Origin of the sequence: Enterococcus sp. AZ095a, assembly GCF_050546735.1 — a bacterium.
In the GTDB taxonomy this organism is placed as follows: domain Bacteria; phylum Bacillota; class Bacilli; order Lactobacillales; family Enterococcaceae; genus Enterococcus_D; species Enterococcus_D entomosocium.
Genome location: NZ_CP172953.1, coordinates 1,528,358 through 1,643,700, shown reverse-complemented (window position 1 = coordinate 1,643,700; position 115,343 = coordinate 1,528,358). Strand labels below are relative to the sequence as shown.

General features: G+C 42.1%; 98 protein-coding genes, 1 rRNA gene, 1 pseudogene, 1 riboswitch and 1 other annotated feature (2 of these 102 running past the window's edge). Of the genes and pseudogenes, 20 read left to right on the top strand and 80 right to left on the bottom strand.

Features of this window, described 5'->3' with window-relative positions:
* The 14 genes from IGJ26_RS07590 to IGJ26_RS07525 all read right to left on the bottom strand — a co-directional run.
* Positions 1 to 300 (bottom strand): 16S ribosomal RNA (locus IGJ26_RS07590); it reaches 1,260 nt to the left of the window's first position.
* 542 nt (positions 301 to 842) lie between these two features.
* Positions 843 to 1,028: a hypothetical protein gene (locus IGJ26_RS07585; RefSeq protein ID WP_005236216.1), complete on the bottom strand. Its 186-nt coding sequence runs from the start codon at positions 1,026 to 1,028 to the stop codon at positions 843 to 845.
* Between the two features lie 138 nt (positions 1,029 to 1,166).
* On the bottom strand, positions 1,167 to 1,688 hold the full coding sequence (locus tag IGJ26_RS07580) for a GNAT family N-acetyltransferase (RefSeq protein ID WP_034872232.1): 522 nt from the start codon (positions 1,686 to 1,688) through the stop codon (positions 1,167 to 1,169).
* 57 nt (positions 1,689 to 1,745) lie between these two features.
* Entirely contained in the window at positions 1,746 to 2,684 is a 939-nt protein-coding gene (locus IGJ26_RS07575; protein WP_008381338.1) for a dihydroorotate oxidase, read from the bottom strand.
* Positions 2,685 to 2,890: 206 nt separating this feature from the next.
* Positions 2,891 to 3,931 (bottom strand): galactitol-1-phosphate 5-dehydrogenase, encoded by a 1,041-nt coding sequence (locus IGJ26_RS07570; protein ID WP_194199497.1) that lies wholly within the window; start codon positions 3,929 to 3,931, stop codon positions 2,891 to 2,893.
* Positions 3,932 to 3,948: 17 nt separating this feature from the next.
* Entirely contained in the window at positions 3,949 to 4,608 is a 660-nt protein-coding gene (locus IGJ26_RS07565; RefSeq protein ID WP_008381340.1) for a class II aldolase/adducin family protein, read from the bottom strand.
* Positions 4,574 to 6,343 (bottom strand): PTS sugar transporter subunit IIA, encoded by a 1,770-nt coding sequence (locus IGJ26_RS07560; RefSeq protein WP_228085198.1) that lies wholly within the window; start codon positions 6,341 to 6,343, stop codon positions 4,574 to 4,576. The genes IGJ26_RS07565 and IGJ26_RS07560 overlap by 35 nt, the downstream gene beginning before the upstream one ends.
* 164 nt (positions 6,344 to 6,507) lie before the next feature.
* The gene (locus IGJ26_RS07555; protein WP_008381342.1) at positions 6,508 to 6,948 is read right to left on the bottom strand and encodes a PTS sugar transporter subunit IIA; all 441 of its coding nucleotides are present in this window, start codon (positions 6,946 to 6,948) and stop codon (positions 6,508 to 6,510) included.
* A gap of 62 nt (positions 6,949 to 7,010) precedes the next feature.
* The gene (locus tag IGJ26_RS07550; RefSeq protein ID WP_005236230.1) at positions 7,011 to 8,267 is read right to left on the bottom strand and encodes a PTS transporter subunit IIC; all 1,257 of its coding nucleotides are present in this window, start codon (positions 8,265 to 8,267) and stop codon (positions 7,011 to 7,013) included.
* Between the two features lie 2 nt (positions 8,268 to 8,269).
* Positions 8,270 to 8,572, bottom strand: a complete 303-nt coding sequence (locus IGJ26_RS07545; protein WP_005236235.1) for a PTS sugar transporter subunit IIB — start codon at positions 8,570 to 8,572, stop codon at positions 8,270 to 8,272.
* A 24-nt stretch (positions 8,573 to 8,596) separates the two neighbouring features.
* The gene (locus IGJ26_RS07540; RefSeq protein ID WP_034878878.1) at positions 8,597 to 9,670 is read right to left on the bottom strand and encodes an alcohol dehydrogenase catalytic domain-containing protein; all 1,074 of its coding nucleotides are present in this window, start codon (positions 9,668 to 9,670) and stop codon (positions 8,597 to 8,599) included.
* Positions 9,671 to 10,208: 538 nt separating this feature from the next.
* On the bottom strand, positions 10,209 to 10,526 hold the full coding sequence (locus IGJ26_RS07535) for a DUF2500 domain-containing protein (RefSeq protein ID WP_005236239.1): 318 nt from the start codon (positions 10,524 to 10,526) through the stop codon (positions 10,209 to 10,211).
* A gap of 755 nt (positions 10,527 to 11,281) precedes the next feature.
* Positions 11,282 to 11,611, bottom strand: a complete 330-nt coding sequence (locus IGJ26_RS07530) for a metal-sulfur cluster assembly factor (protein ID WP_005231940.1) — start codon at positions 11,609 to 11,611, stop codon at positions 11,282 to 11,284.
* Between the two features lie 74 nt (positions 11,612 to 11,685).
* Entirely contained in the window at positions 11,686 to 12,621 is a 936-nt protein-coding gene (locus tag IGJ26_RS07525; RefSeq protein WP_005236241.1) for a YitT family protein, read from the bottom strand.
* Positions 12,622 to 12,774: 153 nt separating this feature from the next.
* Here IGJ26_RS07525 and IGJ26_RS07520 point away from each other — a divergent pair, with 153 nt between their 5' ends.
* The gene (locus tag IGJ26_RS07520) at positions 12,775 to 13,266 is read left to right on the top strand and encodes a YajQ family cyclic di-GMP-binding protein (RefSeq protein WP_005230187.1); all 492 of its coding nucleotides are present in this window, start codon (positions 12,775 to 12,777) and stop codon (positions 13,264 to 13,266) included.
* A gap of 91 nt (positions 13,267 to 13,357) precedes the next feature.
* Here the strand turns inward: IGJ26_RS07520 and IGJ26_RS07515 are convergent, their stop codons facing one another.
* The 3 genes from IGJ26_RS07515 to IGJ26_RS07505 form a co-directional block, all read right to left on the bottom strand.
* Positions 13,358 to 15,847 (bottom strand): ATP-dependent DNA helicase, encoded by a 2,490-nt coding sequence (locus tag IGJ26_RS07515; RefSeq protein ID WP_008381346.1) that lies wholly within the window; start codon positions 15,845 to 15,847, stop codon positions 13,358 to 13,360.
* 259 nt (positions 15,848 to 16,106) lie between these two features.
* The gene (locus IGJ26_RS07510) at positions 16,107 to 16,643 is read right to left on the bottom strand and encodes a hypothetical protein (RefSeq protein ID WP_005236248.1); all 537 of its coding nucleotides are present in this window, start codon (positions 16,641 to 16,643) and stop codon (positions 16,107 to 16,109) included.
* A 278-nt stretch (positions 16,644 to 16,921) separates the two neighbouring features.
* The gene (locus tag IGJ26_RS07505; protein ID WP_228085155.1) at positions 16,922 to 17,335 is read right to left on the bottom strand and encodes a GNAT family N-acetyltransferase; all 414 of its coding nucleotides are present in this window, start codon (positions 17,333 to 17,335) and stop codon (positions 16,922 to 16,924) included.
* Positions 17,336 to 17,433: 98 nt separating this feature from the next.
* Here IGJ26_RS07505 and IGJ26_RS07500 point away from each other — a divergent pair, with 98 nt between their 5' ends.
* The 3 genes from IGJ26_RS07500 (at position 17,434) to IGJ26_RS07490 (ending at position 19,775) form a co-directional block, all read left to right on the top strand.
* Positions 17,434 to 18,054, top strand: a complete 621-nt coding sequence (locus IGJ26_RS07500) for an MBL fold metallo-hydrolase (protein ID WP_005236256.1) — start codon at positions 17,434 to 17,436, stop codon at positions 18,052 to 18,054.
* Between the two features lie 34 nt (positions 18,055 to 18,088).
* On the top strand, positions 18,089 to 18,793 hold the full coding sequence (locus IGJ26_RS07495) for a histidine phosphatase family protein (RefSeq protein ID WP_005236258.1): 705 nt from the start codon (positions 18,089 to 18,091) through the stop codon (positions 18,791 to 18,793).
* A gap of 148 nt (positions 18,794 to 18,941) precedes the next feature.
* Positions 18,942 to 19,775, top strand: a complete 834-nt coding sequence (locus tag IGJ26_RS07490; protein ID WP_005236259.1) for an undecaprenyl-diphosphate phosphatase — start codon at positions 18,942 to 18,944, stop codon at positions 19,773 to 19,775.
* A gap of 74 nt (positions 19,776 to 19,849) precedes the next feature.
* Here IGJ26_RS07490 and IGJ26_RS07485 read toward each other — a convergent pair whose 3' ends face one another.
* On the bottom strand, positions 19,850 to 20,473 hold the full coding sequence (locus IGJ26_RS07485; protein ID WP_008381351.1) for a DUF47 domain-containing protein: 624 nt from the start codon (positions 20,471 to 20,473) through the stop codon (positions 19,850 to 19,852).
* A gap of 12 nt (positions 20,474 to 20,485) precedes the next feature.
* Positions 20,486 to 21,541, bottom strand: coding sequence for an inorganic phosphate transporter (locus IGJ26_RS07480; protein ID WP_430599982.1), 1,056 nt, complete (start codon positions 21,539 to 21,541; stop codon positions 20,486 to 20,488).
* Positions 21,542 to 21,777: 236 nt separating this feature from the next.
* Here IGJ26_RS07480 and rpsT point away from each other — a divergent pair, with 236 nt between their 5' ends.
* Positions 21,778 to 22,032: a 30S ribosomal protein S20 gene (gene rpsT, locus IGJ26_RS07475; RefSeq protein WP_005230162.1), complete on the top strand. Its 255-nt coding sequence runs from the start codon at positions 21,778 to 21,780 to the stop codon at positions 22,030 to 22,032.
* A 52-nt stretch (positions 22,033 to 22,084) separates the two neighbouring features.
* Here rpsT and holA read toward each other — a convergent pair whose 3' ends face one another.
* From holA to IGJ26_RS07445, 6 genes are all read right to left on the bottom strand, one after another.
* Positions 22,085 to 23,104 (bottom strand): DNA polymerase III subunit delta, encoded by a 1,020-nt coding sequence (gene holA / locus IGJ26_RS07470; RefSeq protein ID WP_429976612.1) that lies wholly within the window; start codon positions 23,102 to 23,104, stop codon positions 22,085 to 22,087.
* A gap of 31 nt (positions 23,105 to 23,135) precedes the next feature.
* Positions 23,136 to 25,379, bottom strand: a complete 2,244-nt coding sequence (locus IGJ26_RS07465) for a DNA internalization-related competence protein ComEC/Rec2 (RefSeq protein WP_430599981.1) — start codon at positions 25,377 to 25,379, stop codon at positions 23,136 to 23,138.
* Complete coding sequence (locus IGJ26_RS07460) at positions 25,351 to 25,848, bottom strand: ComE operon protein 2 (protein WP_005236270.1); 498 nt, start codon at positions 25,846 to 25,848, stop codon at positions 25,351 to 25,353. The genes IGJ26_RS07465 and IGJ26_RS07460 overlap by 29 nt, the downstream gene beginning before the upstream one ends.
* A gap of 93 nt (positions 25,849 to 25,941) precedes the next feature.
* Positions 25,942 to 26,583, bottom strand: coding sequence for a helix-hairpin-helix domain-containing protein (locus IGJ26_RS07455; RefSeq protein ID WP_008381358.1), 642 nt, complete (start codon positions 26,581 to 26,583; stop codon positions 25,942 to 25,944).
* Between the two features lie 87 nt (positions 26,584 to 26,670).
* Positions 26,671 to 29,265, bottom strand: coding sequence for a family 78 glycoside hydrolase catalytic domain (locus IGJ26_RS07450; protein ID WP_194199493.1), 2,595 nt, complete (start codon positions 29,263 to 29,265; stop codon positions 26,671 to 26,673).
* Between the two features lie 19 nt (positions 29,266 to 29,284).
* Entirely contained in the window at positions 29,285 to 30,574 is a 1,290-nt protein-coding gene (locus IGJ26_RS07445) for a PTS sugar transporter subunit IIC (protein ID WP_016613379.1), read from the bottom strand.
* 167 nt (positions 30,575 to 30,741) lie between these two features.
* Between IGJ26_RS07445 and IGJ26_RS07440 the strand changes: the two genes are divergently transcribed.
* Positions 30,742 to 31,767: an AraC family transcriptional regulator gene (locus IGJ26_RS07440; RefSeq protein ID WP_008381361.1), complete on the top strand. Its 1,026-nt coding sequence runs from the start codon at positions 30,742 to 30,744 to the stop codon at positions 31,765 to 31,767.
* Between the two features lie 118 nt (positions 31,768 to 31,885).
* On the opposite strand, the gene IGJ26_RS07435 is transcribed toward IGJ26_RS07440, so the two are convergent.
* Entirely contained in the window at positions 31,886 to 32,926 is a 1,041-nt protein-coding gene (locus tag IGJ26_RS07435) for a CAP-associated domain-containing protein (RefSeq protein WP_194199492.1), read from the bottom strand.
* A gap of 196 nt (positions 32,927 to 33,122) precedes the next feature.
* Positions 33,123 to 34,922, bottom strand: a complete 1,800-nt coding sequence (locus tag IGJ26_RS07430; RefSeq protein WP_194199491.1) for a penicillin-binding transpeptidase domain-containing protein — start codon at positions 34,920 to 34,922, stop codon at positions 33,123 to 33,125.
* 170 nt (positions 34,923 to 35,092) lie between these two features.
* On the opposite strand from IGJ26_RS07430, the gene IGJ26_RS07425 reads away from it, so the two are divergent.
* Together IGJ26_RS07425 and IGJ26_RS07420 are read left to right on the top strand one after the other, a co-directional pair.
* A complete protein-coding gene (locus IGJ26_RS07425; protein WP_005236299.1) occupies positions 35,093 to 35,761 on the top strand; it encodes a response regulator transcription factor in 669 nt (222 codons plus the stop codon).
* Entirely contained in the window at positions 35,751 to 37,193 is a 1,443-nt protein-coding gene (locus IGJ26_RS07420; protein WP_194199490.1) for a sensor histidine kinase, read from the top strand. The genes IGJ26_RS07425 and IGJ26_RS07420 overlap by 11 nt, the downstream gene beginning before the upstream one ends.
* 72 nt (positions 37,194 to 37,265) lie before the next feature.
* Here IGJ26_RS07420 and IGJ26_RS07415 read toward each other — a convergent pair whose 3' ends face one another.
* The 5 genes from IGJ26_RS07415 to IGJ26_RS07395 form a co-directional block, all read right to left on the bottom strand.
* The gene (locus tag IGJ26_RS07415) at positions 37,266 to 37,883 is read right to left on the bottom strand and encodes an HAD-IA family hydrolase (protein ID WP_016613374.1); all 618 of its coding nucleotides are present in this window, start codon (positions 37,881 to 37,883) and stop codon (positions 37,266 to 37,268) included.
* A gap of 217 nt (positions 37,884 to 38,100) precedes the next feature.
* A complete protein-coding gene (locus IGJ26_RS07410) occupies positions 38,101 to 39,693 on the bottom strand; it encodes a TPM domain-containing protein (RefSeq protein WP_430599980.1) in 1,593 nt (530 codons plus the stop codon).
* Between the two features lie 140 nt (positions 39,694 to 39,833).
* The gene (locus IGJ26_RS07405; RefSeq protein ID WP_008381372.1) at positions 39,834 to 41,183 is read right to left on the bottom strand and encodes a PFL family protein; all 1,350 of its coding nucleotides are present in this window, start codon (positions 41,181 to 41,183) and stop codon (positions 39,834 to 39,836) included.
* 8 nt (positions 41,184 to 41,191) lie between these two features.
* Entirely contained in the window at positions 41,192 to 41,458 is a 267-nt protein-coding gene (locus IGJ26_RS07400) for an ACT domain-containing protein (protein ID WP_005236306.1), read from the bottom strand.
* A gap of 100 nt (positions 41,459 to 41,558) precedes the next feature.
* On the bottom strand, positions 41,559 to 42,224 hold the full coding sequence (locus IGJ26_RS07395) for a 2,3-bisphosphoglycerate-dependent phosphoglycerate mutase (protein WP_430599979.1): 666 nt from the start codon (positions 42,222 to 42,224) through the stop codon (positions 41,559 to 41,561).
* A gap of 393 nt (positions 42,225 to 42,617) precedes the next feature.
* On the opposite strand from IGJ26_RS07395, the gene IGJ26_RS07390 reads away from it, so the two are divergent.
* From IGJ26_RS07390 to IGJ26_RS07380, 3 genes are read left to right on the top strand one after another with little or no spacing between them, the layout of a single operon-like run.
* On the top strand, positions 42,618 to 44,099 hold the full coding sequence (locus IGJ26_RS07390; protein ID WP_005236308.1) for an ABC transporter permease subunit: 1,482 nt from the start codon (positions 42,618 to 42,620) through the stop codon (positions 44,097 to 44,099).
* Positions 44,092 to 44,814 carry an amino acid ABC transporter ATP-binding protein gene (locus tag IGJ26_RS07385; protein WP_016620845.1) on the top strand — a complete coding sequence of 241 codons (723 nt, stop codon included), beginning with the start codon at positions 44,092 to 44,094 and terminating at the stop codon, positions 44,812 to 44,814. Before IGJ26_RS07390 ends, IGJ26_RS07385 begins: the two co-directional genes overlap by 8 nt.
* 17 nt (positions 44,815 to 44,831) lie before the next feature.
* Positions 44,832 to 45,986 (top strand): pyridoxal phosphate-dependent aminotransferase, encoded by a 1,155-nt coding sequence (locus tag IGJ26_RS07380; RefSeq protein ID WP_016613369.1) that lies wholly within the window; start codon positions 44,832 to 44,834, stop codon positions 45,984 to 45,986.
* A gap of 154 nt (positions 45,987 to 46,140) precedes the next feature.
* Here IGJ26_RS07380 and IGJ26_RS07375 read toward each other — a convergent pair whose 3' ends face one another.
* Positions 46,141 to 46,848, bottom strand: a complete 708-nt coding sequence (locus IGJ26_RS07375; protein ID WP_016613368.1) for a DUF4811 domain-containing protein — start codon at positions 46,846 to 46,848, stop codon at positions 46,141 to 46,143.
* Positions 46,845 to 48,323: an MDR family MFS transporter gene (locus IGJ26_RS07370; protein ID WP_005236311.1), complete on the bottom strand. Its 1,479-nt coding sequence runs from the start codon at positions 48,321 to 48,323 to the stop codon at positions 46,845 to 46,847. Before IGJ26_RS07370 ends, IGJ26_RS07375 begins: the two co-directional genes overlap by 4 nt.
* A 137-nt stretch (positions 48,324 to 48,460) precedes the next feature.
* Between IGJ26_RS07370 and IGJ26_RS07365 the strand changes: the two genes are divergently transcribed.
* The 4 genes from IGJ26_RS07365 to spxB all read left to right on the top strand — a co-directional run bounded on the left by IGJ26_RS07365 (position 48,461) and on the right by spxB (position 51,675).
* Positions 48,461 to 48,946: a MerR family transcriptional regulator gene (locus IGJ26_RS07365; RefSeq protein WP_008381378.1), complete on the top strand. Its 486-nt coding sequence runs from the start codon at positions 48,461 to 48,463 to the stop codon at positions 48,944 to 48,946.
* Positions 48,922 to 49,164 (top strand): hypothetical protein, encoded by a 243-nt coding sequence (locus IGJ26_RS07360; protein WP_430599978.1) that lies wholly within the window; start codon positions 48,922 to 48,924, stop codon positions 49,162 to 49,164. Before IGJ26_RS07365 ends, IGJ26_RS07360 begins: the two co-directional genes overlap by 25 nt.
* Entirely contained in the window at positions 49,122 to 49,814 is a 693-nt protein-coding gene (locus tag IGJ26_RS07355) for an N-acetylmannosamine-6-phosphate 2-epimerase (protein ID WP_008381380.1), read from the top strand. Before IGJ26_RS07360 ends, IGJ26_RS07355 begins: the two co-directional genes overlap by 43 nt.
* Before the next feature lie 127 nt (positions 49,815 to 49,941).
* A complete protein-coding gene (gene spxB, locus IGJ26_RS07350) occupies positions 49,942 to 51,675 on the top strand; it encodes a pyruvate oxidase (RefSeq protein ID WP_194199487.1) in 1,734 nt (577 codons plus the stop codon).
* A gap of 77 nt (positions 51,676 to 51,752) precedes the next feature.
* Here the strand turns inward: spxB and IGJ26_RS07345 are convergent, their stop codons facing one another.
* On the bottom strand, positions 51,753 to 51,881 hold the full coding sequence (locus IGJ26_RS07345; protein WP_005236316.1) for a hypothetical protein: 129 nt from the start codon (positions 51,879 to 51,881) through the stop codon (positions 51,753 to 51,755).
* Positions 51,882 to 52,292: 411 nt separating this feature from the next.
* Here IGJ26_RS07345 and IGJ26_RS07340 point away from each other — a divergent pair, with 411 nt between their 5' ends.
* Both IGJ26_RS07340 and IGJ26_RS07335 read left to right on the top strand, forming a co-directional pair.
* Positions 52,293 to 52,838 carry an NfeD family protein gene (locus IGJ26_RS07340; protein WP_194199486.1) on the top strand — a complete coding sequence of 182 codons (546 nt, stop codon included), beginning with the start codon at positions 52,293 to 52,295 and terminating at the stop codon, positions 52,836 to 52,838.
* A gap of 25 nt (positions 52,839 to 52,863) precedes the next feature.
* Positions 52,864 to 54,318 carry a flotillin family protein gene (locus tag IGJ26_RS07335; protein ID WP_008381386.1) on the top strand — a complete coding sequence of 485 codons (1,455 nt, stop codon included), beginning with the start codon at positions 52,864 to 52,866 and terminating at the stop codon, positions 54,316 to 54,318.
* 78 nt (positions 54,319 to 54,396) lie between these two features.
* On the opposite strand, the gene IGJ26_RS07330 is transcribed toward IGJ26_RS07335, so the two are convergent.
* The 3 genes from IGJ26_RS07330 to IGJ26_RS07320 form a co-directional block, all read right to left on the bottom strand.
* Positions 54,397 to 54,966, bottom strand: a complete 570-nt coding sequence (locus tag IGJ26_RS07330) for a sugar O-acetyltransferase (RefSeq protein WP_005236324.1) — start codon at positions 54,964 to 54,966, stop codon at positions 54,397 to 54,399.
* 22 nt (positions 54,967 to 54,988) lie between these two features.
* Positions 54,989 to 55,498, bottom strand: a complete 510-nt coding sequence (locus IGJ26_RS07325; RefSeq protein ID WP_008381393.1) for a cyclophilin-like fold protein — start codon at positions 55,496 to 55,498, stop codon at positions 54,989 to 54,991.
* Between the two features lie 124 nt (positions 55,499 to 55,622).
* Entirely contained in the window at positions 55,623 to 56,720 is a 1,098-nt protein-coding gene (locus IGJ26_RS07320) for an alpha/beta hydrolase (protein ID WP_008381394.1), read from the bottom strand.
* 215 nt (positions 56,721 to 56,935) lie between these two features.
* Between IGJ26_RS07320 and IGJ26_RS07315 the strand changes: the two genes are divergently transcribed.
* Positions 56,936 to 57,814, top strand: a complete 879-nt coding sequence (locus IGJ26_RS07315; RefSeq protein ID WP_016613358.1) for a LysR family transcriptional regulator — start codon at positions 56,936 to 56,938, stop codon at positions 57,812 to 57,814.
* A 309-nt stretch (positions 57,815 to 58,123) separates the two neighbouring features.
* On the opposite strand, the gene IGJ26_RS07310 is transcribed toward IGJ26_RS07315, so the two are convergent.
* The 25 genes and pseudogenes from IGJ26_RS07310 to IGJ26_RS07190 all read right to left on the bottom strand — a co-directional run bounded on the left by IGJ26_RS07310 (position 58,124) and on the right by IGJ26_RS07190 (position 91,103).
* Positions 58,124 to 58,585, bottom strand: coding sequence for a DUF3788 family protein (locus IGJ26_RS07310; protein ID WP_086299502.1), 462 nt, complete (start codon positions 58,583 to 58,585; stop codon positions 58,124 to 58,126).
* 43 nt (positions 58,586 to 58,628) lie between these two features.
* The gene (locus tag IGJ26_RS07305) at positions 58,629 to 59,093 is read right to left on the bottom strand and encodes a hypothetical protein (RefSeq protein WP_086372843.1); all 465 of its coding nucleotides are present in this window, start codon (positions 59,091 to 59,093) and stop codon (positions 58,629 to 58,631) included.
* Positions 59,094 to 59,324: 231 nt separating this feature from the next.
* Positions 59,325 to 59,456: a hypothetical protein gene (locus IGJ26_RS07300; protein ID WP_008381400.1), complete on the bottom strand. Its 132-nt coding sequence runs from the start codon at positions 59,454 to 59,456 to the stop codon at positions 59,325 to 59,327.
* 171 nt (positions 59,457 to 59,627) lie between these two features.
* On the bottom strand, positions 59,628 to 59,993 hold the full coding sequence (locus IGJ26_RS07295) for a hypothetical protein (RefSeq protein WP_005236340.1): 366 nt from the start codon (positions 59,991 to 59,993) through the stop codon (positions 59,628 to 59,630).
* Positions 59,994 to 60,261: 268 nt separating this feature from the next.
* Positions 60,262 to 61,245, bottom strand: coding sequence for a serine hydrolase domain-containing protein (locus IGJ26_RS07290; protein WP_194199485.1), 984 nt, complete (start codon positions 61,243 to 61,245; stop codon positions 60,262 to 60,264).
* Between the two features lie 151 nt (positions 61,246 to 61,396).
* Positions 61,397 to 61,933, bottom strand: coding sequence for a CDP-alcohol phosphatidyltransferase family protein (locus IGJ26_RS07285; protein ID WP_061054032.1), 537 nt, complete (start codon positions 61,931 to 61,933; stop codon positions 61,397 to 61,399).
* A 142-nt stretch (positions 61,934 to 62,075) separates the two neighbouring features.
* Positions 62,076 to 62,758, bottom strand: a pseudogene (locus IGJ26_RS07280) (M23 family metallopeptidase).
* Between the two features lie 301 nt (positions 62,759 to 63,059).
* Positions 63,060 to 65,024: an FtsX-like permease family protein gene (locus IGJ26_RS07275; protein ID WP_430599977.1), complete on the bottom strand. Its 1,965-nt coding sequence runs from the start codon at positions 65,022 to 65,024 to the stop codon at positions 63,060 to 63,062.
* A 3-nt stretch (positions 65,025 to 65,027) separates the two neighbouring features.
* The gene (locus tag IGJ26_RS07270; RefSeq protein ID WP_086332323.1) at positions 65,028 to 65,786 is read right to left on the bottom strand and encodes an ABC transporter ATP-binding protein; all 759 of its coding nucleotides are present in this window, start codon (positions 65,784 to 65,786) and stop codon (positions 65,028 to 65,030) included.
* A gap of 93 nt (positions 65,787 to 65,879) precedes the next feature.
* Complete coding sequence (locus IGJ26_RS07265) at positions 65,880 to 66,863, bottom strand: sensor histidine kinase (protein WP_086317327.1); 984 nt, start codon at positions 66,861 to 66,863, stop codon at positions 65,880 to 65,882.
* Positions 66,856 to 67,548, bottom strand: a complete 693-nt coding sequence (locus IGJ26_RS07260) for a response regulator transcription factor (protein WP_142424593.1) — start codon at positions 67,546 to 67,548, stop codon at positions 66,856 to 66,858. Before IGJ26_RS07260 ends, IGJ26_RS07265 begins: the two co-directional genes overlap by 8 nt.
* Positions 67,549 to 67,655: 107 nt before the next feature.
* A complete protein-coding gene (locus tag IGJ26_RS07255) occupies positions 67,656 to 68,486 on the bottom strand; it encodes a prenyltransferase (protein ID WP_086317325.1) in 831 nt (276 codons plus the stop codon).
* 332 nt (positions 68,487 to 68,818) lie between these two features.
* Positions 68,819 to 69,247 carry a VOC family protein gene (locus IGJ26_RS07250; protein ID WP_008381416.1) on the bottom strand — a complete coding sequence of 143 codons (429 nt, stop codon included), beginning with the start codon at positions 69,245 to 69,247 and terminating at the stop codon, positions 68,819 to 68,821.
* 74 nt (positions 69,248 to 69,321) lie between these two features.
* Entirely contained in the window at positions 69,322 to 70,983 is a 1,662-nt protein-coding gene (locus tag IGJ26_RS07245; RefSeq protein WP_016620857.1) for a phosphoenolpyruvate carboxykinase (ATP), read from the bottom strand.
* 423 nt (positions 70,984 to 71,406) lie between these two features.
* Positions 71,407 to 72,774: a 23S rRNA (uracil(1939)-C(5))-methyltransferase RlmD gene (gene rlmD, locus IGJ26_RS07240; RefSeq protein ID WP_008381419.1), complete on the bottom strand. Its 1,368-nt coding sequence runs from the start codon at positions 72,772 to 72,774 to the stop codon at positions 71,407 to 71,409.
* Positions 72,775 to 73,018: 244 nt separating this feature from the next.
* Positions 73,019 to 74,848, bottom strand: coding sequence for a translational GTPase TypA (typA, locus tag IGJ26_RS07235; RefSeq protein WP_005236363.1), 1,830 nt, complete (start codon positions 74,846 to 74,848; stop codon positions 73,019 to 73,021).
* A gap of 127 nt (positions 74,849 to 74,975) precedes the next feature.
* Positions 74,976 to 76,313: a sensor histidine kinase gene (locus tag IGJ26_RS07230; protein WP_061054025.1), complete on the bottom strand. Its 1,338-nt coding sequence runs from the start codon at positions 76,311 to 76,313 to the stop codon at positions 74,976 to 74,978.
* A gap of 27 nt (positions 76,314 to 76,340) precedes the next feature.
* Positions 76,341 to 77,042: a LytR/AlgR family response regulator transcription factor gene (locus IGJ26_RS07225; protein WP_087627605.1), complete on the bottom strand. Its 702-nt coding sequence runs from the start codon at positions 77,040 to 77,042 to the stop codon at positions 76,341 to 76,343.
* Between the two features lie 197 nt (positions 77,043 to 77,239).
* Complete coding sequence (locus IGJ26_RS07220) at positions 77,240 to 77,701, bottom strand: hypothetical protein (protein WP_086317321.1); 462 nt, start codon at positions 77,699 to 77,701, stop codon at positions 77,240 to 77,242.
* Positions 77,698 to 80,769 (bottom strand): glycoside hydrolase family 3 protein, encoded by a 3,072-nt coding sequence (locus IGJ26_RS07215; RefSeq protein ID WP_228085148.1) that lies wholly within the window; start codon positions 80,767 to 80,769, stop codon positions 77,698 to 77,700. Before IGJ26_RS07215 ends, IGJ26_RS07220 begins: the two co-directional genes overlap by 4 nt.
* A gap of 81 nt (positions 80,770 to 80,850) precedes the next feature.
* Positions 80,851 to 82,425, bottom strand: coding sequence for an MFS transporter (locus tag IGJ26_RS07210; protein ID WP_430599976.1), 1,575 nt, complete (start codon positions 82,423 to 82,425; stop codon positions 80,851 to 80,853).
* Positions 82,422 to 84,983, bottom strand: a complete 2,562-nt coding sequence (locus IGJ26_RS07205; RefSeq protein ID WP_228085147.1) for an alpha-L-rhamnosidase — start codon at positions 84,981 to 84,983, stop codon at positions 82,422 to 82,424. The genes IGJ26_RS07210 and IGJ26_RS07205 overlap by 4 nt, the downstream gene beginning before the upstream one ends.
* A 10-nt stretch (positions 84,984 to 84,993) precedes the next feature.
* Positions 84,994 to 87,378: a glycoside hydrolase family 2 TIM barrel-domain containing protein gene (locus IGJ26_RS07200; protein WP_430599975.1), complete on the bottom strand. Its 2,385-nt coding sequence runs from the start codon at positions 87,376 to 87,378 to the stop codon at positions 84,994 to 84,996.
* A gap of 190 nt (positions 87,379 to 87,568) precedes the next feature.
* Positions 87,569 to 88,579 (bottom strand): glycosyltransferase family A protein, encoded by a 1,011-nt coding sequence (locus tag IGJ26_RS07195; RefSeq protein ID WP_194199481.1) that lies wholly within the window; start codon positions 88,577 to 88,579, stop codon positions 87,569 to 87,571.
* Between the two features lie 91 nt (positions 88,580 to 88,670).
* Positions 88,671 to 91,103 carry a glycoside hydrolase family 3 C-terminal domain-containing protein gene (locus tag IGJ26_RS07190; RefSeq protein ID WP_194199480.1) on the bottom strand — a complete coding sequence of 811 codons (2,433 nt, stop codon included), beginning with the start codon at positions 91,101 to 91,103 and terminating at the stop codon, positions 88,671 to 88,673.
* A 234-nt stretch (positions 91,104 to 91,337) separates the two neighbouring features.
* On the opposite strand from IGJ26_RS07190, the gene glf reads away from it, so the two are divergent.
* Complete coding sequence (gene glf / locus IGJ26_RS07185) at positions 91,338 to 92,465, top strand: UDP-galactopyranose mutase (RefSeq protein WP_194199479.1); 1,128 nt, start codon at positions 91,338 to 91,340, stop codon at positions 92,463 to 92,465.
* Positions 92,466 to 92,597: 132 nt separating this feature from the next.
* On the opposite strand, the gene IGJ26_RS07180 is transcribed toward glf, so the two are convergent.
* The 3 genes from IGJ26_RS07180 to IGJ26_RS07170 form a co-directional block, all read right to left on the bottom strand.
* Complete coding sequence (locus IGJ26_RS07180) at positions 92,598 to 93,365, bottom strand: inositol monophosphatase family protein (protein ID WP_016611043.1); 768 nt, start codon at positions 93,363 to 93,365, stop codon at positions 92,598 to 92,600.
* Positions 93,366 to 93,373: 8 nt separating this feature from the next.
* Complete coding sequence (locus IGJ26_RS07175; RefSeq protein WP_008381425.1) at positions 93,374 to 93,646, bottom strand: UPF0223 family protein; 273 nt, start codon at positions 93,644 to 93,646, stop codon at positions 93,374 to 93,376.
* A 207-nt stretch (positions 93,647 to 93,853) separates the two neighbouring features.
* The gene (locus tag IGJ26_RS07170) at positions 93,854 to 94,759 is read right to left on the bottom strand and encodes a hypothetical protein (protein ID WP_061054017.1); all 906 of its coding nucleotides are present in this window, start codon (positions 94,757 to 94,759) and stop codon (positions 93,854 to 93,856) included.
* A gap of 188 nt (positions 94,760 to 94,947) precedes the next feature.
* Between IGJ26_RS07170 and IGJ26_RS07165 the strand changes: the two genes are divergently transcribed.
* Positions 94,948 to 95,472 carry a type 1 glutamine amidotransferase domain-containing protein gene (locus tag IGJ26_RS07165; RefSeq protein WP_005236373.1) on the top strand — a complete coding sequence of 175 codons (525 nt, stop codon included), beginning with the start codon at positions 94,948 to 94,950 and terminating at the stop codon, positions 95,470 to 95,472.
* A 72-nt stretch (positions 95,473 to 95,544) separates the two neighbouring features.
* Here the strand turns inward: IGJ26_RS07165 and IGJ26_RS07160 are convergent, their stop codons facing one another.
* The 14 genes from IGJ26_RS07160 to purM form a co-directional block, all read right to left on the bottom strand.
* On the bottom strand, positions 95,545 to 96,744 hold the full coding sequence (locus IGJ26_RS07160; protein ID WP_104010377.1) for an MFS transporter: 1,200 nt from the start codon (positions 96,742 to 96,744) through the stop codon (positions 95,545 to 95,547).
* A gap of 162 nt (positions 96,745 to 96,906) precedes the next feature.
* Positions 96,907 to 98,178 (bottom strand): O-acetylhomoserine aminocarboxypropyltransferase/cysteine synthase family protein, encoded by a 1,272-nt coding sequence (locus IGJ26_RS07155; protein WP_061054016.1) that lies wholly within the window; start codon positions 98,176 to 98,178, stop codon positions 96,907 to 96,909.
* Positions 98,179 to 98,228: 50 nt separating this feature from the next.
* Positions 98,229 to 98,482 (bottom strand) — a binding site (T-box leader).
* 110 nt (positions 98,483 to 98,592) lie between these two features.
* The gene (gene lpdA, locus IGJ26_RS07150; protein ID WP_005230052.1) at positions 98,593 to 99,999 is read right to left on the bottom strand and encodes a dihydrolipoyl dehydrogenase; all 1,407 of its coding nucleotides are present in this window, start codon (positions 99,997 to 99,999) and stop codon (positions 98,593 to 98,595) included.
* Positions 100,000 to 100,006: 7 nt separating this feature from the next.
* A complete protein-coding gene (locus IGJ26_RS07145) occupies positions 100,007 to 101,653 on the bottom strand; it encodes a dihydrolipoyllysine-residue acetyltransferase (RefSeq protein ID WP_005236379.1) in 1,647 nt (548 codons plus the stop codon).
* 25 nt (positions 101,654 to 101,678) lie between these two features.
* Complete coding sequence (locus IGJ26_RS07140) at positions 101,679 to 102,656, bottom strand: alpha-ketoacid dehydrogenase subunit beta (RefSeq protein ID WP_005230047.1); 978 nt, start codon at positions 102,654 to 102,656, stop codon at positions 101,679 to 101,681.
* 2 nt (positions 102,657 to 102,658) lie between these two features.
* Positions 102,659 to 103,768, bottom strand: coding sequence for a pyruvate dehydrogenase (acetyl-transferring) E1 component subunit alpha (gene pdhA, locus IGJ26_RS07135; RefSeq protein WP_005231936.1), 1,110 nt, complete (start codon positions 103,766 to 103,768; stop codon positions 102,659 to 102,661).
* A gap of 434 nt (positions 103,769 to 104,202) precedes the next feature.
* Complete coding sequence (gene mgtA, locus IGJ26_RS07130) at positions 104,203 to 106,794, bottom strand: magnesium-translocating P-type ATPase (RefSeq protein ID WP_005236382.1); 2,592 nt, start codon at positions 106,792 to 106,794, stop codon at positions 104,203 to 104,205.
* A 187-nt stretch (positions 106,795 to 106,981) separates the two neighbouring features.
* A riboswitch (M-box (ykoK) riboswitch) is annotated at positions 106,982 to 107,153 on the bottom strand.
* 398 nt (positions 107,154 to 107,551) lie between these two features.
* The gene (gene wecB / locus IGJ26_RS07125; protein ID WP_008381437.1) at positions 107,552 to 108,652 is read right to left on the bottom strand and encodes a non-hydrolyzing UDP-N-acetylglucosamine 2-epimerase; all 1,101 of its coding nucleotides are present in this window, start codon (positions 108,650 to 108,652) and stop codon (positions 107,552 to 107,554) included.
* A 122-nt stretch (positions 108,653 to 108,774) separates the two neighbouring features.
* The gene (guaC, locus tag IGJ26_RS07120; RefSeq protein WP_081487946.1) at positions 108,775 to 109,752 is read right to left on the bottom strand and encodes a GMP reductase; all 978 of its coding nucleotides are present in this window, start codon (positions 109,750 to 109,752) and stop codon (positions 108,775 to 108,777) included.
* 210 nt (positions 109,753 to 109,962) lie between these two features.
* The gene (locus tag IGJ26_RS07115) at positions 109,963 to 110,877 is read right to left on the bottom strand and encodes an aldo/keto reductase (protein ID WP_005236385.1); all 915 of its coding nucleotides are present in this window, start codon (positions 110,875 to 110,877) and stop codon (positions 109,963 to 109,965) included.
* Between the two features lie 168 nt (positions 110,878 to 111,045).
* Positions 111,046 to 112,332: a phosphoribosylamine--glycine ligase gene (gene purD / locus IGJ26_RS07110; protein WP_016613335.1), complete on the bottom strand. Its 1,287-nt coding sequence runs from the start codon at positions 112,330 to 112,332 to the stop codon at positions 111,046 to 111,048.
* Positions 112,333 to 112,348: 16 nt separating this feature from the next.
* Positions 112,349 to 113,884, bottom strand: a complete 1,536-nt coding sequence (gene purH / locus IGJ26_RS07105; RefSeq protein ID WP_194199478.1) for a bifunctional phosphoribosylaminoimidazolecarboxamide formyltransferase/IMP cyclohydrolase — start codon at positions 113,882 to 113,884, stop codon at positions 112,349 to 112,351.
* A complete protein-coding gene (purN, locus tag IGJ26_RS07100) occupies positions 113,877 to 114,461 on the bottom strand; it encodes a phosphoribosylglycinamide formyltransferase (protein WP_086372831.1) in 585 nt (194 codons plus the stop codon). Before purN ends, purH begins: the two co-directional genes overlap by 8 nt.
* Positions 114,458 to 115,343 carry the 3' portion of a phosphoribosylformylglycinamidine cyclo-ligase gene (gene purM / locus IGJ26_RS07095; protein WP_086372830.1) on the bottom strand. It continues 161 nt past the right edge of the window, so the window shows 886 of its 1,047 coding nt (coding positions 162–1,047); the start codon falls outside the window, past its right edge; its stop codon occupies positions 114,458 to 114,460. Before purM ends, purN begins: the two co-directional genes overlap by 4 nt.

Sequence of the window (115,343 nt, the reverse complement as noted above, 5' to 3'; positions counted from 1 at the left end):
CATCGTTGCCTTGGTGAGCCGTTACCTCACCAACTAGCTAATGCACCGCGGGTCCATCCATCAGTGACGCAAAAGCGCCTTTCAACTTTCTTCCATGCGGAAAATAGTGTTATACGGTATTAGCACCTGTTTCCAAGTGTTATCCCCTTCTGATGGGCAGGTTACCCACGTGTTACTCACCCGTTCGCCACTCTTTTTCTTTCGGTGGAGCAAGCTCCGGTGAAAGAAAAAGCGTTCGACTTGCATGTATTAGGCACGCCGCCAGCGTTCGTCCTGAGCCAGGATCAAACTCTCATAATGATTTGTTTGAATGACCATACGGTCATTAAGCTCATAAAAATTAACTTTGCTAGCTATTGCTTGCATGTATTTGTTTCAATAAATTGAAACGTCCTACACATTGGTTCGTTTGCTTGCTTTGTTCAGTTTTCAAAGGTCTACCGTGCTGTGTTAGCAACTTTTATATCATATCAGAGCGACAGTTGATTGTCAACTCTTTTTTAAAAGTTTTTTTCGCTCGTTGTTTTTCAACTTCGCAGCGGCTGTCTCAGCGACTTCATTAGAATAACAAATGATTTGTTATTTGTCAACAACTTTTTTTAATTAATTTTGTTGATGTATCAACATCGATTAACTATTTTATTATTGCGACTTCGTTATAATATCATCTGTTTCATTTTTGGTCAAGTCTTTTTTGAAGTTTTTTCAAACGCTCTTTTGACCCGCTGGCTCAATTGCCAACGTTGAATACTTTATCATTCTAAGAATGAAAGAGCAAGCTTTTTTCTGAAATATTTTCAACTAAGTCGAGATAAACAAAAAAACTACCCAAAATAGGTAGTTTAATCAATATCGATCGTACGAAAACGGATCTGATTTTGATCGTCTCGTTTTAAGGTTGTTTCTTCTTTCAGATAAGAAAACTTCTTCTCATTGATCGCTGGATTCTCAAGCATTTCTTCATAACCCGCAAAAATATCATGGATATATTTTTTATAAGCTTTTTTCTTTTTGATTCTTTTCTTCATTTGGCACCGTCCTTTACGTGCTTATCTTAGCAAGCCGAAAGGATTCTGACAACCATTATCCGCATTTTCATACCAAAAATTCACTTTGACACAACTATTCCATTAATTCAGCCAAGTGACACTAATGGAATAGAATGCTTAGCTTGCGGTCAAACGTTTTTGAAAAGCCAATCGCTCTCCGTTCGGAAAAGGGAATGTTACCTCTCCTTTGTATTGATAGCCAGCTGCTTGAATATTCTTTTGCATACCAATATTAGCTTTATACGTATCGATACGTAAATCAACGATTCCTTGCTCTAATGCAACCACTTCAAGAGCTTGCAGCAATTTGGCGCTTAACTTTTGCCCTTTAAAATGAGAACTGACAACGACGCGATGAATGGATAGATATGGACCGTTTCCATCCCACCCTGCGCCGGTAATTGCGTTGTAGACAGGATCTTCACCGGATACTAACGCTGCCGATGCCGCAATTTTTCCATCTATCACCAACACATAGCTCTCATCGTTTGCAATATCTGCTTTGATTTGATTTTCTTTTGGGCCATATCCATCTTGCCATTGCGGAGATCCTTGTGCTTTTAAGAAAGCAATGCCTTCTTCAAAAAGCGCCATCAACTCAACCAGATCATCCTCCGTTGTTTTACGAAACTTCTCCATTAAAAACCACCTTTCTTCTATAAAAAGAAGCGGATAGTAAAGCATTCAAAGTCGTTCTTAATCAATCGTTTTTAATTTCCCCTGGAACTCACTGATTGATTGATACCCTTTTTCTTTCATGATCGCTGCTAATTCTTTCGTCAATCGTTCAAAGATCACCGGTCCTTCTTTTTGCAGCTCTGTGCCGATCTGCAACATAGAAGCGCCACATAACAAATGTTCGTACGCATCTTGACCATTACGAATCCCACCAGTACCGATAATTTTGATTTCTGGCTTGAGACGTGTATAGAAAGCCCGCACATTGGCTAATGCCGTTGGTTTCACATATTCGCCTCCCAAACCGCCAAACCCATCTTTTGGTTTGATAACTACTGAGTCAGTAGCAGGATCGATAAATAAAGCATTCCCAATACTATTGATTGAATTGATATAAGTTAACGGATACTTGTTCAATATCTTAGCCATCTCATCAAAGTGAGCCAAATCAAAGTATGGCGGCAATTTGACACCTAAAGGTTTTGTGAAAAAACCAAAGACTGTTTCCAGAATTTGATCGGTCAAAGGAAAATCATAGGCAACTTGGGGTTTTCCTGGCACGTTTGGACAAGAAAGATTTAACTCTGTGATTCCGTCAAAATCACTTTCTTGGATTTTCTTCAATAACTCAATGTTTTCAGCCACGCTCATACCAGCGACAGAGAAAAAGAAGGGCGCTTGCTGGGTCATTTCCTGCTGTTTTTTGATAGCATAGTCTAAGTAGTAGTCCACCCCTAGATTTGGTAATCCCATCGAATTGATGCTTCCTAACGGTAAATCGGTATAACGTGGTTCTGGATTTCCCGCACGTGCTTCTAGCGTTGCACTCTTCGTGACAAATGCCCCAGCTGCTGATGCCGCTAATTCATCTAATTCCTCGATCGTCATACAATGGACTCCTGAGGCGTTCATAAACGGATTTTTGTATGTATATTTCCCAAAATTCGTAGCTAACATTGATTCATTCCTCCAATCTTTTCAACTAGTTTACCGTTTCATTTCTGAAAATGCAACGATGTCTTTGAGTGGGACAGGTTTTAGAAGGAGCAACCTCTGTAATCAGAGTAGCAAATCAAAAAAACCATATCCATACAGCTTGTTAAAACTTACTGAATAAATATGGTTTTGAAAACAATCGGTTTATATTGTACTCAAATGTTTTTTTAGAGCATGATCATTATTTTATTAAAGCTTTCACTTCTATTTACCGCTAAATCAAATGCTCTTTGAAGATCCTCTAATGGAAAGCGATGGGAAATCATATGACTGACACTCAAGCGCCCGCTTTCTAAAAAGGTGATTGAATCAAACCATTCTTTACCTGGGAAAGGCGCAGAATAACTATTCCAAAAACCCTTAATGGTTAATTCACTGCGAAAGATTTTTTCAAATGCCCGTTGTCTAATCAAAACATCAGAATAAGCGATCCCTTGAAATCCAATTTTCCCGCCTTTTTTTGTCACTAAGAGACATTGCTCTTCGGTTATTTTAGTACCTGCACATTCCATTGCAATATCCACGCCTAAACCATCCGTTATTCGGGAGATCTCTGTTTCAAGATCTTGAAGACTAGGATTAATCGTATCGGTGACACCTAAATCTATTGCTTGTTCCAGTTTCTCTGATTGAATATCAATGCCAATGATCGTTTTCACACCCGCAATTTTTAACCATTGGATCGTCAGCAATCCAATCGTTCCTAACCCAAAAACTGCAACGACATCGCCCACTTTAGGTTCGATTCCATAAACACCATGCGCTGAGACAGCAAGAGGCTCAATCATGGCCGCTTCTTCAAAAGACAACTTAGTCCCTATTTTCACGATATTGCTCGCTGTCACGGAGACGTACTCTGCAAATCCCCCAAACCGTTGCGATCCCATCATGATATAGTCCGTACATAATTGATACTTCCCGATAGCACAGTATGCACAGTTACGACAAGGAATAAACGGGACAACAGCGACCCGATCGTCTTTTTTTAAATGATGAACAGAACGACCAACTTTTACAATAGTCCCAGCCATCTCGTGTCCCATGATCATGGGTAACTTGTATTTCCAGCCTTTACTCATTTTGTGGATATCTGACCCACAGATTCCTGAAGCTTCTACTTTTACAATCACTTCATTCTGACGGCATTGTGGAACATCCATTTCTCGAATCTCAAATTCATTCAGTCCAATTAAGAAACCAGCCCTCATCCACTCTCCTCCAATCTTCATTCATGGGATTCATAGGTAACGTTTGTTTTGTCAGTATAATATTCATAGCCCTGCTGGAGAAGCGCTTGCGAATGTAAATGCACATAAGCATTTGTTTCTAGTCTTTCCAGATAATCATTTGCAAAAGCCAAATTAGTGGCTCCAACAATTACCCCATGTTCTCGCAATAACATTCCATAAGGTAGTTTTTCTTCATTTGTCACCATGTTTTGAGAGTAGTCACCAACCAAGTGTGCTAACTTTTCAGTTGTTGCAGGTGCATAATCCAAACAACGGATCGCATCCGGTCCGAGACGAAGGTTTTCACAGACGATGGGCATATCAGTCCCTATACAACTGTAAACCATCAAATTTAATGGATGAGCATGAATCACTGCTTTGATCCGTGGATCTGAGTGATAAAAACTCATATGCATATTGATTTCCCTGGTCAAGCGACCAGTACCTTCGATGAGGGATAGTTTCTTATCTACCAAAAGAATTTGCGCTGCCTCTAATTCCCAAAGATACTGAACAGATGCCAAAGTAGGTGTCATCAAGAAATGATCTTCTGAAACTTTTATAGAGATATTGCCACCAGCAGCATCCGTTAGCTTCCTGTCAAATAAAGATTTGGCAATCTTACATATGAATTTCCTTTCTTCTAAATAATCCATCGGCTTCCTCCTGTCTAAAACGTAAATATTTTTCAATTAATCCATATTTCCCAAGAAACATAATATCTTCAACAATTTCTAAATATTCTTCACTTCTTACAAGAGCGACGAAGAAAACATAAGTCACTTGAAAATAATCCTCAGATCCGTAAGAGATTTTTTGTTTATTCGTCAAGAGGCTAATCGTGCTACGGTGGACATTTCCCCGATTGTTCGCATGAGCTAAAGCAACACCTTCACTTATTACGATATAAGGTCCATTTTGTTTCACATTTTCAACGACTTCTTCTACATAGCTCTGCTCAATACACTCGTTTTGTGTCAACACTTTCCCTGCTAAGCGTAAAGAATGCTCCCAAGAACATTTTTGGTCGATTCTGATAACATGCGAATTTAACAAGTAATCATGCAATTTTCTTTGTGGTTGTTGGACAAATTGATCAAATTTTTCTTCAGTCTCTTCTTCATTAATCGTAAACAAACGGTCAACCGTCTTTACTATATTTTGGATATCTTCTTGAGTCACAAAAGGTGTTATCCTTAAAACATCCTCTTCCAAAAAAGGCAAAGGATCAGCAGTTAAGATTAAACGATTGGCTTTTTGACGGAAGCACATCTTACGATAAGTAGCAAGTGTTAGCACATTCATAATTTTGAACTGCTTGTATCGACTAATTTTCATAGCAATCATTTTCGCTATCGATAAATTTTCACACACGATCCAGATATCGATTTTGCTCATCTTATATTCTTGTCGGGTTAAGGCAGTTGCGATATGAATAGCGATCGTAGTAATAAATGATTCATTGAAGGATCGGGACAGGTAGTTTTCAATGACACCACTATTAGCCCTTACAGCTACGATAATATCCATAAACTGATGCCGCAAAAGACCGATATTTTCAATATCCAAAATAATGTTCTCTTCTTCAATAATTTGTAAGTGATTGTATAGATCAGAAATTAAGTCAAATTCGTACTTTAGAGTCGTCCCTAAATCTTCATCAATTTTATTCAGAAAATAGATGACCAAATTATACAATTCAGCATCCTTCACATTTTTTCGCTTTTTCAAATGACAAAATTCTGCTATTGCCTGTTTGTCTTCGAAAGAGATCGTTCGATCAAATCTTTTTTCAATTTGATCGATGAGTATGCTCAGGTTTTCCGACATAACGACAAATTTGGGAGATTCACCTTGTTCTTTGCGGGGCATATTGATAACGATAAAAATATAGACGAAAAGATCAAACTGCTGATACTTTTCTGCATACTTTAACTCGTTAAAAATGAATCCCAGAAAGTCTAAATACTCCATTGACCCGTCAAATGCCCGAAGGATTTGCATCCCGACATAATTGATGTATCCTTTTGCGTCTATATTTTCTAAAAACAATGTAAACAAATACTCTCTTTTCTCCGATTGATTCATCTTAAGGATAACCCCTTCGCCCCTAAGCGTTTCGATATATTTACTCATGATCACTTCTTGTTTTTTCAACGTATTGATATCGCGGATGATTGTTAATCGACTGACGTAAAACAAATCAGCAAAATGATCCATCGTAAGAACATCTTCTGTTATCAATAAATTGATCAGAAGTAATGTGCGTCTTTCATCAGGATTCAAGGAATAGTCGTAAGGGGACAATTCTAAAACAAGCTGATAAGCTTCTGACAAATCTAGTTCATCAGGAACCTGTAAGTATCCGCTTTCAATTTTCACTTGCGGCATATCGTGAGTATTTAGAAACGAGTTCAAGACTTTGATTTCACTCGTGAATTTCTTTGGCGAGAGATTCAAGTTTTTATAAAGTTGCTCCAATCTAATTTTCGTTATTTTGTTATATAGTAGGAGATAGATGATTTCAGCAGTAATTTTCCTCACAGCACTCCTCCTTAATGAATAGACAAATTCTCTCTTAGAAAATCAACAAGTTTTTCAGGTTCACACTTGCTTAATTGAACAATAAAATTTCGAGATTGGATGCTTAAAATCAATTTTTGAAGAAATTCAATATAGGTATGCTCATCTTTTAGTGCCATGCAAAATACATGTTCGACTGCTAAGTCATCTACTTGCGTATCCATCTGTTTAAAAGTCACAGGCTTTTTTAGTCTTGCGTAACAGACAGAAGATTCTTTCACAGAGAGATCGAAGGTATGCGGAATCGCAACTGGCGGGTCAACTGGCAGACCAGTAGGAAAATGATGTTCGCGTTCGATACAAGACTCGATAAAACTATTCCCGACGAGCCCTTCGTTTAGCAGTTCAAGTCCGCATTGTTTAATCACTTCTATATTGGAGCGCTCATTCAATTCGATTGCTTTAAATTTCATACACTATTTCTCTCCCACTAAGCCATTTATTTTGTCAACAATTCGTTTATTCATTTGGTCAATTACCCAACGATTCGATGAAATAAGCTGATTATAATATTTGCTAAATTGTAGCCCCAGAAACTATCTGTCACAACCCCTTCCACAGGTACACCGGTCGCATTCATCATTTCGGTTGCTTCAGGTGCAAAGGTGTTTGTTCCAATTAGAACGATAACTAAGAAGAAAAAGCCAGTGACAAGCGTTCGAAAAAGATTGCCATTTGATGCTAATGCTAGTAGTGGAATCATATATACGATTACTGTTAAAACACCAACTGGAAAATAATGCATACCAGGGATAATAAATGCTAAGAATATTGCTATCGGAATCAGAATCACTGTCGTTGTGATCGCTGTCGGATCTCCAAGACCAAGAGCAATGTCCATGCCGATATATAATTTTTTCCCTTCGCCAATATGTTTCTTCATAAATTCTTTGGCAGCTTCCCCGATCGCAGTCAAGCCTTCCATCATAACAGAGACCATTTTGGGTATCAGTACTAGCACCGCTGAAACTCCAACCCCCATAGAAATCGCTACCGTAAATTCTTGGCGTGTCAATACGCCTAGAAAAGTTCCAACCAACAAACCGATAACTGCTGGATCTCCAAAAAAACCAATTTTACTTTCGACTTTTTCCAAACTGATATCGATTTTGTTAAGACCAGGAATCAGATCAATCAGTTTATTTACTAATAGTCCAAAAGGATAAGCGAAAGTAATAAATGAAAATGTCGTACAAGTCGTGCCTTCCAGTCCGTAATACGCCTCCCATCTAGGAGCAAACCACTGAGCCACGAATAAAGTGACAATTGATAAGCCAACCGTAACAGTCAAACCTAGCCAAAAACTATCAAACAAGGCATACGCTAATGCTCCAGGAATCAAAAAATGAATATAGTTCCAAATGTCGACATTCATAACCGTTGTCCATTTCAAAAGAATAAACAATACATTTAATCCTACGATCATCAAAATAGCAATCGCTGCAAAAGGTACTGACCACGACGCCGCTCCCACAGCAGCCCAGCCAACATCCATCGTGGTATATCCTGATCCCATTTCCTGATAATAATCGATGGCTGGTTGCAAGGAAGTACCCAGGAGTCCTACAACAAGCCCCAACCCTTGAAAGCCGATGCCGACTAAAAGCCCAGTTTTAAGTGCTTTGCCAATTTTCATCCTAAAGACACAGCTTAAAATAAAAATGACAACGGGTAGCATAACCGATGCCCCCATATCCATGATGTTTTGAATAACTGATAATACAGCTTCCATTTTTATCCCCCTTTAATAATTCGATGGCACTCTTCAACGATTTTCTGCGCGGTCTGCTCTTCGTTGATTCCCGATATCAAACTGAAAACAGGAAGAATCGGTACTTTTACTGGCTTGACATATCGAGTAGTCACCAAGATTAAATCCACTGTTTCTGCTTTTGAGGGAATTTGATTAATATTCCCTTTGGTGATGGAAGCCTGAATGTTGCTCTGAGCTAAGATTTGTTTGACTTTCTCTTGAACAACCGTGGACGTGGCGATCCCACTACCACAAGCAATATAGATCTCAATTTTTTTATTCATTTTCCTTCTCCTCCTTTCCTTACTCTATTTTTGAGATTTCAATAAAGAATGAATTTTATACTCTTCTTCTGGTAGTAAAACGACTTTTAACGCCTTCCCTTCTCTCGTCAATTCGATGGCCTGATTGATGTCAGCTAAAGGCAAAACATGAGAAATAATTTTTTCAGCAGGAAACTGATCAGATAAGGATAAATGGAAAGATTTTTCGACTTGAATACTATTTGCACCATAATGACCATAAATCCAGAGATTGTTATAATGAACTGCATTCGTATCTATAGGCGTTAATTGATTCTTTGCTACACCACCAAAAAAGACGACAATTCCACATTTTTTAGCCATAAAAATACTTTGTTGCTGTGCTTCTATTGATGGATTAGCTGAAATCACTTTATGTGCGCCATGTCCATTCGTATACTCTTTCACCTTTTCTACAGGATCTTCTTTGGAAGAATCGATCCTATGATCTACATTAAACGCTTCCATAAGAGCTAGTCTGTCAGCATTTTTATCAATCACGATTACCTTGCTTGCTCCGCGAATCCTTGCTAGAATCGCTAAAAAGACCCCAATTGGACCTGCACCAATAATGACGACCGAATCGCCTAACGAAACCTGAATATTCTCCATGCATGCATAAGTGGAGGATAAGGGTTCAGCTAATGTTGCCGCGATAGGCTCTCGTCCTTCTGGCACTTCAAAAATCGCTCCTCGTTCTACTCTTGTTGCACTATATGCTATATACTCTGCAAAACCGCCTTGAAGATCGGTGTAACTTTCAGCTTCCGTACAACATTCGTGCTTCCCATTACGACAATTTTCGCAACGTAGGCAATGAGCCATAGGGTATACATAAACCATCTGCCCTCTTTGATACTTCGTCACATTTTCATCAATTTCGACGATCTCACCAACGATTTCGTGTCCATAAATATGAGGGTAGCGCCCCGCTTTTGAATCGGTCAGCAAATTGCGAATATCAGAGCCGCACAGACCAACTGCCTTAACCTTCAATAGAAAACCTCCCTCTGGACAGCAGGGTCGCTCTACTTGTTCATAGCGAATATCTCCTGGTCCATACATCAACGCAGCCTTCATTTTTTTCACAAACGTTCAACTCCATTCATTCTTTCTTATTTTACATGTTCATTGTAAGGTGCGTCGGATGTACCTCACAAGTAACACTTTTTGCATTTCAAGTTCTATATTTGTTACTTGAATGAGAAAATGTTTGTGAAAAACCATGAACGATTTTTCCTTCTTGGAATTATTTTGAAGCCACGTAAAAACAAAAAAACCTCTTAGCAATGAGCCAAGAGGTTTTGGTGAAGCAAACTATTCTATTTATGAGTATTTAAAACTATAGGTAGCTCATCACTTCTTCCATTCGAACGGATGAGTGAACTAAATTGAGCCGTTCCTCGTAGGAAACTTTCCTCGGTCTTGGTTTCAATTATGCGACCTCAGTAAGGAGAAATTCTCAAGTGTTACTCGATGATACTTGCGTTTTCCATTGAAAGCGTACAATTCAAATCATTTCAAATGATAAGACACTTGAATAGGAGTTTTTTAATTGACTGTTCAACTTTTTTTGAAATTGAAAACGAATAAACACATACTATATACATACAAATTTTTACCTATCAAGTGAATTAAACCTTTTTCTTTGATACCTCAATACCCCAGTATCTCCGATGACGTATAATTTGTATTTTCCATACCCTACTTTAAATTCTAATCTTTCGCCACTTGCGATTTCAAATAAAAGATAATAGGTAATGGATTGATTCGTAAAGCCGTTTGCAGCAATATTCGTGCTACTTGTCATTCGTTTGTCAACTAGCGTGGCAAGTATTGACACTTCTGGCGTAGATTGATCCTTTAAGAATTCGACAATATGATATAAGATAACTGCGACGAAAATAAAAGCAAATAAAGTAAACAGAAAATCCACAAAACACACTCCTTTTTGTTTTTTATGATCAAGGGAATCAAGCAAGTCATTTTTACAACTTAACTATAATTATACATTAATTAAATTAATTAATCTCGAAACTCTAATAAAATATGTTGCTTGCTAAATGATTGACCGAAACTGTAACTGGGCTATCGTTTTCATGTATGGATTGTTGCATACAATACATTTGTATATTTGTTAGCCAAGAGTCATTTGAAAGGATGATATCACGTGACCTTTGAAAAAGCATTTCTAGAATCATCCTTTTTCTTTCTACATTGACTCCTTTAGGAAAAACCATCGTATCCCAAAGTCTCTGACTAAATTCAGTTACTTTTATTTAGACATGTTTTCTCGGATGCACCATAAGGTTATCAATGTGGATGAATAAGAATTTAATCTATGCTCTCTTTTTGTCAAAATGATTGAAGGTTTATTGAAAGTATTACTATTTCGGTAAAGTTAAATACTAACTCACTTTCAGTTGTCACATGAATGGAAAATAAGCTGAGCTTTCAGGTTCTAAAATATCTTGTATTCCTTAATGCTTTTAGTAAAAAAGCTTAACTTTTTCACCAAGTAACTGTTTATTTAATAAAGTATTCTAAAAAAACTCTTCTACCAACTATTTTCAAAGTTAATAAAAGAGTTCTGTGTTTATTTTCTCATTTTGCCAACTGTCCACCACCTAAGAAAACAGCTTGTTCCAACTAGTTAACAAATATGAAACACAATTGTATGATTGAAAATCCTTAACGAATCCCCAAAGCAATCCGTGCATAACGACTCATTTTATCAGTCGTCCAAGCGGGATACCAAACTAATTTTACCTCTGGATTTTTGACTTCTGGAATATCGCTTAGTGCTTCGTGTATCGATTCGGTCAATACGTCGGCTAAAGGACAGCCCATTGTTGTTAAGGTCATTTTGATTACGGTATTGCCTGTTTCTGCATCAAATTCGACTTCATAAACTAAGCCTAGATTCACTATATCAATCCCCAACTCAGGGTCAATCACGGTTTCCAAGGCAGCCAAGACACGCTCTTTGATTGCTTCTGCTTCTACTTCAGTATATGCCACGGTTGAAGACCTCCTTTAATTCTTGTTTCAAATAATACCTTCTTTTGCAAGATTTGTAAATGGACGATCCTTGATTATGGACGGCTTTTCTTGTGTATTTTCAGTTCTGGGAAGACCCCCGTCGTTTTAAAGGTCCGTTGTTCATCATCTGTCGCAAAACGACCTGTGATCGATTGGGTCGGCACAAAGTTAATAAACGCATTGCCGTCTGCTTCTAAAACGGCTTGTTCTAAATCGTAGATCTCGTAGCGGGTCACGACCATCATGATCATATTGCCCGGTACGCCTGAATAGCCTCCGACTGAGGGGAACAAAGTCATGCCGCGAAACACATGCTTAGAAATATTTTTCCCAACAGCTTCCGCATTGGTCGTAATAATCATCGCCGTTACCTTTTGATGACTTGTGTGCAGCATGTCCACCACGTAGCTCATTGCGAAAATCGAAATGATCGTGTACAAGGCACTTTCCCAAGAAAAGACGAAACCTGAGACCATGACAATGATGCCGTTTAAAATAAACATATATTTACCGACCGTTTTTCCAGTCGTTTTTGATAATATCAACGAAAGGATATCCATTCCGCCGGTGGTAAAACCCATTTTCAGTGAAAACGCAACGCCGACGCCTAACAGTACGCCACCGAGCAAAGCGTTAACCAAAATATTGTCAGTGATTGCTCCTTGTGGAAGGATTATCGTTAAGACAGAAACGACAACGACATTGATAAAGCTCAATAGTGTCGATGATTTCCCGAGTTTGATGAACCCGAGAACAAAGATAGGCAAGTTTAATAGGAAAATAAACAGCCCTGTACTAAGGTGAACGCCAAAATGTTCCAAGGCAAGTGCCACGATCAATTGGGCGACCCCGTTCATCCCAGCAGAAAGAACGTTTGCGGGAATCAAAAAGAAATTTAAAGCAATGGCTGCGGTGATACCTGACAGCAAAATAACCCCTATTTTTTTCAATCGTTCTGATTGTTCGTGCTTCGTTAATAACTTACTCACAATGATCTAGCTCCTTCACTAAAAATCTCCTTCCAAAGAATAGCAGTTTGTGTGAAAAAATGAAACAATTATTTGCAAAAATTTACTTTTGATTCCCGCATCGTTCGCCTCCATGTTAAAATCATAGGTAAGAGATGAGAGGAGTGATTGATTTTGGCAAAAGAAGCAAGTTTTGATGTCGTATCTGAGATCAACACAGAAGAAGTGAAAAACGCCATTCAACAGGCGGAAAAAGAATTGAAAAACCGATTTGATTTTAAAGGCTCCACGGTAGAAATCAAGATGACTGAGGGCAAACTGACGATCGTTGGAGATGACGAATTTAAGTTGGAGCAAATCAAAGATGTGCTCTTTGCGAAGCTGATCAAACGAAATGTACCAACAAAAAATATACAATTTGGCGAAACGGAGCATGCCTTGGGGGCAAAAGCTCGTCAAACAGCAGAATTGATCAATGGCATCGATAAAGAAAACGCCAAAAAAATAACGACTGCGATCAAAAACGCCAAGCTAAAAGTTAAAACTCAAATTCAAGATAATCAAATTCGGGTAACAGGCAAAAGTCGTGACGATCTGCAAGAGGTGATCCAATTGTTGCGTAAACTGCCCCTGACGATCGATTTACAGTTTACAAATTATCGCTAATCAAAAAAACTAGAACAGAGTCTAACGTGTTGGTTAGGCAAAATCAGCTTTATCTGCTGATTTTGCACAACCTCTCCTGAAAGCTCTGCTTCTAGTTTTTTTCTTGCCAAAAATGAGTCAATGCCTTTGATAACTCTTGCGGCCGACGAATGTTTAAGGCATGCTGCCAGTGCAGTGGGAAAAGTTCTTGGTAACGCGGTGTCCGAAAACGTTGATCCAGCAATAACACCACGCCGCGATCGCTGACATCCCGGATCACTCGACCGGCTGCTTGCAGGACTTTATTCATCCCGGGCAGCTGATAGGCATACGCAAAGCCAGCTGCCTTTTTCTCATCGTAATATTCCCGAATCAATTCTTGCTCGTGATTGATTTGCGGCAGTCCGACTCCTACCACTGCCGCACCGATCAAGCGATCGCCTTTCAAGTCGATCCCTTCAGAAAAAATTCCACCAAGGACACAAAATGCCACTAATGTTTTTGGCTGGCTCTCTTGTCCGTCTTGACTTGTTTCTAGCAAGGATGATCGTTGCCGCTCAAGAGATTGAAACTGTGCAAGAAACGCCTCGCGCTCTACTTCGTTCATGGCTGTCCCCTGAATCAAGACCTCCACCTCTGGCGCCTGTTGGGAAAATGCTGCCGCCACATCATCCAAGTAACGATAAGAAGGGAAAAAGACCATATAGTTTCCCGCTTTCGCTGCGGTCATTTGCTGGATTGCATCAACGATTGCAGGAATGCTGGCTTCACGTTGGCGATACGTTGTTTGGATATAGTCTGCAATAAAAATCCCCTGATTTTTCGGATCAAAAGGACTTGGCAGGCGATATCGCAAAGCTTCATTGCCGCCTCCTAACACCTCTTGATAATAGGACAAAGGAGTAAAGCTCGCAGAAAACAACAGGCTGGCCTTGCCCTTATCTAACACAGATTCCAAAAACGGCGCTGGTTCAATGCAAAATTGCCGTAGTTTGATATCATAGCGGTCGATCTCCACCGTCGTTTCGTAGTGATCATCATAAAATTCACTGATCTTCAAATAATGGTTAGCTTCAAAATACACTTGCAGCACTTCTTCTTGCAATTCATGCTCAGGATTTGCCGGCAACCATTCCTTCATCAATTCAGCTACTTTGTAGAGCTGATTGACCATCGTTTCATGGGGAGCTGCTTGATGGTGATATTCCCACTCTTCCTCTTTTGCTATTTGAGCAATAGCCGCAAATTCTTTGTCAACTTTGTTTAGGGCGCGTTTTAATTTTTGCTGGTCATTGGATAGTTTCTTCTTTAATTCCTTAAATGGCTGCCGGGTAATGGTTGCCGAATACATTTCTTTGGAACGGTTGACTAAGTTATGGGCCTCATCCACTAGAAAGAAATATTCTTCATCCGGCTCCTCAAAAAATCTTCGCAAATAAACGGTGGGATCAAACAAATAATTATAATCACCAATAATGACATCGCAAAAGACACTGACATCCAGTGAAAGCTCGAAGGGACAGACCGTATGTTTCTTTCCGTAGGTCTCGATCACTTCTCGGGTTATTTGGTTCTCGTGATGCAACAGATCCCATAATGCTTCGTTGATTCGATTGTAATAGCCTTGCGCATACGCACAGTGTTCTGGCGTACAGTTTCGTTCATCTAAAAAGCAGATTTTGTCTTTGGCGGTAATCGTGACACTTTTGGTTTCACTACCGTTGTCTGCTAACTTGCTCAGTGCATCTTCGGCCACTTGTCTGGTGATCGTCTTCGCCGTCAGATAAAAGACCCGATCAGCCCCTTCTTCCCCTAGCACTTTTAATGCGGGAAACAGCGTTGACATGGTTTTTCCAGTTCCAGTTGGCGCTTCCGCAAAAAGTCGCTTGCCATTTTTTAGTGTTTTATACGCCGCTGCTGCTAACTCTCGCTGCCCTTTGCGAAAGGTTTCAAAGGGAAAAGACAGCAGCTGCAAAGACGTATTGCGGACACGGCGCCAATTCTCTTGAAAAACTAACCATTTATGATATTCCTGAAGTAATTCTTCATAAAAAACAGCTAATTCTGAAAACTGAAATGTTCTTCTCGTACGGGTGGTCAGCTTTTCAGTGGTTTGATAATAAGTCAATTGTACGGCGATTCGATCGATGGGTCTCTTCGGATCATTACCTTCAGCAATAGGTTCCGCTTCTGGTTTCTCTTGATTTTCACTGTCACTAAGCGCTGCTTGTTCATTTTCTTGTAGTAAAAACAAATAAGCATAAACCATTCCCTGGGCAAAAAACAAATCGATTTGATCTTCAGGGATATCTTCGAACGCTGGTTCTGAAGTTTTGATCTCATCGATCACCCAAGAATTAAGAGTTGCATCAAAAAAGAGACCATCGGCACGTCCTTCGACAGTGATCGAATCTTTCTCAATTTGGCTTTCTCGTTTGAAAAAGACTTCTTTTTGATACGCATCCCCAGCCTCTTTTTGTAGTTGGCGATGGATACGGGCGCCTTCTTGCGCGGTATGATTACTGACTTTGCGGCTATCAATATCGCCTCGGCGCAAAATAAATTCTACGATTTTTCTAACCGCAACTTTTCCTTTATACACGTGTTCACCTTCTCGTTTGCCATTATAGCGGATAGATTACTTTTGGAAAAGCGAACAGAAACAGCTTTTCATCCTCTGCGGAGAGTATCCTATCCAAACAGGTTTTATCACCATGAAAAAACCACTTGCAACAAAACACCTACTCATCAGATAATTGACTTCATTTTTTCTTCCAGAAAATGGGTTTGGCGAAGGATTTACAAAAAAGCCTACTCTACTCACCTAAGCAAGTAAAGCAGGGCTATTTTTTGAAAGATATTTATTGATCGACTTGAATATCATAACTGACACCATTTTGGTCAAAAGCTTGTTGATTGTCTAGATCTAAGGTGAACTCAAAGGTCCGTCCATCTGCTTTGATCGTCAAATGCTTCCCTTCAACCGTGTATGATGCATCTTGATAGGTGATCTCATAAATTTGATAAGGGTCGTTGGACAACTGTACCTCTGAATGGGAAAAATGACGCTGAAAATCACTTTCGATTTGTCCTTCATACAAGGCAACATCACTAAAGCTGGCTGAACTATCTTCTAAATCTGCCATCGGCAAATACTGCTTAACGATCGTCAACTCATTCTCATGAAAATCATAAACCCCTTGGCTTTGCGGAAAGATGACACTCTCATCTTGGATCAGCATCAAATCAAGGTCGCCATTTTCAACCGTTTTTGAGGCGGAAGTAACAGTTTCAGAAACTTCTTTCGAATCGTTGATGGTTAGCTCCTCTTGGCCACAGCTCACTAAAGCGAGCGCGGCGAAGCATAGAGTGAAAAAAAATTGCAGGGATTTTTTCATAAAAACACCTTCTTACAAAGAGTTGAGGTATACCAATCAAAACTAACGCAAGATACAGATCACACACTTTCCTCGAAGTTGGTCACGAAGAATGTTCATGCTTTCGTCAAAAACTAGACCCGTTTCAAACGAATCAACGCTTTCTTATTTTAATTAGTATAACAGCAGTTTTTTGCTAATGCGGTTTCTTAGAAAAATTTTCGAATTCCCACAATAATTCTAAGCTTTTCTCTCATCAAACTATTGGTTATCCTTATCACCTGCCTGCCAAAGGTTGATCACAGCATCTTCACGAAGTAAAGCCTATCCGTGCCAAGCAAAGGTGTATCCGTAAGCACAGCAAACGGTTCGAAGCCGACTGCTTGGTAGAATTGCGGCGCTTGGTAGTCTTGGGTGGTAACCGTCACGGAACGACACCCCGCTTTTTTACCGTGATCAAAAAGTGCTTTTATCAATTGTTTCCCGATCCCCTGATTCTGATGGCTTGGATCAACTGCTAACAATTGAATATGGATCGTATTGCCTGTCCGTTTTCCAATCACCCCACCAAGTTGATCCTGATTGTCAAAAAAAGCAAATGAAAGCTGCTCTTGATCGGAAAAGGCACTCACTGCCTCTGTTTTTTTCGTTGAATGATTTAGCCATTGACAGACTGCCTGACGATTGTCTTCTGCGTTTATCGTTTTTATCATTAATTTTTCACTCCTAAAAACCTTTCTTTGTTTCCTCTTATACTTTAAGCTATACTTATAGTCAGACACAAGTATTTGTGATCCTAGGAGGTTTTAGCATGAAAATCATTGGTTTAGTGACAGGACCCGTTCAAGAAAATTGTTACCTAATTTGGAAAGAAGATGTTTTGTTGATTATTGATCCTGGAGCAGAAGCAGCGAGATTGATCGCTGAGATCGAAAAAACAGGCGCAAAACCAGCAGCGATTTTATTGACCCACACTCATTATGACCATATCGGCGCAGTTGACCATTTGCGGGATTATTATCAGATCCCCGTTTACGTGAGTCCGCTTGAGCAAGGATGGCTAAGTGATCCTATGAAAAACCTTTCTGGCCGTCATCCTGAATTAGGAACCATCACCGCACGTCCAGCTGAATTCGAGCTAGAGTTGAAAGAGTACGAGATAGCTGGCATGTCCTTTAAGGTTGTTGCAACCCCGGGTCATTCCATTGGCAGCGTCAGTTTTATTTTTGACAATTTTGTCGTTTCCGGAGACGCCTTATTTAAAGGTAGCATTGGTCGGACAGACCTGCCAACCGGAAATTTGGAACAATTGCTGACCAGCATCCAAACGCAACTCTTTGTTTTACCGAATCAAATGGCGGTCTATCCTGGCCACGGAGAACCAACAACGATCGAAATTGAGAAACGGACCAATCCGTTTTTTAACGCATAAACGTATGACGAATCAAAAGGAGGAATAACTAGTTATGGCAAAGACGGAATTGTATGTCGTGCGTCACGGAAAAACAATGTTTAACACATTGCAGCGGGTGCAAGGCTGGTGTGACACACCATTGACTCGAACCGGTGAACAAGGCATCCACTATTTAGGCCTTGGGTTACGCGATGTGGATTTTGTAGAAGCAGTATCCAGTGACAGCGGTCGCGCGATTGAAACCATGCGTCTGATACTGGGTGAACATGTCAGAGGACCGGAGATCCCTTATCACATCGACAAACGGATTCGTGAATGGTGCTTTGGCTCACTTGAAGGGGCCTATGATGCAGAAATGTGGGGCGTTCTGCCGCGGATTCTTGATTTTCCTGATTATGATGAGATGATTGCTAATCATGTCACGTTTGAGGCGATCGCCAATGCGATCTACCACGCCGATACAGCCAATTGGGCGGAAACCTTTGATGTTTTGACCGAACGTGTCAAAACAGGGTTTGAAGATATCGCCTATCGCGTTGAGAAAAAAGGCGGCGGCAATGCGTTAGTTGTGTCTCACGGCTTAACGATCGCTTTTCTTTTGCATCTGATCAATGATGAGAACAATGTTCGTATGGATATTGAAAATGGTTCGGTCACTCGACTGATCTACGAAGACGGCAGCTTTACCATCGCCGAAGTTGGTAACACAGAATACATCAAAAAAGGCTTAGCGCTCTCTCAAGAGCTTTTGTCCTAAGAGAAACCTCTGACGGCTAATCAATTTCTTCAAGAAAGGAGCAGTTTTTGTTTTAAAAACTGCCCTCTTTTTTTAGGAAAAAGATTGGTATTCGAATCAGGAAACGGTATACTAAGAGTTGTATTTTGTCATAGAAAGGACTGGACCAATGTTTTTTACAAATTTTATAAAAGCGATTTTATTTGGGATCATTGAAGGGATCACGGAATGGCTGCCAATTAGCAGCACTGGTCACTTGATTCTTGCCGACGAATTTATCGGTTTGAATGTTACCCCCGAATTTATGACGATGTTCAATGTTGTCATTCAATTGGGCGCGATACTAGCGGTCGTCTACTTATATTTCCATAAACTGAACCCTTTTTCCCCACAAAAAAATGAAATAGAGAAAAAAGATACGTGGACGTTATGGTTTAAAGTTATTGTTGCGGTCTTGCCATCGGTTATTATCGGATTGCCGTTAGATGATTGGTTAGATGCGCACTTCTACAACTTTTTCTCCGTTTCGATCGTCTTGATCGTTTATGGGATCGGCTTTATCGTAGTTGAAAAACGAAACAAGAATAAAGCACCGAAATGTACCGATTTGAACAAATTCACCTACAAAGCGGCCTTGATTGTCGGCATGTTCCAGGTATTGGCATTGATCCCAGGAACTTCTCGTTCTGGTGCTACTATCTTAGGTGCTATCATGATCGGCGCTTCTCGTTATGTTGCTGCTGAATTTTCATTTTTCTTAGGTATTCCAACCATGTTTGGTGCCAGTGCCTTGAAAATCTTCAAGTTTTTGAAAGATGGCAATGCCTTTGATTTCCAAGGAACCGTCATCTTATTAACAGGAACCATCGTCTCATTCATCGTTTCGATCATCGCAATCCGTTTCTTGATGAACTACATCAAGCGTAACGATTTTACCGTATTTGGATGGTATCGTATCGTATTAGGAATCATTTTGATCGGCTATTGGCTGATCCAATTATAAGCAAAAAGAGCAACTCTTGGGCAGGTATGTGCCACAAGAGTTGCTCTTTTTTTGTTTGAAAGGTCTCTAGTTCCTCACGTGTTTTTGATTACCATACCATCGATAATATCAACCGCACTTTCGGTGTCGTTGATAATTGATTCAAAACGATCATAAACATCTTTCCATTTAATGATTTCAAGAACGTCCGTTTCGTCTGTGAATAACGCTTTTTTCATTTTTGAATACAAACGGTCTGCTTCTGATTCAATCGTATTCACATCATTAATCATTTGACGCAATGTTTTTGAATTTTTGAACTTAGGAAATTCTTTTAAGGCCGTTTCAACGCCTTGTGTCGCTTGAACGATCATTCCAGCAAATAAGTTGGTTTCAGGGCGGATCTTCGTAATGACCAAATTCTCAAATAAATAAGTCAGTCCCATAATGCCATCCAAAATATCATCTAGACGCTCTGAAATGACTAGGATGTCCTCGCGATCGATAGGGGTGATAAATGAATCATATAACTCATTGGTTAGCTCAGCGATCACTTTATCCCCTTCTTTTTCCAAAGCATGAATCTCAGCTGCTGCTTCGGTCAATGCTCGTTCAGAATAATCGTTGATCAAAAGCGAAAAACGTTTGGCAGCTAAATGGCCGTTCGTCGCCAACTGCTCCATTGCTGCAAAATAATCGAATCCTTTTTTTCGTGCCATTACTTTCTCTCCTCACAAAATTAGCAATAAAAATTTGACCATTAGAAACGCAATCAATCCACAGCCAGGAAAGGTTAAAATCCAAGCATAGATCATTTCTTTTACAATGCGCCAATCAACGCTAGAAAAACGCCGAGACGCTCCAACGCCCATGATAGCGGTCGTTTTCGTGTGCGTTGTTGAAACTGGGATACCAAATACGGAAGACAAGAACAAACAGATTGCTGCAGTAACATCTGCAGAAAAGCCTTGGTATTTTTCCAGTTTTACCATATCCATCCCCACTGATTTAATGATCTTCATCCCACCGACCGATGTACCGATCCCCATGGTCAAGGAACAAAGAACCATCACCCACAGTGGGATGGCAAAGCCATTGCCGGTCTTTTCAGCAAGATTGTTGTAAAAAAGGCCTAACATGAACACACCCATGAATTTTTGTCCATCTTGGGCACCATGCAAGAAGGCATTGACACCAGCCGCGATGGCTTGACCAACTGTAAAAATTTTGTTGGCTTTTCGCCGTTGGGTATCGCGAAAGAGCCATACGATCAGTTTCGTGATCAAAAATCCACCAATAAACCCCATTAACGTAGACACAACGAGACCGATTAAGACTTTCATCCATTCTTCACCGTTGACTGCATGTAAACCACCCAGAGCCATGGCAGCCCCTGTCAATCCCGCAATCAATGCGTGAGATTCACTGGTTGGGATCCCAAAATACCAAGCTGCGACCGTCCAAACAACAATTGAAAACAAGGCAGCGGCTAATGCGATCTGTGAGACCCGAAAACTCCCGCCTGAGTCAAAAGTCACAATATTACTGATGGTTTCTGCAACTTGCGCATTAAAATACGTCATCACTAGCACACCTAAGAAATTCATGACGACAGCCATGCCAATGGCGATATTCGGGCGTAAGACTCTCGTGGAGACAGCGGTTGCAATAGCATTCGGCGCATCCGTCCACCCGTTGACGAAAATCACCCCTAATGACAAGACAATCGTTAGAAACAAAGCGATATTCACATAGATTCCCCCATTTAAAAATTCCGAAGTAATCATAGCATAGAAAGCTCTTTCTGTGTAAACTTTTTATAACTATTCAGTAAAAAATGTGTAAAGAAGCATTTTTCAAAACCATAAAGCAAAAAATAGCACGGCCAAAAAACAAATTTTTGTGTTAAGTAAAATTTCTTTACAACTTTTATTGCAATCACTCTTGGCATTAGGTATAATGACTAGTGTTGATTTATACGTTTTCTAAACGTAATTGAACTTTTTTTTCGGAGGTGAAATACATGCCAAACATTGAATCTGCAATCAAACGTGTTCGCACAAGCGAAGCGGCTAATGCTAAGAATTCATCTCAAGTAAGCACAATGCGTACAGCAATCAAAAAATTTGATCAAGCTGTTGAAGCTGGTGCTGATAACGTAGATGCGTTATATAAAGATGCTGTTAAAGCAATCGATATGGCTGAGACTAAAGGATTGATCCACAAGAACAAAGCTAGTCGCGACAAATCTCGTTTAAGTAAAAAAATTGCAAAATAAGCAAATTAAGAAAGGCGCAGCAATCATCGATTGCTGCGCCTTTCTTTTTGACTTACTGTTTGCCATGTTTTAAAACAAATAGCTGGAACAAATACTCTTTGTCCATCTGGCCACTTTTTACTAAGTAATCATTTTCGATCAATTCGTTATAGAGTGCCGCTAATTGCTTTTCTCCAAAGCCTCGCGCTTGCTGCATCGCTAACTTCACTCGGTACGGATGAATCCCCAACGTTTCTGCGATATTGGCTTGCTGGTAGCCAATTTCCATCAAAATCGCTGCCTGTAACAGTAGACGGACTTGGCTGATCAAAATAGCATTGATCTTGATCGTCTCTTCCCCTTGCAATAATAGATCGTCATACAAGCGCAACGCATCCGATACGTTCCCCTTTAAGACATCACTGGTTAATTCAAAGACATTATGTTCCAACGTCTTAGGGATCAACTGCAAGACGATCTCTTTCGTGATTTTATTGCCGTTTCCTGCATACAATCGTAGTTTCTGTAACTCCTGCATCGCTTTTGATAGTTGCAGATCCGTTAACCGTAAAAACAAATCAAACGCCTCTCGGCTCATCTCGATGCCATCATTGGCCAACGACTGTTGGAGATACTGACGCACGTCGGCTTCTTTCATAGGTGCGACATCAATCACAACTGCGGCTTTCTTCAGCTGCTTAGTAATTTTTTTCCGTTCATCTAATTTATCGACATCTGCAAAAATCACCATTACCGATGATTCCAATGGGTCTTTGATGTAATTCAAAAAATCATCTAGGTCATGCTCAGGTGCATTGCTCTTTTTTTCAGCCGTTAAGAAAAATGGCCGCTCAACGAAAAGTAATCGCTGATCGCCAAAAAAAGGCAACGATTGAGCTTCTTGGATCACCATATCAAGGGGATCTTTCTCCATGTCAAAGGAAGCAAAATTCAGATCATCTTTCCCAACGGAAAAACGCTCCAAAAAGGCCGTGCGAACTTGCTCTTGTAAAAACATTTCACTGCCGATGACTAGATAAATCGATTGCAACTCCTTGGTTCGAATTGCTTGCAACGCTTTTTGTAATTCCATCGTTCCCCCCGCTTTCATTCTTATCCTACCATTAGTCAATCGGATAGTCTAGCAGCGTTTTTATCAAAAATGATTGTTGTTTTTCAGACCAAATAAATTGGATCATGCCTTGCTGATCGGTTCGCAAAACGGTCTGATTTACCAACGTTTCAAGCACCTCTTCATGAGGATGCCCGTACCGATTGTTCCGTCCACTTGAAACGATCCCGAATTGGGGATCGATTGCCGCAACAAACTCAGGTGCCGTCGAGGTTCGACTGCCATGATGCCCTAGTTTCAATACATCAACTTTAAGATTCGGATAATCATGAATCAACTTTTTTTCCCCTGCTTGTTCGAGATCGCCAGTAAATAAAAATGTTTTATCCCCTACCTTGGTTTTAATCACCAGCGAATCTTCGTTTTGCCCTGCACCTGATTCTGGTGCCAATACTTGCAACTGAAGGAAATCACCCACTACTTGGCCAACCGTCGTCCAAACAACGCATGTCTGCTTAGGCAGTTCGTTTAAAAGCTTGGCGATGCGGTGATCTTGTTCACTTCCTGGTACGAGATATAACGTTTCAACGGGGATCGCCTTCATCAAGGCTAGTGCGTCCCCCATATGGTCCGTGTCCCCATGAGTTAGAAACAAACCAGTAATCTTACTGACTCCCTCCCCTTTCAGAAAAGGAATCAATGTAGATTCCGCGGCAGCTTGTCGTTTGCGCTCTTGCCAGTTTTCTTTCGGAAAAGACAGTGAACCTCCAGTATCGATCACATAAACTTCGCGATTTTTTTCTGCCTGCAAAACGATACTATCGCCTTGACCAACATCGACATAACTAATGGTGGATAAAACGCGATTCTGCTGAAAGACGATTGGTACAACAAGCGAAAAACAGATCACCAGCAGCCACCTTTTCTTTTGGTAAAAGAGCATGCTGAACAAACAACAACTGCCAGCCAATCCTGCAGGAACGGCACCCACCGTTATCGATACGCCTCCTACAGCGCCCACGACAACTTCCATAAGCAGCAAAAGCCCTTCAAAAAGTGCAATCAGCCCACTGATGGTTGGAAAAAGAGTCCCAGTAACGAACATTAAGAAACAGGCTGGCAGCAAAACCATTTGAAAAAATGGTAAAAAGACAAACGTCAAAAAGCCCCCAAATAATGGGAATTCATAAAAGAGCGAGGCAATGACAGGCGCAGCCAGCACCGTGAGGAACTGACTACGCCAAAACCACGTCAATTTGATCGGTTGCTGCATTACTATCAGGAAGGTCATCAAAAGACTTAGTTGCCCCGATGTTTGAAGCAATACTTTGGGATCAACGAATAAAAGAGTCGTTAAGACGATCCCATAATGATCACTTGCCGATAGCCGTTGTTGATAAAGAGTTGTTACTTGAGTAACCGATAATGCCAAGACAGCACGCCAGACACTAGTGCCGCCGCCACAAAGACCAATTACGGCTAAGAAAAAGACCCCCATTGGCAACAGCATTTCTTTTTGCGTAAACCCCAATCGGCAGAAGCATCCGCGAAACCATTTGAAAAATAAGACGACATGCATTCCTGAGATCGTAAAGAAATGCAATAAGCCACTAGCATGATACATTTGACGTACTTCTTGAAAGCCATGGTCTTTAAAACCAAAGAGCAATGCATTGATATAGGCAGCTGAGCGTTCAGGAAAGATTCGTTGAACAGAAGAAATAACATCTGCTCGAACTTTTGCAAGTGAAAAGCCTGCATCTGCTTCTTCCATACCTACCATTTGCTCGATATGGACTGTGCCAATAATTGATCGACTAGCCAGATAGGCAGAATAGTCAAATCCATGGCGGTTTCGTGGTTTTTCAGGAAGAGAAAAAAATCCTTTCACCAGCAGCTTTCTCCCCCAATCGGATCGATCCTGCCATTGCTGTTTTTCAGTCTCTGAAGAAATTGTGTAACGGCCAATCACTTTACCTGCAGAGGATTTTGCTTCAAATGTAAGTAGATCGCCATTGATTTTGATCGTGTCTGGCAGCACATTGACTACCCCTTGATACTCACCTTCTTGTATGTTCCCAGTCCGAGAAAGAGAAACGCGGACACTTAACAGCAACATTCCGACAAAACAAATCATGCACAAAAATGCTTGTCGTTTTAAGACAAGCATCCCGAAATAATAAAGTGCAATGAGTCCCAGTAAGATGGACTGCCGATAGTAAGCAGTCACCGAACAAGCAAAAATAATACTAAGAAATAAAAATGAATCAGTTCTTTTTTGTTGGTTGTGCATCATTCAGCACACCAAACGAAAGTTTTTCAAAATACACCGGATCGAGTTCAACTTGGTGGACGGAAGCACCTACTTGTTGAATCAGTTCCATTGCATACTGATTGTTGCGATAGTCATTCAAATAATGGATCTTTTTGACCCCTGCTTGCAAAATTGCTTTCGTACAGGGAAGACAAGGAAAATGCGTCACATAGATTTCCGCATTGTCTGTTGATACCCCTAATTTTGCACATTGCAATAAGGCATTCATTTCTGCATGAATCGTCCGAATACAATGGTCATCGACAACATAACAGCCATCGTCAATGCAGTGTACATCGCCACTGACGGACCCGTTGTAGCCTCCAGCGATGATTCGGCGATCTTTGACTAATGTAGCGCCGACTTCAAGTCGGGAACACGTACTGCGTAAAGACAGTAATACAGCTTGTGCCATAAAATACTGGTCCCATGGGATTCTCGTATTGCTCATTCGTTTGCTCCTTTGTCATTGATTAGTTCTATTCTAATCGAATTTCTTGAATTTTCAACCGTCATTTCTTAGTATTTCTTACATTTATTTGGTTCAGTCCGCCACTGTAATCATCTCTTTCAAGGACTCAAAGGTCTTCTCTCCGATGCCTGTGATCTTTTTTAGGTCATCAATCTGTTTAAAAAAGCCATATTCTTCTCGGTAAGCGATGATTGCTTCTGCTTTTTTGGCACCCACACCTGGCAGTTCTTGCAGTTGCTGCGCATTGGCTTGATTCAGATTGATTTGTGTCACTGCTGTTTGGCTGCCACCTACTCCTGAAGCATTCATCTCCATAAACGCTTGATCCTCTTTATGAGGGACGATCACCATCTGTTGATCTTGCAGCACTTGTGCTAAGTTTATGGCTGTTTCTAACGCCTCTTCTGTCAGACCACCTGCTTGTTCGATCAATTCATACATCCGAGCACCTGATTTCAAGCGATAAATTCCCGGTTGGTGCACTTCCCCTTTGACATCTATAACGATCTCATACTCTTCATCGTGAAGACTATCTTCTTGAAGGGCTCCACCTTCCCCCATTTCAGACGATTGACCTGCTGCATCTGCCATTGAATGCCAGTTTGTTTCTTTTTTTTGCGAGAACGGTACAAACCAGATGATCAGCAACACCATCAAAACAGCACCACCAACTGCAAATCGCCAATAGTCTTTGAACAGCTTCCATCGATCCATTTTCACCACCTCATAGATGAAATACGCAAAAGATAGTAAACGACAGAAAAAAAGTCAACACTTTCCACGTGTCGACTTTTTCACTAGCTAAGTAGTAATCGTATATAGGCAGGAAACTTTTTTTCGCCCCCCCTCATCTTCTATTTTCTCACTGACTATTCTAAAACCTTTCATCTGACTGATTTCATAGCCACATGTTCGTGGCAACTCCACCGTTAAGCGAACGGTACGATCAGTCTTTTCCCAGCTTAAAGCTACTAATCCAAACGTACTTTGTAAGGAGCCTTTGACATGGGCTATAGGTACATCGAAGGCTGGTTGTATCAGTATCCCAGCGCTTGTCATCTGAATGCCTAATAAATGACGGACAAACCAATACCCATAAGAAGCAAACATGGCATGATTCAACGAACCCTCGTAAGTGGCTGGATGTTGCGGCGTTGGAAAATGTTCCATCAAAGTGCCGTTTCCGCTTGCCAGCATTGCTGCATAACTAGGCGCAGATTTCCTCGTTAACCAATCAAAAATAATATCATTATAGCCAGCTTCAGCCAGCAACTGATAACTCCATGCCATCCCGAAGATGCCGAAAGAGAAAATACCCTCTTGCTGCTTGATCCGTTGTACTAGTTTTGGCAATATTCGTTTTTTCTCACTGAGTCCTGTCTTCATTGCAAAGATCATGCTAGACAAGGTGCCCGCACCGTATTGCTCATTTTCTTTAGAAAACTTCTGTTTGATTTGCAGTGTCGTGTACTGGATCGCTGCTGTCACTCGCTGACAATAGTCCTCTTTACCAATGATCCTCAAGTCGATCAATTCTTGGTAACGCTGTAGTAAAAGCAGATACATGCAGGCAGAGCAAAAGGACTGATCTGGCGAAGTAATAACCCCGTTTTGCTGAGTTTCATCAATTGCTCCCCAATCGCCGAGACAGCACTGGGCGATATAATCAAAATCAAAAGCGAGTAAATAGTTGAGATGCCTTTCCAACTGTGGACGCAGCTTGGCAACCGCTGCTTGTTTTCCATAGGTCTTCACCAAGGCCAAAGCAAGCTCTGAAACTACCAATTGCCACCCTAACGCACCACCACCATTTGATGGACCATTTGTCATGATTCCTACAAATGGCGCAGTTGCAGTCATTGCACCATCCGATCGTTGGTCGTTGGCAAAATCCCACAACACTTTTTCCAACAACGGCTCAATCGCCAGATCTGCCATCTGCGTTGGTAGTAACGCAACGATGTCCCCACCATAACCAAAGCGCTCACGAGTGCAGTCCTCAAAATAAGAGTGGATGTTGTTCAACCGCGTGGCTTGTCCAACCGCCCATAACTGATCCAAGAAAGGATCGGAGGTTTCAAGTGTCACCAACGATTTCACATCCGTATGCAAGCGATAGGCTTTGATTGCTCCTACAATCGCTTGAAGGTTGTCAGCAGGTTTCGTCTCGATCAACGCATAGCGAAAGGAATGATACGTGTAACGGTTTTCAAAAACGAACGTCTTCGCTGCCGTTTTCTCAATGATGTCTCGTTGAACGATAGGATCATCTGGCTGCTTCCCTTCATAGGGATCGTAGACGCCATAAGTTCCACTGATCGTAGACGTATAATCAGGGCTGCCTTGCTCGTCTAATGTTTCTGCATAGCTGATTCTGATCCGACCAATGAAATCTTCCTCAAGAGTACAAGTAAATTGACCGCTGATGATTTGACCGAAGTCAATGAGCAGTCCCGCTGCAGTTTCGGTCATTTTTTGGGGAACGATCGATTGTGTGCGCTTGATTTTTGGAATAAAGCTTGGCTTAAAACGTCCCGCGGGTCCAGCAATTTGTACCGTTTTTCCTTCTGGACGAGGATCAGGTACATCGGTAACGATTTCTCCTATATAAAGATTGTTTTGCAAATAAGGCCCAAAACTACTTTGCCACTGATTGTCTGAGTAAATGTAGCGATTCTCTCCTCCATCATTTAACTGAAGCTCCCCCCAGAAACAGGGTTTGCCGATCGCTAGTTGTTTGCGGATGTTATACCGACCTAAAATCTCAATCGGAGCAGGGTTGTACCAGCCATTCGCAAGTTCAACTTCGATCCGATTGTCTCCCTCCTGTAAAAAATCAGTTAACTCATAAGTATCATAGTAGACGACTCGATCATAGTTCGTTACATCACTGTTTAAATAAACATCTGATACCGTTTTTCCATTAACAGACAAGCGATAAAAACCAAGCCCGCAGCAATCAATCACTGCATAGGAAGGACACTTTTCCAGTGTGAAAGAGCGAGACAAGCAGCTATTTTTCTCTTCTGAAAAGTAAAAACGTTCTTTTTTAATAGGATCATCTAAGCGAGTGATCCACTTGCCCATAGTTTCTTTAGGTTTCTCACGCTTTGCTATCGTGAAAAACACACTACTGTAACTGGTGACATCGTTTCCTGCTCCGGCGGTCAATTTGACTTGATATTTTTTTCGCTGCAGATGCTGTGGCAAGTGGACCGCCATTTTATTCTCAGAAGCGGCTATGTTGGAAACGTCATACACTGCTTGCTGCTGTTCATTGAAAATTTGCAATCGGTAGCCTTGGTGATTGGTCATCGACCATTCAATAAGGATCGGATCATTTAAATCCACTGTTAATGGCTTTGTCATTCCGTTGATGGTTATCGTTTCTTTCATAAGCTGCTCCTTTCGTGGGTTATTGTGCTTCTTCAACACAGATCTGCTTATCAGCAACTTTGATAAATGGCAACCAAATCATCGTTGCGATCACGATCAAGACGATTTGTAACAATGCGCCCATGATACTACCAGTGACAAAATAGCCGCTAATGATCGGCGGAGTCGTCCACGGAATTTGCGCAAGCCCAGTTGGGATCGGGACTAGCCCGAAATAAAAAGCAAAGTAAGCGACGATCGTTGTGACGGCATTTGCAAAAACAAAAGGAATGATAAAACTGAAATTCAACATCAACGGTATCCCGAACAACGCTGGTTCACCGATATTGAAAATATAAGGAACACTAGCAATTTTTCCAACCTCTTTGTACTGTTTACTTTTTGCTACGATCAAAATAGCAATGATCGCACCAACGACGCCAATCGAAGCAAAATGATTCCGAAAACTCATACTGATAATATTCGTTGGAATCTCTCCCGCCACTGATGCCACACGATTTTGGTCTTCAAGGACTTGATGGATTGGGTCCATCACTGCTTGAATGATCGAGGTTCCATGAAGGCCAAAAAACCATAGGAATTGCTCGAAAATTTTCACAACGACCATTCCAACTAGGGAGCCACCTAACATAGTTAATGGAATACCAAGGGTCCCATTGATCAACGTCATGGCATCACTGTTAAATAAGGCTTCGATGATGAGTCGGATGACCCAAATCGTCGTGATGACAAGAAAAGATGGAATCACCGATTCGAATGGACCAGAAACAGCTGGTGGTACCGCTGCTGGCATTTTGATTTTGATTCCTTTACCCTCAATTTTTTTATAAAGAACTGTACTAAAAATACCGACAATAATCGCTAAAAACATCGATTGCGCGCTAACGCGGGTGATATCTAAAAAAGTCCCTGCTTCCATTGCATCCAACGGTGTTAATAGTAAAAAGGAAACAAAAGCAGTTAAGACACATTGCAAAACGTTTGTTTCAAGTTTTTCTGCCAGTGATTTTGCGAGGGAAATGACAACTAGCAAACCACCGATTGCGAGTGTGGCATTGTTGACATAGAGCAATTTCTCTTGCCAGACACTAGCATCTTCTGTTCGCAACACCATAGTAATAAAATCGGTCACTTGTTGGATCGGAAAAAAAGCAATAATTAAAAAGATCGACGCAATAAAGGTGAATGGCATGTAAGCTAACATTGCATCCCTAACTGAAGTAATATAAATATTCCCATTAACTTTACTTGCAAATGGACCAAGGGTACTTTGGATCTTATCCCCTAATGATGGTTTGTCGTGGTTCATGGTGATTCCCCATTTCTTTCGAATTTGCTGGTACTATTGACTATTATTATCATCCGGATTATGATAATTGATAACGCTATCATACAAGTATTATATACTATCTCTACCTGTCTTCAATGACGATACTCTACTATTTCATTGACTATTTTTTATCTAAGGAGAAAGCGATGGATAAACAGAACATTCTGCAGCAGTTACAACAATTGACGACTACCGAAGAAATAGCCCTTAAAAAGACGCAATCCCTTCCATACAATTATGAGGATTTCAAGAAAGTCTACACTGAGAAAAATGAGCCAATTTACCAATATACATTCGAAAAACACCTTTCTCGTCTCATACGAAAACGGCCGCAAGATAGCGGATTTCTTAAGACAAGCCAGCTTTTGATTTTAAAACATGCACGCTTTTCTCCTACGCCGCTACATCAGCATGATTTTATCGAAATGAATTATGTTTTTTCTGGAACAGTCACGATCATGATCAATGAGAAAAAAGTGATCCTAAAGGCAGGTGACTTTTGCTTACTAGATACAGGGGTGATCCACCAAATTATCGAAACAAATCAAGACGACATTGTTATTAACTTTTTGATCAGCAAAGAGTACTTTTCCACCCAGATGCTCAGTCGGTTGGCATCCAATAGCATGATCGCCGATTTTGCCATCAATGCGTTATCTGAAAGCCAAAAGCACAATCAATACCTAGTGTTTGAAACGAGTAACAACGACTATTTGATTGATGCGATTTTTGGGGTCTTGGCCCAGTTCTTTAATCCCTCCTTCGGTTCTCATGAGGTCATCCATTCCTATATGATCATTATTTTTTCCGAACTCGTTCGTAACTTCCAGGAAAAACAACGGATCGAGTCGCAAAAAAGTGACCAACTGTACCTCGGAGAAGTGTTGGACTATCTGGAGAAACATTTCGCTACTTGCACACTAGCCTCGGTTGCGGAGGCATTTGGATACAACCCGAGCTATTTGAGTCGCCGTATCAGTCAGCAGCTTGGTCGATCCTTTGTGACGATCCTTCAAGAATTAAAACTCAATCAAGCCAGTTTATTGTTGAGAAGCTCTTCTCTGCCTGTGGAACAAATCGCACACCAAGTCGGCTATAAAAATGTCTCATTCTTCTATAAGCTGTTTCAAAAGAAGTATCAGTGCTCTCCTCATGCCTACCGTCAAAACTAAACAATACTGCTGCACACCATTTTATCGACAAAAAAACACTGCTCACTTGATGCTGCTAACGCAGCAATCTCAAATGAGCAGTGTTTTTTAACTAATCAGTTTCAAGCAATTCAGGAATTCACGATGCCGATCCTCGGTGATACAACGTTGTATAATATGGCTGTTCGCTGGTATCGATCGCAATACCGATCCCGAGAAATTGATACTCATCGTTTAGAATCGTTGCCCGATGTCCCTCTGAATTCATTAAACCTTGATGGGCGTAAATACTGCTGGCTTGGCCAAATGCCAAATTCTCCCCTACAGCAGTGAAGCTGATCCCGTCTTCTTGCATCCGATCAAATGGAGTCGATCCATCTAACCCAATATGGTCAAAGTATCGATGTTCTGCCATATCTTGGCTATGCTTGACGGCAGTCTCACTGGTTGCTTCACTGAATCCAAGGGGCGACAAACCAAATTTCACTCGGGTGGCATTCGTTAATTCAAATAACTGTGTTCGTAAGCCGCTTAAAATGGCAGCTTGATTTTGGCGAAAATCATTCGCATGGCGTGTTTCTAGCGAGCGATTGATGATTTGAATCGCAGTCACTGTATCTTCGGCATGAACATCATAGAAAAAAGTAATCAATTGGTCGTCTTGTAAGAACAGATCATAGTCGGCATCAGAATCGATGCGATACCGTCTTGATCCTCGTTGTAGACTTTCTTGGCGCGTACCCATCTGATTACGAACGCTTGCTTTTGAAGACCCGATACCTAGCGTGTCATCGATAAGAATCGTGTCTTGATTCGTATAGATCCCTTGCGCAATATCATGTTCATCGTACATCACCATCATGAAGTTACGAAAATCATCGTGATAGGAAGTCCAGTTCAGTCCATACCTATTCGCTGATTCATTGATCGCTTCTCCAAAGGTTTCTTCGATCACTTGTCGTGATTCATTATATAAATATGTCTGGGCAGGTGTTTCTGCCGATGGCCTGGCTGAAGTGTCTTGTGAAGGAGAAAATTGGGACGAGAGAGATTGAGTGATCTCGTTGAGTCGAGCATCCCGAAATGCCAAGCGCCCGTCTTGCCATGCAATCATCTGGCTCACAAAATAAAGAAGTCCGATGAGAAAAATGCTTTTGATTAAGAATTTTATTTTTTTCATATGACACCTCCGTCAATGAATCATTATGTGTTAGCTGTAGCGCGATCGTTTATCCACTCATTCATCCCTAGATTGGATCGCTGATAAACCGTCCTGCCTTTTCTAAAGACTATCATTCCTGTGGAAAATTGACCAGCTGCAGCATGAAACTTCTTAGATGGTCTATGTCTTTTTAAGCTCCTGTTAAGAAACTTTTTTACTCACGAAAACTTTGCAGCGCCATCGAACGCTCCATCAATGGATTGGCAATTTTAGCTAAGGTATGACGATCGTATTCTTCTGGTCGCTTGATAGTGAGGTAAAGAATAAACTGTGGATCATCCGTTGGATAGATCGAGACCGCCGAATAAATATAATCAAACTCTCCTGTCATGTACCCTTGACCATTCTCATTGGCGATCTGAGCAGTCCCAGTTTTGACAGAAATCTCATGGTTCGTCAGTTGGTATACATCATAAGCGGTGCCATAGCGTTCATCCGTCACTACATCGGTCATGTATTCCAATACAGCATCAGCCGCTGTTTGTGCAATAGGCTGAGAAACGACTTCTGGAAAAACTTGGGTCTCTTCTCCCACTTGCCGAATCAATTGCGGACGAATCATCTCGCCACCATTGGCAAATGCGCTAAATAACTGCATCATCTGCATCTGATTGACCCCAATCGCATGGCCATAAGAACTCATGGCATAATCCACCCGATTTCTTGAAGGTAAGATACCAGGCACCTCACCGGGAAGCTCACTTCCTGTAACTTTCCCTAGTCCAAAATCAGTTAAATACTGCGCCCATGCATCAAAACCGATCCGTTGCTGAAGTCGAACCATCCCAGTGTTGCTTGACCAAGCTAACGCTTGCCGCATCGTCAACTCACCATTTGCTCCTGAGTCGTGGTCGTTGATGACTCGATCTTCAATCTGCATACTCACAGGATTGTAGCGTTCCGTCGGATCAAAAACACCTTCATCAATCGCTGCCGCAACGGTTGCCAGCTTCAAGGTCGAACCTGGTTCATACATCTCTTCCGTAAAAAGATTACGCCAAATAAAGTGCTCATCCGCAATTCCTTCTTGGGTCTCTGGATGAAAACTAGGTCTTTGAGCCATCGTTAAAATCTCTCCAGTTTTCGCATCCATTAATAAAGCCGTCAGATTCTCTGGTCGTGTTTGTTCCATAACCTCATCCATCACTGATTCAGTGAATAACTGCAGATGAGCATCTAATGTCGTCCAAACATCGTTCCCATCTACGCCTTCTTCTACCATTTGATTGGTTGCAGGAACAGGATTCCCTGAAGCATTGACTTGAAAAGACTCTCGCCCATTTTGATTCTTCAAAAAGTCGTTCAGTACATATTCTAATCCAGAAACTCCGACTCGAATTTCATCATCATCTGACGTTGTCCCTATCAAATGTGAAGAAAAGATGCCATTCGGATAGCTGCGACTTGAACGAGCATCGAAATAGATACCATTGATTCCAGCTGCATCAAACGCCGCTTCGATTTGATTTCGAGTGGTCACACTTAGACCACTACCAACATTGCCAAATTCCACTTGAAAGACAGGCGGGTCTATTTGATTCGCACCGTCTGTCAAGATAGACAAAACTTGCTCGTTAGAAATAGGTAAATACTCCGAAAGAATCGTTGCGGTCTCCTCAAAGCGCGCTCTGTCTAAATACATGGGTCGTCCATTATCAATGTAATCTTCAGAAAGAACCGCTCGAACAGTATAGGAAAGAATATCCTGTGCGATCACTGTCCCCTGCCGATCAAAAATTGCCCCTCGACTTGTTTCGATGGATCGTGAACTATAATACAAATTTTCTATTCTTTCAGACAAAGAGACGCCAGCAATCACGCCGACTTGAACAATGTAAATCAAACGTGCAGAAAACCCCATAAAAAGCGCAAGACTGATTATGTATAACCAATGACCGACAAGCTTACGATTTTTCTTCGCTTTTTTCTTTTTGACTATATGATAGTCATACATCGCCAAAGCGCCCCTTTCGATCGAATATACCTCTATAGTATTGGGTATTTGTGATGATCTTGTGAGGGAAAGAACAATTATTTTTCAAAGAGTCATTTTCCTATTAATTCAGCGATTATGCTGTGATATACTTTAAAAAATATAAATTATTTTTAAGGATGTGAATAAAATTGCAAAAAATATTGATTGTCGATGATGACACTCATATGCGTGCCCTAGTGAAAACTTATGCGGAGATCGAAGGGTATCTATGTTTTGAAGCATCAGATGGAAAAGAAACTTTGGAAAAATTAACCAATCATTCATTCGATTTGATTCTCCTAGATGTCATGATGCCGGGAAAAGATGGCTTTCAGACGCTTTCGGAAATCAGAGGTAGCTGTAACACGCCAGTCATCATGATTACCGCTCGAAAGGAAGAGTATGACAAACTCTTTGGCTTCAATCTTGGTGCCGATGATTACATCGCCAAGCCATTTAGCCCTAAAGAGCTGATGGCTCGCATCAAAGCTGTGTTGAAACGAAGTAGTCAATTTCAGTTCGAAAAGATCGTTTATGGCGATCTCGAAGTCAATGTTTTTTCTCATACTGTAACGATCAAAGGGAATCCTCTGCCGCTTACGCCAAAAGAATTCGATCTGCTGGTCTATTTGACAAAAAATAATCATATTGCTTTGAGCCGAGAATCAATTTTAGAAGGTGTCTGGGGCTTCGATTATTTCGGTGATACCAGAACAGTGGATACACACATCAAGTCCTTGCGAGAGCGTCTAGGGGATTACCGAGAGTTGATCCAAACGGTTTGGGGCGTTGGGTATAAATTTGATTATGAAGACTAGTCGGTTAGGTTTTACTTACATCAAAAGTAAATTACTCGTGCGGCTTTGGTCCGCCAATATGCTGCTGGTCATCATTGGCATTGCTTTTTTATGGACTGTTCAAATTTTGCTCTTTGAACCAAATTATATCAATGTAACGAAAGAATCACTTTTAGAAACAGTTCAGGAAACAGCTGCCGCTGTTGAAGAAATGGCAGTAGATCCAGATGATTTACCAGAAGATCCATTGCTTTTCCTCAGTAAAACGATCGTTGGGACTCTTTTTTTAGTCGACGAGGATGGCGAAATTCTGGCGGCATTTAACAATGGACAACAATTAAACATAGATGGGTTGAGCAACGAATACAGCTGGTTGTTATCTCATGCACCCACTGTCCTTAACGGTGAGAGCCTTAGTACTGTAGAAGACTTTGAAAAGTCTTCTGCCATTCTTATTGGCGTTCCTACGACTCTTTTCCAACGCCCAGCTGCCCTTTTGCTCTCCAATACGATCACTCAAATCGAAGCGCTTCAAAGCATGAATCGACAGCAACTCTTTCTATTCACCATCATATTAACTATTTTTGCGTCAACGATCTCCTTTTTTTTAGCACAGCATTTTATTCGCCCGATCAAAACCATCAAAGAAGCCATCATCCGCTTAACCAACGGCGAGCTTTATTCCGTACCCAAACTTAAGCGTAGTGATGAATTAGGTACACTTTCTGAATCAGTTGCGGACTTAAGCACAGAACTTCAGCGAGTAGACGTGTTGCGCAAAGAAGTGATTGCCAATGTTTCTCATGAACTACGATCCCCCCTCGCGTTGATCACGGGTTATGGGGAGATGGTACGTGATGTTTCTGGAAGTGACGAACGCCTTCGAAAAGAACATATGGAACTAATTATCAGCGAAGCCCACCGTATGAGTGCCATGGTTGATGACATCATGGATTTCTCTATCATGCAAGCAGGCTATACACAACTTAAAAATGAAATCTGGAATACATACGAGGTGGTTTCCTCCGTCGTTGCCTACGCAAGAGGGATCGCCAATCAATATGACATCACTGCCGATTTTGAAGCAGATTGTACGAATGGAAATGCTCTTTTTGATCGCATCAAAATGGAACAGGTTTTGCGTAATTTAATAAACAATGGCATCAACCATACACCTAAAAATGAACGACTCTTAATTAAATTAACAAATACATCTGCAGGAACAAAAGTTGCTGTCATCAATCCTGGAAAAGATATCCCTCCAGAACAACTCGAACTTATTTGGGAAAGATACCAACGCGTCCAACATCAAGCAGGACATAAAGAAGGAACCGGCATCGGCTTAGCGATCGTGAAAACCATTTTGACTTCTCATGCCTTCGAATATGGTGCTGAGTCGAAAAATGGTGTGACCTGTTTTTGGTTTGTTGTGCCGAGACTAGAAGACCAATGAGAACTACGTTTATACCGTTCATCATGAGTACTGAATGACTTACTTTCTATGCACAAAAAAAGCCTTGATTTCTCAAGACTTAATGATTTCTTGTATTTCAGCCATTGATTGGACGGTATGGTCGGCAGATACATCTTTTAAGAGACCTTCTATATCATAAAATATCGTCTTGACACCTGCTCCTTGTCCTGCAAAAACATCCATCGTACGATCGCCGATCATGACGGTCTGATCTTTGTCTAAATGATATTTTTCGACAAGATAAATCAATGAAGTTGGATCAGGTTTACGGGGAAAGTTGTTTTCCGGTCCTACGATCTCAACGATCAGGTCTGCCATCTGTTCTTTTTCTAACAGCTCTTTTGTTGAAACGACATCGCGGTGGGTCAAAATGTAGTTCTTGCCACCAGCAGCAACCACGGCTTCTAATGTTTCTTTGGTTCCTACAAAGGAAAGCGGCAAACGATCATCCAGCGCTTCATTTGCTTTGAATGCTTTAGTGAACTCTTGAAAATCTAAGTTGTATTTTTCAGCAACTTTTTTGGAAGATGAATCTTTCAATATATAATAAATCTCCGCTGGATCTGGATCGAAGCCATACTCCTTCAATGTCTTAATAAAAGCTTTTAACATGATTGGGTAGCTGTCGTAAAGTGTTCCGTCAAAATCCCATATGTAAGATTGGTACATGATATCCCTCGTTTTCTCCCTTTTTCAAATGAATGAAAGTTCCATTCATTTTCTGTAACTCTAAAAAGTTTACCACACTTTGTTTGGTTTGTCTTATTTATCAAGGGATTTCCTCCACAAGAAAAAACGCCATTGACTATACAATCCTTCCGCTTGCACAAACCTACATGCAAGCGAATGTATTGCAGAACAATGAACGTTCCTCCTTACGAAAAAATTACCAGCTACCAGAAACACCGCCACCGCTGCTACTTCCTCCGCTAAAACCGCCAAAATCATTCGAAGAACTTTGTGTATCGGCAATGACTTGTTCTTGATGGGACACGTGATTATTCATCATCACAAAGAACAACGCCATATTCGTCCCATGCGGGTCATACTCTTGGCGAGCATTATTTAAAACTGCTGCTCGATCAGAAGCATCAAATGAGGATAATTTGTTTGCTAAATCTGGGTGATTTTGATAAACCTGTTTCAAGTCAACTTGGAACAAGGCATCTGTTTTCACTTCCGCTAGAACATTAGAAACTTCTTTCGGAATGGCTTGTACCATCTCAGGATAGGTCGCTTTTTCCGTCACAAGTTGAGCTAAGTATCGCCCTTGCTCATTGCGTCTTCTGATCTCTTCTTTGGCTTGCTTGGCTATTTCTGCTCGATAAGCATCTGCTAAAGGCAGATTTTCGGGTAACACCGCATCAGTCAAATCGTAGTCTGCCATCCGTTCAGTCACTTCCCTGCCTAATTGGGCTTCATAGGTTTTTAAGGTGTCATGTTGTGTAAGGATCACCTGACCGAAATGTTTGACCGTGGTTTTTTTCTTCATCAGCAAGTTTGAAAAATAAGAGCCAATTGCTGGATTCGTCAAGGCATGTTGGATAACTCGTTTATCCGCAGTCGACAATCCGGTGATCGAGCTCAATTTCGCTGGCACGTAAGTACTCGTCACATACTGCGTAAATGCTTGTTGACAATCTTTTGCTGTCTGATACTGATGGTAACGCTGATAGTTCTTTCTATTGCTAGCCCATTTCAAGAAATCTTTCTGTTGGAAGTGACTATCTTCTAACAGATGTTTCGGCAACGGCAGGTGCTCTTCAAATCGCCGTTTGGTTTTAAGATGGCGAAAACTGATGAACCCGACAAGGCTTGCAGCTGCTGCCGCTAAAACACCACTGACGATTTTTCCAATAGTGAACCACATTTGCTTAGTGGCTTCTGCTTCTTGTGCCTGTTTTTCTGCTAACATTTGATTGCCATCTTGATAAATCGTCCCTAATCCAATCGTTTCATCCGCTTCTTTCATTCGCTGATAGACTTCATTAGAAGCTGCCAATATCGCTGTATCATAATCTTCATCTCGTAATGCGTCTTTGGCATCTTCATCCACTAAATCATCTTCCGATAGCTCACTGAAGACATAGGATAGTCCATCGCCATAACCCAGACGAAATTCACGATCATCAATGGCAAAGAGAAACAATAGTCCATTATTGTCCTCTGGATTTCCTAAACCATATTCATTGAACAGTTCCAAATTACGCTCTTCAATCGATTGCCCATCTAAGGAAGGGATCGTGATCACAGCATATTCTGGCGCGCCAGTCAATGATTGGAACCCCTCTTTATTCAAGGCATCGATCTGTTCGATCGTCTCTTGTGAAAGGACCCCGGCATCATCGCGAAAAAATGTCTGTCCGAAGGCAATTGATGGTTGAAGGACAAAAAATCCCATCAAACCAACAAAAACCAACATCCCAAGTTGGAAGATTTTCTTCATTTTACCACCCCTTTTTATCGTGTTATCTTTCATTGTATTCGATTCCAAACAAAAAAACATCCGCCTTAGGAATGAAAAAAATAGTAACAGGACCAAAAAACCTTTAAAAGACAGCATTCTGATTAGTCTTTTAAAGGTCACTTTATCATATTTTCTTACAAAATGAACACGAGCTAGTTTTTAAATGAATGGATCGGTGCGGGAATACGGCCGCCACGCAAAATGAAATCAGTAGACTTCGCAGGATTGGTTTTCATCACTGGCGCTGTCCCTAATAACCCACCAAACTCGATGCGATCGCCGATTTCTTTGCCTTTCGCTGGAATGATTCGGACAGCTGTCGTCTTGTGGTTGATGACACCGATCGCTGCTTCATCCGCGATCATTGCGGCAATCGTCTCAGCCGAAGTATCTCCCGGAATCGCAATCATATCTAAGCCGACAGAGCAGATCGCCGTCATGGCTTCAAGTTTTTCTAAATTCAATAAACCAGCTTCTACTGCTTTGATCATTCCTGCATCTTCAGAAACGGGGATAAAAGCACCCGACAGACCACCAACATGGTTGCAGGCCATTACGCCGCCTTTTTTGACTGCATCATTTAACAATGCCAAAGCAGCTGTCGTTCCGTGGGTACCGACAGATTCTAAGCCCATTTCTTCTAAAATCAATGCCACACTATCACCAACAGCAGGAGTTGGCGCCAGCGAAAGATCGACGATCCCGAATGGAACGCCCAAGCGCTCTGAAGCCACGCGCCCGACCAATTGCCCCATCCGCGTGATCTTGAAAGCTGTTTTTTTGACTGTTTCCGCCACGACATCAAAGGACTCGCCTTTGACTTTTTCCAAGGCACGTTTGACGACACCAGGTCCGCTGACACCGACGTTGATTTCCACATCAGCTTCACCGACCCCATGAAAAGCCCCCGCCATAAAGGGATTGTCTTCCACTGCATTCGCAAAGACGACGAGCTTCGCACAGCCCATATCTGATGCCTCAGCCGTCTTCTTGACTGTTTCTCCCATCAGACGTACTGCATCCATGTTGATCCCAGCTTTCGTTGATCCAATATTGACCGACGAACAGACAAAATTGGTTTGAGCCAAGGCTTCTGGAATCGATTCGATCAATGCAAGGTCGCCGCCTTGATAGCCTTTTTCTACTAGTGCGCTATAGCCGCCGATGAAATTTACTCCGACTTCTTGCGCCGCTCGATCCAAGGTCTTCGCAACTTTGATACAGTCTGCGGGTGTCGGCTGGCAAGCTGCCACTACGATCGCTACAGGGGTAACCGAAATCCGCTTGTTAATAATCGGAATGCCATATTCACTTTCGATCTCTTCGCCGACTTTGACAAGATCTTTCGCTTTTGTTGTAATTTTTTGAAAAATTTTCTCACAGGTACGATCAATATCGGCGTCGATACAATCCAATAATGAAATCCCCATCGTGATCGTACGAATATCTAAGTTTTCTTCTTCCACCATGCGAATGGTTTCAAGTATTTGATTTGTCTCCATAGTGCCTCCTATAATTTATGCATGGTATCAAAAATCTCTTGATTTTGAATGCTGATTTTCACACCTAATGCCTGACCTATTTGGTGAAGCTCCTCACGAACACCGTCAAAATCCTGATTGGCATCCATGTTTAAAAGCATCATCATCGTGAAGTAATCTTCCATGATCGTTTGGGACACATCTAAAATATTGATTTCTAATTCTGCTAATTTCTGGCTGACACCGGCGATGATCCCAACCTTGTCTTTTCCAATAACGGTTAATACGGCTTTCATATTCTCCCGCCTTTCATTAAATTTTTCTTATTATAGCACAACAAAGCCACATTTTCGATGTAACATCAAACGAAAATGTGGTTTATTCTTTAAATGTTCGTTATATCGCCCGTTCAATCAAGTTTGCTTGGCTATCAAACTCATAAATGATCGGCTGTGCGTTAGGAATATCGATCGTATCCATGTCATCTTTGGGCACGTCCTCCAAGTATTTGACTAACGCCCGCAAACTGTTCCCATGACCAGTAATGAGAATATTCTTATGATCTTTAAGTAACGGAACCACCTGATCTTGCCAAAATGGAACCACTCGGGCCACGACCATTCCCAGATTTTCTCCCTTAGGAATCAAGCGAGGATCCAAAGAATCGTAGCGTCGATCGAAATCATTTTCCTCCACATATAAAGGCGGTTCATCATATCCTCGACGCCATTTTTGCACCTGTTCTTTTCCATATTGTGCCACCATCACATCTTTATTGACCCCAACCAGTTGCCCATAATGACGCTCGTTTAAGCGCCATGTTTTGTGTACAGGGACCCAAAGCTGATTGCTAGCTTCCAAAACGGCATCACACGTGATGATCGTTCGTTGAAGCACAGATGCAAAGGCAAAATCAAAAGTAATCCCCATTGCTTTGATCTGTTCCCCTGCTACCCATGCTTGTTGCCGGCCTTTCTCGGTCAGCGAAACATCCAGCCATCCTGTCCAATAATTTTCGAAATTTGCTTCACTTTCTCCGTGTCGAATCAATACGACCTTCATCCTACCGCCTCCTCTTCACTTTTATTATCGCAAGAAATCAAAAAAATGTCTTATGTTTCGTTTTTTTTGGCTTCTTCTGAGACCATTTTCCATTTGTTCATTCAGTGTGGTCACATTTCTTTATTATCGGTTATTTTCAAAGTGAAAGATCGAATATATATGTTTAGAAAAAAGACGCTGTGCCTTCTTCACATTGCTCTTGGTTGGATTGCAAAAAAATTGAATAAATGGTTTTACGCTCTACAACATTTTTTGACTTTTTTTCTCTGACTTATTGACTTCAACTGATGTTATGCTATGATAGTTTCTATCACTTATATGTATTTTTATACATTTATTAGTTATTATTTGCATTTTTAATAGATGCGCAGAAAAAGTTAAAGGGGCGTTTACATGAAAAGGTTTAGTAAGGGTACTGTTTTATTAGGGATCATCACAGCATTGCTGCCGTTTTTCTTTGTCGGACAAGCACATGCAGAAGAAACTGATCCAATCTATGAAAAAGTCAAAGAAAATGGTGTATTAGTCGTGGGTTTATCTGCCGATTATGCACCTTATGAATTCCGTGCCAATGTTGACGGAAAAAATGAAATCGTGGGAATCGATATTTCCATTGCCCAAAAGATTGCAGATGACTTAGGGGTCGATCTGAAAATCGAGGAACTTGGGTTTGATGCGTTGTTAGGGGCGTTAAAAACGGGTAAAATCGATGTCGTCATCTCTGGGATGGCTGCTACGGATGAGCGCCGCAAAGAAGTCAATTTCACTGACACCTATATGGAAGTCCAACAAACTGTTCTGGTTCGAGCGGAAGACGCGGATCGTTTCCAATCGACGGCTGATTTTGATGGTGTGGCTGTCGGTGCACAACGACAAACCACCCAAGAAGAGCTGGCAAATACAGAATTGACTGGCGCGACTGTCACCTCTTTGCAAAGGGTGCCTGATTTGATAACCAATCTAAAATCACGCAAGATCGATGCGATCGTGATGGAAGGTCCCGTTGCCGAAGCATATGTGACGGCGAATGATACATTGGCATTAGCCGAAAATGTCACGTTTGAAAACGGTGTGAAGGAAACCGCCATCGCCATCTCGAAAGAAGCGCCGGTTTTACTGGAAAAACTCAATTCCTCCATTGAAACCATTATTAGTAATGATCTTTTAAGCCAATACAAAGAAGATGCCTATCGATTGATGTTTACCGAAGATGGCACGATCGATGAAGAGCAAAGCTTTTGGGAAAAATATCTGCCTTTTTACATCACCGGAACTGGCTATACCATCTTCCTAGCCTTGGTTGGGGTATTATTCGGCTCTATCGGTGGCAGTTTGTTAGCCTTTATGAAGCTTTCTAAATCAAAAGCACTGAAAGTCATTGCCGCTGTCTATATTGAATATGTTCGAGGAACACCTTTGTTAGTACAAATATTTATTGTATACTTTGGAACAGGCGTGTTAGGCTTAGAGCTTTCGAAATTAGCTGCCGGCTGTATTGCCTTAGCACTAAACAGCGCCGCCTATGTGGCAGAAATCATTCGTGCCGGGATCAATGCCGTCAACAAAGGACAGCTGGAAGCCGCTCGTTCATTAGGAATGAATCAGATCCAAGCGATGCGCTTCATCATTTTCCCGCAAGCCATCAAAAACATCTTGCCTGCTCTAGGAAATGAATTTGTCACGGTCATTAAAGAGTCTTCGGTCGTATCGGTGATCGGTGTGTCTGAACTGATTTTCCAAACAGGCGTCGTTCAAGGGGCCAGCTTCAAACCGTTTTTACCATACGTTATCGTATCATTGATCTACTTTGTATTGACCTTCGCCCTCTCACGTCTCTTGGGTGTTGCTGAAAGGAGAATGAAAACTAGTGATTAAAGTTGAAAAATTAGTGAAAATATTTGGCGAGAATACCGTCTTAAAAGAAATCGATCTTGAAGTGACACCTGGTGAAGTCGTTGTGATCATCGGACCATCAGGAAGTGGAAAAAGTACTTTCTTACGCTGCTTGAACCTTCTTGAACAGCCGACCGGTGGGAAAATCACCTTCGAAGGCAATGATTTATTGGCAAAAGGTGTGAAAATCGATCAGATTCGTCAAAAAATGGGAATGGTTTTTCAAAGCTTCAATCTATTCCCTCATAAAACGGTGTTAGAAAATCTGACTATCAGCCCGATCAAAGTCAAACAGCAAGGGCAAGCCGCTGCCGAAGAGACAGCGAAAGGATTGCTGGAGCAAGTTGGCTTAGCTGAAAAAGCGGATAGTTACCCCTCTAGCCTTTCTGGCGGGCAGCAGCAACGGGTCGCTATTGCTAGAGCGTTGGCAATGGATCCTGATGTAATGCTCTTTGACGAACCAACATCGGCTTTGGACCCAGAAATGGTCGGAGAAGTGTTGACGGTCATGCAAGCTTTAGCAGAAAAAGGCATGACGATGGTGGTCGTTACCCACGAAATGGGCTTCGCTAAAGAAGTTGCCGATCGTGTCATCTTTATGGCTGACGGTATCATTCAAGAACAAGGAACACCAGAACAAATCTTTGAGCATCCGCAAAATGCGCGGACGCAGGATTTTTTAAGCAAAGTTTTATAGAAATTGGAGATGACAAAATGAACCGTCCGTTGATTGCAGAACGTTTTTTACAACCAGAGGAAAATCTTTTAATGGAGATCGCCACTCTTGCGAAGAAAACCCCAAATTTGATTGATTTGTCGATTGGTGATCCTGATTTGATTACAGATGCGACGATCATTGAAGCAGCTTTTGCTGACGTCAAAGCGGGTCATACAAAATACACCGCTTCAGACGGCAGTGCTGATTTTATCCAAACTGTCGTTGATTTTTATCAAAAGCAATACCAGCTTACTTTTTCTCCTAGCCAAGTACGAGGAACTGTCGGTGCATTGCATGGCATGTACTTAGCTTTGGCTGCCATCATTGATCCTGGTGATGAAGTGATTATTCATGAACCATACTTTTCACCTTATAAACAACAAGTCGAACTAGTCGGTGGTGTGCCGGTCTTTATCCCGACCTTTGAAAAAGATGGCTTTCAAATCGATGTCGAGGTCTTAAAATCCGCCATCACTGAAAAAACTCGGGCGATCATCATCAATTCACCAAACAATCCTACTGGTGCTGTTTTTTCTCCAGAAACTTTTGAAAAAATCGCAGCAGTTGCCATTGAACATGACTTGCTGATCCTCTCGGATGAAGTCTATGAAGCCTTTTGCTTTGATGATACCTTTGTACCGATGGCAGCCTTCGCACCTGAGAACACCATCACATTCAGCAGTTTCTCAAAAGCCTTTGCCATGACTGGCTGGCGGATCGGCTACATGATCGCACCTGAATCGATCAATCTTACGGCAAAACTGATCAATGAGGCGATCGCCTATTCGGCACCAACCCCTTCACAACGGGCAGGTATTTACGCATTGAATCACTATGATACCCTCGTGCCGCAAGTGGTTGCTGTCTTTAAGGAACGACTGACTTACATTGAACAACGGGTTGCTGAGATCCCATTCCTTTCCTTATCCCCTGTCAAAGGAAGCATGTATGCCTTCATCAACATTGAACAAACAGGGTTGGACTCTGTCAGCTTTGTAGAGAAATTATTAAAGGAAACCAGTGTGCTGATGATCCCTGGGAAAGCCTTTGGAGAAACGACCGGCGATGGCTATGTTCGCTTAGCTGCCACCCAATCGTTGGACTTGTTAAAAGAAGCTTTCGACCGGATTGCCGCGTGCTCATTTGAATAAAGAAAATCCCACACACTAGTAGTGAGTGGGATTTTTATTGTTGATGGACACGACCAACATTTAGCAGCTGTTTCGCTAAATCACAAGTTTCATGTAGAAAAAGGGACAGAAGAATCCGATTTGATTCTTCCATCCCATGACTATCTACTCGTTTTTACTTTTTTGCTTCTTCAAGCAGTTTTGCCATCGCTTCTTTTTGATAAGCTTCTGTCAATTCAGCGATTTTTGCTTTTTGGGCTGCCTCGTCCATAGTTGGATCAGCCATTAATGCAGCTTGCATTTTTTCTTGGACATACGCTTGTCCTTGTGTTTTCATGGTGTCCGCTTGTTCTTTCGCTAAAGAAGCCAGTTTTTTTGCTTGATCCACACTCAAGACTTCCCATGAATCTGGTAATGAGAACGTATTGGTACGGCTGACATATTGGCCATCGTTATCAGCGATTCCGAACAAGAAGCGTGATAGGTCACTTTTATAAACCCAGCGCGTCGTTTTTGTTTCTAATTGAGCTGACTCAGCCCCTGTTTCCACGACATTGGTCACTTTATCAGTACCGGTTTGTTTTGGTTCCTCTTGATCAGTATCCGTTTTATACAGGTAGATTTTTTCCGTACCATCTCCTAATGGCTGATACAATAGTAAATCAAAATTCTCATTATCGGCACTAGAAACCAGTGCTGTTGTTTTAGCAGTCGTTTCTTTTTCCATTCCAAAATGGTAAGTCAAATTGGCCATCAATGCGACGACACTTGCTACGAAGACTAGACCTAAGACCAATGATAAACCTGTTTGCCGCTTGTTTTTGGCAAAAACATTCAGTACCGCAAACCCTAACACGCTAAGAACGATCAAAAGCAAGATCATTTGTCCGCACCTCCTTCAAGAACCGTCAATCGTGGTTCTTTTTTCTTTAAGGAGAAGGCGATCAAGAATCCTAAGAAGCTAAAGACCGCTGCCACATAAAAAGCGGCATGGTAGCCAGATAAAGTCGCTTCGATTGCTTGTTCTTTGTATGCCAAAGGCGTTGCATCCAGCAAAGAATCACTTGGCAAGTTGCCTTTGGTGACGTTTGTCAAGACACTGATCAAGATAGCCGTACCAATTGAGCTGGCTACTTGACGGAACGTATTGTTTACTGCGGTACCATGACTGATCAGATTACCAGGCAATGCATTCATTCCTGAAGTCGTTACTGGCATCATCACCATTGAGATCCCGAACATCCGAATCCCATAAAGAATGATGATATGCAAAATCGGTGTATCTTTTGTTAAGAAAGCAAATGGTAAGGTTGCGGCGGTCAAGATAAACATCCCGGTGATAGCTAAACGTTTTGCACCATACTTATCAAAGATCGCACCAGTGATCGGCATCATGATCCCCATAATCAACGCACCTGGTAATAACATCAATCCTGAATGGAACGCTGATTCACCACGAATGTTTTGGATATACAATGGGAGAACCATTTCAGCACCGATCATCGCCATATTCGTGACCCCGGAAAGGATCGATGCCAAGGTAAAGGTTGTTGATTTGAACACGCGCAACTCTAAGAAAGGATGCTCGATGTGCAATTGACGCCATGCAAAGAAAGCAATGAAAAAGACACCGGCTGCTAGAAAACCGATTACTTCAATACTGCCCCACCCTTTGTCACCGACACTTGAAAAGCCATAGAGCAATGTACCAAAACCAAGCGTTGATAAAATCGCTGAGAAAAGATCGATTTTCGGATGCGACAATTCAATCACACTCTTCATTAGAAAGAGCGCTAAGACTAAGACTAAAACGACGATAGGAATGACCATTCCGAACAAATAACGCCAGTCATAATGATCAATGATCCAACCAGATAACGTTGGGCCTAAGGCTGGTGCCAACCCAATAACGATTCCAGACATGCCCATAGCTGAACCGCGTTTTTCTGGTGGGAAGATCGACAACATGATATTTTGCAAAAGCGGCATGGAGATCCCTACACCAGCAGCTTGCACTAAGCGGCCAATCAATAATGTAGAAAAGTTCGGTGCTGCAAAACAAGCGATCGTTCCAGCCAGGAAGATGCTCATTGCCGTTAAGTAAAGATTTCTTGAGCTGAACTTGTTGATCAGCCATGCGGTGATCGGGATCATGATCCCATTGACCAGCAAGAAACCGGTGGTTAGCCATTGGACATCAGATGCAGAGATGTCAAAGGCATCCATCAAGGTTGGAAAAGCCGTTGTTAACAATGTTTGGTTCAAAACAGTACAAAACGTACCGATCAGCAAAACCATAACCAGTAAGGAACGATTGTAAGGTTTGCCGTAGATATCTAAAGGACGACTCGTTGACATATTTCACACTCTTTTCAGTATATTTTTCATAAAACCTTCTTTACTTTAAATCTTTCCCTAACATTTGTCAACCTACTTGACATAAAAGTAAAACAAGTTACAATGTTAACAAATACCTTTACAAGAATGGAGTCCGTATGTCTCATCTTTTTCGAAAACTCGTTGATAATGAAAACTTGTTGGTCGGCATCAGCGAACTTAGCCAAATGTGTGATATCTCCCCTCGCCAATTGCGTTATTGGGAACAAAAAGGATTTATTCAATCGGTCCCACAAGAAGAAAATGCCCCACGAAAATACCGACTGCCCACGGTCGTCAAAGTGGAAATGATCAAAACGTTTTTAGATGAAGGCTTTACGTTAGCCAAGGCTGTTGAAAAAGCAGACAAAAAAATCAAGACCGCCCATCATATTCGCAAAGTGTTTTCTGGGGTTTTACAGAATTTAGAAGTCATCAATGAACGGTTTACGATCATCAGTCTGGGACCAGTAGACGAAGACGGAAAAATCCTCCATATCATTCACGATGAAGAAACAGACCGATTGCAATACGAAGTGCTGTCTGCTAATCAAACGATCGATTTTGAGAAGTTCAAGCAATGCACGTCAAAACAAGCGGAATAAATGATTCCCTATCCTCACCTCCTAATGAAGCAAGCACCCTTGATGACGGTGCTTGCTTCTTTTTTGGTGTTCGCTTTCCTTTTAAAGAAGGTGTCGTTTCATTTACAAGAAAAAAGCCTCATGATATAGTCGAAGGGAGAAACGAACCTTTACAAGAATGGGAAGTGTCAAATACATGGAAAAAGAAGTTTTTATTCAACAAATCAAGGACGGAGTGATCGTTTCTTGTCAAGCATTGCCTGGAGAACCCCTATATACCGAAAACGGCGGTGTCATGCCCCTATTGGCAAAAGCAGCTCAAGAAGCTGGTGCTGTTGGCATCCGTGCCAATTCCGTTCGCGATATTCGCGAGATCCAAGCAGCTGTTGATTTGCCGATCATCGGAATCATCAAAAAAGACTATCCACCGGAAGAACCATTTATCACAGCAACCATCAAAGAGGTACACGAATTAGCAGCTTTACATATTGCGGTGATCGCCTTGGACTGCACCTTGCGCAAACGTCATGATGGCTTGACGGTCAATGCCTTTATCAAGCAAATCAAAACTCTTTATCCCCATCAACTACTCATGGCAGATATCGCCACCTATGAGGAAGGCATCAATGCCTTTGAAGCGGGCGTCGATTTTGTTGGTACAACTTTGTCAGGCTACACGGCGAACAGTCCTACCAATGACGAACCGGACTATCAGTTGATCCAGCAATTGGTTGCGGCGAAGGTTCCGGTAATAGCCGAAGGCAAGATCCACACACCGGAACAAGCAAAAAAAATTCAGGATATGGGTGTGACCGGTATCGTGGTTGGTGGTGCCATCACCCGACCAAAAGAGATCGCCAGTCGATTCGTGCAAGAGCTTCGCAACTGAGTCGTTCATTTCCTAAAATAAGTCTTTCTATGCGCCTTGTGACAGAAGGCGCATTCTTTGTTGTCTTTTTGAGAAACGTTTATACTTAAAAGAGAACGAATGACAACAGAGAAAGCGAGTGAAGAAAATGACAAAAATCAATGCTGGTACAGCAATGATCAAGATTTTTGAAGCGTGGGGCATCGACCATATCTATGGAATCCCCGGTGGATCTTTCAACTCAACGATGGATGCTTTGTACCATGAACGGCAATCGGTCAAATATGTTCAAGTACGTCATGAAGAAGCGGGTGCGCTGGCAGCGGCGGCTGATGCCAAGCTAACGGGAAAAGTCGGTGCGGTTTTTGGTTCTGCTGGTCCGGGTGCCACCCATTTGATCAATGGCTTATACGATGCTCAAATGGATAATGTGCCCGTCGTTGCCTTGTTAGGACAAGTAGCTTCGAGCTCGATGAACTACAATGATTTTCAAGAAATGAATGAAAATCCGATGTTCGCTGATGTCAGTATCTACAATCGCACGGTCATGTCCCCTGAAAGTTTGCCTCACGTGGTGGACGAAGCCATTAAAGCAGCCTACAAATTTAAAGGAGTCGCTGTGGTAACGATCCCGGTCGATTACGGGTTTGCAGAAATCGACGAACAGGAGATTGCAACCGCAAAAAATCATAAGACAGGTGTTCTCCAGCCTGATGAAGAGGGTTTACAGGCTGCCCTTCCTTATTTTGAACAAGCAAAAAAACCCGTCCTTTATATCGGACAAGGTCTCTTTGGTCATTTTGATGCCATCGATGCTTTTTCTAAGCATTTCTCGATGCCTATCGCAGCTTCTGTCTTAGCCAAAGGCATCGTGCCTGATCTTTATGAAAACTTTCTTGGATTTGCTGGACGGGTTGCGACAAAACCTGCCAATGAAACTTTGGCAGAAGCCGATCTCATCGTTTTTGTCGGCAGTGACTTCCCTTTTGGCCGCCGCTTTTTCAATCCTGGTGCCAACTTTGTCCAAGTTGATATCGACGCCTCGAAATTTGGTCGTCGTCATCAGACGGATGTCTCCGTTTTAGGAGATGGTGCGACCGCTCTTAGAAAATGGACAGAGATGGCAGCCCCTCGTCCTGCAGATGCTTGGTTAAAAGCCAATCAAGAAAACTGTCGCAATTGGCATGCATGGCGCCATCATTTTTACCATGATTCGCAAGTTCCTTTGCGTCCTGAACCTGTCTATCGAGAAATCAACCGGATTGCAGCTCCTGATGCCCTGTTTGTCACGGATGTCGGTAATGTGACGATCCACAGTATCCGTCATTTAGAAATGACGGGTGAACAGCGTTTTATAACGTCTGGCTGGTTTGCGACAATGGGTAATGGTGTACCTGGTGGGATCGCAGCTCAATTGAGCTATCCGAATCGCCAAGTATTTACCTTTAGTGGGGATGGCGGTTTTGCGATGCAAATGCAAGACATCATCACCCAAGTGAAATATGATTTACCAATCATCAACGTGGTCTTTTCCAATGACTCATTCGGCTTCATCGAAGCGGAGCAAGAAGATACCGAGCAAACCAAGTTCGGTGTCCAACTAGCCGGTGCTGATTTTGGTAAAGTTGGGGAAGCATTAGGTGCGAAAGGCTTCACGGTAACGAAGGAAGATGAATTAGCATCCGTCTTTACACAAGCTAAAGAAATCAACGGACCTGTGGTGATCGATGTCAAGATCGCTAACGAACGACCTCTTCCTGTCGAAGAACTGAAACTTGATCCGAACCGCTTCAGCGCTGAAGAAATCGCAGCGTTTAAAGCAAAATACCAAGTCCATGATCTGCCAGCTTTGAGTGAGTTGTACGTGAATTCTGAGGAATAAAAAAAAAGAGAGAAAGACAGCAACCCTGTCCTTCTCTCTTTTTTTAATCGCTCATTTCGTATTAATAATCCATCGCCTTACTTATTATAAATTTTCGGGCCTTTACGCATGTTTTTCCGATCATTTTTTGGGGATTCCATCTTTTTTGAACGGCCGCCGCCTTGTTTTTTCTTGATTAGTTCTAACATTTTTTCTTTTTGATCCATCGATTCCACCTCTATTTCTTAGCAATACGATCTGTCGGTTGAAAAGAAGTGTTCCTGACTTCTTTTATGTTTGCGAACAACTACTTTATTTCGATTGGGTTAAAAAACAAACGCTGCCTATTGACGTGTCTAGAGTCAGCAGTTCCTTTTGACATTTTTACTACCCTGATTTAATCTACTTTGATTTTGATTGTTTGTCAATGGCTCTTGAAAAAATCATGTGCTTTTGTTGCCTTCTCCCAAATAACAAACCACCATTTATTATATTATTTTATCATTTTATCTAATTAAATCGAATATTTTTATTATTTATTGGTATAATTATAACAGAATCTCTGTTCCTTTCTTTTGCTTCCTTCGTTCTTCTTCCGATTGTCTCCTAACTTTCGTCGTTCTCACAAATCACGCTATTTGAAAGGAGGTGGATATGTGCTGCACACTTATGCACCTGAGCAAATTTATTTGTATGTTTTGATTGGCTGTGCTGTTTTAGCCTTTTTGCTGCTTCTGTTTGGGGATATCTTCGATTTCGACGGACCAGTCGATCCGATGTTAATTATTCCATGGTTTGCCTGTACAAGTCTCTTCGGTTACTTAGGAGAAACTTTTCTGTCTGGCTATTCGCTCCTACTTTTCGTCATTAGCGGCTGCCTTGCTACAGGGCTCGTTTTTCTCTTGAATTTTTACGTGCTGATTCCCATGCGAAATGCGGAAGCGACACTGTCAAGTTCTGAGAAAGATTTTGAAGGTCGCATCGCAACGGTGCTGACGCCGATTCCTTGTGAAGGAATGGGCGAAATTCAACTCACAAGTGTCACTGGTTCAAGCAATCGACCAGCTACGGCTTTCCAACCAATCGATGAACCATTAGCAGCTGGATCGAAGGTTTTGATTATTGAAGTCAAAGAACGAGTTTGCTACGTCGTTCCTTACACAAAAAAATTTTTGGATAACTAAACTAAATCACTAAAGAGGTGTATCTATGGATATTCTATTATCACCAATCGTTTTCCCGATCGCCATCGTGGCATTCATTTTATTAATGCTTTTGATCGTCTTTGTCACGAAATATCAAACAGCCAAGCCCGATGAAGCATTGATCATCAGCGGAAGCTATCTAGGTAGCAAAAATGTACACGCCGATGAAAGCAACAACAAAATCAAAATCGTGCGTGGTGGCGGAGCCTTTGTTTTGCCAGTGTTTCAACGATCGAATCGAATCAGTTTGCTCTCCAGCAAGCTGGATGTCTCAACGCCGGAAGTCTACACTGAACAAGGGGTTCCCGTGATGTGTGACGGAACTTCCATTATTAAGATCGGCTCATCCGTGGAAGAAATTGCAACGGCAGCGGAACAATTTCTAGGAAAAACCCGTGAAGAATTAGAAAATGAAGCGCGGGAAGTGCTAGAAGGCCATTTGCGTTCGATCCTTGGTTCGATGACTGTGGAAGAAATTTATCAAAATCGCGACAAATTCAGCCAAAGTGTGCAAGAAGTAGCCTCTGTCGATCTAGCGAAAATGGGCTTGATCATTGTCTCCTTTACGATCAAAGAAGTACGAGACAAAAACGGCTATTTGGATTCTCTTGGAAAGCCTAGAATCGCCCAAGTCAAACGGGATGCTGAAATTGCGGAAGCTGAAGCACTGAAAGAAACCCGCATCAAAAAAGCCCAATCGGAACAAGAATCGCAAACAGCGGAATCAAAACGCATGACCGAAATCGCTGAAGCATTGAAGGAAAAAGAATTGAAGCTGGCGCTTTATAAGAAAGAACAAGACATCGCCAAAGCCGATGCCGATCAAGCCTATCATCTACAAAGTGCCATCATGAAACAAAAAGTCCGAGAACAAGAGATTGAAGTCGAAGTCGTTGAACGACAAAAACAAATCGAATTGGAAGAAAAAGAAATCTTGCGTCGTGAGAAGCAATTTGATTCAGAGATCAAGAAAAAAGCCGATGCGGATCGTTATGCGCTTGAACAAGAAGCGCTAGCCAAAAAAGCATCTGCCTTAGCTACCACTGAAGCCGAGCAATTTCGAACAGAGTCCTTGGCAAAAGCCGAAGCCGATAAGATTCGTTTGATCGGTTTGGCAGAAGCCGAAACCACTTTGGCGAAAGGAACGGCAGAAGCCGAAACGAAAGAAAAAGTCGCTGAAGCCTTCAAGAAATACGATGAAGCAGCCATTCTGAGCATGATCGTCGAGATCCTGCCACAATTAGTCAAAGAAGCAGCCGCACCATTAGGCAATATCGATAAAATTTCAGTCGTTGATACAGGATCAGGTGAAGGTGGCGGTGCCAATCGTGTCACCAATTACGCCACCAATCTCTTATCGACCACACAAGAAACGTTGAAAGAAACCCTCGGTCTTGATGTGAAATCGTTGATTGAAAACTTCGCCGGTTCCACTACGAGCGAGCCGCCTCAAGAATAAGAAAACTGCTGTTAGTCTTCATCGCTTTACAAGCGACAAGGCGAACAGCAGTTTTTTTCTTACTCATTGCTATTATGCTTACTCAGTAACCTCTTTGACATATTTTGCAGGTACACCAGCCACGATCGTGCGCTCAGCGACATCTTTGGTCACCACCGACCCAGCAGCAATGATCGCATGGTCACCGATGGTCACACCGGCAACGATCGTTGCATTTGAGCCAATCCAGACATTCTTCCCAATCGTAATGGGGGCTGGATAAAGCGTGCTACGATCTTCAGGGTGAAGGCCATGATTCAAGGTAGCTAGAACAACGTTATGCCCAATTAGGGTATCATCACCGATCGTGATCCCTCCTTGGTCTTGAAAATGACAACCCGCATTGATAAAGACATCTTTGCCAATGCTGATATTCTTGCCATAATCTGTATAAAAGGGTGGAAACAGCGAAAAAGTCGGCTCAACTGGTTTTCCTGTTAATTGGGCAAAAAGTTCTTGTAACTCATCAGACTCATGGTAGACTGTATTGATTTTCATCGTGATTTTTCTCGCCTTAGCACTCAGAGCTACCATTTGTTTGGAAGCTTGCGAACCGGCAAGTAAGGGTTCGCCACTTGCCATGAGTTTGTTTAATTGATCGATCGTCATGTGTTTTTCTCCTATTCATTTGTTATTCACGAGGATTTCTTAACGAAAAAATAACCTCTACGTCTTCCGCCCCAAGTACTTCTTTTAACCCCGTCGGATCTTCAATGACACCGATACGATTATAACCACCATAAGAATTGGTAAAGGTCTGATAAAACAGCACCAACGTATGACTATTCCAGCTCATGATTTCTCCTTCGTGAATGATCTCCGGCCGTTCTGTAGTCATTTCTGGCAAATTCTCAGAAAAACGATAATATTTCTCGTTGTTGTTCAAATCACTCATTGTCACCGTAAAGGGCATTTGATTCATTAGGTGCTCAGACACCTCATTTTCATAAAACTTCGCTAGAAAATCCTGTTGACCAACCGTAATGACGACAGCTGTTGCTGCTGAAAACTGCTGGACATTCTCTTGGCTAGCTTCCGATGAAGTTTCGTTAGCGGATTGCATATTGGTTCTCTCTGTTTCGCTTGTCCCACAGGCACTTAATAAGAACAGCAAAATAGCGGATATCAATTTTATAAGCATCTCTTCGCTCCTTTCTGGTGATGATTCTATGTAGAAGCGGGCAACTGAATGCGTATTTTCAAAAAAACACGACTGCTCAGCAGAGGCAGAGTGACCGAACAGTCGTGAAGATCGTTGTGGCTATTTAGTTCAAATGTTCTTGGAAGAATTGGGTCATTTGATCAAAAGGAATTACGTCTGTTTGATCATATAGATCAACGTGCGAAGCATTAGGAATGACCGTCAACTCTTTGTTATCGCCTTGTAATTGTTCAAAGGCGTCTTGACTGAAGTAAAGAGAGTGGGCTTCTTCCCCATGTAGTAATAAAACGGCGCTTTGGATCTCATCGATATACGACAAGAGCGGCATATTTAAGAACGACAGCGATGATGTCACGTTCCAACCGTCATTAGAATTTAACGAACGTTCATGATAGCCGCGTTCCGTTTTGTAGTAATCGAAATAATCTTGCATAAAGACCGGTGCATCCTCCGGTAGTGTATCTGGCACTCCACCTGCTCTTTCGTAGCTACCGTTAGCAAAATCGACTGTCCGCTGGGCGTTCAGCTGTTGGCGCAATTCATGACGTCCTTCAGCCCCCATCTCATCAAAATACCCCTGAGCATTGACTCTCGACATGTCATACATCGTGGCGGAAACCGTCGCTCTCACACGGGTATCAATGGCTGCGGCATTCAATGCCATCCCGCCCCAACCGCAAATTCCGATCAAGCCGATTCTTTCTTCATCTACATTTTCTTGGACTGACAAAAAATCGACTGCTGCCTGAAAGTCTTCTGTATTGATATCTGGTGATGCCACATAGCGTGGTTCCCCACCGCTTTCGCCTGTGTATGAAGGATCAAAAGCGATCGTAACAAAACCTCGTTCAGCCATCGTTTGGGCATATAGACCAGATGTCTGTTCTTTGACTGCCCCAAAGGGTCCGCTAACCGCGATTGCTGGAAGTGGTCCTTGCGCATCAATTGGTTCATAAAGATCAGCAACTAAAGTGATGCCGTAGCGATTTTCAAAAGTTACTTTTCGGTGATTCACCGTGTCACTTTCTGGGAAAACTTTGTCCCATTCATCTGTAAATGAAACATTTTCTGTCATCGTTTCTCCTCCTGAACTGGCTTGTGTTGCTTCGTTTGCCGCCTCGTTATTGCTGCTGCAAGCACCTAAAATAAGTGGTGCTAGCATCAATAGTGATACAAGTGCCTTTTTTTGCCAATTTTTCATTTCATTCGCCTTCTTTCATGGTCAATCATCCTGTACCTTAGGGCGACATATACAACTCCTTTTCTCTTTTGATCTTTTGTTTGTTACCAGCAACTCATAGATCAAAAGAGTGATTCTCGGATTAAATCTATTGTACTTCGCGGTCTTTTCCATGTAAAATATCAATATCAAATACCTAACTATTCATTTTACGAATAACAAGAGGAGCATTTTAAATGGAATTAAAAAATCTGACCACCTTTTTAGCAGTTGCAGAAAAAGAGACAATTTCGGCTGCCGCAAAACATCTGCATCTTTCTCAACCTTCCTTGTCCCGACAATTGATGGAGCTAGAAAAAGAATTAGGCGTGACGTTGTTCACCCGAGGCAATCGCAAAATCACACTAACAGAAGACGGACTGTTGTTTCGTAAACGGGCGGAAGAAATCGTAGAATTATTAGAAAAGACCCGCTCAGAATTTTTGTCGCCTCGAGATACGATCGCCGGCAATGTATCGATCGGAGCTGGAGAAACTTATGTGATTCAGTTGCTAGGAGCAATCATCAAAGAAATCCAAGCTGAATACCCTAACATCAAATTTCACTTTTATAGCGGCAACGCCGATGAGGTCAAAGAACGATTGGATAAAGGATTGTTGGATTTCGGTGTCGTAATCAGTCCAGCAGACGTCAAAAAGTACCATTCCTTACGCTTACCTGCCAAAGATACCTGGGGCGTGTTGATGCGAAAAGACAGTCCTCTAGCTGTCAACGAAGTCATTACCCCAAAAGATCTCTGGGACGTTCCCTTGATTACTTCGCGACAAAGTTTGGTCAGCAGTGAACTTTCTAAATGGTTGAAAAAAGACCTGAAAAAATTGACGGTCGTCGCCACATATAACCTAGTTTACAATGCATCAAAGCTGGTAGAAGAAGGTGTCGGTTACGGATTGACTCTAGATAAATTAGTCAACTTCGCCCCAGATAGCCAATTGTGTTTTAGAAAATTGAGCCCAGCACTGGAATCAAACCTTGACGTCATTTGGAAAAACACTCAAGTTTTTTCAAAAGCTTCTGGACTTTTCTTGGAGCGGATGAAGGAACAGTTTTCGTAGGATAGGTATTGAAAAACAAAAAACGAAGTGTTTCATCTTTCACATGAAACACCTCGTTTTTCTTTATTAAATGAGATGATTTATTGGCTAAAATCAGTTAAGGCATTCCCGTTCTTTAACTTGGACGTCTTTTTCCATCCACTGAAATAGATGAAAAAATAGCCTATCTCCTTTAAATCACGACTCTTTATTACGAGACTTCCTAAAAAGCCATTGCGCATTCCGATAGCTATGGGTAAAAATATACAAATTTCCTTAGCTTTTAAGAACGACAAATATAAGAATTTTATTTTTTCGAAAGAAAATTGCTTAAATAGAATGCTTTCGAAACTCAGCGATTTGGTAAATATCACTCAAAGGAACGTCACTCGCTACATCAAAAATCACAGAAAAAAACGTCATTTTCGTGCCATTGGTCGGCGCCTTATGAATCCTTTCTTTTGTGTCATCACTGATTGGTAGAGACAATAACTGTGTTCGGACTTTCTCGCTAAAGTGAAAGGAGACTTTGAAGAAGCCCTCCCACATCGAAAGCCAAAAAATTGGTTTCACTTTATTCGTCCCACGAGTCGTTGTCCATTTGTATTCACCTTTGGACAACCACGCTTTTCCATCTTGGTAATAGCGCCAATCCATAAGAGAGATGCCCTCGTTTTCAAGCGTTTCGACAAAACGTTGATAAATGGCATATCCCTCACCCAGTGATTCCGCAATCAGTTGCTCTGTTGGTTTCACGTTTTTGTCTCGAAACAATTGCTCTTTGCCTTCCATCCTTTCGCTCAACTCCTTGCGCTTTTTTTAGGTTTTTGCTACGTTACAATTTAATTTTGTTGATATCATCAGTGATGACCCAATCGTCCATATTTTTTTCACGATTGTACTGAAATGGCGTTATTTCTTCTAATTCAGCGATTTCATAGACCGCTAGATACTTTTTCCCTGCCCAACGATCGACTTGCTTTTTCGATAGATTCAACTCTTTTTCATAGCGTTCTACAAAATCTATGGATTCTTCTTTCGTCATCTTTTCAGATTCAGTCACATTGGCAATGATGCCCCGATGAGTGATGGTCAAATCGCCGCTGGTCTCCACAAAATAAACAAGATCGTTGATTTTGGCTCTTCCTCCTAAGGGTGATTTTCTGCCAGCTGCCCCCCGAATGATCATTGTTTTGTCGCCATGAATCAGTTTCTCAAGCTCTTTGGCTTCCTTATTTAAATAGACCAAATGTTCTGCCCGCCCAGCTTTTCCTTGATACCATTCTGCTGTTTTTGTCATAAGAAGTTCCTCTTTTCATATGAATTGTTTTTTAGCGTTGTCCATTCCATACTGAATGGTTATTGGAACATTTTTTCAATCGTGTATAGGTGAGAGCTGCAACTGTTTCGATTGATGAATGAATAAAAACATTTGTGCAAAGGCATCTGGGATACCGCATTGGTCAAATGTTTCCGCATCTTCTTTCGTTTCGAACTTGGTGATGTCAGCCCAAATTTCTCAATCTACTAATCATTCAAAAGAAAGGTATCCTCTTTGTTTGAAAATGTATTCACGGTTGAATTGTTCAACGACTGGAACAAATTCTGCTGTTGAAGCACCTTTTATTAATTTGTATAAGTTATGAAATGCAACCTGTCCCATCGTGTGTTCCTCCTTTCCGATTCCCTCAAGAAACAGAGCATTTAAACAACTAATAGTCGTCGATTCAACATTCGAATGACTTTTTAACATCCCGTTGTATTTTTCCCTATAATTTCTAAACAGTTGCAACAAAAAGTCCGTTCATCTGAAGAGCATCCGATACTAAAACGATCACTCAATCACTTCCCCTAAAAGCTTGTCGTGGGGAACGATCAAACATTTCTCGATTGCTTTCCAATAGCTTTCATACAGCCTTTTTTGGGCTTTGCCATAGTTTTCTTCGGTATCAAACTCCCAATAGTGGGCATATTTCACACATTTTATGACTCTTGTCAATGGATCAGGCAGGCGTCCTTCCTTGATGGTGCTCATTTCTTTAATGTAATGGGTTCGTTTCATTAATCGAAAGAACAAAGCCCCCTCCATGGCCTTCATTGCCTCTGTTGCTTCCTGCATGATTGCTTCAAAGGTATCGACTTCACTTGGTTTTACTTGATAAATACTGATTTCTGAAAACACTCCGACCGCTCCTTTCACTTGTGATTTTCTTCTCAATTATAGTATACCAAGTTTACGCCGTTGATAGTTTGGTCATTTTATTCATTTCTCATTTATCTTCCGTTTATTATTGATTTGGCCTCCTATATGCGGGATCAAATTGCTAGATTTTAAATTCATAAAAGACTAGCAGCCAAGCTTTATCCGTAGTCACCTGCTTGCCATAGTCATTAAAAGGATCATAAAGCTTTCGCCTACAAAAAAAGCAATCAACTTTTGACAGTAGACTGCTTTTTCTTAACGCTCATTATTGCAAAAGGAACGGTTTTAGCTCTGTCTCGATAAAGTCGATTCGATCAAAGACAGTTGGCTTAAAATAAGCCGTAATAGCAATGACGCAATCTGATTCGGGATCAATATAAAGGACATTTCCGCTATTACCGATGGCGGCATAGGTGCTTTTCTCAGTATCCAAAATCCACCACAAATATCCATAACTCATGTTTTGAAATTTCTCTGTGTTTGTCTCTAGCGGATTGACCATTTCAGTGAGCCATTGTGAGGAAATCACTTGTTTCCCTTGATGGATGCCTTGGTTCAAGCATAGCTCACCGATTTTGGCTAAATCTTTTGCTGAAAGGCATAGCCCGTAACCTGCCGCCCCAATATTTAAAGGATCGCAAAACCAAACTGGTTTTTTTGGTGCCTTGCTCATTGTAAAGTGCTTATGTTCTTGTGCCGTTTTCGCATAATAATTGGTTATTTCGGCTACACCAAGAGGGCGAAATAAATAATGGTTCGCATAATCAACGGTCGTCATTCCAGAAGCTTTCGCTAACAAACCAGTGAGGATCTGCAGACAAACGGTTTGATAATTGAATTCATTTGTCACTCCTTTTCTTCCTCCCAATAAATCAAGGGAGGCGCTGGTCCAGTCGTCACTCGAACAAACTTTTGTCCATGGATCACCTTTGCATTTATACGGGGCTCGCATCGTTAATAGGTGTTTGATGGTAATATCGTGAATCGTTTTTTCGCCCCGTTTTACGGAATAGTCTGGAAAATAATCGAGCACTTTGTCATTGACACTCCTGATGAGGCCTTGATCTATCGCTATTCCGACTAGTAGAGAAACGATACTTTTCGTAGCGGACATAAGGTGGCAAGTATCGTCTGGCTTATACTCATGCCATTCATCCGAGTAAACTTCCTTTCCATTTTGGTAGGCAGAAATTTGGCAAATATTGGGCTGGTTTTTACTGATACATGCATGCAGTTCTTGTCTGTTCATTTGTGAAGCCTCCCTTCAAAGATAAGCATAGTACCATTAAAAATTGTTTTCAATGTTATTTTTAAAATTGTTTTTGAAAGGACTTTGAAAGGACTTTTAAAAGACTACTTCAGAGGAACAAACAAAAAAGGCACTCAATGATAGAGGTACCTTACATAAAACTTTCGAATATCGATTTTTGATTTCTATCCAGTTTTTTTGCGAGGATCGTTATCAACAATTCTTCTAATGCCGAAATAGTGGCGATGGTCCCCAAAATCAAGACAACAATTCTTTCATGGAATACGATGAGCAGCAATGGAAAAATACATAAAAGAAATCCGACTGCTTTGTTGAGCCATGTATGCAGACTGCTAAAAGACTGAAATTTTACATAGCCAATCAGATAACTGACGAAGCGGATGATAGCGATCACCAAGATCCAAACCATGATCGTTTGGGTTTCCAAAAGCTGCGGTAGAAAAGAAAGAAAGACAGCGAGAAAAAAGCTTACATCTGCGAAACTATCTAGTAAGGCACCGACCTCACTCGTGAGGTTCATCCTTCTTGCTAGTAGCCCATCGACAAGGTCACTTAAAAAACAATAGGAATAAAGCAGCCAAAACCAGCCAGACATTGGCTGAAGGAATAGTAAAAGTGGTGCTAGAATCAGTCGAGAAGTAGTAATGATATTGGGTAATTGCTTCATTTGTTCCCCCTGAGATACATTTTCTGAATACCTAAGATTGTTGCAAGTTTTTTAAAGAAGCTCAGAAACGTTAAAATGTTCTTTCTTCTAAGCATTTCGGCGATGCCCCCTATCAAAGTCTCACAGCTAGTCCCTAATGCTCCTATAAAAATCGTATCCGTTCTGTACTATCTGGTATCTGATTCCGAACCTTTATCCATCGTCCTGCTCGGTAAACCTCGTATTCTTCAAAGCGGCAAGGCAGCCCTTTTGCATGGGCGATATCGTTACTGTCCATCACTTGAAAATGCAGATGAGGCGAAGTCGAATTGCCGGAATGACCGACATTGCCAATCACCATCCCTTTGGTGATTTTTTGTCCTACGGAAACTTTGATGGATCCTTTTTGCAAATGGACGAATGCCATATATACGCCCTCAGAAGCTTTTATCACAATGTAGTTGCCAGCTATTTGTTGATACTCATCTTTTTGTTCATTAAAAAACAAGCCATTTTTTAAAGCAATCGAAAAATCGACAACCCAATGAACGACTTTGCGTTCCTGATAGCCCTCTCTTACAACAATCACTTCACCATCACAGGGCGCATAGATTTCTTTGCCCCAACAATAACAGTTCTCAAGGGGAACTCCTAAGAAGAAATAGCGCAGAAAGCTTCGGTCGTGAAAAGCTTTTGTTTTCCCCTCAAAATCGACTTGAAAAAATCAAACGCATAACGTAACCCCATTCGATCGGTGCCATGACTAGGAATCTTCTTGGCTGGTGTAGTCGGCGCAAGCCACTCACCTCTTAAGGGAAATTCAATGGTTATCGACTGCTCTTTCATAGGACTTTCTCCTTTTTGGATCACATGATCTCTTTTATTTGGAAATGACTATCAGCCTCGCGGCAATCTATACCTGTGCTTTACTCCTTTTCACTATAGGTCACCTAAGCCTTTTTTTCAACTCTAAAAAAGTGGGCTAATAGGAGTAGCTAAAAAAAAACACCTCAATCATATAGTGATTCCAAAAAGTTAGATCAAAAATTCTAACTTCTAGAAGTCGCTTCATGGAAGAGGTGTTCTCACATTCTATTTTACTGTAGGTCCTGTCGGTGACGACTGTTCGACTAACTTTTTTTAACGGCTATTGTTTTCGCTCCACAAGTCGGTAGTAGACTCTTGCAGTGATGAAATACACCAGTAAATAGATCATTGTAAACAGCAGAACAGAGATCATCGATACCGTGATCAATAAGTTGCGATCTGTCAGACCAAAAAGAAGCAATAACTTCCGAATCATCGGCAAAGCAAATGCGAGATGGATGATCGCTGCCGCCAATGGAAATGAGAAAATCATCAAGACTTGCTGCTGGATCACTTGTTTGACTTCCTTATGGCTTAACCCAACTTTTTGCAAGATCTCAAAGCGTTCTTTGTCCTCCATCCCTTCGGAAACTTGTTTATAATAAATGATCAATGCGGCAGCTAAAATAAAGACCACACCAAAAATCAAGCCTAAGAAGAAGAAGCCGCCGGTAAAGGTTTTGGTCTCACCTTCAAAAAGATCTTTTGACTGAACGCTCGCATGAGCATCTGCTGCCAGAAGTTCGCTGCGAATCTCTTTTGCGATCGCTTCGCGATCGCTTGCTTGAAAATTAAAGACTGTTGTTGTCATTGGTTGCTGGTAAAGTTGAAAATCTTCTTTTTGATACCAAGAGCTTAGCTTTTCAGTAAGCCACTGATCATCCGCCACAAGAACAAGATGCTGAACCGGGTTTTCTGTTTTCGTGAATGTTGGCAGTTCCTTCAATTCCCGCAAACGAAATTGACGATCATCGATCGTGGTCTTTTCTGGTAATGCTTGTTGGGTCCAAGTTGCGGGAAAAACAAATAATTCACCTTCAGCAGGTCCTGTTTTCCCACTGATTTCATGGTATTCAGAACTGGTAAGAAAAATAAGATACACGGCTTTATCTAAACTACCGCTATTTTCTTCAAAAGTGGTTGAGGGAACAAAATTTGGTTCCTCAAAGGTAAAAAGCAATGGTCTTGTTGTAGTGACTTGCTGGCGCTCTTTGATCGTTAGCTTCTCTTCAAGTCCATCAATCACTGTGTTGATTTGCTGGGAATCAGCCGCTGACTCAATTTGAACATCGTATGGAAAACGAGTTTCGATCACATTCTTTTGTCCAAAGTAAAGACTGGCGGTCGTAGCAACTGTCACTAACACCATCGTTGATAAAATACAAATACTTGCTAAACCAGCCGCATTTTGTTTCATCCGATACAGCATGGTAGAGACATTGATAAAATGGGTCGTTTGATAATAATAGGTCGTTCGTTTTCTTAAAAACTGCAACGCTTTGATACTACCAGCAATAAACAACAGATAGGTGGCTAAAATCACGAGGATCACTGCGACAAAGAACAGGCCTAAGGCACTGATGGGAGACTTGATCGTCACAGAGATCGTATAGCCGGCTACTAAACAAAGGACACCTAATAGTGCTAAAATGCCTTTCGCACGAGGCTCTTTTTCATTACGCTTGCTTCCCTGTAGCAGTTGAAGTGGGTTGGTTTTGCGTACTTGCAACAGGTCAATTAAAAATAGACAACCAAACACGCACATAAAATAGAGGATCACAAATCCAATGCTCTCAAATGAAAGTTTAAAAACAAAGAATTCGCCTACGGCTAAGATTTTCTTCAGGATCAAAAATCCTAATCGTGCAAACAATAAGCCACTGATCAGTCCGGCCGCAAGACTAATAAGAAAACTGTAAAAGAGTTCCCAAAAGACCACGAAGGCTATCTCGCGTTTTCCTAGTCCCAAAACATTGTAGAGCCCAAATTCTTTTTTTCGCTGCTTGATCAAAAAGTTATTGGTGTAAAAGGAAAAGATCGCCGCAAAGATCATCAGGATGATATTTCCTAAATGAAACATGAAAATGGCGCTTTGACTACTAGGAAGTTCCTTCATCCCCGGATTGTTCACGATGATTTGCGTCATCATCAAAACAGCTACCAAGAAACTCATGGATACTAAAAAGGGTGTGTAGGCTTTGGCATTTTTACGTAAATTGGAGAAGGCGATTTTTTGAAAGAACATTCGTTACTCCTCCTTCGCAAAAACAGCAGTCATTGTTTCGGCGATTGCTTCTAGAAAAGCGGTATCACTCCGTTCTCCTCGATACAACTGGTGAAATACATACCCGTCTTTGATAAACAAGACGCGTTGTGCGCGACTGGCTGCGATCGAACTGTGGGTGACCATCACGATCGTCTGTCCGTTTTGATTGATCTGCTGAAATAATGTCAGTAGTTGATCAGAGGTTTTCGAATCCAGCGCTCCGGTTGGCTCATCTGCTAATAGCAGTTCTGGTTTTGTGATGATCGCTCGTGCGACGGCAACACGTTGCTTTTGTCCGCCAGACAATTCATACGGGTAATGCTGCAATAAATCGGCGATCCCTAAAGTTTGTACAATAGGCTGAAGCTGCAATTCCATTTGTTTGACGCAAACTTTCGATAAAACTAATGGCAATAAAATATTGTCCTTTACCGTAAAAGTGTCCAATAAATTAAAGTCTTGAAAGACAAAGCCTAAGTGATCCCGTCGAAAACTTGCTGCATCTTTTTCTTTGATGGTGGTCAAATCGATGCCATTCAGCTGCATCTCACCCGCTGTCGGTTGGTCTAACGTCGCCATCAAGTTCAGTAGCGTACTCTTCCCCGAACCTGATTCCCCCATGATGGCTACATATTCCCCTTCTTCTACCTTAAAGGTGATATTCTTCAACGCTTCGACGGGTTGCCCATTCAGCTGGCTTTGATAGATTTTTTTTACTTGTTGAATGTTTAAAAGTGTCATCTTGTTCCCTCCTTCCTTTTTAGAATAAGCTGACTGGCAGAAAAAAGCGACTTACAATAAAAACCGCAAACTTACAGTGTTGAAAGTTTGCGGCTATCGGTTATTTGTGGTGGGAAAATGAAGTGTGACGATGGTTCCCTGTCCCACTTCAGAATCAATCGCTAAACGGCAGCCGATTTTTTCAGCCGCTTGTTGACTCATATATAAGCCTAGCCCGCTCGCTCGTTGCTGAAAGCGACCATTTTGTCCCGTATATCCTTTCTCAAACACCCTTGGCAAGTCTTCCTTACGAATACCAATGCCGCTATCTTGAATCACTAAGGCATTGTCTTTAGTGAAAACATTAATGCCACCGGTTTCAGTATACTTCAAGCTGTTGAAAAGAACCTGTTCAAAAATAAAAATGAGCCACTTTCGATCAGATGTCACCGTCAAATCCACTGCCATATCCAGTTGCAGATTCTTTTTCGAGAAAAACAAGGCATACTTTTTGATTGTTTGACGAACAAGGGGCTCTAAAGCAATCGACTCAAAGACAAAATCATCATTCGCTAAATTTTGTCGCAAATAATTCAACATCATTTGCAAGTAATCGTTCACCTTAAATAATTCCGCTTTGACCTCCGTCGGTGACAGGGTATCGCTTTGAACCAAAAGATCCAACGCCGCTAGAGGCGTTTTGATTTGATGAAGCCACAAGCCGAAATCTTCATAAATTTCTTCATTTTTCACGGTCGCTTTGTATTCAGACAGAGTTTTTTCTTTTGCCATCTGCCTAAGAAGCGTTTGATACTCGTCTTCTAGCCGATTTCGAGTGGTCGGCAAGAACGCCAACGCCGCTTCCGTCATACGTTCTTTTCTTAATAAATGCTGTAGCTGCTTTCTTTTTTGTGCGTAACGAAAATAATGAAAAAGGGAAAGACCTCCTAAAATCACCCCTGAAAAAACCGCATAGTCAATGAAGGGTTCTAATGGAAGGCTGTGAAGAAAGAATAACCCTAGTAAACCCGCACTAAATAGCAGGTAAACGAGATAAAACTTTCCATACAACACGAAATATTCTTTCACATTAGTCATAGGCGTGTTCCTTTTCTATCAAATAGCCTTTATTCTTTACCGTTTGGATCAAATCGGATAGTTCGATCTGGCTCAATTTTTTTCGCAAACGAGTCATATTGACGGCTAATGTATTGTTATCGATGAACTCTTCACTATTCCAGAGCATTTCAATGATGGTCTCTTTGGCTACGATCTTCCCTCGATGCTGCAAAAGCAAGGAAAGAATCCGAGCTTCATTTGGAGAAAGCGGCAACTGTTCCCCCTGATTTTTTAATACATTTTCTGTTGGATAAAAGGTTACTTGCCCTATGTCAAAGGTCAGCGCTTGTTGGTGGCTATACTGATAGCTGCGCCGCAGCAACGCTTGGATTTTTGCCAAAACGAAGGCTAGATCAAAGGGTTTTGTTAAATAATCATCCGCCCCCATGTTCATCGCCATGATTTGATTCATCTGCTGATCCATCGACGAAAGAAAAATGATCGGTACTTCTGACGCCTTGCGAATTTCTTGGCACCAATGATACCCATTGTAATAAGGCAAGGAGATATCTAAAAGAACAAGATCAGGTTTGATGTCGTGAAACTCTTGCAAGAGTTCAGCAAAATTCTTGGCCGAATGGCATTCGTATCCCCACTGCTGCAAATAATCGGCTAAAACAGAGACGATCGTCGCATCATCTTCAACCAGATAGATTTTTTGCATGTCTTTCTCCCCTCTGTTGATTATTCGGTCGGTTCTTTAGAGACAGTGTACCAGAAAAGAAAAAGAATCGTCTAGATGGAGGAACATTCCAAAGGACTGTTTTTTCCTTAATCTTCTGCCAAGTGAGCAAGGATTTCTTGGTACCGTCGGGTGGCGAAGGAACTAATTTGTCCTTTTTTACAAAAATTCAGTTTCCCCAGTTTTGGTACAACCCGTTCTACAATAACATTGCCATTTTTAACTTTCGATTCAAACTGCTGCAAAGCCTCCAGAAACCGTGCGTCTTTTCTGGCAGAAGGATAAAAAGACAAGACATACAGATAATAAAAAAGATTGTACCCTCTAAAGGGGTATTCTGTCTGCATAAACAATGTGCCCATTCCGTAATGACAGGGACTGATCGGCTGACGAATCTCCCAATGAGCAAGCAAGCATTCGATTGCTTGATTAAGTGTTTCCATCTGTTCACGATCATGAGTATATCGAAAGGCATCAAGGACCGTTAACGTCGTCATCGGGGTTGAATAGCGGGTCTCCGGGCCGCGACCAAAACTGTATTTATTGCACTTCCAGCCGCCATCTGTTTCCTGAGTAGCAAGAAAATAGTGAAAGGTCTGTTGTAGCCGCGGGTCCCTTGCGTAACCAAGAGCACACAGCGTTCGCAAAGCCAGCGCTGTATGACAGGGATAAATCCCCCCTGATGGCGAAATTTTAAATCTGCCATCTTCTCTCCATCCTTGAAAGATCAATGCAGCGGTCTCTTTTAATAAGTTCTCCTCAGGCGACATACCAAGTTCAAGCAAATAATGAGGACACTCTAAGGTTGTAAAGGGTGCTCCTTTCAGTAATTTATGGTCTGGCGTCGACCATAAATCGGCGCCATGATCATATTGACGGGAAATGATCGCTTCGATATCTTGCTGAACCGTCTGATCCATATTGTTCCTCCTCCATTTCTTAAGTGCCCTGCAATCAACGCAACAACCCCTTATTGACCCACAGTGCAACAGCTTCTAGAAAGATAAAATCGACGTTTTTCAACACATGAGTTAGATTTTTGTATTCGAATTGTCCAAATAAATTTTAGGAACCAACGAGTTTTTCAGGATGGACGTACTTAAAACAAGAGTGTTCAGATTTTCCTGATGACAGGTTCTAAAAAAGTTTCTCTCTAAACTCGCCTGATTATGCTAGCCCCTTAATGAAAGATCACCTTAATAAGAACGCGCTCACGCAATAATTTAATGCCACACTCTTCTAGTTAAAGGAATCAGGCATAATGAAATAGTTCAAAACGAATGCCTTCTGGGCTTTCAAAGAATAAGGCATAGTAGTTAGGAGCGATGCGCTCTTTGTACTCCATTGGTCGATCGTGAAGGATCTTTACCCCTAAGGCTTTTATTTTGGGAAAGATCGCATCTACTACTTCGCGGCTTTCCGCCTTAAACGCCATGTGCTGAACCGAGCCAGGTTTTCTTGAATCGATTTTCTCCTTCTTCCATTCTTTTCGTGGGGAACAAATACCGAAATCAAATGAATCCCCTATATATTCTACTACTTCCATATCGGCATGTTCTAAATACCCAGAATATTTCTTCTGAAGGTCGAAACCTAATAGTGCAAATAATTGATCATAAAAACCTTCTGCTTTTTTTACATCATTGACTGTGATTTGGATATGGTGAAACTGAATGTTCATAATCGCTCCTTTCTGGCTAACAAAATAAGTGTTTCAGGAAGAAAAGCCGCTTGCGGAAGTTTGATTCAATGGGATTAGCCAGGAAGCTCATTTAATGTAGAAATCACATTTCCCATTGCCTTTGCTACCTCTTTAGGCAACTTATTATAGCCATCATTTTCTGTTTCTTGAGCCAAAATAAAGTCCAGCCGTCCTTGCATCCGCTCTCTTAAATGAGCAACATAGGAGGCATCTTGAAAATCGACTTCGAACCCTGTTACTGGCAGGTAACTCATTTCTGTGATTTCACCAAACCTCTTAAAATTGGCCTCGCCTTTCACAATTTTTTCAATCGATGTCAGCGTGACTTCAGGTGTGACCTTCTTGTCTTTGTAAAAGCCTGTATTTAGAATATAACAAGCCGTTTGGTTTTCTTTGAATAAGTTCATGAAATGGGCAAAATCTTCTTTTAAAGGATAGACTCTAAATGGATTGGCATAAGGCTCGATGACCAGTTTATCTATATCCGTGGTCTCGACAACATGTTCAGCTGTCGTGCGCTTCGTAGCTAAGGTCAAACCAAAAACAGCGGCTAAAATCGGATCGTCAATTTTTACTACAGGAGGTAGCGTGTCATCTTTCATGATCCAAAATACTGCATCGATCGGCGAATCTAAATGATCCACCCGGTTAGGTGTGACATACCGTGATTTGACGGTTCGACCATTCCCGTTACGAATATCTTGGGTGACGATGACCTTTTTTCCTTCCTCGTCTAAAGTAACCCCAACATTTTGACAGGTGATAAAGTAGCGGACATTTGGGTTGGTTAATGGATAGTCTTGCGTTTTATCAAAATAAGAAGGCTCCAGAGCAGTGGACGCACCATTTGTTTGATTAATCACAAATGCATCGTCATGCAGAACCTTGATATCATATTTGCCATCATGTTCCGCCAATGTGATGGTCGATTTTCCTGATCCTGAAAGACCAAAAGCAGCCATCGTAAATGTTCGATTCGGTAACTGATATTGCTTCATTCCCCCATGACACGCCACAAAGCCATTGCGATGCGCGGTAGCCCAAGCCAAAGTTAATGTCGCTTTTTTCAATTCACCAAAATAGTTTAAGCCTAAGACTGCCGCAACATTGTGTTCAGGATCAAAGAGAGACAGCCCATAAGGAAAATCAGGATGAGACCAATCTGGATCAGCGTACAAAAAAATGTCCGTTTCTGGATATTCTTTGGAACGTTGATACCTTTCCTGCCATGATTTTGTCAGCATTTGAAAATTCAACAAATAAGAATAAAAATTGGTTTCATAGTACTCTGGTAGCAACAGGTGTGCTTTGACCATAAACGCTTCGTCTAACCCTACAACAACTTCACCGCCATAGAATTTTTTACGTGTCCCTTGAAATAAAGCATCTCTTAAAATCCCTTCATACAATTTTCGATCAATCCCGGGATGTCCGATGATGCGTCGAGCTGCCGCTGTCCGTCCAACAACTTTTCCGTCATTAAACACGATGACTTTAGCATCCTCCGGTAGTCCTAACTCCTTGGTGTGTGTGACCGGCATATCCGTAAGAATAGCGCCAGAAGATTCTTTTGCTAAGCGATAGGCCGTGGCTTGATCATGAATCCAAGTGACATTGTTCCCATAAAAAGCTGACTCTATCAACACTTTAAAACTCGACAAATGCGTATTCTGCGGTGTAATCTCTTTGTGTGAAAATGCACGAATCGTTGCCATGTGTAATCCCTCCTAACAAAAATTTTCTATTCACTACGTTTATTATAATACTTTCTAATCACCACACGCCATATTTTTATACACATTAACTATAAATTGCCGATAAACCATTTTGTTAAAGGATTGGGATGTCTGCATATTTGAAGCTTCACTGCTTTTTGCATTGATTTTTTCCCCGCTCATCAATAGTGAGAAAGAACAAAAAAACTGGCACAGAAAGAGTATCTTTCAGTTCCAGTTTCTGGTTTTATATTTCATCCATTCTAAACGTCACAATCGACGTAATTAGATAGACAGATGGGTTTTAGTTGCTTATTTCTCAATTGACTTGCTTTCTCTAATAACTTTGCTATCGTAAGATTTTATGACAATTACCATAAAAAGAATTCAAGATCAAAATTGCTAAAAAAAACTTGTTGTTTCTTAACGACGTTCTAACAACACGACACACTCCACATGGGTCGTTTGTGGGAACAAATCAACAGGTTGGACTTCTTTTGTCACATACCCTTCTTCCGCAAATAACGCGAGGTCACGAGCCAAGGTTGCTGGATTGCAGGAAATGTAGACGATGCGCTCTGGTTTAACCGCAGCAGTCGTTTCGATAAAGCTAGCATCTAAACCTTTGCGAGGTGGATCAACGAAGACGACTGTCGGTTGAATGCCTTCGCGTAGCCATTGCGGCATGATTTTTTCGGCTTTACCGATAAAATAATGCACATTTTCGACACCATTTCTTTTGGCATTGGCTTTGGCATCGTTCACTGCTTCAGGAATGACTTCCATCCCTAACACTTCTTTCACGCGATCAGCCAAACTAATCCCGATCGTTCCGATTCCTGCATAAGCATCCACAACGACATCATTTTCAGACAGTTGTGCCATCTCGAAGGCGGTTTGATACAAGACTTCTGTTTGCGCTGTGTTGACTTGGTAGAAAGATTTCGCTGAGATTTGGAAGGTTTTACCTAATAATTGATCATCGATCGATGACTTGCCATACAACACACGCTCGAATTCCCCCATGATCACATTGGTTTTTTCTTCATTGATGTTTTGAATGACAGAAACAACTTCTGGAATCTCTTCGTGGATCACTTCCGCGATTTCTTCTCCTTTGAAGAATTTCGGTTTACGTGTCACTAATACGACCATCATTTCACCTGAGTGATGCCCACGACGAACGACAATGTGGCGTAAGAACCCTTCATGGGCTTCTTCATTGTAGGCTTTGACATTGAACCGCTGCAAAATATCTCTGACTTTGATGATTGCTTGATCGATGTTTGGATCTTGAATATAAAAGTCTTCGATCGGTACCAGAGTATGGCTGTTTTTGCGGTAAAATCCAGTCGTTAATTCCCCATGGATTTTTTGCACAGGGATTTGCGCTTTGTTGCGGTAACCAAATGGTTTTTCCATTCCGATTGGCGCATTGACTGTGATTTCAGGCAATTTGGCGATTTTAGCCAAAACATTCTCTACTTGCTGCTGTTTGAAGGCTAATTGTTTGTCATAGCTCAAATGACTCAATGGAGCGATACCGGTGCGCAACAATGCTTCATTCGGCAATTCTTGCCGATCAGGACTTGCTTGCAACAATTTCATCACTTTGGCAAAACCAAATTTGTTGCCGACTTTCAACACTTTGACTAAGGCACGTTCATTTGGCAGGGTGTTTTCAATAAATAATAAGTACCCATCGACTTTGGCGATCCCATTTCCTTCATGGGAAAGATCCAAAATATCAACTTCAAGTTCCTGATTCTTTTTAACAGGATAATTTTTCATAGATTTCTCCTTTGTGCTTGCTTTCTTCATTTTAAAAAGGAATGGCCGAAATTGCAAGCGGTGCTTATTCTAACGGTTCAACTTGACTTCGAGCAAAAAAGAACCGAAGGAGGGAAATCGGCTGATTGCTTTTTCTGGGTCCTGCGGCGAAGAGCCGCTGCAACACAGGAGCAATCCCTTTTCCATCCTTCGGAAAATCGAACAGATCAGAAGTGTTTAAAACTTTTGATCACTGTTTTAGTTATCAGTTATTTTTCTTTTTCTGTGATTTTTCCCGTTCGCTCTTGTTCAAGATTTGTTTTCTTAAACGAATGCTTTCTGGTGTTACTTCACAGTATTCATCATCATTCAAGAATTCCAGTGATTCTTCCAAAGAAAGAATACGAGGTTTCTTGATAACTGAGGTTTGGTCTTTGTTTGCAGAACGGACGTTGGTCATTTGTTTTGCTTTCGTGATATTGACCGTTAAGTCTTTGTCACGAGAGTTTTCACCAATGATCATTCCTTCGTACACTTCGGTACCTGGTTCAACGAAGACCGTTCCACGTTCTTCAATACTCATGATCGAGTAAGTCGTTGCTTTTCCTGTATCGATCGATACAAGTGCGCCTTGATGACGGCCACCAATTTGTCCTTGGATCATTGGCAAATATTGATCGAAGGTGTGGTGCATGATGCCGTAGCCGCGAGTCATTGATAGGAATTCTGTCGTGTAACCGATCAAGCCACGAGCTGGTGCCAAGAAAATGATCCGTACTTGTCCATTCCCTGTATTGATCATATCTTGCATTTCTGCTTTACGCATTCCCAATGATTCGATTACTGATCCCATGTATTCTTCTGGGGTATCGATTTGCACCCGTTCAAATGGTTCGCATTTCACGCCATCGATTTCGCGTTCGATAACTTCTGGACGAGAAACTTGCAATTCAAAGCCTTCACGACGCATATTTTCGATCAAAATTGACAAATGAAGTTCGCCACGTCCAGAAACGATCCATGAGTCAGGTCCGATTGGATCCACACGCAATGAAACGTCTGTTTGCAATTGCGCCATTAAGCGTTCTTCAATTTTACGAGCTGTTACGAATTTTCCTTCGCGACCCGCAAATGGTGAATTGTTCACGATAAAGGTCATTTGCAAAGTTGGTTCATCAATGTGTAAAACAGGTAATGAATCTTGATGATCGATTGGTGTAACAGTTTCACCAACGAAGATATCTTCCATCCCAGAAACGGCAATCAAATCACCGGCTTTGGCTTCTTGGATTTCCAAACGTTTCAAACCGAAGAAACCGAAAAGTTTCGTCACACGGAATTTTTTAACTTCTCCGTTTAATTTCATCAATGCAACTTGGTCGCCGACTTTGATTGATCCGCGGAAGACACGGCCAATACCGATACGTCCAACGTAGTCATTGTAATCAAGCAATGATACTTGGAATTGCAATGGTTCGTCGCTGTTGTCGATTGGCGCTGGAATATGTTCGATGATCGTATCAAACAATGGTGCCATCGTTTTTTGTTGATCAGCAGGATCATCTGATTCACTTGAAGTTCCGTTAATCGCAGAAGCGTAGATCACTGGGAAGTCCAATTGGTCATCGTCGGCACCTAATTCGATAAATAGTTCTAAGACTTCATCGACAACATGCTCAGGACGAGCAGATGGTTTGTCGATTTTGTTGACAACTACGATTGGCACTAAGTGTTGTTCCAACGCTTTTTTCAATACGAAACGTGTTTGAGGCATCGTTCCTTCATAAGCATCAACAACCAAAACAACACCATCGACCATTTTCATGATCCGCTCTACTTCACCACCAAAGTCCGCGTGTCCTGGGGTATCCATGATATTGATTTTTGTACCGTTGTATTCAACCGCTGTATTTTTCGCTAAGATCGTGATGCCACGTTCTTTTTCGATCGCATTTGAATCCATCGCCCGTTCTTGTAATTGGGTATGGCTATCTAACGTTTGGGATTGTTTCAATAATTCATCAACTAATGTAGTTTTTCCGTGGTCAACGTGGGCAATAATAGCGACGTTGCGGATATCATTTCTAATATTCAATTTATAAACTCCTTTTTTGGTGACATTGCACTCGACAAGCCATTATACCAGAATTTCTTTCTGAAATATAGTGCAAAGTTTTCATTTTTACAGAAAAAGCAGACATCTTAGCGATATCTGCTCCAATTTATCCTCGTTTTGGCATAGAATGCCTTACGGGAAACAGCAATTTCAGTTCAAACCAGCCATCTTCTGTTTGGATCACCATCGTTCCTTTGTATTTATTCACCGTTTCGCGGACACTTTTTAATCCATACCCATGAAAATGTTTGTCTTTCTTGGTAGTGATCGGCAAGCCGTTTTCAAACGTTAAGGGTTCTTCGTAGCGATTTTCTAGGCAGATCAAAAGCATCTCCCCTTTACGGCTGATTTTCAATTGAATCAAGCGATTATCTTCTTTGGTGATTTTGCGGACACTTTCAATGGCATTGTCGATAATATTACCAAAAAGCGTACTGATATCCACTGAATTCATAAAAGAAAGGCTTGCCCCATCTGCAATCACGGTGAAGGTGATTTTTTCTTTCTGACAAAAGATTTGTTTTCCTGTCAAAACAATATCTAACACACTATTGCCAGTGTCCATCCTTAAGTCATACGAGTTGATTTCTTTTTCCATGACAGCCAAATAATCCTGTGTCTCCTGTGAGAGAGGATCATTTTTCAAAATATTGATCAAGTGTTTCAGGTCGTGATACTTTTGATTAATGATCTCAATGCTTCTTTCCGAGGTTTGATAATTGATCATTTGATTTTTTAGCAAGCTTTCTAACTTCTGAACCTCAAATTTTTGTTTCATTTCATTCAATTGAACGTGGTAGGCAAACAGCAGCGCCACTCCCCCAAAATCCACCATCGTTCGAATATTAAAAATATCTCTAGCCATGCTGCCACTAAAAGGAGTATTTTGATACACATAGCTGATATTGCTCATGGTGAAAACAACGATCACGATAATCATCACCGAAGTGATTTCTCGATAGGTGATCACTTGTTCGGCACTTTCGATCACAAATCGTTTTTCCAATTTGTACAAAAGGCCTAACAGCATACTGCATCCCAAAAAAATAAACGCATAGGTCCCGATATAATCGAAGGAAACTTTGAAATCCAGTACAAGGAAATAGTAGATTTGATACGTGAGTGATGCAGCAAATTCACCTACGATAAATGCCCGTGCAGTGAAATACAAGGCATTTTTCCACGGAATCTCAGCAGTGGTAAAAAGAAATAGAAACATTATAAGTGCTGAAATGATAATGATCGGAATAAAATAGACTTGTGAGACATCGGCATTGATGATTTCCATATGCAGATACAAGATCAAAAGGAATACAAAGACCCGCCCAATTTTTTTCTTGGTTAGCTTCTCTGTTTTCGTCAGTAATACGAAAAGTAAGGTACTCATCCAATAAGCGATCGCATAAAAAATACCTGGAGTTTCTGATAGTTGATACGGGGACAAAATTGCTTCACCTCATCTAATAGTCATTTAGACATGCCATTGTTTCGCCAGTGTATCCATGATCAATTTGCGTTTTCCTCGGCTGATAGGCAACTCTGCTTCTCCAACGATCACAGTCGAATGATTAATACCCGTGATATGCCTCAGATTGACAATAAACCCACGATGGATCCGTAAAAAACGATCTGGTTGTAACTGCTGTTCCAATTCCCGCATGACACCGATCGATTCTAATTCTTGATCCGTTAATTTAAAAATCAATTTATGTCCTTGGCTTTCCACGTACTGAATCGCGTCTTGATTGACGCGATAATAATTCTGTCCGGCTTTAATACGCAGAAAACTGTCTTCTTTCATCTTCAGTCGCTTGATTGTTTTTTTTAAATACTCCGACAACGAATAATAATTAAAGGGTTTAAGGATATAGCCAATTGCATTGACATCATAGCCTTTGACTGCATATTGCGCCGTACTGGTAATAAAAATGACGAAGACATCGGAATCCCGCTTGCGAATTTCCTCGATCGCTGACATTCCATCGATCAATGGTAGATGGATATCCATCAACAGCAAATCAAATTCCGAGTCATAACGCTCTACGAAATCATACCCATCATGAAAGGTTTCTACTTGAAAAACGACTCCTTCTTTTTCTTGAAAAGTTTGTAAATAAGACAAGAGCTGTTGCCGATATTCTTCTTGATCTTCCACGATTCCAACACGGATCATGCGCTCACCAGCCCGCTGCGTTTTTTTATAGTCATAGTATTCAATCTCCCTCCTCATAAAAAGTAAAGCGTTTTTTTTGTCGTTTTTCTTTTTTTATTTTAACATAGTTCGTTATTTGTGAATCGATTGTTTTTACGCAGGAAAAGCATAGAGAACGAACGCTTTCACGTCATCTCTATGCTTTATTTTTTATCGCTTTAACCAGTAACTGTTTTCTTCTGTCCAACATCGAAAAAGGCTGCGATGACAGAGATCAACCAAGTGGCTACGAAGATAACGATGATCATGATGGCTTGTGAGCCCGCATCGAACGCCGCTTCATTGTTCATTTCAAGGTTAGAGCCGAAAATATAGCCAAAGGATTCAAGTCGCATGCTGATGAAGCGCACTCCACCTAAGATAATCAATAAACTAGCTACGATACGGCTGATATCAGCTGCCATTAACAGTGATTTGGTTTTTGCATGAAAGGATAACCCAATCGTCAAAAGCAGGAATACTAGCGCTGCTGCTAACAAATACAAAACATTGACTTGCATGTCTTGATAATACGCTTTATTAACGTTGGAGATATACAAGAAGACCAAACTCGTCGTAAGGACGAAAACCAGCAGATAGATATACAAACTGATTTTTTGTTTCTTTAGCATTGTCATCATTGTTCCGCTCCCTTCTTCTTCATTGAAATAAAGACATAGCCACCAAAGCTAATAACTGCTACTGCAAGGCCGCCATAGATTCCGACGGTCATGGCTGTCTCCCACCATGGCGTAATTCGGATCGTCTGAACATTTTGGGCGGCACTTTGGGCATAGGCATATAATTGATACTTCATGTTTTCTCTCGCTTGTTCAACAAATTGCGCATCTTGGGCTGCCAAATCAACGGTCAGATAAGGCCAAGCCTCTAAGACATTCGCCATCGTCTCATTTGAGGCAAAATCTGCCATCATCGTAACGCCTGCCATAATAATGGATTCTGGACGGAAGTAGCCGTTGTTGTTGACCATATCTGTCGTCAATAAGCCATTAAAGCCCCACTCTTCTCGTAAAATATTGATCAACATTGGGACAGAATTATTCCCATTCGTTGCACCGATCCGACTGAAGGTCACCATTGCACCTAACGCGCCCGCATCCTCAAATGATCCTTGGAAGGCACGTAAATCGCCTTCACGGGCTTTTTGCTCCGTCATATAAGGCGCGATGCCACTTCGTTGTGTTTCTTGATCATTAAATGCCAGATGTTTTGGACCGATTATGATTCCGTAGTCCAAGGCACCTTTGACTGTATTTGCCGACATATAATTAGACAACATTGGGTCTTCCGAATAGTATTCATGGTTTCTTCCGTTGTAAGGGGTCCGATGAATATTAGCTGCTGTCCCCCAAATCAAGTAATTTCCACTCCATAGACCGTCATTACCAAGTAAGTTGCCCCATTCTTCTGCCAGCTCATGACTAAAGGTGCTGCCGATGATCGTAGCATTTGCCATCGTTCCTAGATGGTAATCAGCATTTTCATCCTCTTCATTTAACCCTCGACCACTTAGCGTTGTGCCGAAACCATTCGGACCGTCATTTTGATAAACGAGTGGCGAATTGATTTCTTCAATGACATCACTCGTACTTCCACCTTTAGCGATTCGCGGTATCAAAATGTCTAAAGGAATCTGATTGACTAGCTGATCCCAACGAATATCATCGATGTCAGTGACCCCTGCCATATCAGAAAACATCAATGGGTCTTCGATTCCATCTACATTGGCTTCCCCATTTTCCGTAAATTGATAGTTTTCATTCGCAAGGTTTTGGACCCATTCTTCCACTTTGTCACCGTCGATCGTCAAATCGTCATAGGTTCGAGGAAAAGTTCCTGCCCAATCTTGTCGAGTAAGATAGGTGGCATAGTCTGGTTTGTAGTAGTTGATGTCGGCATCTTCCAGCTGATTCACGATCGCCGTGCCATTTTCAGAATAAGCAAATGTTTCTTCGTCAACGGTTCCTTCTTCACCGATCGCCACACTCACTACCTGAGCTTCATTTCCATCGGTATCATGCCCTTTAGCTGCCAATACTGCATTGACGGCTTCGTGTGCTCCGTCACCAACAGCAAAATAATAATCGCCGCCATCTAAAATATAGCCGCCTAATCCGTCTTTCGCTGTCGAATCCCAGCTGGCCATATATTTCATGTCAACTTCGATCGTGACTACTTCTGATTCTGAGGATTCTAACAGCTCGGTTTTCTCAAATCCGATGAGATTGACAGCCGCCTTTTCGATGTTTCGCTCACGATTATAGTCCGTGTATGGCGCATTAAAGTATAGCTGGCTAGCAAATTTACCGCTTACATTTCCTGTATTGGTAACAGTCACTGTCGCAGTTACTTTATTGTTTTCTTCGTCGATATCGATCGCATCTAAACGCTGGTCAAAGGTCGTATAAGAAAGACCAAACCCAAAATCATAGGTCACTTCATTGGCATAATCCCAAACGTCTGCCCCATCGATCGCACCGACGTTGCTATCGGCTTGTCCACCACCGACCACTGTATCATAATAGCGGGTTTCATAATATTTATAACCGGTATAAATTCCTTCGGCTTGGATCAAGTAGTGGTCGGCAGCTAATGACGCATCCCCACCAAAGCTTCCTAAAGGAGAAGTTGCTGGCAGTTCCCCCATCAAGGATTCCTCAAAACGAATTTGAGATAGATCATCCAACTCAATTTTACCAAAATTCTGCATCGCAGGGGAATTCGCAGTTGCAACAGCATAGGTGTCCGTCAAGCGTCCTGAAGGATTGACTGCTCCCGTCAAAATATCGGCAACACCTAAGAAGCCATAAGCACCAGGGAACCCAACGTACAAAATAGCATCGATGGCATCGTCTTTTTCCAGCTCGTCGATTTCCATCGTCGAACTGCTGTTGATCATAACGATCACGCGATCGAAGTTTTCTTTCGCAAGCTCAATCAAGGCTTTCTCGTTTTCAACTAGACCTAGCGGCGTATCCGTCCCATAAACTTCTTGATCGATGCCTTTTTCTCCAGGATAGTAATCACTGCCCTCAGAGCCTGGTCGTGAAATCACCACAATGGCGGCATCATTATACTCAGCAAAGCTTTCTGTAAAGTCGGAATCATCATTTTGTGCCGTCTCATAAAGATCTGTTGCTGGTTCAGATGGTTCATAAGGGGTTGAAAAATTAGCTGGACGATGCCCGTAGATCGGAACGGTATTCCCAAAACGCTCAAAAGAGCCGGTCTGGATCTCCCCCAGACCATTGTAGATCTCCGTCATCGTAGGATTTAATTCAAATCCTCGTTCCTCTAAAGCTTCTTGAAGATTGATTTGGGAATCGCCAACAACAGTACTCCCCATTGTCCCACCTAAAAATGGATAAGCACTCCCCATCCCCAACAAGGTGACCCGATTCTCTGTTTCCGCTAGGGGCAACGCTTGATTTTGATTTTTTAATAAAACGGTCCCTTCTGCTGACATTCGCTCACCCAGGTCACGATGGGCTTGGATCAGCTCCGCACTAGTTTCGTAATCAGAAGTGAATTTGTCATCATTGATGATTTTAGTGCTTGAAGTCCCAAGGGCACCATCAATGATCGGGCGCCACTGATCCGCAACGCCGGTCAAACCCATCAAAGCACCTGACATTGATAATGACAGTGCAGTCATCCCTCTGCATAGTCGTGATAAATTTTGATTCATGTAGATTTCCTCCTTTTTTTCAACTCATGTTTTCCCTTTGGATACGTTTCTTGAATGGTATTTTCTTATCTACTCCCTCCTTTAGGTTTTCATCGCTTCTTGCGATTGTTTTGCCCGTTGTTCTTCTAAAATCAATCGTTCTTGGGGATCGATCCATTCTCCGCCAGATTGGAGAACCTTTTCCTTCTGACTAGCTAAGATCAGCGCCTGATCTTCTTTCGTGTGCTTTTCTACGGTTAGAAAAAGGAGCAAGATCGCAATACCCGCATAACAAATCAACTCAAACCCTAAAAATGCCCAAACAAGAACGGACGAAACTTGTGCGTTTTGGGTGACAGCAGTCGGGTCATAGCCGCTGAGCGTCAGCAAACTGTTGACTAAGGCATTCCCAACCCCTGTCAGACCTACCATGATCGAACCGTAAACAGACATCGTAAACCCATCGCTACGAAAGCCATTTTTGGCTTCTAAGTGATCCAGTACATCTGAAAGTAGCGCTAGTGTCACAAACATCGCAGGCACAGCACCGATCCCTTTTAAAACCAAACCGATGGCAACCGTTGTGAAATCATGGACATCGATAAAACTGATCAGACCACCTACCACAGCAAAAATGATCCCTAGCAAAACGGAATTGCGTTTACCCAGTTTGTTTGCCAGCGGCCATGCCACCAACATCCCAATTGCGGTCGGTAAACCAGCGATCAAACCTAGTGAGCCCATTGCGACACCGGCAGAGGCTTCGTCGACCACAGAACTAAACATCCAGCGAGCGTAATACCCCATCGATCCGTTTTTTACGAGCCCACCGAACTGGAACAAGAAGAAGTAAGAGATGATCAACCACCAATACTTATCCGAAATACAGGCGGAGAACTGCTTTTTCAAAGAAATCTTCTCTTCTTTGATCGCTAGTTTGGCGTTTTCTTCAGTGATTCGTTCTCGGGTAAAGTAATACTCTAAGAAAATGGCTAGAAACGTCGTGACACATAAAAAGATCATCATCACGCGCCAGTTGTTATAGCTAGCTGCTCGATCGATCACACCCTCCGTCGAAACGAAAAGATAGCTTTGTAACAAGATCGGCACTAAGATACTTCCGCCTAACCCGACAGCCGCTACACCCGAGGCATTAGAAAATGTCGCTAATTTGCCGCGCTGATTACTATCTCGTGTGGATAAGGCGACCATGGAACTATGTGCTGTGTAAAAGAATGGATAGGCTACGGCGTAATAAAAATTATAGGAAAACGCCAGCCAGATCATCTGTAACGTCGGGGATGCGTTCGTTGGTGTAATGAATAGAAATACGATCGCTATCACCAATAACGGTGCAGAAATCAACATATACGGTCGAGCTTTTCCCTGGCTGGTTCGCGTATTATCGATTAATCGACCAACGAATAAGTTACCCAAAATGACAAAGACCACTGAGATTAATGGTAATAAGGCTGAAAAATGCCCGAACTGATTTGTATCTGTCCAACCAATCACATCTGAATAATAACGGTTCAAATAGGCACCGAAGATCGCATTGGAAAGCAATGCCAAAAAAGGCCCAATAAAATATCCTAGAAAAACTTCTTTCTTTTCGACTTTTGCGGTGGTGATTTTAGTCTTGAAGGCGGGCGCTTCAAAGAGTGTTTTGACTTTCATGCGCTGCTTCCTCCTATTGCTTCTGAAAAATGATACTGTCCGTTAGTCAACTGATGGCGCTGACCACTAGGCATTTGTAAATAAGCGGTCGTCCCGATAGGTACCTGCACTTCAATCGAAAAGTAACCATCAGCGATCTGCCAATTGCTGATAATTTCGCCATAACTACACCTTACTTTCGTCTTGGCAAAGGTCAGATCACCACCAATGATCGGTCGCACAGTGAACGCTTGATAGCCGCCTTTGATCGGTTCGATCCCGGCGATCCGCCGATAGAAAAAGTCGCCGACTGCCCCGCTGGCATAATGATTGAAGGAAACCATTCCATTGGTTCCATCATCGGCACCCGTATTACTAGTACCGTCTTCTCTCAAGGCATCCCAGCGTTCCCAAATCGTTGTGCCGCCAGCTTTTACTTGAAAAAGCCAAGATGGGCAGGTATCTGTTAAAAGCATTCGATAGGCTTCTTCTACATACCCATTATCTGCCAATGCAAACAAAATATACGGGGTACCAGGAAAACCGGTGCCGATATGATATTCGTTTTCTCGTACCAAACGTGCCAGGTTGGCTGCCGCTTTTTTCGCATCTGTCTCTGAAAGCATTTGGTAATAAAGCGGTAAGACATACGCAGTTTGAAATTCTTTTTTCACACGGGCATCTTTGTCCATCAGTAATTGGCGATAAGCAGTGGATGTTTCATGAAAAATTTTCTGATAGTACGTGCTATCTTCAGAATAGCCCAAGATCGTTGCAATCTGTGCTAAAAGATTGCTGGTGTTGGCAAGGCTAGCCGTGCCTGTCCATTTGCCCCGCAGCATCCACGTCCAAAGTTTGCCTTCAGGGGCGACCCAATCGCCATAATGATGCAGCAAACGCCAAATTCGTCGGTGCTTGCCAAAGGAAAACAGTTGTGCCCAAAACAGACACGCTTTGTGGTATTTCTTCATCGCATGGTATGTGGTGCGCAGGATTTCTGGATCACCACTACTTAAGTACTCCGCCCATGGAACCAAAATCACGGCATCTCCCCAGTGATCAACGGCCATTGGGATCATGATCTCCCATTGAAAAGGCACGACCACCAGCGGTACGGTTACTGGAATTCCACCACTTTTTCTTTGTTCTGAACGGACATCTTGAAGCCACTTCTCATAAAAACGACGCATATCAAAGTTAGTAGAAGCCGTTCGAGCAAACAAAGCAATATCCCCGGTCCAGCCCATTCGTTCATCCCGTTGGGGGCAATCGGTGGGAATATCGACAAAATTAGATTTTGCTCCCCACAAAATGTTGCTTTGCAGCTGATTCAACTGAGGATTAGAACAAGTAAAAGAGCCGGTTTCCTTCACATCAGAATACAAAGCGATTCCTTCAATGGTGATTGCTTCTGGATCGATTCCTTCGACACTCAGATAGCGAAAGCCCATGTAGGTCAACCGTGGCTGATAGACTTGCTTTCCCTCCTTGCAGGTGTAAATAATTGCTTGCTTCGCAGTCCTGAGCGGTTCGGTAAACAGTTCGCCATCCATCAAAATTTCAGCATGTCTGATCGTTAGTTTCTGACCTTCATTTCCTTGAATGGTCAGCTTGACAATACCGGCAAAATTTTGCCCCATGTCATAGAGCCATTTTCCACTCGGTGATCGTGTCATTGACGTTGGCTCAAAAACCTCATGCTCTCGCACAGGTACACCAATCTGGGCAATGATCCGCGGCTTGATTTTGACTGTTTCAAGGGAAGCTGGTTGCCACGAGCGTTGCGTTTCATGGAACCGTGCATCGTAAATTTCGCCGTTGTAAAATTCCGCCTCTTTTAACGGACCCTCCATTGCTGTTTGCCAGTTTGCATCAGTAACGATCTTCTCAAAAGACCCATCACTGTATTCAATGTGAACCTCCGCTAAAAAGGCTTGTCTTTTGGCATAGACGCGGTTGCGTCGTGCGTAGGTAAACGCACCAGAAGCCCATCCTCCTGCCACGACAACTTCCATTTCGTTGCTCTTTGCCAACTGTTTTGTGATGTCATACGTTTGATACTGCAACTGATGTTTATAAGAGGTGAAACCTGGAGCAAAATAGTCGCGACCAATTTTTTCTCCATTCAGGGTCATCTCATAGATCCCTAACGCTGTGGCATAAATCCGTGCCTTGACAACTGACATTTCACAGGAAAAGGTATGTTTGAAGTACATCGGTTTTGGCGATGCTTTCTTCTTCGTAAAACGATAACTTTCATTGGTGATCCATGATGCTAAAAATGAACCGTCCATCTTCCCCGTCTCAAAATCGCAACTGGCTGCTGCTTGATTTCCTTGATCATCTTCTACTGTCAAATGGACGGTATAGGTGGCGAAAGGCTCCAATGGCGGACCATCGTAATAATGATGGTTCCCACTGGTCGCATCGCACGTCCATTCCCCCAGCGTTAAGACGGCGTTTTTGATCGTTGTATTTTGTCTTTGACTGGCAACGGTATAGGAAAAACAAGGATTGGACTTATCAGTGACGCATTCTTTTTCTAAATCTTCAACAGTAAAACGCGTAATCTCTAGCATACATCCTCCTTCATTTCGTGTCATTGCTTTTTTTCACTACTTCGTTTATCTGAATGGCTGTACGCTCAGACCTACTTCCGTCAGCTGCCATCAGTTCGATTTCGTTTGCTTCAGAATCAGCTTGCACGATCGCTAGTGCTTCGCCATAATAGGTTTTCGTTTTCGAACCAGTATAGCCTTCTGGGTTGTAAGGACAAGCATGACCTAACCCTAATAGCTTACCGCCTTTGACAGAAACCGCGACTTCATGGTTTTCCATCGGCTTTAAAATGCCGTTGCGATCGGTATACCGCAAACGAATAAAGGCCAGCCCTCGAGGAGAAACAGTACTACTTTCAGGTTCAAGCGTTAACTGAGTTTCTTTTTGTGCGGTCACTAAAGAACTACGGCCAATTTCTTGCTCATTTTCGTCATAGGAAACAACGGTCAATGTGCCACTTTGATAAGTGGTCTTGACGACGGTTCGACAATCATTTTTCATTTTTTTCTTAACGACGAGCTGATCATTCAAATAAAGAGCGATTTGAGCCGCTCGAGCATAGACTTCGACTTCGGCTTTCTGACCTTCGCAGCCCGGCCATGTCCAAGAAGGCATCGCATCCGTCAATTTCCATGCGGATGGTGAATGTTTGCCTTTTTGATAAACAGGCTTCACCGCTAAAAGGGGCGTTGTGGTTTTTTCGAATGCCACTTTTGTGTAAAGGGTTTCGCCACCTGCTGCACCGGTGATATCCAAGCGACCGCTTCCAGCGATCAACCAACCAGCTGGACTGGCATTTTTAGGATAGGCATCTTCATAAACCCACGAACCAATACCGGCTTCACCGATATAGTCCATGCCTGCCCACACGAAATCCCCAATAATACGAGGGTGTTTTTTTGCCAGTTCCAAGAAATAAAAAGCATCCTTACAGAAAGTTTCTGTGCCTAAAATCAGGCGCTTTGGATATTTTTTCAGGTCTTTTTTATAGCGTAAAATGCCGTAATTGTAGCCCGCTATGTCCATATTGGCAAATGATTCATAGGTCGTGCGGTCACTTCCTCTGAGGGTGGCCCCCAACTTCATGGTTTTATCGCCCAACAAACCAGCCAGCTTATTATAAAACTCACTTCCGACAGCTTTTTTCTTTTCTTTTTGGGCTTTTTCATCAGTATAGACCCCAAAGCCTAATGAGCTTAGATAATTGAAAAAGATGTTGACACCACATGTTACCGGTCGCGTTGGGTCCAACCCATGCAAGTGTTCCGTTAACTCTTTCGTCAGCTCGATCCCCCGTGGTTCGGCTGTTTCCGAGACTTCATTCCCCGTCGAATAGAGGATCACGCTAGGATGATTAAAATCTTTGTCCACCATATCAGCAAGATCCTGACGCCACCAATCACTAAAATCATTGGCATAATCGTAACGGGTTTTATGGGTGTACCACATGTCGACATATTCATCCATGACCAGCATTCCCAACTCGTCACAAGCATCAAGTAGTGCTTTTGAGCAAGGATTATGGGCTGAACGAATCGCATTATAGCCAGCTTCTTGCAAGAGCTTGACTTTTCGTCTTTCGGCATCTGGAAAAGCAGCGGCGCCTAACAAGCCGTTGTCATGATGTATACAGGCCCCTTTTAAGATGCGACGAACCCCATTGATCAAAAGCCCCGCTTCCGAATCCCAAGTCAGCGTTCGTAAGCCGAATCGAGTTTGATACTGACTGCCTTCATACTCAATTTGACACTGGTATAAGTTCGGCTCTTCTGGTGACCATGCCTTTGCATTGGGCAGCGGTAGGTTGATCTGTGCTGATCCGTCGATCGAGACATTCGTCCTTGCGATCACTTCCTCCCCATCGACAATCGAGACCCGCGCTTCGCCTTTACTGTTGGATTTTAAAGTCAATGAAATCACTGGTGGTTTTGTTGATACAGTAGTGATTTTTATGCCATTTAGCAAAAGATGCTTTTTCGGTAAAACCAGCAGATTGACGGGACGGTAAATCCCTGTGCCAGTGTACCAGCGACTATTTGGCTGATCGGCATTTCGGGCAATGACCTCAATGGTATTTTCCGATCCAAAGTGCAAGAACGCATCCGCTTCGACATAAAAGTTGGTGTATCCGTATGGACGAAAACCAGCCTTTTTTCCATTGATGATCACTTCGGCGTTGCGATAGACTCCTTCAAATTCAAAAACGACTTTTTTATCTTGGTAGTCCTCAGGCACGAAAAATGTTTTCTTATAGAGGTAATCAAGTCCTTCATACCAGCCGATGTTGGCAGCGCCTAAACTCGATTCGCTTCGTGGCTCTTCGCGCATTGCATCATGTGGGATGGAAACAGGTTTCTGATTGTTTGTGCCTAAAACACCACAGACCCAACCTTCATTAAAATTTATGATCTCCAAAAGAATCCCTCTTTCTTCCTCAATTCTTTACGAAACCAATTATAGCGTGCACAACACGCAAAAAAACGCTTTCTCACGAATGGTCGACTTTTTTGCACGAACGGTTATGATCTCCAAAAAAAAGACAAACCTCATTGATTCATAAGGTTTGTCCACTGTCTTGAAATAATCTTATCTGAATTGATTTCCTTCAATTAAAGCCATAAAATTTTTGAGCAAGGTGGTAAAATCCTAAAGAAGCTTTTCGCCCGATGGCACCTGGGAAATGGACGCCGTGTCCTAAGAGACCGAACCGTAAACGAAAATACAGCAGCTGATCACGAGAGCGAATCAACTTCCACAGCTCCTTTTTCTTTAGCAAGCTTTCTTTCGACCCTTCTTTGATCAACAAAATCGTTGAAACAGTTGTGATTGCTTCTAAATATCGACGCATATAACGAGTGAGTTCTTTGCCGGTTTGATCCAGTGAAAGATAGTAATCGATCATTGTCCGGTTGACTTTCAATTGCTGGTCGATACGACTGATCATCACTTTTTCATTGACGGACTGATCCGATCGACCAATATAATAGCGATAAAAATCGACATTTAAGTAGACCATTTTTTTGACGTAGGGCAATGGTTCATAGACATACAGATTATCTACATAAAAGGTATGTTTGGGCAACTGCAAGTTTGCTTTTTCTAATACGCTTTTGCGATAGATCACCGAGTGCATCAATAGGTACTTACTGAACGGAAATCGCACGTCCCCCCAGCCGAATGGTTCATTTTCTGGCAAGAAGCGCTGATAATGAATGCAACGCTTGTTTTTCTTCCACTGGGTTTCATAGACGTAATTACTAATAACCATATCGACCGAATTTGCCTGTGGATCGCTTGTCAAAAAGATCAAAATTTGTTGGTAGGCCTCTTCATCTACCCAATCGTCGCTATCTACGATTTTGATGAAGGTGCCACTAGCAACCTCTAAACCCGTATTGATCGCTTGACCATGGCCGCCGTTTTCTTGATGGACCGCTTTGATTTGCCTTGGATAAGATCGCTGATAGCGTTCAGCGATCGCTCCGGTTTGATCATGGGACCCGTCATTTACAATAATGATCTCAACGGTCTCTCCCCCTACTAATAATGAATCAATACAGCGTTCCATATAATCTTGCGAATTGTAGCATGGAACAATTATACTTAAAGTTTTCACACTTGATCCCTTCCCCACATTTAACTTTTCTGCTTCTTTCCCCAAAGTGTTGCAGCAGATTTATTTTTGTCTTTTGAAAAACATGTAACGATCAGTGAAGCTGCGATAGTTGTTTCTTGTACTTCCTTTGAAGCTTTTTGTTACGGATAAATGCCCGACAAAGCCCGAAGCTTCCTTTGAAGAAGTGCCCGTTGCATATAATCAACAATTGGTCGATCATTGCCATGCTGACCATCCCATTGGTCATTTTGGCGATGCCACGAAACGGCATGTTCCAAATGAATAATAAGTTTAGATCCAATTTTCCTTTTTTTTCGTTGCGCTTCCTCATGGTATTCAAGACAAGAAAAACCAAACGACCTAGAGGACTTTTTGCCTGCTGCAACTCTGCAATAGTACTGTTTTTGGCTAATGGCTGATCGCTTGATTCTTGCGGTAATGGTTGGTTCAAAAACTGTGCAAAATCATGTAGCGTTGCTTGTTCGATCCGCTCAGGATAAATAGCTTGTTCGTTCACCGTTCTTGGTCGTAAAGTGGCGGCTTTCTGATCGATCAAAAGCGTGCCTTGAAGTTGGCTCTCTTCACAATTCCCACCAATAAATAGGGTATATTCTCCTGCCTCAACTGCCCAGCAATTTTGTTGGCTGTCATAAACACGAAAGGTCTTATCATCAAAAGGCAATCTGATCGTGCGTTTTTCACCACTGGCTAAGGCTACTTTTTTGAATCCTTTTAATTCTTTTTTCGGTCGCATCAGTTGACTGTCTTTCAAACCAACATACAACTGGACCACTTCTTCACCGTCTCGATTCCCAACATTTTCAATTGTAAATTTTACTTGATTTTCTTCAATGATTAAACCACTATAAGCAAATTCCGTATAACTTAGACCGTAGCCAAATGGAAACAAAACTGGTTTTTTAAACGTGTCATAATAGCGATAACCGACAAACAGTCGCTCTTTGTAATAAGCAAAACGACCTCTTGCTGGGAATTCTTGACCGAACAAAACATCGTCATAGGAATATGGATAACTTTCTGCTAGTTTTCCGCTCGGATTATATCGACCGAAGATCACATCCAGCATCGCAGAAGTGCCTGCTTGTCCACCTAAGTAGCCATGAAGCACACCAGCAGCTTTATCCAGCCAGGGCATTTCAACAACCCCTCCCGCAGATAAAACAACAATTACTTTTGCAGTCGTCTGACAAAGTTTTTCAATCAACTGATTTTGATTTGCGGGCATCGCCAACGTCTCACGATCGATCCCTTCACTTTCATAGCTCTCGTCAAGTCCGGCAAAGACCAGCACAACCTCACAGTCAGCTGCTAAAGAAACAGCTTCTTCGATCAATGCTGCTTGTTCTGTTGCTGTTTTACTACTACTTTTTCGGACATAGCCTTGTGCATAACCTGCCATTTCAGGAGTATAATCGCCAATCTTTTCTAAAATCGACTCGACTTGTTTCGCATTTACCATCGAAGACCCCGCACCTTGGTACCGAGGTGTTTGAGCAAAATCGCCAATAATTCCAACCTTTTGCTTAGGATTTAAAGGCAAGCAGTTGTCATCATTTTTAAGCAGAACCACGCTGCTTCTGGCTGCTTCTCTTGCGATTGTATGATGCTGTGCCCAATCGATCGCATCTTTCCCAGTTTGTTTCTTCGTCTCTGAGAAGACCACTGCTAGCTCAGCAACCCGTACATCAAGCTCCGCCTCAGCCAAACGATTCCTTTCAATTGCTTCAATAATTTCTTGTGCGCCAGCGATCCCTTGCCCTGGCATCGCCAAATGACAGCCATTTCTGACCCCTTCAACATGGTCATTATCCCCGCCCCAGTCGGAGACAACAAAGCCAGCAAATCCCCATTCATCTCGGAGAATCTCTTGTAATAAGCGTTTGTTTTCATTGGCGTAAATGCCATTGATCATATTATAGGCGCTCATGATACTTTTAGGTTTTCCTTCAGTGACGGCGATTTCAAAATTTGTTAAATACATTTCTCGTAATGTCCGCTGATCAACGATGGAATCCGATGCCATTCGTCTCGTTTCTTGACTATTGACAGCAAAATGCTTCGGGCAGGCAATCGTCCCGTTTTCTTGAATACCTCTGATATTTGCAGCCGCCATTTTCCCTGCCAAATAAGGGTCCTCACTGAAATACTCAAAATTGCGCCCGCCTTTAGGATTTCGCTTGATGTTCAGACCTGGACCCAAAACGACATCAACCTCTAACGCTTTTGCTTCTAATCCAATACATTCACCAACCTTCGCAGCAAGTTCACAGTCCCAGCTGTTTGCAATTGTTGCCGCCGGCGGAAAACAAGTTGCTGGAACGCTTTCATTCAGCCCCAGGTGATCTGCTTCTCCCATTTGTTTACGAATACCGTGCGGACCATCTGCCATAAAAATCGATGGACAGATCGCTGGCAGCTCATGTGTCTCCCAAGTATTTTTTCCTGAAACAAACAATGCCTTTTGTAAACGTGTTAATTCTGCGATTTTTTCTTGGCTATTCATCTAAACCCAACTTTCTGCTATGTATAAATCATACGTCTATAAATCTACTAGCAGTAGTTTATCATGGAAACGCCAAGCAATGAGCGCCCTTTCATGAACGGTCGCTTTTTGCTCATGAATAACCAGCCAATTATAAAGATTCTTTGACTCTTTTAGAAAACGCTTGCTTTGCTCGGTGGCAGCCTTTATCTTAGAATTTGTATATCTTAAACAAAAGCTGAGAGGAGCGAACACATGAAGACTGGCAACTACCAGTACTTGATCGTTGGTGCGGGCTTATTCGGGTCGATCTTTGCCCATGAAGCAGCCAGAAAAGGGCATCGTTGTCTGGTGATCGATAAGCGTGACCACATCGGAGGCAACTTGTATACTTATCAAGAAGACGGCATCACGGTTCATCAATACGGCGCCCATATTTTCCACACGGATAGCAAAGAGATTTGGGCTTATATGAATCGCTTTGCTGACTTCATTCCTTTTACCAATCAAGTCTTGGCGAACTACCAAGACCAACTCTATAACTTGCCTTTTAATATGAATACCTTTTATCAACTGTGGGGCGTGCGAACGCCTGCAGAAGCGCAAGAAGAGATTAAACAGCAAATTGAAAGTGCCGGTATAACAGGAAAGCCTAAAAACCTTGAAGAACAGGCGATCCAATTAGTGGGAACCGATATTTATCGTAAGCTGATAGCCGGTTATACGCAGAAGCAATGGGGAAAGCCCCCTAGCGAGTTGCCGAGCTTTATCATTCGTCGACTGCCGATTCGTTTCACCTATGATAACAATTATTTCAACCATCGGTTTCAAGGAATTCCCGAAGGTGGCTATACGCCGATTTTCCAGAAATTATTAGATGATGATCGGATCGATGTTTGTTTGAAAACGGACTTTGAAGCTGAAAAAGCAGCCTATTTAGCACGTTTTCCTAAAATAATCTATACAGGACCGATCGATGCCTTTTTCGACCAAAGATACGGTCCTCTAGAATATCGTTCGTTACGTTTTGAAACAACCAAACATCCATCACCAAACCTTCAAGGAAATCCCGTAATCAATTACACGGATGAAAAGATTCCCTTTACCCGCAGCATGGAATGGAAACACTTCGATAAGCAAGGTGAGTCAGATACAACCATTCTTACCAAAGAATATCCATCCCCATTCACGATTGGTGCTGAACCCTATTATCCTATCAATGACGAAAAAAATAACCAGCTGTATAAAAAATACAAACAGCTGGCTGCGAAACAGCCGCAAGTCCTGTTCGGAGGACGTCTCGGCTCGTATCGGTATTTAGATATGGATCAAATCATCAGTGAAGCATTAAAGCTAGCACAAAAAGAACTTACTGCGAACTAAAAAGGCTGGGCTGCCGTTTTCGCTACTTAGGGACAGCGTTGACTACCACCAGGTCCAACTAGTGGGAAACGGAGCCATCCTTTTTTTCTATGAGCGTCAGTTCATCGGTTATCAGATAGTAGGCATGCTTTCTTATTGATTGACGATCGCCAATAATTCTTCAAAAGCTTTCGGTGTACCGCCTACGAACAATTCCCGTCCATTCAAGGATAGCGGCTCTCCTTTGATGTTTGCCATCTTTAATCCAAGGGTTTCTAACAAAACGCCCCCTGGCGCATAATCCCATGGCGCAAGATGAGAAAGATAGCCTGCTCTTTGTCCTTTAGCGAGGGCGATCAGCTCTACCCCAGCACAGCCAGTCATACGAATGCCTAATGCTTTGTCACTGACCTCGGTTTCGTGGTGGCGGTTATGGATCAACATGGGCGAATTCAAGCCAACGAGACCTTCGGATAAGGCAATATCTTTCGGCGGTTCGATCTTCTCGCCATTGTTATAGACACCAATCTCTGGACCACCCCATAAGAATTCATCTTTCATAACATTATAGACAAAGCCAAAGCGCCCTTTGCCCTCTTCGTAAATCGCGATCATGATACAAAAGTTTTCTTTTTCTAACACGAAATTCATCGTTCCATCGATCGGATCAATGATGAAGACCCGCCCACTCATGTCGGCAAGTGTGTCCAGTCCGTTTTCTTCACCTAAAATTTTGGCATCCGGATCATAGGATTGGATCTTACCAATCAGAAAATCTTGCGTGGCTTTATCCAATTCTGTCACTAAGTCTTTCCGTCCTGATTTTGTCTCGACCACTAAGTCTTCTTTATTTAAATTGTCTTTGATCGTTTCACCTGCAGCGATCATCCACTGGCGAACTTCATTAACGATTTCATGCATTCGTTGATCTACCCTTTCATTTTTAGTTTTCCCTCAGTCTTTTTCGCTGCCTGCACAGCATGGTACAGCGAATAGCCTGATAGTTCTTCAAATTCTCTGCCTAAACGGCGTTCCTCGCCAATGCTAGGAACGACTTTCTTAAAGGCTTGATACGCCTCAAGAAACGTACTACTAGGAAGGCCTTTTTCATAGGCTTGTTCTAATCGTTCCCACATCTTCATGACGACGACCATTTCATCTGTCGACCAATCTAAGTCAAGAGGATATTGATAATCCCGCATATTACCACTCCTATTCATCTTATTCAGTGTACCACAAAATTGAAAATAGGTCAGAGCCTCCGCTGCAAAAAAGGTACATCCTAGCAATGAATGTACCTCTTGTATACAAACTATTGAGATTTTTAAAAGCTGAAATCCGTGAATCTCAAATAAGAAGGAAATTCCTTTTTTCTTCCAACGAGATTGCTTAGTAAAAGATGACCGATTTCAAAAAGGTTCGTCTAGAAAAGCCCGCAAAAACAAAAAATTTTTAATGATAGTAATTGATTTCCACCACTGTTTACTTATGAAAAACTCTGGATAATCCGTTCCCCATTGCCATGGAATGACAAATGATCCATCTTCTTGTTGGTATTTTAAAATTTCTTGGGCTTCTTTTTTACATAATTCTTCACTAAAGATCCCAAGCAGCTGCTCTCTTGTAAAGAAAAAATTTGAAGGTTTACTGACATAAGACGTGAACCACTCTTCTGGCTCGTTTGAGACAGTATGGCGAATTTGCTGGAATAAGATCTCGCGAAAGCGGTCATTTGCTAAAACAGGCTGATACTGGATTTCTTCACAGTCTTGTAATAATTCTAGATAGACGACTAATGTGTGCATTTCACTGGTTGGCTCCTTAAGAAAACTTGCAACTGCTGTTTCGGCGATTTCTTGTGCTTTTTGATAGAGGGTCGTTTCCCCTGTTCTTAAGATCGTACCAGCTAGACTGACCGTTGGGTTGTCTGCTGGCACGCCCACAGGACTCTCCCACCAAATCGCATGCGGATAGGATACCGTTGACGGCACTTGGTTGAGCCATTTCCCTTCAGAAAATTCTTTTCCACTAGCTAAATACCTTAGAATCCCTTGGACTTGTGGATTTGACGAATGAAGGCATTCAAGCTCTCGTAAAATTCTACATGCCTCCCACACTGCAATCGGTGTACTATTGGGATTCCAATAATCAGGTTCCAAACCATGCCCATAACCACCATCTTCATTTTGGTAGACTTGTAACGCCTGTAATACAGCCTCGCGAGATCCATTTTCAAAATGGTACTGCCAACGAGCAAGGTCTAAAGGGCGCGCGTTTTTGTAAATAAATTTTCGTGCTTTTTCGAATGCTTCCATATCTTCGCCTCCTTTGGCTTTCTTTTATTATCGCTTACTCCCCTAATGATTACAACGCTTACATCAATATCATTTCTCTGAACGACCATTCTCAGAATAGCTTCTTGGCATTTTTCAGGAAGCATACTTTTGGTGTTTCCCTTGGCATGATGTTACAGTAAGAATAACAAGAAAAAGGAGGAATTCTCTTGCGTTTAGAAAACAAAAAAATCATTGCCTTAGTCGACAATGATTTCGAAGATTTAGAACTTTGGTATCCGGTCCATCGGTTACGGGAAGAAGGCGCACAAGTCGATTTAGTCGGTGAAGAAGCGCATAAAACGTATATTGGCAAATATGGTGTACCCGCAGAATCAGCCTATGCTTTTTCTGATATTCACGCCGATGACTACGATGCGATCTTAGTTCCGGGTGGTTGGGCACCTGATAAATTACGGCGTTTCCCAGAGGTCATCTCTTTCGTGCGAACGATGGACAAAGACCAAAAAATCATTGGACAAATCTGTCATGCAGGCTGGGTCTTGATTTCTGCGAATATCCTGCAAGGCAAGACGGTTACCAGTACACCAGGCATCAAAGATGATATGACAAATGCTGGAGCCACATGGGTCGATACACCTGTGGTTACGGATGGACATATCGTTTCCAGCCGCCGTCCCCCAGATCTACCAGACTATATGCGGGAATTTATTGCTGTTTTAGAAAAGAAATAGTACCCATTGATCAGATTCAAAAGAGTTGCGACCGAAGGAAATACGGCCGCAACTCTTTTTTCTACCTATCGATCATTCGCTTATGATCGCTAATTTTTTGTTGCTTTTAGGGATTTTTTTCACACCGATAAAGGTCAATGTAGCACCCAAAACGGCAAACCCAGTCCCAATCAAAAGCATTTCCCAGACACCAAAGCTTTGGATCAGCATCCCCCCTAAAAGGTTGCCGATCACGCCACCGATCGTGGTAGCGATAATGATAATCGTTTGTCCAAAAACCCGGTCTTCATCTGCCAAACTATGGTTGAACAAATAAGCAGAAGCAGGAATAAACAAGGCAAAACTAACCCCTTGCATCAAATGGCTCATTTCCATCAGGATGATGGAGCTGATCAACAGCATCAGCACCCCACGAATGGCAAAGGCAACACTGGACAGCAACAGCCAAAAACGGCTAGACCGTATCCTCACTAACTGTTCAAAGAAAATCATGCCCGGCAATTCGCATAACGCCGCAATCATCAGGGCGATGCCAACTTCCTTACTGCCACCGCCAATATCGGCAAAAATTTGTGCCAAAAAACTGTTGATCATCGTGTGGAAGCTGAAAAGAAAGCTAAACCCGACAAAGAGAAAGAGTAGAAAAGGATATTTCTTCAAAAAGGCACCTGAATGACTTTGTTCTGTAAGCATCACCGGCATTTCTGGCTTCTTGATCGCTGGCAGCAAAAGCAAAATAATGAGAAACAAAACGGCCTGCCCGATAGCGATCATTGGCAAAAGGGCTGCCGAAAACTCCTCCAAGAGCTGCCCCAGTAAAAAGGAGGTCCCCGCAAATCCTAGTGACCCACCCGCACGAGAAAAGCCAAAATTGATTTTGTTGCCGCTATTCGTGTATTCAAACGCCAAGGCGTTGAGAAAGGACTGCATGGAAACGAGCAAAATCCCTCCTAAAACATAGGTCAGTATTGATAATGCAGGGAAAATCACACCTGCTAAGAGCACCGCGACCACGCCGATTGTCATCGTTTTCAAGACAACGATCAGCGGTACTTTACTTTTTTTGATAATGATTTGACTGATGAAGGGCTGCAAAATCGTAGACGCAATATTGACTAAGGCTAAAATACCGCCAATTTTTGCTGGATCGACCTTGAAATAAATCAAAAAAAGGGTCGCAAAGCCATAGATTGAGCAAAACATCATCCAATAAAGAAATTGCAAACTTGTGTAGTAAAACCGAATCCTCTTGTCACTTGCATGATTACGCATACATCCCCCACCTTATCCATATTCCTTAGCAACTAAATATAGCATAGAACCGATGGATTTACTATCCTTCTAACAACAGAAACCGCAGTTTTATTTGAAACACTAACCGACAACAAAAAAGCGCAGCATAGTATCCTGCGCTTTTCCTACAGCTTCAACTATTTAGAGCTGTTGGAAGGCTTGCGTGAGATCTTCCAATAGATCGTTGATGTTTTCCAATCCAATGGATAGGCGAATCGTCTCTGGACGAATTTTGGCTGCTGCAAGTTCTTCTACGCTAAGCTGGGAATGGGTCGTCGAAGCTGGATGGATGATCAAGGACTTTGCATCCCCGACATTTGCCAGCAAAGAGAAGAGCTTGGTTGCGCCACAAAAGGTTTTGCTTGCTTCTGCTCCACCCTTTAATCCAAAGGAAAAGACGGAACTGGTCCCTTTGGGGAAATACTCCTGCGCCCGTTCAAAATAGGGGCTGTCCGGCAGTGTTGGGAAATGAACCCAAGAGACTTCCGAGTGCTTGGCTAAAAATTCAGCAACTTGTTGCGCATTTTCTACATGACGTTCCATCCGCAACGAAAGCGTCTCGATGCCTAACAGCAACACCCATGAATTGAAGGGAGAAATCGCAGCGCCTGTATCCCGTAAAAGAATCGTTCGTGCTCGAGTGACATAGGCAGCGTTACCAGCGGCTTCTACCCATGAGATTCCATGGTAGCTATGATCGGGATCGACCAGCTTGGGAAATTTGCCATTTGTCCAATCAAAGTTGCCGCTGTCGATAATGGCCCCTCCCAAAGCAGCGCCGTGACCACCGAGGTATTTTGTCGTGGAATAAACGACGATGTCCGCCCCATGCTCAAATCCTCGAAACAGATAGGGAGTCGCAAAGGTGTTGTCAATGATGAGGGGAATCCCTGCTTCATGAGCGATCGCTGCAATCTTTTTAAAGTCGGCAATATCAATATCTGGATTGCCTAAAGACTCTAGAAAAACTGCTTTAGTATTTTCTTGGATGGCTGCTTTTAGTGCTGCCAGATCTTCACTATCAACAAAGCTTGTAGTGATGCCAAAATCTGGCAACGTATGAGCGAATAAATTATAGGTCCCCCCATAAATTGAAGCAGCAGAAACGATATGATCTCCTGCTTGTGCAAGATTTAAAATCGCATAGGTGATCGCTGCTGAGCCAGAAGCCGTAGCTAACGCACCGACACCGCCTTCTAAGAGGGCTAGTCGTTCTTCTAGAACAGCCGTTGTCGGATTGGTAATACGGGTATAGATATTGCCATTCTCACTAAGACTAAATCTCGCTGCCGCTTGATCTGCGTCCTCAAACACATACGATGTGGTTTGATAAATGGGTACGGCGCGACTCCCTGTAGTAGGATCTGGTGTTTGTCCTCCGTGTAATTGAATCGTCTCAAATCTTTCTGTCATACTATTCCTCCTTAATAATACAAATAAAAAAGCCCTCTGATATCGAGATATCAAAGGACGTGTTTACGTGTTACCACCTTTATTCAAGCAGACTTTCCAGCATGCTTCTCAGCAAGTACGCGACAAATTAACGTCGTTATACTCTGACGCGATAGCGGGCGCACCCGGATCTTCTTATCTTTCGTACAAGGTCAGAAGATCACCTCTGAGGCCATTTTCGATTGATTCTACAAGTTCTTCTTGCACCCTACGAAGACTCTCTAGGCTTGCCAAATCAATGTACTTTCCTCATCAACGGTTGAAATATTAAGAGCATCGTATCATTTACAGAAGATTCTGTCAATAGCTTAGGATCGCTTTATTTTTGGTGATAAAAAAACTCGTTCACCAAATGATGAACGAGTTTCAAAAAGCTTAAATGTGGATTGGTAAACCTAGAGCTAACTCAGCAGCATCCATTGTGATCTCACCTAGAGATGGATGTGGATGGATGGTTAACGCGATATCTTCTGCGTTCATGCCAGATTCAATAGCAAGAGCAAGTTCTGAAACCATATCGCTTGCTCCTAAACCAGCAATTTGCGCACCGATGATCACATTGTCTTCAACCGTTGTTACTAAGCGAATGAATCCTTCGGTTTTTCCTAGAGATAACGCACGACCGTTACCTGAGAATGGGAATTTGAATGCTTTTGCTTCAATTCCAGCATCCTTGGCATCTTTGATCGTCATACCGACAGAAGCCAATTCTGGGTCAGTAAAGGCAACTGCAGGCATCGCTTTGTAATCAACAGCAACTTTTTTGCCAGAGATTGCTTCAGCAGCGATTTTTGCTTCGTAGCTGGCTTTATGTGCTAATGCAGCACCAGGAACGATATCACCAATTGCGTAGATGTTTGATACGTTGGTACGGCCTTGTTTGTCAACCGTGATCAATCCGCGTTCGCCTACTTCAACACCTGCTTGTTCCAAGCCCATGTCATCAGTATTTGGACGACGGCCAACAGTAACCATCACGTAATCAGCAGTAACTGATTCTTCTTTACCATCTACGGCATATTTCACAGTTACGCTATCGCCATTGTCAATTGCTTCTTTCGCCATTGCGTTGGTAACGACTGTTACACCTTTTTTCGCAAAGTCTTCTTCAACCAATTTGACCATGTCTTTTTCATAGGTTGGCAAGATTTGAGGAGAACCTTCAAGGATCGTTACTTCTGCCCCTAGGTTTGCATACGCTGCACCTAGTTCAGAACCGATGACACCGCCACCGATAACAACGAATTTTTTAGGAACTTCTTTTAATGCCAATCCGCCAGTTGAATCAAGAACACGTCCGCCGAATTTGAAACCAGGGATTTCAATTGGGCGAGAACCTGTTGCGATGATTGCATTGTTGAAAGAGTAAGTTTGTGCTGAATCAGGGTGGATGACACGCAATGTGTGATCATCAACGAAGAAAGCTTCTCCTTCAATCGTTTCAACTTTGTGTTTTTTCAATAGGAAACCAACACCAGAAGTTAACGTTTTAACGACTTTGTTGTCTTTCCATTCTTGTGTTTTGGTAAAATCAAGGGAAACATTTTCACTTGTTACACCAAACATTGTTGAATCCAAAGATTCTTGATAATGATGACCTGCAGCGATCAAGGCTTTTGAAGGGATACAACCAACGTTCAAACAAACGCCGCCGATGTATTCTCTTTCAATGATTGCTACTTTTTGTCCCATTTCAGCAGCGCGGATGGCAGCTACATAGCCGCCAGGTCCCGCACCGATTACAACTGTATCTAATTCAACAGCAAAATCTCCAACTACCATTTGTTAATCATCCTTCCATCATTAATAGCTCTGGATCAGCTAATAGACGTTTGATATTATTCATTGCTTGTTGCGCTGTTGCGCCATCAACGATACGGTGGTCGAAGCTTAATGAAAGTTTCATCACACGTCCGACAACGATTTCGCCTTCAGCGTTTACGATTGGTTGTTGCGCGATTGTACCTACACCCAAAATAGCTACTTCAGGGTAGTTGATTACTGGAGTGAACCAGCCGCCACCAACTGAACCGATGTTACTGATTGTGATGGTACCATTACGCATATCATCTGCAGCCAATTTGCCGTCATGAGCAAGTTTTGCTTTTTCGTTGATTTCATCAGCGATAGCAAACATGCCTTTACGATCTGCATCTTTTACGTTTGGTACATACAACCCATGGTCAGTATCTGTTGCGATACCGATGTTGTAATAGTTTTTGTATACGATCTCTTGTTTTGCATCATCGATCGACGCATTCAAGATAGGGAATTTTTTCACTGTTGCAGTCAATGCTTTCACAACATATGGTAAGAAAGTAAGTTTTGTGCCGTTTGCAGCAGCAACTTCTTTGAATTTCTTACGGTTATCCCAAAGGTTTGTTACTTCAACTTCATCATGCAAGGTTACATGAGGTGCTGTTTGTTTGCTGTTTACCATCGCTTTAGCGATTGCTTTACGTGTAGGTGTTAAGGCAACACGTTCTTCTAAATCACCTAAGTTTGATTTAAAGGCTTTTGCTGGAGCTGCTGGTTTGCTTTCAGTTGCTGCAGCTTTTGTTTCTTCTTTCGCAGGAGCTTGAGTTTCAGCTTTTGCAGCTTGTCCGCCACCTGATAGGAAGTTTTCGATGTCTTCTTTTGTTACACGTCCGCCTTTACCTGTTGCTGATACTTGGGAAATATCCACATCTTTTTCGCGAGCGAATTGACGGACAGAAGGCATAGCCAAGACACGTTTGTTAGGATCTGCTGCTTCAACAACACTTGCTGAACCAGAAGTTTCCACTTTTTCTTTTGGTGCTTCTGCAGGTGCGCTTGATGAAGCAGGCGCACTGTTGTGACCAGGTGCGTCGATTTCAACTAAAACATCACCAACATTTGCAACTGTTCCTTCAGCAACAACGATGTTTTTCACTGTTCCTGTTACTGGAGATGGGATTTCTTCGACTGATTTGTCGTTTTGAACTTCAAGCAACGTATCGTCTTCATTGATGGTATCTCCTGCTTTAACGAACCATTTTACGATTTCGCCTTCTGCAATTCCTTCACCGATATCTGGTAATTTGAATTGGAAAACGCCTGCGCCTTCAGAAGAACCAGCTGATGCTTCAGCCGTTTCCGTTGTAGGTTCTGCTGCTGGTTTTGCTGGTGTTTGAGACTCTGCTGCTACACCTGCATCGCCTTCGTTGTCTTCATGTCCTGGTGCATCGATCTCAACAAGGACATCTCCAACGTTTGCGACTGTACCTTCAGGGACAACGATGTTTTTCACTGTTCCTGTTACTGGAGATGGAATTTCTTCCACTGATTTATCATTTTGAACTTCTAGTAAGGTATCATCTTCATTGATGGTATCCCCTGCTTTGACGAACCATTTTACGATTTCGCCTTCTGCAATTCCTTCACCGATATCCGGTAATTTAAATTGAAATGCCATTTTCTATTCTTCCCTTCTTCAACTATTAAAAGTTCACGATTTCTTTCACTTTGTCTTCGATGTCTTTTGCATTTGGCAACCAAATGTTTTCAGCTTGACCGAATGGGAAGATCGTATCTGGTGCAGACACGCGTCCGATTGGAGCTTCTAGTGATAGAACCGCACGTTCAGAAATTTCAGAAACGACTTGAGCGCCAACACCTGCTTGTTTTTGTGCTTCTTGAACGACAACCACACGACCAGTTTTTTCAACTGATTTGATGATCGTTTCAACATCAAGAGGAGCAACTGTACGCAAGTCGATAATTTCAGCGTTGATGTTTTCTTTCGCTAAGTTGTCAGCAGCTTTGATTGCTTCACGAACCATTGCACCATAAGTGATGATTGAAACATCAGAACCTTCACGAGTTACTGCTGCTTTGTCTAAAGGAACTTCGTATGCTTCTTCTGGCACTTCTTCACGGAATGAACGGTAAAGTTTCATGTGCTCTAAGAAAACAACTGGGTCATTGCTGCGGATAGAAGCAATCAATAATCCTTTTGCATCATATGGGTTTGATGGAATAACGACACGGATACCAGGTGATTGAGCGATCAATCCTTCCAAGTTATCTGAGTGCAATTCTGGTGTGTGCACACCGCCACCAAATGGTGAACGAATAGTGATTGGTAAATTACGTGTACCACCCATACGGTAACGAGTACGCGCCATTTGACCAACGATTTCGTCAAATGTTTCAAATACGAAACCAAAGAATTGGATTTCTGGAACTGGACGGAAACCTTCTAATGCTAAACCGAAAGCCAAGCCGCCGATACCAGATTCAGCAAGAGGGGTATCGAAGACACGATCTTCGCCGAATTTTTCTTGTAAACCTTCTGTTGCACGGAAAACCCCGCCGTTTTTACCGACATCTTCACCAAAGACTAAAATCTCTTTGTCATTTTCCATTTCAACAGCTAAGGCATCTGTAATTGCTTGAATCATTGTTTTTTGTGCCATGACTATTTCGACTCCTTCGCTTCGTAAGTTGCAATTTGTTCTTTAATGTTTTGTGGTTGTACTTCAAACATGTTTTTCAAGAAATCTGAAACTTTTTGTTTTGGCACGCGGTCCGCTTCAGCGATCGCTGCTTTGATTTCTTCTTTTGTTTGTTCAATGACTTGTTCTTCTTTTTCTTCAGACCAAAGTCCTTTTTCAGTTAGGTAAGTACGGAAACGTACCAATGGATCTTTTTGTTGCCATTCGCTGTCCATGTCTTTTGAACGGTAACGGGTTGGATCATCACCAGACAATGTATGTGGACCGTAACGGTAAGTCAAGGTTTCAATCAATACAGGACCGTTGCCGTTTGCTGCCCATTCACGAGCTGCTTTAGAAACATAGTACACTGCCAATGGATCCATACCGTCAACTTGGATACCAGGGATCCCAGCTGCTGCAGCTTTTTGTGCCAATGTTGGTGCCGCACTTTGTACTTCACGAGGTGTAGAGATCGCAAAACCATTGTTTTGGATATAGAATACAGCGTTTGCATGGTAAGCCCCTGCAAAGTTGATTGCTTCATAGAAGTCCCCTTGTGAAGAACCGCCATCACCTGTATAAGTGAATACAACATTTTTCTTGTTGCGTTTTTTCAATCCTAAAGCAACGCCGGCTGCTTGGACGTATTGTGCACCAATAATGATTTGTGGTGGCAATGCTTTTAAATCTTCTGGATAAAGGTTCCCAGCAACGTGGCCACGTGACCATAAGAAAGCTTCTTTCAATGGCAGACCGTGTTGGATCAATTGTGGTACATCACGGTAACCAGGTAATAAAACGTCTTCTTTTTCAAAAGCAAATTGACTTGCTAATTGGCTTGCTTCTTGTCCAGCAGTTGGCGCGAAGAAACCTAGACGACCTTGACGGTTTAACGCAGTTGAGCGTTGGTCTAATACACGAGACCATACCATACGAGTCATCAATTCAACTAATTCGTCGTCACTTAAATCTGGTACTAACTCTTGATTTACAATTTTCCCGTCTTTGTCCAAAGCTTGGTAAGTTGGAAAATCCGCATTGACTTGCTCCAAAATCGCTTGGAAATCAAGTGCTTTTTGTTTTTTTGCCATCTTGACACACTTTCCTCTCTGATATAAAAATTCACTTTCGTATGTAACAGGGTTTAAATCTGTACTATCGAAATTTCATTTACTCTTATAAATTATCATTTAACTTCGAAAATGACAAGTGAAAAGGGTATTTTTTTTAATAAAAGAATTCCCACTGTAGCAACTCTTAAGAAAACATTAGTGAAATTAATCACATTAAAGCAATCGCTTTCTTCAATTTTTTCTTTTCAGATTCTTTTTTTTATTTAAGAATAGTACAGCATCCACCATTCCGCTAAACAGATTTATCATTAACCTCCTTTTATCACTTGTGAAGGATTCAACTTGAATCAAAGAGAAATTTCTTAATATGAGAAAAAAATAATACAGAGAACGGATAAAAAGAAACAGATCGGCGATTCTCCCCCTGTTAGGAAGAACGCCGACCTGTTTTTTTAAATCCATTCTCTCGTGACATGAATGTAAATGCGTTTCGCAAACTCAACTGTTACTAAATAAGCTAGATTGATACCGACATACCATGGCCAGTAACTTGATGGCAGTGCTGCAAAATCAAAGACGGTATGCAATGGCGTCAAGATGACCAAGAAGCCAACTGCAATCGCTAGAACACTTGAAATCAAAACTGCAGGTGATGCGATACTTTTGATAAATGGTAATTTTCTCGTTCTGATCATGTGAACGACTAAGGTTTGTGTCGTCAAGCCAATCATAAACCATCCTGCTTGGAACAAGGCTTGCTCTTGGATGGTATTTGCACTAAAGACATGCCACATCATAAAGAAAGTCAAAATATCGAAGATGCTGCTGACAGGTCCAATGCCGACGGTAAACTTCAATAGTCCACCCACTTGCCATTTAACTGGTTTTTCTAACTCTTCTTTATCTACGTTGTCCCATGGGATCGTCAATTGGGCCATATCGTACACCAAGTTTTGAACCAACAGTTGAATGGACAACATTGGTAAGAAAGGTAAAAAGGCACTAGCAACTAAGATCGAGAACACATTCCCGAAATTCGAACTCAACGTCATTTTGATGTACTTCATCATATTGGTAAATACTTTGCGGCCTTCGATGACCCCTTTATCAAGGACATTCAAACTTTTTTCTAATAAAATGATCGAGCTGGCATCTTTGGTGATATCTGCTGCGGTATCAACCGAGATACCAACATCTGCTGTACGTAAAGCAGGCGCGTCGTTGATGCCATCTCCCATAAAGCCGACCGTATGGCCTGCCGCTTGAATGGTTTCAATGATTCGGGATTTTTGCATTGGATTTAATTTTGCAAACAGATTAGTTTTTGCAGCTTTCTCTGCTAACTCTTCATCTGACAGATGATCTATATCGGTTCCTAACAAGTATTCATCTGCATCAATACCAACATCTCGACAAACTTTTTGCGCAACGATCGCATTATCTCCCGTTAACACTTTGACATTGATGCCATGACCGTGTAAAGAAGCAATCGCTGTTTTTGCTGTTTCTTTTGCTGGATCTAAGAAGCCCATAAAGCCAATCATGATCATATCTTGTTCATCTTCTACAGAATAAACGGCATCTGCGTGGGCATCTCGTTTTACAGCAACAGTCAACACGCGCATTCCTTGTTTATTCAAGCGCAAATTCACTTGACGCAATTGTTTTCTCAATTGAGGAGTCAATTCCATCACTTTGCCATCAACTTCTACGTACTTGCAGACTTGTTCCATTTCCTCGGCGGCACCTTTAGTGACCATCAGTTGATGACCATCTGCATTGACAACAACCGTCAAGCGGCGACGTGAGAAGTCAAACGGAATCTCATCGATTTTTGTCACATCGTTAAATGGCGCTGCCAAGCCTTCTTCTTCATAGTAGTTTAAGACAGCAATATCCATCAGGTTTTTCCACCCTGTTTGATAGTAAGAATTTAAATACGTCATATCAAGGACTTGTTTATCTTCTACGCCAAATGGGTTTAAATGCTGTACCAGTACAACACGATCTTCGGTGATCGTACCCGTTTTATCGGTACATAGTACATCCATTGCGCCTAAGTTTTGAATCGAAGGCAATTCTTTGACGATCACTTTTTCTTTTGATAAAGAGATCGCCCCTTTGGCTAAGTTACTGGTGACGATCATTGGTAGCATTTCTGGCGTCAAACCAACTGCTACTGCAATCGCGAAGAACAACGCTTCGCCCCAATCACCCTTGGTCAAACCATTGATCAGTAAAACGATTGGGAAAAGAACCATGACCATTCGCAACAATAGCTTGCTGACTTTTGTTAAGCCATCTTCAAAGGTTGTTTTACCCCGTTTCGTCGTCGCATTTTTGGCAATATCACCGAAGAAAGTACTTTGACCGGTTTTCAAAATAATGGCTTTTCCTTGACCACTTAAGACATCGGTACCCATGAAAACAAGATCTTGCATATCTAGTGCAGAAATTTGTTCATCGCTTTCTTTGATCCCAGCATCGACAAATTTTTCAACTGGCATTGATTCGCCTGTTAATGAAGATTGATTGATAAATAAATCTTTGGTCCAAATCAAGATCGCATCCGCAGGAATCATATCGCCGGTTGCTAAGGTGACGATGTCTCCTGGAACGACTTCATCCATTGGAATTTCTCTCGTGATTCCATCTCGAGTGACGGAACAAGTATTTTCAATAAGTTCTTTTAACGCTAAGCTTGCTTTTTGGGAACGGTATTCTTGGACGAAAGTAATCATGACACTGGCTAAAATCATGATTCCCATCACGATCACTGCTTCAATATCGCCTGTTACAAAAGAAATAACCATTAATAATGCCAAAACTAACACAAAAGGATCTTTGAAAGCACCTAGGATCATCAACCAAGCAGGTGTTGGTTTTTGCGCATCTACTTTGTTTGGACCATACTCTGCCAAACGTTCTGCAGCATCTTCTTCCGATAACCCTTGGAAGGATGTCCGCATTTCCATCAGCAGTTCTCTTTCGGTCAATTTTGCCAGTAATTTTAGTTCTTGATCTTTCGATAGTTTTTTTAACATCTTTTTTTCCTCCTAGCACTTAGGAGTTGCTTACGCCACCCCTAGCGATTCGATAATTACTCCGCTGTTTCATCTGGGGACTGGGGTATTCCATGTGAATCTTCCTTTCTTTTTATTAGGTAAGTCACTGTGGAACATGCGTAAAAGACACAAAAAAACGCACGCTCCCAATAAGCATGCGTAAAAAACTCATGATCATTGTAGAGCTTTAGCACTATAGGGCGTAGATAGCAAATCTGCTATCAGCTACTTTGGGTTTAACCTTCACGATTAGACCTGTCCTACCAACTAAGTATCTCTCGATACTTTTGCGGCAGCAGCTTGTGTCCATATAGGAGCCTCACCTAACAATTATTTGTATAAAATGTCAGTTCGCCGGAAGTCTATCTTCCAACTACCCACATAATAACTGCTATCCTAGCCAATGTCAACCGCAACAATGGAAAAAAGCACCCTTTTTTCATAGATTTTCGTTGGTTTTCAAATGAAAGGTCTTACAATAAAATAACAACGTTAAAGAACTGGTGTGATTTTATATGTGACAAAACTTTTTTTACACGAACAGATAGAGAGAAATCCTCTCAGGGCAAAACCCAGAATTCATCAAGTCACTTCGGCTATCCCATTGAAGGAGAGAATGTAATAAATTTCCGAACTCGAATAAAAAATAGACAGCCATTTAAATAAACAGCTGCCTATTTCTCTTTCATATCCGATTCTGAAAAATGATTTTTTCTATATTCTTTCGATCCAGCTCTCACGAAAAATGATCTGCTAAAATTTTCAAGATTCGCCGACTAGCTTTCCCATCGCCATAGGGATTTTCTGCATGTGCCATGGCATTGTAAGCTTCTGGATCCTCTAGTAGTCGCTTCGTTTCTTGATAAACCGCAGCTTCAGACGTACCGATCAGTTTTAACGTACCTGCAGCAATTCCTTCTGGGCGCTCTGTTGTATCTCGCAAGACCAAAACAGGAACGCCTAACGACGGTGCTTCTTCTTGGACACCACCAGAATCCGTCAAAATCAATGTGCTTTGATTGGCAACATTGTGAAAATCAATGACATCTAAAGGCTCAATCAGCGTGACATTTTCTAGTTCCCCAAGTATCTCCAAAGCAATCCCTCGGACTTGAGGATTTTTATGCATAGGAAAAACCACTTTGATGGTTGGTTTCTCCTTAGCGATCTTCGCTAAAGCGCGGAAGACTTGCTGCATCGGAACACCTAAGTTCTCGCGACGGTGCATTGTCAGAAGAATCATGGTTTGATCTGCTGCAGAAAGTTCTGGATGCTGATAGTCCTCCGAGATCGTATAACGCATCGCATCAATGGCGGTATTTCCCGTTACAAAAATTGCAGCTTTATTGCGATTTTCCGCTAATAAATTTTCTTTGCTTTGGACAGTTGGCGCAAAATAAAAATCCGCTAATACATCGATCAGCTGACGATTGGCTTCCTCCGGATAAGGAGATTTTTTGTTCCATGTACGCAAACCGGCTTCCACATGCCCCACAGGAATCTGCTGATAGAAAGCTGCCGTCGCGGCTGCATAAGCTGTGGTCGTATCCCCGTGAACGAGTACGATATCAGGGGTTTCTTTTTGCAAGATTGGTTCCAGATCCAGCAAAACTTTGGTAGTGATTCCTGTCAAAGTTTGCCCTAAAGTCATAATATCCAGATCATAATCTGGTATGATTTCAAAAACCGTTAAAACTTGATCCAACATTTCTCGATGCTGCGCCGTCACCACAACGATCGATTCAAAACGCGGGTCGTTTTCCAATTCCTTTACTAGTGGCGCCATTTTGATGGCTTCCGGTCTGGTACCGAACACAGACATCACTTTGATTGTCATTTGGTCACCCGCTCCTCTACTTCTCATTGCTTCTATTATAACGAAGAAAACAGAAAAACAAAATGGTTGTTCCAACAAAAAAAAGAAACGACCGCTAAAAGGCCGTTTCTTCAGTATCCAGCTTAAATAGTATCTCCATTGAAAATCGAATTTTTCACGATTACGTAATCCACTTTACGAATCGATTCTAAATCTTTTCCACCTGCATAAGAGATCGATGACTGCAAGTCTTGCTGCATTTCAACTAACGTATCTTTTAAAGAACCTTTGTATTGAATCCAAATTTTCTTTCCTTCTACGTTTTTCTTTTCACCTTTTTGAAATTCTGATGCAGAACCAAAGTATTCTTTCATTACAACGCCATTTTCTACCTTGGTTTCCCCTGGTGATTCTTCATGCCCAGCAAACAATGAACCGATCATGACCATGGTTGCACCAAAGCGGACAGATTTAGCGATATCGCCGTGTGTCCGAATGCCACCATCTGCAATGATTGGTTTGCGAGCAGCTTTGGCACACCAGCGTAATGCTGCCAATTGCCATCCGCCAGTCCCGAAACCAGTTTTGATTTTTGTGATACAAACTTTCCCTGGTCCAATACCGACTTTTGTTGCATCTGCGCCAGCGTTTTCCAATTCACGAACTGCTTCTGGCGTTCCAACATTTCCAGCGATCACAAACGTTGCTGGTAAATGCTTCTTGATGTGTTGAATCATATTGATCACGGCGTTTGAGTGACCATGGGCAATATCGATCGTGATAAAATCAGGAACAAGCTCTTTCTCAGCTAGTTCTTCTACAAAGGCATATTCATTTTCTTTGACACCTACGCTGATAGAAGCAATCAAGCCGCGGCTTTTCATTTTTTTGATGAATGGAATCCGTGCTTCTTCATCAAAGCGGTGCATAATATAAAAATAGCCATTTTCAGCTAAAAATTCTGCGATTGAATCATCAATAATTGTTTGCATATTTGCAGGAACAACAGGCATTTTAAACGAGTGTCCGCCTAATGTCACCGTGGTATCACATTCTGAACGGCTGTTCACGATACACTTGTTAGGAATCAGTTGTATATCTTCGTAATCAAAAACTTTCATGTCAAACATAAAAATATCCTCCAAATCTTACTAAGAGTGAAGCAAGCATCAAATGGCATCAGCCTATTTTTAACGCCCACAACAATTTAAACCACCTGGAAATGAAATACAAGCTTTTTAGAAATACTTTTTGAAAAAAAAGGATGAATGTTCGTCTTTCGCGAACATTCATCCTTATAACAACTGAATAAAACGGAATTTACGTATAAATTAAGGTAAGATGTTCCCTGCTGCTTTATACACTTCATACCATTCATGGCGGGTCAATACGATCGAAGAAGCTTGCGCAATTTCTTCAATTCGATGCGGGGTCATCGTTCCGGCAATCACTTGCATATTTGCTGGATGACGTAAGATCCACGCAGATGCGATGCCAGTCGGCGTTGTTTGATACTTGTTCGCTAGTTCGGTTAATTTTTCGTTTAACTCTGGGAATTTCTCGTTGCCGATAAAGACCCCTTCAAAGAAACCATACTGATACGGAGACCAAGCTTGGATCGTCATTTCATGCAAACGAGAATATTCCAAAATTTCTCCATCATGGTCGATACTGCCAGCATCCGTCATATTGACATGAATCCCTTGATCGATCATCCCTGTATGCATGATCCCGAATTGCAGTTGATTCGCTACTAAAGGTTGCGAAACATATTTTTTCAATAGCTCGATTTGACCAGGTTTTTGATTGCTGACACCGAAGTATTTCACTTTACCGTCTTTTTCTAATTGGTCAAAGGCTGCTGCCACTTCTTCTGGTTCAAACAAAGTGTCAGGGCGATGCAATAATAACGCATCTAAATGATCAGTTTTCAATCGTTGCAAACTACCTTCCACAGAAGAGATAATATGCTCTTTCGAAAAATCAAACATTTCACCTGGAACGATGCCGCATTTTGATTGAATAAACAAATCTTCTCTTTTAGCTGCCGTTTTTGCTAACGCTTCTGCAAAAATCGTTTCACATTCACCGCGACCATAAATATCCGCATGGTCAAAGAAGGTAATGTCATTTTCAATCGCAGTCGTCAAGACCTTCACAGGATCTTTGGCATTGTTGATTCGCATCAATCCTAAAATCACGCTGGATACTTCTAAATCAGTGGGACCGAATTTAATTTTTTTCACGTAAAGTTCCTCCTTATTTAAACTACATTCCTATTTTATCACAACAAGATGAAAACGCTATACCAACGTCAAAAAAACCTCCCATAAAACGAAAACCACCAGCACAACCGATTGGTTCTACTGGCAGCCCTCCTTTTTTTCAGGTTGTGTTATGCACAGAAATATTCTTTACTTCATCGCCTTTGATGAGTTGCTATATTGCAAGGCTTTATCGCCGATATCGTTTCGGTAATATAAGCCAGATAAAGACAACCTGCTGATTGCTTCATAGACGTTCTTTTGTGCAGCAGCTAAATTCTCAGCTGATGCTTCCACAAGAAAAACGCGCCCACCAGCTGCCGTCAAACCACCTTGGTCGGCAGCTTCATCCACTCCTGCATAAAAGAATTGCGTTCCTTCTCCTTCTGGGCTTGGGACAGGCATTCCTTGCTGATACTTGCCTGGATATCCTTGAGAGGCAATCACGACACCGATCGAAGCCGATTGATTCCATTGGATCGTAGGTACTTGGTCCTGTAAGAGATCATCAATGATCTGGGCTAGACTGCTTTCTAAGCGACTTAGCACGACTTGTGTTTCTGGATCGCCAAAACGCGCATTGAATTCGATGACTTTCGGTCCATCATTGGTAGCAATCAGACCTGCATAGAGAATCCCCGTAAACGGTGTATTGTTGCGAATCATCCCTTTTGCTGCAGGAAGTAAAACTTCTGCTACCGCTTGATCGACCATTTCTTGCGGAATCTGCGGTACCGGCGTATAAGCCCCCATACCTCCTGTATTCGGACCTAAATCGCCATCGAAGGCACGTTTATGGTCTTGGGCAATGACCATTGGATAGACGGCTTCGCCCTTCACAAATGCCAATAGCGAAAACTCCTCGCCAGCCAAAAACTCTTCGATCACCACTTTTGCACCACTTTCACCGAAAGCATTTTGCTCCAGCATCGCTTCGACTGCTGCGTTTGCTTCTTCAATGGTTTCCGCGACAACCACGCCTTTGCCCGCCGATAAACCATCTGCTTTGATGACGATTGGCGCACCTTTACGTTGGATATAGGCTTTTGCCTGGGCACTATCTGTAAAGCTTTGATAGTCTGCTGTTGGAATGTGATTGGTTCGCATCAATTCTTTGGCAAACTCTTTTGATCCTTCAATCATCGCTGCTTGGCGATTGGGGCCAAAAATTTCCAAGCCCGCCCCCTGAAAATCATCTACGATGCCATTTAGCAACGGAACTTCCGGACCAACGAAGGTCCAATCAACCTCCTGCTCTTGAGCAAAAGCAATTAGGCTTTCATGATCGGACTCTTCAATTGCGACTGTCTTGATCCCGTCTTTTCGCATACCGGGATTGCCCTTCGCACAAAAGACTGTTTCCACTTGAGGATCCTGCAGAAACTTTTTTGCGACGGCATGCTCTCTACCGCCACTACCAATAACAAGTATTTTCATCGTCTTCTCCTATTTCTTAGTGTTTAAAATGACGAACACCAGTAAAGACCATCGCCACACCGTATTTATCTGCCATGTCGATCGACTCTTGATCTTTGATACTGCCACCTGGTTGAATAATCGCTTTGATTCCTTGTTGCGCTGCATATTCAACACTGTCATCCATTGGGAAAAAGGCGTCGCTTGCCAGCACTGAACCAGTCAATTTATTGTTTTCACGAGCTTGTTCGACGGCGATTTTCACCGAACCCACGCGGTTCATTTGACCAGCGCCGATCCCGACGGTTTGCTGTTGATTGGCTAAAACGATGGCATTAGATTTCACGTGTTTCACTGCTTTCCAAGCAAAAGCCAAAGCTGCGATTTCTTCTGGTGTCGGCTTTCTCTTTGTCACCACGGTCCAATCTTCTGGTGTTTCCATTTGATCATCTGGTTCTTGCACTAATAAGCCCCCAAGGACAGAGACAACTTCTGGCTGTTTGGCTGCTTTCTGGAAATCAACAACCAGCAGGCGTAGATTTTTTTTCTTCGTTAAGATTTCTAGTGCTTCTTCTTCAAATGCAGGTGCAATGATGATTTCAAGAAAAATTCGCTGCAGTTGCTCCGCAGTTGCCACATCAACTGGACGATTTAAAACAATGATCCCGCCAAAAATCGACACTGGGTCTGCTTCGTAAGCTTCTTGGAAAGCTTCAGCAATCGTTTCTCCACTTCCGATTCCACAGGGATTCATGTGCTTGAGGGCTACTGCAGTTGGCTCTGTAAATTCTTCTGCGATCCGCAAGGCAGCGTCAGCATCTTTAATGTTGTTGTAAGACAATTCTTTGCCGTGGATTTGTTTTGCGCTGGCAATCGAATAGGGCACGGGTAAGGCATCTTGATAGAAGGAAGCTTTCTGATGACTATTTTCACCATAACGCAATGTTTGTTTCAAAACATAGGTTTTCGTCAAGGTCTCTGTTTCTGTTTCAGCCACCGCTTTGGTCAAGTATTCACCAATCAAGGCATCGTAAGCGGCGGTATGGCGGAAGACTTTGGCAGCTAATTTCTTTCTTGATGCCAAAGTCGTATTGCCTTCCTTCAGCTCAGCTAAAACCCAGTCGTAATCGTTGGGATCAACGACAACAGTTACTGAGGCATGATTTTTCGCCGCAGAACGTAGCATGCTTGGTCCGCCGATGTCGATATTTTCGATTGCGTCGGCTTCTGTGACGTCAAGCTTACTGATGGTTTCTTTAAATGGATAAAGATTGACGACAACAAGGTCGATCGGTAAAATGCCATGCTCAGCCATTGCCTCCATATGAGAAGGCAGATCACGCCGTCCTAACAGACCACCATGCACCCGTGGATGTAGCGTCTTGACCCTACCATCCATCATTTCAGGAAATTCTGTGACTGCTTCGATGCCGATCGGTTGAAGCCCCGCTTGTTCCAAGGCCGTTTTTGTCCCGCCAGTTGAGATAATCTCAAATCCTAAATTGGTCAATTCTTGGACAAATGGTACGAGTCCTTCTTTGTCAGACACACTGATTAATGCACGTTTATTCACGATTCGATAGCCCCTTTTCCACGATTTCAGCTAAAACAGCTGGATAGATTTGATGTTCTACTTGATGAATTTTTTCTGTCACATTTGCTAATGTATCGTCGGTGTCGATCCGAACGATTTCTTGGGCAATGATTGGCCCTGTGTCAATGCCGGAATCGACATAATGAACCGTCACTCCCGTCACTTTCACGCCGTAAGCGAAGGCATCGGCGATCCCAGATTTACCTGGGAAACTCGGCAACAAGGAGGGATGGATATTGATGACTCTGCCTTCATAAGCGGATAATAGAGTGTTGCCGATGATTCGCATATACCCTGCTAAAACAATAAAATCGATGGCATGATCATGCAATTCTTCGATCAATTTATTTTCAAAGGCTGCTTTTGATGCAAATGCCGCTGGCTCTATGACAAGCGTTTCATAGTCTCTCGCGCGGGCTTTTTCTATTACTGGCGCTGTAGGTTTATCGGAAAAGACCAACCCGATCTGCGCTCCTTTGATTTTATTTGCTTGGATCGCATCGGCGATTGCTGTAAAATTGCTGCCCGTTCCAGAAGCAAAGACGGCGATCCTCATCGGACTGCCTCTTTGAAGCAAACGGCTTCGTTGTTACGTTTGGTCACTTTACCGATCCGGTATGCTTGTTCTTCATTGGCGGATAGAAGTGCCATCACAGCCGCAACATTTTCTGGCGCAACGGCTAAGACCATACCGATACCCATATTGAAAATCTCGAACATTTCTTGATGAGGAATCGCGCCATGAGTAGCGATCATATCAAATATTGGCAACTGCGGCCAAGTGTCTAAGGCGATTTCTGCCGCAAGTCCTTCAGGCAGCATCCGTGGGATATTTTCAACAAAGCCGCCACCAGTGATATGAGAAATTCCAGCTAACAATCCTTCTGTCAATAAAGGTTTCAGTGCATCAACGTAAATTCTCGTTGGCGTCAATAAACTTTCTGCAAGCGTTTGGTTACCAAGTTCCGCAAACGTTTCTGCTCCTGTATAGCCATGCTGTTCAAAAAAGATTTTTCTGACTAAAGAGTACCCATTGGAGTGAATGCCTGAAGAAGGCAAACCAATCAGCTCATCGCCTTCTTTAATGGTTTCTCCAGTGATCAAGCGACTTTTTTCGACGATCCCTACGGCGAAACCAGCAAGATCATATTCTTCTGGCTGATACACCCCCGGCATCTCAGCGGTTTCCCCACCAATCAGGGCAGCCCCCGCTTGCACACAGCCCTCTGCGACACCAGCAATGATTTGTTCGATCTTTGCCGGATCGTTTTTACCAACTGCAACATAGTCAAGGAAGTAGATAGGTTCTGCCCCTTGAGCGACGATATCATTCACGCACATCGCGACGCAATCAATGCCGATCGTTGCGTGCTGTTCTTGTTGGATCGCCAACAAAAGCTTGGTTCCTACACCATCAGTCCCAGAAACAAGTACCGGT

Excerpts from the sequence above, each read along its gene's own strand:
- IGJ26_RS07585 (WP_005236216.1), bottom strand. The coding sequence starts at position 1,028 with ATGAAGAAAAGAATCAAAAAGAAAAAAGCTTATAAAAAATATATCCAT.
- IGJ26_RS07580 (WP_034872232.1), bottom strand. The coding sequence starts at position 1,688 with ATGGAGAAGTTTCGTAAAACAACGGAGGATGATCTGGTTGAGTTGATG.
- IGJ26_RS07575 (WP_008381338.1), bottom strand. The coding sequence starts at position 2,684 with ATGTTAGCTACGAATTTTGGGAAATATACATACAAAAATCCGTTTATG.
- IGJ26_RS07570 (WP_194199497.1), bottom strand. The coding sequence starts at position 3,931 with ATGAGGGCTGGTTTCTTAATTGGACTGAATGAATTTGAGATTCGAGAA.
- IGJ26_RS07565 (WP_008381340.1), bottom strand. The coding sequence starts at position 4,608 with ATGGATTATTTAGAAGAAAGGAAATTCATATGTAAGATTGCCAAATCT.
- IGJ26_RS07560 (WP_228085198.1), bottom strand. The coding sequence starts at position 6,343 with ATGCCGCAAGTGAAAATTGAAAGCGGATACTTACAGGTTCCTGATGAA.
- IGJ26_RS07555 (WP_008381342.1), bottom strand. The coding sequence starts at position 6,948 with ATGAAATTTAAAGCAATCGAATTGAATGAGCGCTCCAATATAGAAGTG.
- IGJ26_RS07550 (WP_005236230.1), bottom strand. The coding sequence starts at position 8,267 with ATGGAAGCTGTATTATCAGTTATTCAAAACATCATGGATATGGGGGCA.
- IGJ26_RS07545 (WP_005236235.1), bottom strand. The coding sequence starts at position 8,572 with ATGAATAAAAAAATTGAGATCTATATTGCTTGTGGTAGTGGGATCGCC.
- IGJ26_RS07540 (WP_034878878.1), bottom strand. The coding sequence starts at position 9,670 with ATGAAGGCTGCGTTGATGTATGGACCAGGAGATATTCGCTATGAACAA.
- IGJ26_RS07510 (WP_005236248.1), bottom strand. The coding sequence starts at position 16,643 with ATGAAAAAATCCCTGCAATTTTTTTTCACTCTATGCTTCGCCGCGCTC.
- IGJ26_RS07505 (WP_228085155.1), bottom strand. The coding sequence starts at position 17,335 with ATGATAAAAACGATAAACGCAGAAGACAATCGTCAGGCAGTCTGTCAA.
- IGJ26_RS07500 (WP_005236256.1), top strand. The coding sequence starts at position 17,434 with ATGAAAATCATTGGTTTAGTGACAGGACCCGTTCAAGAAAATTGTTAC.
- IGJ26_RS07495 (WP_005236258.1), top strand. The coding sequence starts at position 18,089 with ATGGCAAAGACGGAATTGTATGTCGTGCGTCACGGAAAAACAATGTTT.
- IGJ26_RS07490 (WP_005236259.1), top strand. The coding sequence starts at position 18,942 with ATGTTTTTTACAAATTTTATAAAAGCGATTTTATTTGGGATCATTGAA.
- IGJ26_RS07485 (WP_008381351.1), bottom strand. The coding sequence starts at position 20,473 with ATGGCACGAAAAAAAGGATTCGATTATTTTGCAGCAATGGAGCAGTTG.
- IGJ26_RS07480 (WP_430599982.1), bottom strand. The coding sequence starts at position 21,541 with ATGATTACTTCGGAATTTTTAAATGGGGGAATCTATGTGAATATCGCT.
- rpsT (WP_005230162.1), top strand. The coding sequence starts at position 21,778 with ATGCCAAACATTGAATCTGCAATCAAACGTGTTCGCACAAGCGAAGCG.
- holA (WP_429976612.1), bottom strand. The coding sequence starts at position 23,104 with ATGGAATTACAAAAAGCGTTGCAAGCAATTCGAACCAAGGAGTTGCAA.
- IGJ26_RS07465 (WP_430599981.1), bottom strand. The coding sequence starts at position 25,379 with ATGATGCACAACCAACAAAAAAGAACTGATTCATTTTTATTTCTTAGT.
- IGJ26_RS07460 (WP_005236270.1), bottom strand. The coding sequence starts at position 25,848 with ATGAGCAATACGAGAATCCCATGGGACCAGTATTTTATGGCACAAGCT.
- IGJ26_RS07455 (WP_008381358.1), bottom strand. The coding sequence starts at position 26,583 with ATGGATCGATGGAAGCTGTTCAAAGACTATTGGCGATTTGCAGTTGGT.
- IGJ26_RS07450 (WP_194199493.1), bottom strand. The coding sequence starts at position 29,265 with ATGAAAGAAACGATAACCATCAACGGAATGACAAAGCCATTAACAGTG.
- IGJ26_RS07445 (WP_016613379.1), bottom strand. The coding sequence starts at position 30,574 with ATGAACCACGACAAACCATCATTAGGGGATAAGATCCAAAGTACCCTT.
- IGJ26_RS07440 (WP_008381361.1), top strand. The coding sequence starts at position 30,742 with ATGGATAAACAGAACATTCTGCAGCAGTTACAACAATTGACGACTACC.
- IGJ26_RS07435 (WP_194199492.1), bottom strand. The coding sequence starts at position 32,926 with ATGAAAAAAATAAAATTCTTAATCAAAAGCATTTTTCTCATCGGACTT.
- IGJ26_RS07430 (WP_194199491.1), bottom strand. The coding sequence starts at position 34,922 with ATGTATGACTATCATATAGTCAAAAAGAAAAAAGCGAAGAAAAATCGT.
- IGJ26_RS07420 (WP_194199490.1), top strand. The coding sequence starts at position 35,751 with ATGAAGACTAGTCGGTTAGGTTTTACTTACATCAAAAGTAAATTACTC.
- IGJ26_RS07415 (WP_016613374.1), bottom strand. The coding sequence starts at position 37,883 with ATGTACCAATCTTACATATGGGATTTTGACGGAACACTTTACGACAGC.
- IGJ26_RS07410 (WP_430599980.1), bottom strand. The coding sequence starts at position 39,693 with ATGAAAGATAACACGATAAAAAGGGGTGGTAAAATGAAGAAAATCTTC.
- IGJ26_RS07405 (WP_008381372.1), bottom strand. The coding sequence starts at position 41,183 with ATGGAGACAAATCAAATACTTGAAACCATTCGCATGGTGGAAGAAGAA.
- IGJ26_RS07400 (WP_005236306.1), bottom strand. The coding sequence starts at position 41,458 with ATGAAAGCCGTATTAACCGTTATTGGAAAAGACAAGGTTGGGATCATC.
- IGJ26_RS07395 (WP_430599979.1), bottom strand. The coding sequence starts at position 42,224 with ATGAAGGTCGTATTGATTCGACACGGAGAAAGTGAAGCAAATTTCGAA.
- IGJ26_RS07390 (WP_005236308.1), top strand. The coding sequence starts at position 42,618 with ATGAAAAGGTTTAGTAAGGGTACTGTTTTATTAGGGATCATCACAGCA.
- IGJ26_RS07380 (WP_016613369.1), top strand. The coding sequence starts at position 44,832 with ATGAACCGTCCGTTGATTGCAGAACGTTTTTTACAACCAGAGGAAAAT.
- IGJ26_RS07375 (WP_016613368.1), bottom strand. The coding sequence starts at position 46,848 with ATGATCTTGCTTTTGATCGTTCTTAGCGTGTTAGGGTTTGCGGTACTG.
- IGJ26_RS07370 (WP_005236311.1), bottom strand. The coding sequence starts at position 48,323 with ATGTCAACGAGTCGTCCTTTAGATATCTACGGCAAACCTTACAATCGT.
- IGJ26_RS07365 (WP_008381378.1), top strand. The coding sequence starts at position 48,461 with ATGTCTCATCTTTTTCGAAAACTCGTTGATAATGAAAACTTGTTGGTC.
- IGJ26_RS07360 (WP_430599978.1), top strand. The coding sequence starts at position 48,922 with ATGCACGTCAAAACAAGCGGAATAAATGATTCCCTATCCTCACCTCCT.
- IGJ26_RS07355 (WP_008381380.1), top strand. The coding sequence starts at position 49,122 with ATGGAAAAAGAAGTTTTTATTCAACAAATCAAGGACGGAGTGATCGTT.
- spxB (WP_194199487.1), top strand. The coding sequence starts at position 49,942 with ATGACAAAAATCAATGCTGGTACAGCAATGATCAAGATTTTTGAAGCG.
- IGJ26_RS07345 (WP_005236316.1), bottom strand. The coding sequence starts at position 51,881 with ATGGATCAAAAAGAAAAAATGTTAGAACTAATCAAGAAAAAACAAGGC.
- IGJ26_RS07335 (WP_008381386.1), top strand. The coding sequence starts at position 52,864 with ATGGATATTCTATTATCACCAATCGTTTTCCCGATCGCCATCGTGGCA.
- IGJ26_RS07330 (WP_005236324.1), bottom strand. The coding sequence starts at position 54,966 with ATGACGATCGATCAATTAAACAAACTCATGGCAAGTGGCGAACCCTTA.
- IGJ26_RS07325 (WP_008381393.1), bottom strand. The coding sequence starts at position 55,498 with ATGCTTATAAAATTGATATCCGCTATTTTGCTGTTCTTATTAAGTGCC.
- IGJ26_RS07320 (WP_008381394.1), bottom strand. The coding sequence starts at position 56,720 with ATGAAAAATTGGCAAAAAAAGGCACTTGTATCACTATTGATGCTAGCA.
- IGJ26_RS07315 (WP_016613358.1), top strand. The coding sequence starts at position 56,936 with ATGGAATTAAAAAATCTGACCACCTTTTTAGCAGTTGCAGAAAAAGAG.
- IGJ26_RS07310 (WP_086299502.1), bottom strand. The coding sequence starts at position 58,585 with ATGGAAGGCAAAGAGCAATTGTTTCGAGACAAAAACGTGAAACCAACA.
- IGJ26_RS07305 (WP_086372843.1), bottom strand. The coding sequence starts at position 59,093 with ATGACAAAAACAGCAGAATGGTATCAAGGAAAAGCTGGGCGGGCAGAA.
- IGJ26_RS07300 (WP_008381400.1), bottom strand. The coding sequence starts at position 59,456 with ATGGGACAGGTTGCATTTCATAACTTATACAAATTAATAAAAGGTGCT.
- IGJ26_RS07290 (WP_194199485.1), bottom strand. The coding sequence starts at position 61,245 with ATGAACAGACAAGAACTGCATGCATGTATCAGTAAAAACCAGCCCAAT.
- IGJ26_RS07285 (WP_061054032.1), bottom strand. The coding sequence starts at position 61,933 with ATGAAGCAATTACCCAATATCATTACTACTTCTCGACTGATTCTAGCA.
- IGJ26_RS07275 (WP_430599977.1), bottom strand. The coding sequence starts at position 65,024 with ATGTTCTTTCAAAAAATCGCCTTCTCCAATTTACGTAAAAATGCCAAA.
- IGJ26_RS07270 (WP_086332323.1), bottom strand. The coding sequence starts at position 65,786 with ATGACACTTTTAAACATTCAACAAGTAAAAAAAATCTATCAAAGCCAG.
- IGJ26_RS07265 (WP_086317327.1), bottom strand. The coding sequence starts at position 66,863 with ATGACTAATGTGAAAGAATATTTCGTGTTGTATGGAAAGTTTTATCTC.
- IGJ26_RS07260 (WP_142424593.1), bottom strand. The coding sequence starts at position 67,548 with ATGCAAAAAATCTATCTGGTTGAAGATGATGCGACGATCGTCTCTGTT.
- IGJ26_RS07255 (WP_086317325.1), bottom strand. The coding sequence starts at position 68,486 with ATGGATCAGACGGTTCAGCAAGATATCGAAGCGATCATTTCCCGTCAA.
- IGJ26_RS07250 (WP_008381416.1), bottom strand. The coding sequence starts at position 69,247 with ATGAACATTCAGTTTCACCATATCCAAATCACAGTCAATGATGTAAAA.
- IGJ26_RS07245 (WP_016620857.1), bottom strand. The coding sequence starts at position 70,983 with ATGGCAACGATTCGTGCATTTTCACACAAAGAGATTACACCGCAGAAT.
- rlmD (WP_008381419.1), bottom strand. The coding sequence starts at position 72,774 with ATGAAAAATTATCCTGTTAAAAAGAATCAGGAACTTGAAGTTGATATT.
- IGJ26_RS07225 (WP_087627605.1), bottom strand. The coding sequence starts at position 77,042 with ATGATCCGTGTTGGAATCGTGGAAGATCAAGAAGAATATCGGCAACAG.
- IGJ26_RS07220 (WP_086317321.1), bottom strand. The coding sequence starts at position 77,701 with ATGATGACAATGCTAAAGAAACAAAAAATCAGTTTGTATATCTATCTG.
- IGJ26_RS07215 (WP_228085148.1), bottom strand. The coding sequence starts at position 80,769 with ATGAATCAAAATTTATCACGACTATGCAGAGGGATGACTGCACTGTCA.
- IGJ26_RS07210 (WP_430599976.1), bottom strand. The coding sequence starts at position 82,425 with ATGAAAGTCAAAACACTCTTTGAAGCGCCCGCCTTCAAGACTAAAATC.
- IGJ26_RS07205 (WP_228085147.1), bottom strand. The coding sequence starts at position 84,983 with ATGCTAGAGATTACGCGTTTTACTGTTGAAGATTTAGAAAAAGAATGC.
- IGJ26_RS07190 (WP_194199480.1), bottom strand. The coding sequence starts at position 91,103 with ATGAATAGCCAAGAAAAAATCGCAGAATTAACACGTTTACAAAAGGCA.
- glf (WP_194199479.1), top strand. The coding sequence starts at position 91,338 with ATGAAGACTGGCAACTACCAGTACTTGATCGTTGGTGCGGGCTTATTC.
- IGJ26_RS07180 (WP_016611043.1), bottom strand. The coding sequence starts at position 93,365 with ATGCATGAAATCGTTAATGAAGTTCGCCAGTGGATGATCGCTGCAGGT.
- IGJ26_RS07175 (WP_008381425.1), bottom strand. The coding sequence starts at position 93,646 with ATGCGGGATTATCAATATCCTCTTGACTTAGATTGGTCGACAGATGAA.
- IGJ26_RS07170 (WP_061054017.1), bottom strand. The coding sequence starts at position 94,759 with ATGGAAGCATTCGAAAAAGCACGAAAATTTATTTACAAAAACGCGCGC.
- IGJ26_RS07160 (WP_104010377.1), bottom strand. The coding sequence starts at position 96,744 with ATGCGTAATCATGCAAGTGACAAGAGGATTCGGTTTTACTACACAAGT.
- IGJ26_RS07155 (WP_061054016.1), bottom strand. The coding sequence starts at position 98,178 with ATGACAGAAAGATTTGAGACGATTCAATTACACGGAGGACAAACACCA.
- lpdA (WP_005230052.1), bottom strand. The coding sequence starts at position 99,999 with ATGGTAGTTGGAGATTTTGCTGTTGAATTAGATACAGTTGTAATCGGT.
- IGJ26_RS07145 (WP_005236379.1), bottom strand. The coding sequence starts at position 101,653 with ATGGCATTTCAATTTAAATTACCGGATATCGGTGAAGGAATTGCAGAA.
- IGJ26_RS07140 (WP_005230047.1), bottom strand. The coding sequence starts at position 102,656 with ATGGCACAAAAAACAATGATTCAAGCAATTACAGATGCCTTAGCTGTT.
- pdhA (WP_005231936.1), bottom strand. The coding sequence starts at position 103,768 with ATGGCAAAAAAACAAAAAGCACTTGATTTCCAAGCGATTTTGGAGCAA.
- mgtA (WP_005236382.1), bottom strand. The coding sequence starts at position 106,794 with ATGTTAAAAAAACTATCGAAAGATCAAGAACTAAAATTACTGGCAAAA.
- wecB (WP_008381437.1), bottom strand. The coding sequence starts at position 108,652 with ATGACAATCAAAGTGATGTCTGTGTTCGGTACCAGACCGGAAGCCATC.
- guaC (WP_081487946.1), bottom strand. The coding sequence starts at position 109,752 with ATGAAAGTTTTTGATTACGAAGATATACAACTGATTCCTAACAAGTGT.
- purD (WP_016613335.1), bottom strand. The coding sequence starts at position 112,332 with ATGAAAATACTTGTTATTGGTAGTGGCGGTAGAGAGCATGCCGTCGCA.
- purN (WP_086372831.1), bottom strand. The coding sequence starts at position 114,461 with ATGAGGATCGCCGTCTTTGCTTCTGGAACGGGCAGCAATTTTACAGCA.